Raw genomic sequence first — 115,343 nt, 5'->3', positions numbered from 1 at the left:
CGGCCCGCGTGACGGCCTTGCTTGATTATCTGGCCGAGATCCTTGCTGCAGCGCCGTGGGCACTGAGCGACGGTTGATGCGCCAGTCCATGCATCTTCGGCGCTCGCCATCTCACACTACCCAACACGGGCGACCGCGCACCAGCAGAACTGTTTCCGGTCCAATGCCCGAATGTTGAGCGAGTTGCCGTAGTCGCGGGCCTTACGCCGCAAAGCAGCGAATGCGGGCCAGTTTCGCCCAACCCAGGTGGGCGTTTGCTCCGAGCATTCTGGTGGCTATCTGGCCTCGTGATCTTTGTGATCGCCGTGCTGGTGCTTATAGTGACACCAGCGGCACACGACGACAGTTCAACCAGCCACGGCTCGTGGATGAAGATGTTCGCGCCGTACAAGCGAGTGCTGTCCAATCCGCAGTCGTAGCTTTGCGGTTTCTGCGCCGGTCTGCTCTTCCTGCCACGGCGCCTCACAAAGCCGTAACCTCGATAGAGTCAGTCTCCGATAGACCGCTGGAATGGTCTCCCCGGTGGGCGCGCCGACGAAAAATTGTAGACATCGAAACCGCAGTCCGGAACCACAGATAGCGTGTTTAGCATTACATGATTATGTAATGTCGCATCGAATTCGAAGTTGTAGGGTATTGCTTCGCCTCACTGGGCTGATTGGAAACTGTTGGTGCGCGCTCGAAAAGCTTGAATAGTATGCGTTCGACTATGTTCTTCAAAACTGCATTTCACAGAAGGCTAATCCTGCAGCTGCCGGAAGCCGACGCATGTCCTCCATTCCGCGCTCTCTGGCTCGCACCAGAGGACCCGTTAACTCCTGCACGAATTAAACGACTACACATCACGACCGACTAGCGAACAAGAAATCGTTGCGCCTGAAAAAACCACCATCAGGCGGCGAATTCAAAGTCTTACTCTGTATGCGCCAACGAACTCCGAGGTTGACATGCTTACCGCGTTGATACCACGCTCGTCTCGGAACGTTGCTCTTCGCGTCGCCATATCAGGTGCGTCAGGAGTGGCAGTGACACTTGAACCGATTTCGGGCTGTTTTGCCTCCTCTTGGGGAGCAACAGGCATTGACATCCGGTGAGAGAGAAGCCACCCGCGGCGAACCGTTTAGGGACGAAAGCGAGCAGGTTCTCTACTGGTACGGCGTATGTATGGACATCAACGGCCTCAAGCGAATAGAAGCGGCGCTCGAACAAAGAGAGCGCCAGCTACGAGAGCTCATCGAGACGATCCCCGCCATGCTCTGGTGCAATGATCCAAGAGGGGAACTCACTTACATCAATCGGAAAACAGCCGAATTTGTTGGCCTGAGTATTTCGCAGCTCACGAAGCTCCGCTTTAGGAAGGCCATTCACTCTGACGACCTGAACAGCCTGGTACAAGCGTGGAGACACTCGGTCGAGAGTGGCGAACCCTACAGCCACGTTGCCAGGCTTCGCCGAAAGGACGGGGTTTACCGGTGGCACCAGCACACGGCTGAAGCGATGAGAGACGCCGATGGCAACATTGTCCAATGGTATGGCGTCAGTCTTGATATTGACGAATCAAAGCGTGCAGAAGACCGACTCAGACAGACCCAAGCCGACCTCACCCGTGCAAACCAGATTGCCACGGTGGCCGAGCTCTCGGCATCCATCGCACACGAACTCAATCAACCTCTCACGTCCGTTATCGCTAATGCACAGGCATGCAAGCGGTGGCTCGCAGCGCATCCGCCAAACTTGACGGAAGCCAGGGCGTCCGTAGAAAGCGTCGTTCGCGACGCCCGTTCCGCTGACGAGAAGATGCAAAGCATCCGTGCACTATTCAGGCGGCAGACATTCCAGAAGCTGCATCGGAACGTGAAAGACTTGGTCCTCGAAGCCGTACGACTCCTGCGAGAAGACGAAACCATGCATGCCACCGACATCGACATCGACCTCGACTTGCCTGCTGGCCTGCCTCCGGTGTTTGTCGATCAGACCCAGATTCAGCAAGTACTTCTTAACCTCATCACGAACGCGATAGAGGCCACGGAAGACTCTGGACGCACACCAAGAATCTTAATTACCGCATGTTCAATCGACGACAGGTTCCTGCTGCTGCAGGTCATCGATAACGGATCGGGCATCATCGGCGGCGACAGCATATTCGACGCATTCGTCACGACCAAGAGCAACGGGATGGGCATCGGACTGGCGGTGTCGCGCTCGATTATCGAAGCTCATGAGGGTCGTCTCACTGCCGCCAATAACGAGGGCTTCGGAGCAACCTTCAGCGTCGTTCTGCCAGTCGGGCCTGTGCACGTTGCGCAGCGGCAGGGGGGCGCAAAATAGTTCGCTTATGGTGCGACGTTGCGCCACTTCTCTGAGCGCGGACCAACGAAAAATATCTTCAAACAAGGCGTCATCGATGGATGGCGTGCCTGGAGGCTCGCCGCATCCTCCGCCTCCTTGCGAAGAACATGTGCCCTGGCAAGTGCCGCGTCAACAGCGCGCATCAACGCGTCTTCGTCGCGTGACTTTGTAAGGAAATCAACCGCCCCGACTTCCAGCCCGCTCATGCCTGGCATTCTCATATCCAGGTCAGCGGGTACAACCGGCCCATCAAGAGACATTCGACAGCCGAAGCCCTGCATGAAGCCGCTGCTCGGTTCCTTCAGCTCACGCCGGGTAAAGATGCCGGCTTTGGCGGCATCTCGTGTCCCGCAGCTAGTCCGTGCGTGTCAAAAGCGTTGGGCCACCGACGATCGCCTCACGCGGCAATCGGGCCAAAAAGACACGCCCGTCGGCAATGCATCGAACGGCCGCATGCGAGCCATCACCTATGCCCCCCACCTCCGCAACACTCCACTGCGCGATGCCCCATCCAGGCTCAGTGGCCCTGCCGCTCCCCCGCCGCGACCGGTGCCTGCTTCGATTGCCGGCTCAGCATCAACGTGACGACAGCAGACACCGCCAGCGTCGCACCGACCACATACAATCCCGCCGAGTAACCGCCCGTCACATTCTTGAGCCAGCCGATTGCGAAGGGACCGACGAAGCCGCCCAGATTGCCGATCGAGTTGATCATCGCGATGCCCGCCGCTGCACCGGCACCCGACAGGAACATGCTGGGCATCGCCCACAACGGCGCCTTGGCCGCGCTGATTCCGATGTTCACGATCACCAGCGCCAGGATGATCATCAAGGCAGTCGTGGCGTTACCGGCAAAGACGAATCCCAGGCACGCGACGACACAAGGGATGACTACGTGCCACGTGCGTTCTTCGGTGCGGTCCGAGTGCTTTGCCCACACGATCATCGCAATCACGGCGAGGATGCTTGGTACGCCTGCCAGCAGCCCCGTCTCGAACGACCCGAATCCGTATTGGCGGATGATCAGCGGCGCCCACAGGCCGAGCGTGTACAACCCTGCCGACGTGCCGAAGTAGATCAGTGCAAGCGCCAGAACCCGCGGATCGCGCAACGCGCTGAGCGCACCCGCGGTATGGCCGGCATGCGACTGTTTCGCGTCCGCTTCGATTTTCAGCTTCGCGATCAGCCATTCGCGCTCTTCCGGTTCAAGCCACTGCGCTTTCGCTGGCGTATCCGTGAGGTACTTGAGAACAAAGAAACCGAGGATGATCGCGGGCACCGCTTCGAGAATATAAAGAATCTGCCAGTCAGCCAGTCCGGCGATCGGAGGGAGCTTCATGATCGCGCCGGAAAGCGGCGAGCCGATCGCCGTCGAGATCGGCGCGGCGGCCATGAACCATGCCGCTGCAACCGCGCGCTGGCGCGATGGAAACCACAGGCTGAGATACAGGATGATGCCAGGGAAGAAGCCTGCTTCGGCGATGCCCAGGATGAAGCGCAACGCGTAGAAGCTGTTAGGACCGACGACGAACGCAGACGCCGCCGACACGATCCCCCACGACACCATCACGCGGGCAATCCACCGACGCGCACCGACCTTGTGAAGGATCAGGTTCGACGGCACTTCGAACAGGAAGTAGCCGATAAAGAACAGTCCGCCGCCGAGACCAAAGGCCGTCGGCGAAAGGCCGATGGCTTTGTTCATCGATAGCGCGGCGAAGCCCACGTTGACGCGGTCGAGAAAACTCACGAAATACAGCAGCATGACGAACGGAATGATCCGCAGCATGAGCTTGCGGGAAACCCGGCTTTCGAGATCGGAAATCATTGTCTCCTCCTTGGAGGCTTGAGCAGTGCTCTTTTTAGAAACGCAGTACGGGTCGACGATCTCCTTGCACAGCACCGGATGAACGCCCCACGGCAGCGCGAGGCGAAGCGCCGTGCCTCGTTGCGGCGTCATGCCGATGATCGGTGCGCATGGCCGTTCGCGCCGCCATGCGCAGCGCGCGATAGCCGGAACTCGTGTCTCAGCGTCAGCCCGCTGATGACCGAGTCGCCCAGCGCCTGCAAAGCGCCCTGTGCGTCGCTGTTTTCCAGGCGCTCTGATGGACGCATGCCGCGTTCGCGAGCCGGTTCGAGTGTGTGCGGGCCACGTTCACGCGCTGGCCGCCCGCGCAGACCATGCTCCACCGATGCCCCTAATGAGGCTTATGCCGCGTTGCCAGCGGGCACTGCCGCTTGCTCGATCAGCGCGCAAACCGCCGCTGTTACCTGCGCGGTCGTGGCCGTGCCGCCGAGATCGCCGGTATGCAGCGACGCATCGGCGGTCACCGCTTCGACGGCCTGCATCACGCGTTTGGCCGCGTCGAATTCACCGAGGTGCTCGAGCAGCATGACGACCGACCAGAAAGTGCCGACCGGATTGGCGAGGCCCTTGCCCATGATGTCGAACGCGGAACCGTGGATGGGCTCGAACATCGACGGATAGCGACGCTCGGGATCGATGTTGCCGGTCGGTGCGATGCCGAGGCTGCCCGCGAGAGCGGCCGCCAGGTCGCTGAGGATGTCGGCGTGCAGGTTGGTGGCGACGATCGTGTCGAGCGTGGCCGGGCGGTTGATCATGCGGGCGGTCGATGCGTCGACCAGTTCCTTGTCCCACTTGACGTCCGGAAATTCCTTCGAGACTTCGAGAGCGATCTCGTCCCACATGACCATGGCGTGACGCTGCGCGTTGCTCTTGGTGATCACGGTCAGCAGTTTGCGCGGACGGGATTGCGCGAGGCGGAACGCGAAACGCATGATACGTTCGACGCCCGCGCGGGTCATGAGCGATACGTCCGTTGCGGCTTCGATCGGGTGTCCCTGGTGAACCCGCCCGCCCACGCCGGAATATTCGCCTTCCGAGTTCTCGCGGACGATGACCCAGTTCAGGTCTTCCGGCTTGCAGCGCTTCAGCGGTGCATCGATGCCCGGCAGGATGCGGGTCGGACGCACGTTCGCGTACTGGTCGAAGCCCTGGCAGATTTTCAGGCGCAAGCCCCACAACGTGATGTGATCGGGAATATGCGGGTCGCCGGCCGAGCCGAACAGGATCGCGTCCTTGTTGCGGATCGCATCGAGGCCGTCCGCCGGCATCATGACGCCATGCTCGCGGTAATAGTCGCCGCCCCAGTCGAAGTTTTCGAATTCGAATGCGAACGACCTGGTGGTCCTGGCGAGGGCTTCGAGAACTTGCGCGCCAGCGGGTACGACTTCCTTGCCGATGCCGTCGCCCGGGATGGTCGCGATGCGATAGGTTTTCATGTCTGCGTCCTTCACACATTTTGGGTCTCAGTGACTCTACACGTCTCCGGACGCAAGAACCGGTGCTAAACTCAAAGCATCTTTAACTTTAATTCACAGGTGGAGCCATGCGCGACACCGTCCAGCCATCCGATCTGAGCTTTTTCTCGACGCTCGCCGCCTCGGGCAGCCTGAGCGCGGCGGCACGGGAACTGGGGCTCACGCCAGCGGCCGTCAGCAAACGCCTGACACAGATGGAGAGGCGCGCGGGAGTGGCGCTGATCAACCGCACGACGCGCCGGATGATGCTCACGCCGGAAGGCGATCTGTACCTGCAGCACGCACGGCGAATCCTCGACGAGATCGACGAACTCGCCGAGCTGCTCGGAACAGCGAAGAAAACTCCGAAGGGACTGTTGCGGGTGAATGCCACGCTCGGTTTCGGGCGCAGTCATGTGGCGCCCGCCATTTCGCGCTTCGTGGCGAAATATCCGCAAGTGTCGGCGCAGCTCCAGTTGTCGGTCACGCCACCGCCGCTGACGGACGACACCTTCGACGTCTGCATCCGGTTCGGTGAGCCGCCCGATACGCGGGTGGTGGCGCGCCGTCTCGCGGGCAATCGGCGGCTGCTGTGTGCGGCGCCTTCGTATCTCGCTTCACATGGCATGCCGATGACGGCGCACGATCTGACGCGGCACAACTGCATCGGCATACGCCAGGGCGACCAGGCGTATGGCGTGTGGCGTTTGACTTCCGGTAGGGGCGCGTCGCGTAAAACCGAAGCTGTGCGGATCAATGGCACGCTGACGACGAACGATGGTGAGATTGCCGTGAAATGGGCGCTCGAGGGCCATGGCATCCTGATGCGGGCCGAGTGGGACATCAGGCAATATCTGGCCGATGGCTCACTGGTCCTCGTACTGCCCGACCACGATACGCCGAACGCGGACATTTTCGCGGTGTATTCGCAACGGCATCAGATGTCCAATCGCATTCGCGCGTTCGTCGAATTTATCGCAGAAGATCTTCGGAGCGAAGCGGACGGGACAGCGTAACCTATTGCGCAAACACGACCTGCCACGCCCCGGACGCACTCCGTTCGATTGCTCTCGATACGAGAAATATCAATTCGCGCCAGGAAGCATTCTGCGGCAACGGCGAACTGTCTAAACTAGCCTCAAGCGATGAGATTTGCTCAGCGCGCCCCACCCGAGGACACTGCCATGCAGCTCTACGTCCATCCGCTGTCTGGTCATTCGCATCGTGCCCGCCTGCTGACCTCGCTGCTCGGCATCGAGCATGAACTGATCGAAATCGCCCTCGCCGCGGGCGCGCAGAAGTCCCCCGTCGGGCTCGCGGCCGCTGCCTGATCATCGCCTCGTTGCGGCGCTGAGTACGCCGAACGCGCGCGTCGACGCGTGCTGCACAGGTTTCGTCGAGGAGACATATCGTGAACACGGTACCGAGCCAAGTCAAGTCACCCTGGCATCAGGGCGAACTGAAGCTGCAGGAACAGGTCGGCGTCATGCAGAAGATGGACAGCGTCGGACGGCGCTTCGTCAGGGATCACATGCCCGAGCTGCATCAGGCTTTCTTTGCGCAATTGCCGTTCGTCGTCGTGGGCGCAGTAGCGGACGACGGTGACGTGTGGGCGACTTTCGCCTTTGGGAAGCCTGGCTTCATGCAAGCGTCCTCCGACAAGATCCTGGGCATCGATACCGCGTTCGATCCCCGCGATCCGGCAATCAGCGGCACGCGCGACGGCGCGGCCATCGGACTTCTCGGCATCGAACTGCATACGCGCCGCCGCAATCGGCTAAACGGTGTGATCCGTCGCGGTGCGTCGCGCAATTTCGACGTCGAGGTCGCGCAAAGCTTCGGCAACTGTCCGCAGTACATCCAGTTGCGCGATTTCACGTTCGTCCGGGAGCCGGACGCGTTCCCGGAGATCGCGCCGGTAGAACTCGACGGTCTTGCCGGCCGCGCGCGCGAAATGATCGCGAGCGCCGACACGCTTTTTGTCGCCTCGTATGTCGGTGAAGGCAAAGCCCGTCAGGTCGATGTATCGCATCGCGGCGGCAAGGCGGGATTCGTGCATATCGGCGAGGACGGGGTGCTGACGATGCCCGACTTCGCAGGCAATCTGTTTTTCGCGACACTCGGTAATTTTCTCGTCAATCCGCGCGCTGGTTTGATCTTCACCGACTTCGAAAGCGGCGACGTCCTGCAAATGACGGGCGAAGCGGAAGTCGATCTGGATTCGCCGGAGATCGCCGCGTTTCAGGGCGCGGAACGGCTGTGGCGCTTCAGGCCGCGCCGCATCGTCTATCGCGCAGGCGCCCTGCCGCTGCGCTGGCAATTTCGGGAAGACGGCTGGTCGCCCAACTCATTGATGACGGGCAACTGGAGCGACGCCATGAGCCGTCTGAAGGCCGCCGAACTGGCGCAGACGTGGCGTCCTTTCCGGATCGCCAAGGTGGTCGACGAAAGTACGCTGATACGCTCGTTTCAGCTGGAACCGACAGACGGCGCCGGCTTGATTGCACACCTCGCGGGCCAGCATCTGCCGATTCGCGTGACCCTGCCCGGCGAGGACCATCCGTTCATCCGCACCTATACGTTGTCGAGCGCGCCGTCGGACGGCCTGTACCGCATCAGCGTGAAGCGTGAAGGACGCGTATCGTCGCATCTGCATGACAGCGTGCATGTGGGCGATGTCATCGAGGCCCGTGCGCCCGCGGGGCAGTTCACGGTCGACCCGCTGGAGCGCCGGCCTGTCGTCTTGCTCGCCGCCGGTGTCGGTGTGACGCCGATGCTCGCGATGTTGCGTCACATCGTCTACGAAGGGGCGCGCAAGCGCGGCACGCGCAATACGTGGTTCTTCCACTCGGCGCGTTCGATCAAGGAGCGCGCATTCAGCGACGAGATCGGCAAGCTGGCCGCGCTCGCGAACGGCGCGGTAAAAGTGGTGCGCACGCTGTCGGACGTGGGCGGCGCACGCAAGGACGAAGACTTCGACTTCGCCGGCCGTGTCGACGTGAATCTGCTGCGCACCACCCTTCCTTTCGACGACTACGACTTCTATCTGTGCGGACCCTCGGGCTTCATGCAATCGGTGTATGACGGCCTGCGCGATCTGAACGTTGCGGACCACCGTATTCATGCCGAGGCGTTTGGCCCTTCGGGGATCAAGCGGCGCAACGATGCGATGGCGGGCATTGCGTTGCGCGCCCCCGCGGATGAGCCGACACCGGTCGCCTTCGTCAAGTCAGGAAAGGAGGCGCGCTGGCAACCGGACGGCGGCTCGCTGCTGGAGCTGGCCGAAGCGCGCGGGCTCATGCCCGCATACGGGTGCCGCGGCGGCAGTTGCGGAACTTGCCGGACCCGTATTGTGGAAGGTGCCGTGACCTACGCCGTCGCGCCGGAGTTCAAGGTGCCGGACGACGAGGCACTGATCTGCTGCGCCGTGCCCGCACATCCGGATTCCGGTGGCGGCGATCGGCTGCTGCTCGATATCTGATGCCGGGCGATCGCCGCTTGACAGCGATTAACCTGGTAGGAGAACGCACGATACCGAGCCCTGCCGTCGCCGCAACGATGGCGGAGTCGTTCGGCGTGGCCACGAGACGCGGCTGGATGGGCGCCGTCCGCGTGCTGTCGTGCTCGCGAAAGCGCCGTTCAGGCGTGGGCCACGTCGCGCTCGAACCAAAGTCCAATTGCCTTCGAGCCAGGCAGATGCCACTATGGGTATGACCGGGGAAAGCCCATTTGGGGTTTCTTTCGTCACGCCAGGTCGCCTTTCGAACGGGAGCACAAGTCATGAGCAAGTGTTTGCGGCTTTTTCTCGTAGTCCCGCTTTTGCTGCTGGCGGCGGCCTGTTCGACACAGGAGCCTTCGTCGGCTGGAATGGGCGATCCGGCACTGGAGGCGCAAGCGCGCGCAGCGCTCGAACAACTGTTCGACACTGTGCCCAGAGCCCGAGAGCTTCATGATCGGGCGAAAGCAGTTCTCGTATTTCCGAACATCGTCAGGGCGGGCCTCGGGGTGGGCGGCCAAGGCGGAAGGGGCGTACTGTTCGGTTCCGACGGCAAGGTGCTGGGCTACTTCAGAAACACAGGGGTCTCCTGGGGCCTGCAAGCGGGTGCGCAGACGCTCTCGGAGGCGTTGTTTCTGATGACCGACGCAGCCGCGCGCCGGCCCTTCGATAGCAGCGGTTGGGCCGTTGGCGTAGGCCCGAGCGTTGTGGTCGTAGATGCGGGCGTAGCCAGATCGATGAACACCACGACCCTGCAGGCTGATGTCTACGCATTCATTTTTGGCCAGCAGGGATTGATGGCCGGGCTTGGCGTCCAGGGCCAGCGGATTACGAGGTTAAATCCGTGAAGTCAGGCGCGGCCGCGTCGAGTTCGAGTTCATGTTTTGTGCGGTACCCATCGCGAGCGCGTTCTGTAGCGTTGTCTCTTGATGTGCGCTTTCGTCCGCATGATGCAAAATAGCCGCATTAAAAAAAATGCGGAGGATGGCCGTGGGCGTCAACTTCGACCTGAATGATTTGCAGGCCTTTCGAGCCGTCGTGGAGTTGGGTAGCTTTCGCAAAGCAGCGGACGCTGTCAATATTTCCCAGCCGGCGTTGAGCCGGCGCATCGAGAAACTGGAAGCGGCGCTCGGCGTGCGGCTCTTCGAGCGAACCACGCGCAGCGTGTCGCTCACTACCGTAGGTCGCGTGTTCGCCCCGAGCGCGGAACAACTCCTCGACGATCTCGATGTCGCATTGCTCGGCATCCGTGACGTATCCAGCAGCCGCCTCGGTCATGTGACGATCGCATGCATACCGTCGGTTGCCTACTATTTTTTGCCGAGTGTCATTGCCGCCTATCACAGCCGCTATCCGCGGATCCGGGTCAAGCTGCTCGACTCGAGCGCGAATGAAGTGCTCGGCTCGGTCATCAGCGGTGAAGCCGATTTCGGCGTCAGTTTCATGGGCAGCCAGGAAACCGAGGTGGAGTTCAAGGTTCTGCTGCAGGAACGGTTCGTCGCCGCGTGCCGTCGCGATCATCCGCTGGCCCGCAAGACTCGTGTGTCCTGGAGCGAGCTTTATGAACACGAATACGTTTCGGTCGACAAGACTTCCGGCAACCGCCTGCTGCTCGATCAGGCATTGACCAACGTGGTGCCAGCCGTGGCGAGCATCTGCGAAACGCGCCATGTCACCACCATGCTCGGCCTGATCGAAGCGGGGCTCGGTGTGGCAGCGGTGCCTTCAATGGCAATGCCCATTCGCGACCATCCGATTTTGACCAGCGTGCCCCTCGTCGATCCGGTCGTGACGAGGCGCGTCGGCATTATCAGGCGCCGCGGGCGTCCGCTCGCGCCGGCCGCGCAGCAGTTCTATCAGACGATACTCGACACCAAGCGCAGCGGCTCGCCCCGCGCGGCGAAGAAGACCTCGAAATGACACTGCCCAGGCCGTTGCGGCTGCTCTACGTCCAGGTACTGCTTGGAATGGGGCTCGGCATGACCGTCGGCCACTTTTGGCCCCATGCCGGCGCGTCGCTCAAACCGCTCAGCGACGCTTTCGTCGCGCTGGTACGCATGATGATCGCGCCGATCGTCTTCTGCACGATCGTCACCGGCATCACGTCGCTTGCGAGCGGCTCGAAGATCGGCCGGACGATCCTCAAGGCGCTGGCTCTGTTCTACTTTCTCACCATCGTCGCGCTCGCTCTCGGGCTCGTTACCGCGTTCGCGCTGCAGCCGGGGGCGGGACTGCACATCGACGCGCATCGTCTGGACACGGCCATCCTCGCGCAGTATGCGACGCGTGCGCAGTCGCACGGACTCGTCGAATTCGCGCTGCATGTGATTCCGGACACGCTCGTCGGCGCCTTCGACAAAGGCGAAGTGCTGCCGGTCCTGCTGCTCGCCCTTCTGTTCGGCTTTGCACTGAACGCCAGCCGAAGCCCCGCGCGGCGGGTACAGGAACTGATCGACGGCGTCGCGCACGTGCTGTTTCGCATCCTCGCGATGATCATGCGGCTTGCGCCCGCTGGCGCGTTCGGTGCGATGGCGTTCACGGTCGGCCGTTTCGGCATCCGTTCGATTGGCTCGCTCGGCGTGCTGATGGTGGCGTTCTACGCGGCGTGCCTGCTGTTCGTGGTCTGCGTGCTGGCTCCGCTCGCGCGCCTGCATGGCTTCTCGTTGTGGCGACTGCTGCGCTACATGCGCGAAGAACTCGTCATCGTGCTCGCGACTTCTTCGACGGAACCGGTGCTGCCGCGCCTCATCGTCAAGCTCGAAGCGCTTGGCTGCGACAAGGGTATCGTCGGACTCGTGCTGCCCGCCGGCTATTCGTTCAACCTGGACGGCACGGCGATCTATCTGACGCTCGCCTCCATGTTCATCGCTCAGGCGTGCGACGTGCGCCTCTCGGCCGGCCAGCTCGCGACGATGCTCGCAGTCATGCTGCTCACGTCGAAGGGCGCAGCGGGCGTATCGGGCAGCGGACTGGTCGCGCTCGTCGCGACGCTCGCGGTTATGCCGGACCTGCCGCTTGCGGGCGTCGCGCTATTGGTCGGGATCGATCGCTTCATGTCCGAGGCGCGCGCGCTGACGAGCGTGATCAGCAACGCCTGCGCGGTGATCTTCGTATCGATGTGGGAGCGCGCCTGCGACCGGACGCGTCTGAAACAGGCATTGAGCCTCGCGCATCAGCCGGAAGAAGCCTTCGATCAGCCCGCCGATCTGCCGGGCTGAATCGTGGGCGTCCTCAATGCGCGGCGACGGAATCGAGTCCGGTCGATGTCACCTCCGGTTGCACGGCGGGCGACGCGAGATAATCGAGCAACGCTTTGGCCTCTTTCGGATGCTGCGCGCCGACCGGAATGCCGGCCGCAAACCGCGTGACAGACTGCAGCGACTCCGGAATCTTGCCGACGTACGCGGCGCCCTTCACGGGAAGCAGTTCGCTCACCTGCTGAAATCCCACTTCGTAATCGCCGGTCGCGACGACGGATGCCACAGGAATCCTGGGAATCATCTTCGCCGTGGGCTTCACCTGCTCTTCGATGCCTAGCCGCTTGAACAGCTCACGCTCGATATAAACGCCGCTCGCGCTATCGGAGTAAGCGATCGACCGGGCATGCAGCAAGGTTTGCTTGAGCGCCGCCTCGGAGCCGATGTCGGGCTTCGGCGCGCCCTCGCGCACCACCATGCCGATGCGCGAATCCGCGAGCTCGACGCGCGACTCAGGAATCACCTTGCCCTGCTTGATGAGGTCATCCAGAGCATAGCCGACCATGATCACGACGTCGGCAGGCTCTCCGCGCTCAAGCCGGTTTGGAATGGCCTCAGGCGACTTGCCCATCGACGGTCCGAGCGCGGTCTCCAGCGTGTCGCCCGTGGACGCCGCGAACTTCGGGCCGAGCAGCTTGTAGGCGGCGGTGAAGCCGCCCGAGCTCATCACGTGCAGATCGGCGGCGTGCACATTCGCCACAGCGGCGGCGCTGCTGAGAAGCGCCGCGGTACAGAGTTTCAGAAGGATGGATTTCATGGTTGAAAGAAGATCAGGCTGAAGTTCGAGGAGCGACGCGATGGTTCAGGAAGCCGCAGCTACCGGAGCGCGACGGCGTCGGTACAGTGCGAGCGTGGCACCGAGCCCGCACACCGCGGCGAAGCTCATCCAGTAGCCGGGCGCGGCTTTGTCGCCCGTCATGTGAATGAGCGCCGTCGAGATAACGGGCGTGAAACCGCCGAAAACCGCCGTCGCCAGGCTGTAGGCCAACGAGAATCCAGCCACACGGACTTCGACCGGCATCACTTCAGTGAGTGCGACGACCATCGCGCCGTTGTACATGCCGTACATGAACGAAAGCCACAACAGCACGAGCAGCATGTTGACGAAGCTCGGCGCGTGAGCCAGCAGCGACAGCGCTGGGTAGGCCGTTGCAATTGCCAGGATCGTCATGCCGAGAAGGAGCGGACGGCGTCCGATCCGGTCCGACAGCGCGCCCCCGATCGGCAGCCAGATGAAGTTGGAGACCCCCACGCAGAGCGTGACGAGCAGGCTATCGGCGGTGCTCAGATGCAGGACCGTCTTGCCAAAGGTCGGTGCATACACGGTGATCAGATAGAAGCTCGTGGTGGTCATTGCGACGAGCAGCATGCCCGCGATCACGACATTCCAGTTCTTCACGAGCGTCGTGAAGACTTCTTTCATGCCCGGACGATGCGCGCGCTGTTTGAATTCCTGGGTTTCCTCGAGATTGCGCCGCAATATGAAGATGAACGGCACGATCATGCAGCCGACGAAGAACGGCACGCGCCATCCCCAGCTCGCGATCGCCGCCGTATCGAGCCACTGGTTGAGCCCGAAGCCGAGCGCCGCAGCGATGACGATCGCCACTTGCTGGCTCGCCGACTGCCAACTGGTGAAGAAACCCTTGCGGCCCGGGGTCGCCATCTCGGCGAGATAGACCGATACGCCGCCCAGTTCCGCGCCCGCGGAGAAGCCTTGCAGTAGACGGCCGATGAGAACGAGGATCGGGGCGAACAGTCCGATGGTCGCATAGCCGGGCACCAACGCAATCAGGATGGTGCCGCTCGCCATGATCGACAGCGTGACGATCAGGCCCTTGCGGCGGCCGACATCGTCGATATACGCGCCGAGGATGACCGCGCCAAGCGGCCGCATCAGGAAGCCCGCGCCGAACACCGCGAACGTCATCATCAGTGAAGCGAATTCGCTCCCGGCCGGGAAAAAGATCGCGGCGATCTGCGTGGCGTAGAAGCCAAACAGGAAGAAGTCGAACTGCTCCAGAAAGTTGCCTGCCGTCACGCGTATCACGGCGGAAGATTTCGACTGGCCGGGGGCCAGGCGGGTTGAGGAGGGATGCATCGAGGTGTCTCCGGATATTTTGAGCTTGCGGTGCTCGGGCGATCTGTTGTTTGTCGAATAGTCGCCCGAACCACATGAAACGATAAGTGCTATTTATGGAACGATTGATGTTCGCCGGTTATCAGTGCGGCGAACCGCTCAGGCTACGAAGCGGCACTGGGACGCGGGCGTTCGGGTGTCCATGTTGCGCCCGCGGTTCAGGTGATCGTCGATTTCCGCCGCGCATCCGAGCATGCGCGGATAAAGGAAGATCGTGAACGCGGCGGTTTCCAGATCGGTCCCGCTCAATTCACCACGTTGCAGCGGCTGCCAGAGCATCTTCAGCAGCAGCGCCGCGATCACCGCATCGACGTTGACGCAGTACACGTTGCGGGAAACGCCGGCATCGAACAATGCCTGCACCAGTTCGCGATAGAACGCATGGAACGCGTTATATTCCCCGCGCTTTTCGCACAGTTGCGCGATGAACACTTCGCGCGGGTCGTAGTTGACCGGCCTGTCCTTGAAGACGGGATGATTCACGCCGGGCAGCTTTGCGATATCGAGGCTGCCGGCATGCTTCTGCCGGGCCTTGTACTGCGCATAGCGCTCGACCGATCGCTCGGCCAGCGCGCGCAGGTCCACGCCGTGCGCGGGGTCGGACGGATCGGCAAGCCCGCTGTCCCTGAATGCTTCGATCAGGAACGCGATGCCTTCATAGCCGTTGCCGCCATGCGTATAACCCGTATGGCTCAGAAAGCCGACCAGCGCCTTGTTCAGTTGCACGCGCTCGGGGCTTTCCGGGCCGTCAGCGGATACCGCACCCTTTGCTCCCTGCGCCGAAATGGCTCCCGGACCATTGGTCAGCAGCAGACCCACGAGCGTCCTGAAGGCGAACAGATCGTCGGGCCCCGGCGCGAGATCGAGCAACGCGGCAAAACAGATTTCGGTCAGGCTGCGTTCGTTCAGCAGCGCTTGCGTGGTGAAGCCGCAAAAGCCGTCAGGACGGTGTCGCGAGGCGTGCGCCGAGGCACCGATCAGCGTCCCGAACAACATGCTCCACCAGGGCAGGCTCTCGGCCGTGACGCGCGAGATGCGCTTGCGCATCAGCGGCCCCCAGGCGAGCGTGATGCAGATCGCGGCCAGCACGGCGTCCGCGCTCGGGTGAGCGTGGTGAGATGTGAGCCAGCGCAGCGCAACCGAGCTCACTCCACGTTCGGCGAGTCCCGTAAGCATCGCTTCGGCGCGCGAATCGGCGGTATCGGCGAAGAGCTTCTCGCACCCTTCGTCGTCGATCCGGGCGATGTCGAAGGTCTCGTCCAGCGCACTCGTGAGGCCCGCTGCCGAGAAGCGATCGATCATCCATTTCGCGGCATCGCGTGCCGCGCGTTGACGATTCGGCCCGATGATCGACGCCGCGGCAGCCAGGATCGCGTTGGGGGCATTGCCGGCTTCGCGAGCGGCTTGCGCGGCCGCGAGTTCCGGCGTTCCATGCAAATTGACGAACGCGGCGATTGCAACATCGATGAGCTTTTCGTCGTTCTCCCCGCCGAACTCCCGCAACAGGGCCAGACTGACGTTCGCTTCCAGCGAATGCGTCGACGCTTCCAGCATCGAGGCGCCATGCAGGCTGCTGACCTGCGTTTTCGCGTCCATCTGCGATGCCCCGGACGCATCCTTCAACGCCTGACGCGGCGCAATCGCACCGACTTGCCGATTGACCTGCAGGACCTGCTCGTCGTAGGGCGCGACTGCCCCCACTACCGGGATCGCAAGGCCGGGCGGAAACTGGAGCCCCTGGTCCGAGCCGAACCACGGCTTGAGCGCCAGGCTGCCTTCGGGCTCGAAGTCAGGCATCGTCGCGTTGGCGCGCATCACGGCCGTCAGGGCCGCCGGGATATGCGCAATGTTCGTGACGACCGCGCCCTTGGCGGAGCAGCACGGATCGTCGGGCGTGAAGAGGCGCTCCACGCCGAACTTCTCCATGAACCAGCGTTCTTTGGCTTGCGCGTCGTCGGAGCCGCCCGCCATCGCGCCGGCATGGCCCACCGCACGCGTGAGGCGGCTCTTCCACCGGCCCACCACACAGGCGACCACCGGTTTCGTGAAGCTTGCATCGGCCTCGTAGTAGCCACCCGGTTCGCAATAGAGCACCGCGCCCTTGGTTCGGGCATCGTTGGCGAGCGCGAATGCAAACTCCGGTGCGGCGTAGTGGATGTAGACGTCCTTGCCGCTGGAGATGACGGTCGAGGTGCCCCAGCCGCTCATGCGCAAGTATTGCGCGATCGTCGTGCTGAAGCCGCCGGAGTTCGAAAAGATGGCGATCGATCCCTTGCGCAGCGAATCGTCCGGACTATCGCCGCCGAGCGCTCCGCCGATTCTCACGCGATTCCACGAGTCCGCGACGCCGAGCCCGTTCGCGCCGAAGATGTCGATGCCCGCCTGCTGACCCATCGCGCGGATTTCGCGGGCGTCGTGCACGGCGATCTTTTCGGTGATGATAAAAATCTTCTTCAGATCCGGATTGACGCGAATCAGTTCGGCGACGCCGTCGCGCGCGGCCGACGGCGGCAGATACACCACGCCGCAGTTGAAGCGGTGTCCGGCCTCCAGACCTTCGCGGACGTTGTTGTACACAGGGATATCGCCGATGGATGTGTGGAGCACTTGCCCGCCCTTGCCCGGCGCCGTGCCGAACACGATGTTCCCACCTGAGAAGGCATGACTGACGGGCGTCACGTCCGAGGACTCACCGCCGAGGATATTGAGCACGCACACCCGGTCGTCACGCGTGGCGATTTGCGCCAGCGAGTTGACGCCGACGAAATACTTGAATTGGCTGCTGGTTTGTTTATACACGTTGCTCTCCTCGGGCTTGCGCCGTTTCGGTTGCCGTCGCCGTTGCGCCGATCCGTGCTGCGATCTCGGCCCGGCCGCCGGCGCGCATCCACGCGTCCGCCTGACGCGCGAACTGGATCACTTCGCTGATGTCGGAGTCGAAGCCGAACAGCCGATAGGGCAGACCGAGCGAGTCGCATGTGTCTCTCAGCGCGGCCATGCCACGCACGAGGTTCGGGCCGCCGCGGCCCAGCACCACGTAAAGCGGTGTTGGTCCATGCTCGCTGAAGTGTTCGCGAAGGGCGTCGGCCATCGCTCGCAGCGTCTCGAAGATGTCGGTGTTGTTCGACTTGCCGCCGATGATGAAAAGCACGTTCGACTGCTTGAGCCAGTGTTTGAAGCAGATACGGGCCACTTCCTTCATCTTCGCGTACGGCGGATTGCCGCCGAAATCCGACGAGATGATCGCGGCGTCGCCGAGCATTTCGGTGACGAGCGAGTTGGCGCCGCCGCCGAAGGTCGGCGCGAGAATCGTGCCTTTCTCGTTGATCACATACACATCGCTCTGGCCCTGGTGCGTGCGCAACTGATTGATCTCCTGTTCGAAGTCGGAATAGTCCGCTGCGAACAGGTGTTGCGGTAGCCCGAGGCGTGTCCAGCGCGGATCGTCGCGATCGAAACCGCACTTGAAGTCGCAGGCGACCGGTGTCAGGCGACCCTTCTTGTCCTCGCGCATGCGGATCGGATTGAGCTCCAGCGTCGTCATGCCGAAGTCGTGAAAGAGTTCCCAAAGCTTGGGCAACTGCTGGACGAGCGGCGAGATGATCTCCTTGGGCGCACCGATCTCGCTCAGCGCGTTCGCCACGACGAACGCCTTGAGGCCCGTCAACGCGTCGAAGGGCACCATCGCCACGTGCCGCGGGTCGACCTCTTCGATGTCCATGCCGCCCTTATGCGAGAGCGTCATCGTCGGTGCGCGAAAACGCGTGGAGTCGGTGATCGAAAAGTAGACCTCATGCTGGGCCGGAACGCCCGCTTCGAACGTCACGCCATTGGCCTTTGCTTTCAGGTGGCCGACGCAATGCTCGGCGAAGTACAACCGCTCCTTCTCGATCAACGCCGTCTTGAGATCGCTCGCGCGGCCGAGCAGACCGGCCTTCCCCTTCTTCCCCACTCCGCCTTTGAAGACGGGTTTGATGAATATCTGGCGATGACGATCGATCAGGGTCTTGATGTCCTCCTCACTGGCGCTCGGGCCGAGGATTTCACTCGCCGGAAATCCGACGAATTCCAACAGGCGCGCGCCGTGCAACATACCGGTGATTTGCATGAGATTGTCTCCTGAAGCGCATTGCGATAGAAAAGAAGCGGGTGTTCGGGTGGTCGTCAGGCGAAAGCGCCAGGTGACAAGCGGCCGCGACGCCAATGGCGTGGGATACCGTGGCCCGATATGTTTCGAGTTGGCCGGTGCTCGAACCGGCTGGGGCGTGAAACTATGCTGCCCGAGGGGCGATCGTTAGCCGCTGTGGGTGCGCGTTGCTTTGTACTTAGCCTTGTCTCCGATGCGTTTTACTTTCGTTCCAATGTCGCTGGAATCTTGAGTCAGATACTCACGCAAACCGAGTCACGCGATAAGTGCATTGTTTGGAAGCATTGATGTTGGGCCGTTATCAATGCCGCTGGATGAAGCGCGGCATCTGGGGTGCGTCGGTCATCTGACCGAGCGCATCAATCGCAGTCGGTTACGTCAAGTCGAGCTGCCTGCCGGCGCAGTGCGCCGGTGGGTCGCGCCGTTGACAGCGTCACTGACCGCAGCGTTTCCCGTTGCGAGGCCGCGTGCGCACCAGCGCGGCGCACTGCCAGGCCCCAACTCAGTGCGTGCATGCCGCTTCCGGTCAGCAAGCGCAAGCCGCTCCGCTATGGCACACACCTTGCGTTCCCCTGCGCCACAATGCCGCCGCTCTAACGGCAGGCGAGCGCTTTCCCATCGTCACGCCACCGCTACCATCGCCAGGAGACCATGAAACGATCATTGCCCCGCCGCGCACGCCGCGCCTTCGTTGCCGCGCTGCTCTTTGCGCCCATTACCGCGCACCTCGCTTTTCACGCGATCACCGCCCACGCTGACACGCTCGAGAACATCGCCAAAAGCGGCGTGCTGAAAGTGGCGGTGCCGGAAGACTATCCGCCGTTCGGCTCGGTCGGTCCCGACATGAAGCCGCAAGGCTACGACATCGACACCGCCGCGCTGCTCGCGAAGTCGATGAACGCGAAGCTCGAACTCGTGCCGGTCAATAGCGCGAACCGCATTCCGTACCTGCAAACGGGCAAGGTCGATCTGGTGATCTCGTCGCTCGGCAAGACGCCGGACCGCGAGAAGGTGATCGACTTTTCGACCGCGTATGCGCCGTACTATCAAGGCGTGTTCGGCCCCGCCGACATCAAGGTGAGCGGCCCCGCCGACCTCACCGGCAAGACGGTCGGCGCAACGCGTGGTGCACTGGAGGAAATCGGCCTGTCGCAGATGGCGCCGAACGCGACCATCAAACGCTTCGAGGACAACAATGCGACGATCGCCGCATTCCTGTCGGGCCAGGTGCAACTGATCGCCGCGGGTAACATCGTCGCGGCCGCGATCATCGCGAAAAATCCGCCGCGCCGCCCGGAGCCGAAGTTCGTGATCAAGAACTCGCCGTGCTTCGTCGGCATGAACAAGAACGAGCCGCGTCTGCAACAGAAAGTGAACGCCGCAATCGTGCAGGCGAAGCACGACGGCACGCTCGACACGATGTCGAAAAAGTGGTTCGGCGCCCCATTGCCGGCCGATCTGTAAGCCCGCCGTTAGCGGGACTTGATACCGTGACCGGACTATCGGTCCTGCCCGCTTCGTCGGCTCGCCGGCATACGTCGCACCCGGTCGGCGCTGTGACCTGCAGCGACTGTCGCGGCCCCGGCAGCCATTGACGCGACCGCCACGACGCCTGTCGATGCCGAAGGCAAATCCGACCGCCCACTAGAACGCACACATTCGATGAAGCTGACACCTCGCGAGAAGGACAAGCTGTTGATCTTCACCGCCGCGTTGCTCGCCGAGCGGCGCCGCGCCCGCGGCCTCAAACTGAACTACCCGGAAGCGATCGCCTTCATCACCGCGGCGCTGATGGAAGCGGCGCGCGACGGCAAAACCGTCGCCGAGGTCATGCACTACGGGACCACACTGCTCACGCGCGACGACGTGATGGAAGGCGTGCCGGAGATGATCCCCGACATTCAGGTCGAAGCCACCTTCCCCGACGGCACGAAGCTCGTCACCGTCCATCATCCAATCCCTTAAGCGCACAAGGCAGGCCCCATGATTCCCGGCGAACTCCTCATCGACGACGGCGAACACGAGCTCAATGCAGGCCGCGCTACGCTCTCGCTGGTGGTGTCGAATACCGGCGACCGCCCGGTGCAGATCGGCTCGCACTACCACTTCTATGAAGTGAACGAAGCGCTCTCCTTCGATCGCGAAACCGCTCGCGGCTTCCGGCTGAACATCGCGGCGGGCACCGCCGTGCGCTTCGAGCCCGGCCAGGAACGCACGGTGGAGCTGGTCGAACTGGCGGGCGAGCGTCTCGTCTACGGCTTCAACGGCAAAGTGATGGGTAAGCTGTGACGCGCGACATGCGCTGCCGCGCCCGAACCGCCCTGCTCACCTCCGGACTCACACCATGACATTACGCATTGGCCGCCGCGCGTACGCGGAAATGTTCGGCCCCACGACCGGCGACCGCGTGCGCCTCGCCGACACCGAATTGCTGATCGAAGTCGAGCGCGACTTCACCACGTACGGCGAAGAAGTGAAATTCGGCGGCGGCAAGGTGATTCGCGACGGCATGGGACAGTCGCAGCGCGTGCACGCAGACGTGGTCGACACGGTCGTGACCAACGCGGTGATTCTCGACCACTGGGGCATCGTCAAGGCGGACATCGGCATCAAGGACGGCCGCATCGCCGCAATCGGCAAGGCGGGCAATCCCGACATCCAGCCGAATGTGACCATCCCGATCGGCGCGTCCACCGAAGTGATCGCGGGCGAAGGCCTAATCGTGACGGCGGGCGGCATCGACACGCACATTCACTTCATCAGCCCGCAGCAGATCGAAGAAGCGCTCGCGAGCGGCGTGACGACGATGCTCGGCGGCGGCACCGGCCCGGCGACCGGCACCAACGCAACCACGTGCACGCCGGGTCCGTGGCATCTCGAACGCATGCTGCAGGCAGCCGATGGTTATCCGATGAACCTGGGCTTTCTCGGCAAGGGCAACGTGAGTCAGCCGCAGCCGGCGCTGGAGCAGATCGCGGCCGGCGCGATCGGTCTGAAGCTGCACGAGGACTGGGGCACGACGCCCGCCGCAATCGACAACTGCCTGTCTGTCGCCGACGACACCGACACGCAAGTGGCGATTCACACAGACACGCTGAACGAAGCGGGTTTCGTCGAAGCGACCGTGGCCGCGTTCAAAGGCCGCACGATTCACACGTATCACACCGAAGGCGCGGGCGGCGGCCACGCGCCGGACATCATCAAGGTGTGCGGCGAGGCGAACGTGCTGCCCTCGTCGACCAATCCGACGCGCCCTTACACCGTCAACACGCTCGACGAGCATCTCGACATGCTGATGGTGTGCCATCACCTGGACCCGTCGATCGCGGAAGACATCGCGTTCGCGGAATCGCGCATTCGCCGCGAGACCATCGCCGCGGAAGACATCCTGCACGATCTCGGCGCGCTGTCGATGCTGTCGTCCGACTCGCAGGCGATGGGCCGGGTCGGCGAGGTGATCATCCGCACCTGGCAGACCGCGCACAAGATGAAGGTGCAGCGCGGCGCGCTGCCGGAAGACAACGCGCGCCACGACAACTTCCGCGCGAGGCGCTACGTCGCCAAGTACACGATCAACCCGGCAATCACGCACGGCATCGCGCATGAAGTCGGCTCCGTCGAACCGGGCAAGTGGGCCGATCTGGTGTTCTGGGAGCCGGCGTTCTTCGGCATCAAGCCGTCGCTGATTCTCAAGGGCGGGATGATCGCGATGGCGCAGATGGGCGACCCCAACGCGTCGATACCGACACCGCAGCCGGTCCACTATCGCGAAATGTTCGCCACGCGCGGCGGCGCACTCGCGCGCACGTCGCTGACCTTCGTGTCGCAGATGGCCGCCGACGCGGGCGTAGCCGAACGTTATGGGCTGAACAAGCGTATCGTGGCCGTGAGGAACTGCCGCAACATCTCGAAGGCGAACATGATTCACAACGCGTGGCGTCCGGCGATCAGCGTCGATCCGGAAACCTATCAGGTCATCGCGGACGGCCAGTTGCTGACCTGCGAACCGGCTACCGTGCTGCCGATGGCGCAACGCTATTTTCTATTCTGACCATGCGCACTCTCGACAAACTGCTGGCGCCCCATCTGAAGCTGGCCCCTGTGCTGGTGAAGCGGGCCCCGACGCTGACGCTCGCTTTCGACGAACGGCGCAAGAGCCGACTCGCCGCCACGCTCGATAACGGCGAGCAAGTCGCGCTGCTGTTGCCGCGCGGCACCGTGCTGCGCGGCGGCGACGTGCTGGTGGCCGACGACGGCGGCCTCGTGCGCGTGGTCGCCGCGGCGCAGGCGCTGCTGTATGTGCGCGCGCGAGATTCGCTGACGCTGACGCGCGCCGCCTATCACCTCGGCAATCGTCATACGCCGGTGGAAGTGGGCGCCGATTATCTGAAGCTCGAATACGATCCGGTGCTGGCCGATATGCTCGAGCGCATCGGCGCAACGGTCGAGCGGGCGTCGCTGCCGTTCGAGCCCGAGTCCGGCGCTTATGGCGGCGGGCACAAGCATGGGCACGACGAGACGTTCGCCGAAGACTACGCGCTCGCGCAGCAGGTGTTCGGCGAGCATCATGGGCATGACAATGCCGGCTCGCAGGATCATCCGCACGGGCCCACCCACGCTTCGCATGGTCATTCCCACGAGCACGGGCATCAGCACGATCACGACCATAGCGGCCACGTGCACGACGAATCATGCGGCCACGCGCATCATGCGCATCGCTGAGCTCACCGCGCTGCTGCATCTCGCATCGCCGGCGCTGCCGATCGGCGCGTTCAGCTACTCGCAAGGTCTCGAAGCGGCAATCGAAGCGCAGTTGATCACCGACGCCGAGTCCGCCCGCGCGTGGATCGAAAGCGGGCTGAGCGACGTGCTCGCGCACGGCGAGCTGCCGTTTCTCGCGCATCAGATGGAACGCTGGCGCACGCATGACGCCGCCGCTCTCGCTGAGGCCAACCGCGAATTTCTCGCGAGCCGCGAGTCCGCGGAATTGCGCCGCGAAACCGAGCAGATGGGCTGGTCGCTGCGGCAGTTGTGCGCGTCGCTCGAATGGGGCGATGCGCCCAGACGCGCGACGCTCGCTTCGCTCACACCGCTCGCGCAACCCACGGCATTCGCGTTCGCTGCCTGGGCGCACGACGCGGCCGTCGATGCTGCGCTCGCCGCATACGCGTTCAGCTGGGTCGAGAACCAGGCCGCCGCGGCATTGAAGGCCGTGCCGTTAGGACAGCTCGCGGGCCAACGCATCATCGTCGCCTTGCGCCAGCCCATCGATGCAGCGGTCGCGCGCGCGCTCGCCACGTCACCCGAGAACATCAACACGTTCGCGCCGCAACTCGGCATTCTGTCGGCGCGTCACGAGTCGCAGTATTCGCGGCTCTTCCGCTCATAACACGATCCATCATGAACGCAGCTCATCATCCCGCCCATTCGTCCGTCCGAACCCGGAAACTGCCGCCGCTGCGCGTGGGCGTCGGCGGACCGGTCGGTTCCGGCAAGACCACGTTGCTCGAAATGCTCTGCAAGGCGATGCGCGACCGATACGACCTCGTCGCGATCACCAACGACATCTACACGAAAGAAGACCAGCGCCTGCTGACCGTGGCGGGCGCGTTGCCGGCCGAGCGGATCATGGGTGTCGAAACCGGCGGCTGCCCGCATACGGCGATCCGCGAAGACGCGTCGATCAATCTGGAAGCCGTCGAGCGCATGCTGACGCGCTTTCCCGATGCCGATATCGTGTTCATCGAATCGGGCGGCGATAACCTGGCCGCGACGTTCAGCCCGGAACTGTCGGACCTCACGATCTACGTGATCGACGTGGCGGGCGGTGAGAAGATTCCGCGCAAGGGCGGCCCCGGCATCACGAAGTCGGATCTGCTGGTGATCAACAAGACGGATCTCGCGCCGATGGTGGGCGCGAATCTCGACGTGATGGCAACGGACGCGAAGAAGATGCGCGGCGAGCGGCCCTTCGTGATGTGCAACCTCAAGGCGCTCGACGGCCTGGATGAAGTCGTGCGGTTTATCGAGAAGAAGGGGTTGTTGAAGGTTTGATGCCGAGAGGCACCTGGTGCACGCGTTGCATCCGGTGCGTCAGCCCGCCCTCGCAGTCACCGCCTCACTCCGGCAACGCCGCCATCACCACATCCACGGTCCGCGCCGTCGCGCCGCGATGGCGCGCGGCGAATGCCGAAGCCGCTCCACTCATCGCCAGACGCCGCGCCTTGTCGCCGAACAGCTCGCGCAATGCGCGCGCCAGATCGGCCGGGTCTTGCACCTGCACCGCCGCACCCGCTGCGACCGCATCCGCGGTGGCCTGCGTAAAGTTGAAAACGTGCGGCCCGATCAGCACCGGCACACCGACCGCGCACGCTTCGATCAGATTCTGTCCGCCGAGCGGCAGCAGACTTCCACCGATGAACGCCAGGTCCGCCGCCGCATAGTAGGCGCCCAACTCGCCCATCGAATCGCCCAGCAGCACGTCGACGCCGGGCGGCAAAGCCGGCACCGCACCGCTCGTGACCGCAGCCGCCGAGGCCAGTTTGGCATCCGGCGCCCACTTCGAGCGCCGTTCCAACCGCAGCCCGGCCTTCTCGACGAGTGCCGCCACTTCGTTGAACCGTTGCGGATGGCGCGGCACCAGGATCAGCAGCGCGTCATCGACGCCGAGCGCCGCGAGCGCCTGCAACACCAACGCCTCTTCGCCTTCGCGCGTGCTCGCCGCCACCCACACCGGCCGCGCGCCGAGCGCCGCGCGCCAGGCATGACCGCGCGCCACCAGTTCCGGCGGCGTGCTCATATCGAACTTCAGATTGCCCAGCACCGCGACATTGCGCGCGCCGAGCGCGCTGAGCCGCTCGGCGTCCGACGGACTTTGCGCGAGCACACGCGAAAAACCGCCGAACACGTCTTTGGCCGCGCCGCCGAACCTGGCCGCGCGCTTATACGAACGCGCCGACATGCGCGCATTGGTCAGCATGAGCGGCACGTCAGCGCGTCGGCATTCGTCGATCAGCGTCGGCCACACTTCGGTCTCCATCACCAGACCGAGCGAGGGCCGCCACGTGCGCAAGAACCGCCGCACCGCATGCGGCATGTCGTACGGCACATAGCTGCGCAGCACGCGGTCGCCGAAAATCTGCGTGCCGGTGGCGCGGCCGCTCGGCGTCATATGGGTCAGCAGAATGCGCGCATCGGGGCGCGCTTTCATCAGGGCGTCGATGAGCGGCTCGGCGGCGCGCGTTTCGCCGACCGACACCGCATGCACCCAGATCAGCGGCGCATTGTCTTCCGGCAAGCGTCCGCGTGAGTAGCCGAAGCGCTCGCCGATATGGGCGCGATAACCGCGCTCCTTGCGCGAGCGGATCAACAGACGCAGCACGGCAAACGGCGCGATGATCCACCACAGCGCGTTATAGAGGGCCCTTAGCATCGGCGATCCACGGTCTGTGCGCGCTGCACGCACGGCGCTCGTTGTGTGCGCTGCGCACACCGCGCTTGGTCCGCATGCAGCGCATTCTTCGCGCGCTCGAGCGCACCGCAGCACGCGCCTCGCCAATCGCCCACGACGTGCGCGGCGCTCAAACCAGCGCCCTGCCCTTCAGGCGCTCGAGAATGCCGAGCGGCGCGCACTCGGGCTGCGCCATCGCCTTGACCGGCAGGAAGAACGTCTGCTCCAGCATGAATTGGCCGGACATCACCGCGTGCGAGGTTTGATCGGAGAAACACACCCATACGCTGCCCGGCGGAAACGGCATGGTCTGCTGCGGGCTCGTCTTCTGGTAATCGAGGTCGGCCTTCATGCCGTCGTGCAGGTTGAGCATCAGATGGTCGTATTCGCTGCGCCGCGACTTGGTGACATGCAGCAGATTGAGCACCCACGCGGAGCCCGGCATCTGCGGCTTGATGCGCGGCAGGAAACGCCGCGCCATGTCCTCGAACGGTTCGCCGACCCGCCACACGCGCGGCGCGCCATGCGGATTGACATTGGCGAACACGCGCAGAATGCGCTCGCCGTAGTTCGGCCGCGACGGGAACGCGTCGACGTGCAGGCGGCTGTCGTCCTTGCGCCATGAGGTTTCGCGCGTTTCCACCTGATGCAGCCGCAAGCTGGTCGGCGCGACGCGCAGCCGGCCGTTGTATTCGGGAAAGAGCCCGTCGACCAGCGTGCGCGCATTGACCTGATAACGCGCGATCAACGCGCGCACCGCGGATTGCGTCACGGCGTCGCCGGCCACGCCGTGCAATGCGCCGCCGTTGGGTTCGAGGCTGATGTTCTTGCGGCTGGGATCGGCGAGCGCGGGATCGAGCAGCGCCTGCTCGCCGCCTTCGATCGCAAAGCGCAGGTTCGGGAAGTACAGCACCTTGCCCCGCTCGACGCCGGCCAGGAGCGTCTCGCGCGGCACGGACAGGTTGCGGGCGTGCCAGTCGGCGTTCGCTACTTCGATGATCTGGGTTTCGTTCATGGTCGCCCTGGAAACGGAGGGTGCGCGAGGCGAAGGCACCGACGGGTTACAGCAGGCCGAAACCGGCCAGTGCCGATTTGACCTGTTGCAGTGTGGGCGGCTGGCCGGCGGAGCCGAGATTGACGACGTTCGGCGACCAGTAGCCGCCAGTGCGCCATGCGGTCGAGAAATTGTACAACTCGACCGTGGGCCGCTTGAGCGCCGCCGCAATGTGCACGAGGCCCGTGTCGACGCCGACCGTGGCCGCCGCGCCATCGAGCAGCCCGACCACCGCGGGCAACGACAGCTTCGGCGGCACGATTGCGGCCGCGCCGAATTCCTTCGCGAGACGCTCGCTGGTCGCGCGCTCGGCGTCACTGCCCCACGGCAGCACGATCGACGCGCCGCGCCGCACCAGCGACTGACCCAGCTCGATCCACGCGGCGTCGGGCCACTGCTTGTCAGCCCGCGACGTGGCGTGCACGAACACCACATACGGCACCGGCAGATTCAGATTGGCCTGCGACAAAGCCAGCGCGGCGCGCCCGGTGTCGATGCCGAAGTCGATGTCGTCGGTGGGATGCGGAGGCGGGTCGTTCAGCGCTGCGGCGACCAGTTGCCGCGTGCGCTCCACCACGTGGGTGCGCGGTTCAATCGGCACGCGCTTGCCGTAGAAAAAGCGCACCGGCCATTCGAAGCCCGCGCCGTCGGTACGGTTCGCGAGGCCGACCAGCGGCCCGCGCGCCATGCTCGCGACCCACGCGGTCTTGATGAGCCCCTGGCAGTCGATCACGAGGTCGTAGTGCTCGGCGGCGAGCGCGCGGCGGAACGCGCCGATCTCGCGCCAGTTCTCGACCGACAGCATGCGCTTGCGCCAGCGCCGCAGCGAGATGGGAATGGCCCGCCGCACGCCGCCGACCAGTTGCACGAGTCCCACGAAGCTTTCTTCGACGAGCCAGTCGATCTGGGCGTTGGGGTGACGGCGTCGGATGTCGGCGATCACCGGCATGTTGTGAACGACGTCGCCCAACGACGACACCCTCACGATCAATATCTTTTGCACGCTCAAGAGTGGGAAAGCCGGCTATCCGGCCCGCAGATGCGTTGAAAGAGCCCCCGACCTGTCGCTTCGCACAGGGCCCCGAGGGGATGAGAAAACACCGGGCGACCCGGCGCTGGCTCACGAAGACGGCAATTCTAGCGCGTCACATGTGAATCACATGAAAACGCGACATGAAAAAACGCGGCGCGGTCATGCAAAACCGCGCCGCGTTCGACAACCGCAGCGATGACAAGCGGGCGAACCGGACAACGCCGCCCGGTCTGCGCCGCCGCTCGAGCCTTTAGAAGGGCAGCTTCGCGTCGGGCTTCTCCGCGAGGATCACGCGGCGGAAGTCTTCCTGGATGCGTCTGAGCGCCGCGTCGTTATCGGCCTCGAAGCGCATCACCACGACGGGCGTGGTGTTCGACGAACGCGCGAGACCGAAGCCGTCCGGGTACTCGACACGCAGGCCGTCGATCTTCACGACGTCGTCCGCGCCGGTGAACTTCGCGTTCTGCTGCAACCGCGCGATCAGTTCGAAGTTCTCGCCTTCTTCGAGCTTCAGTTGCAGCTCGGGCGTGGAGTTGGAATTCGGCAGCGAGTTCAGCAGCTTGCTCGGGTCAGCGACGCGCGTGAGGATTTCGAGCAGACGCGCTCCGGTGTACAGGCCGTCGTCGAAACCGTACCAGCGGTCCTTGAAGAACACGTGGCCGCTCATCTCGCCGGCAAGCGGTGCGCCGGTTTCGCGCAGCTTCGCCTTCACGAGCGAGTGGCCGGTCTTCCACATCAGCGGCTCGCCGCCTTTGTCCTTCACCCACTTCGCGAGATTGCGCGTGCACTTCACGTCGTAAATGATCTGCGCACCCTTGTTGCGCGACAGCACTTCTTCGGCGAACAACATCAGTTGGCGGTCCGGATAGATGATCTGGCCGTCTTTCGTGACGACGCCCAGGCGGTCGCCGTCGCCGTCGAACGCGAAGCCGATTTCCGCATCCGTCTCGTTCAACGCGCGGATCACGTCCTGCAGGTTTTCCGGGTGAGCCGGGTCCGGGTGATGGTTCGGGAAGTTGCCGTCGATCTCGGTGAACAGTTCGACCAGTTCGCAGCCGAGCTTTCTGAACAGCTTCGGCGCGAGGCCGCCGGCAACGCCGTTGCCCGTATCGACGACGATCTTGATCGGACGTGCGAGCTTGATGTCGCTCGCGATGCGATCGAGATACGCGTCGGCGATGTCGTATTCGGTGTAGGTGCCGTTGCCGTCGCTGAAGTTCTCGTCGACGATGCGCTTATGCAGCGCGAGAATCTGCTCGCCGTAAATGGCCGCGCCGCGCAGCACCATCTTGAAGCCGTTGTAGTCAGGCGGATTGTGGCTGCCCGTCACGACGATGCAGGAATCGACACGGCGTTCGCCGCCTTCGAGCTGCAACGGTACGCTGGCCGCGAAGTAGCCGACCGGCGTGGGCACCATGCCGACGTTGACCACATCGACGCCGGCAGCGCGCAGCCCGTCCGACAATGCCTGGACAAGTTCGGGACCGGACAGGCGACCGTCGCGCGCGACCACCACCGCATCGCCACCTTGCGCGCGCACTTCGCTGCCAAACGCACGGCCGATGGAACGCGCCGCATCGGCGTCGAGCGTCTTGCCGATCACGCCGCGAATGTCATATGCCTTGAAAATGGATTGGGAGATCATGTTGGCTCACTTACGTGCAGTGGAAAATTTGACAGGCGCACCGCTGAATATCGGTAAGACTCGCGGTAAAACTAGTATGAGGCCAGTGATAAAACGTAGCGCTAAAACCCTGCGGGGCGTCCTTGCCGGAAGCGGTCCGGTTCCAACTTATAATTGCGTTTTTCCGACCGCCTGAACAACGCCATTCTAATGCTTAGACGCCCTCCGTTCGTAAAGTTGCCGCGGTGGCCGGCCAGGTGGGCAAACGCACGGAACGCCGCCGCGCTATCTGCCTGCATGGACCCCTGGATGGACCGCCGAGCGGTCAACGGATGCTGACGCTCAAGCGCTTCGCCAATCCCGACGTCACGCGCGCTTTTACGAATATCGTCTGGCTCGGGCTCGAAAGACTCACGCAGATCGGCGTGGCGATTGCCATCAGCGGCCTGCTGGCGCGCTACTTCGGGCCGGACGTGTTCGGCAAGTGGCAATACGCGAACACGCTGCTACTGGTGCTCTCGCCGATCACCTGGGTCTGCGGCGCGGAAATCCTCGTACCCACTATCGTCGGCAGACCGGCCGCGCAACTCGGCACCGTGCTCGGCAGCGCGTTTGCGTTGCGCTTCTCGGTGTCGGTGGGCGCGCTGCTGCTCACGTGGCTTGGCATTGCGCTGCACAGGTTCGACCCGCTGGTCGGTGCGATGCTCGCGGGACTCGCGGTGACGATGCTGTTTCGCGAACCGTTCGTCGGCGTGATCAACGCGTGGCTGCAAAGCATGACCTATAGCAAGCCGCAGTTGCTCACCAGTATGAGCACGGCTCTCGTCAAGGCCGGCTGCGTGTATCTGCTGGTGCGTGCGGCGGCGGCGCCCGCGCGCTTCGGCTGGCTGTGGGCGCTCGAATCGGCGGCAATCGGCGCGGTGCTGCTGATCTACTTCATGCGACGCCACGGCGGCCGGCTCGGCTGGCAGGTCGACGGTACGCTGTTCAGGCATTTCGCGAGCGCGGGCACGGTGTTTTGGCTCGGCCTGATCTGTATGTATCTGTTCCTGAAACTCGACCGGCTGATGCTCGAACGCGCTATCTCGTTCGCCGACCTGGGCCGCTATTCCGCCGCACAGCAGTTGAACGAAAACTGGATCACGCTCGCGCTGATGCTCGCGCAGACCATCGCGCCTGCGTTCGTCTACCGCGTGCAGCAAGCCGGGCAACTGCGCCGCAACATGTGGCGGCTCACTGCGATGACCGCCGCGCTGATGGTGGGCGGCGCATGCGTGCTGGACCTGCTCGCGGGCTTCATTATTCGCCGTGTGTTCGGGCCGGACTTCGAAGGCGCAATCGGAATCTTCCGCTGGGCCGTGTGGCTGTCCCTGCCGGCCGGCATCGAAGCGATCGGCAATCTGATCGTGCTGAAGTATCAGGCCAAGTTCGTGTTGCTGTGCAAATGGCTGCTGGCGCTGGCCATCGCATTCGCGGTCAATCTGCTGGCGATTCCGCGGCTCGGCGCGTATGGCGCGCTGGTGGGTCTCGCGGCCGGCTATCTGGCGGCGGCGTCGATCAATCTTTGTTACATCCGCTTCAAATTGCGCCCATGACGAACTCATCCGCCACGCTCGACGACGTCGCCGTCCTGATGCCCGCGTACAACGGCCAGGCCGACGTCGATCTGACGCTCGCGTCGTTCAGCGAAAGCGCGCCGGTCCATGTGCTGATCGTCGATGACGGCAGCACGCCGCCGATCGTCGCGCCGAGGCTCGCCAATCTGCGCATCGACGTGTTGCGCATGCCGCGCAACGGCGGCATCGAGCGCGCGTTGCAAGCGGGCATCGACGCGCTCGCGCAGCGCGGCTTTCGCTACGCCGCGCGTATCGACGCGGGCGACCGTAGCGTGCCGCACCGGCTCGCGAGGCAACGCGCGTTCATGGAGTCGCATCCGCAGGTGGCAGGCCTAGGCATGTGGACGCAGGTGGTCACGCGCGCGGGCGAGCCGCTCTTCATGCTGACGCCGCCCGCCGAGCCGGCCCTGATCCGGCGCATGCGCTTTTTCCGCTCGTGTCTCGCGCATCCTTCGATGATGCTGCGCATCGACGCCGTGCGCGCCGTGGGCAACTATCGCGCGGCCTACCGCTCGGCCGAAGACCTGGATCTGTTCGTGCGCCTGATGGAGCGCTATGACTGCGCGAATCTGCCGGAGCTCGGTCTCTACTACGAGCTGAACGAAGACGGCATCAGCGCGACCAAACGGCGCCGTCAGGTGAGTTCGACGCTGCGGCTGCAATTGCGCTACTTCAATCCCGCCAATCCATACGACTGGCTGGGACTCGCCAAGAATCTGCTGCACCTGGTGACGCCGTACCACGCGCTGCAGCGGGTCAAACGCGCGCTGCTCGCGCCGCGTGCGAGTCACTGACTGAGCCATGCCCCGCTCCACTCAACGCCACGCCCGCTCCCGCATGAAACCTGCCCTGAAGTCGACGCCCGCGCTGCGTATCACCCTCGTCTGCAATACTGCCTGGGCCATCTATACCTATCGGCAAGGGCTGATCCGGATGCTGGTCGGACGCGGCGTCGACGTGACGGTGCTCGCACCGCGCGACCGGACTTTCGCGCTATTGACTGCGATGGGCTGCCGTTGCATCGAACTGCCAATCGCCTCGAAAAGCACCAATCCGCGCGACGATCTGCGCACGCTCGCAGCGCTCTACCGGCAATACCGAAGCATCCGTCCGCACGTGGTGTTCCACTACACGGTCAAGCCGAACATCTACGGCTCCATCGCCGCGAAGCTTGCGGGCGTGCAGTCGGTGGCGATCACGACCGGTCTGGGCTATGTGTTCATCCAGCACAGCCGCGCCGCCCAGGTGGCGAAAAGGCTGTATCGTTTCGCGTTCCGTTTCCCGCGTGAAGTCTGGTTTCTGAATCGCGACGATCAGGCCGCGTTCGTCGAGCAAAAGCTGCTGGCGCATCCCGAGCGTGCCCGGCTCTTGCACGGCGAAGGCGTCGATCTCGAACAGTTCGCGTTGACGCCGTTGCCGGAGCGGCCTGATTTCAGGTTCGTGCTGATCGGGCGGCTGCTGTGGGACAAGGGCGTCGGTGAATATGTGCAAGCGGCGCGCAGCTTGCGCGAACGTTATCCGCGCGCGCGGTTCCAACTGCTCGGTCCGGTGGGCGTCGACAATCCGAGCGCGATCACCCGCGAAGAAGTGGCTGCGTGGGAACAGGAAGGCATCATCGAGTATCTTGGCGAGGCGCACGACGTGCGCCCCTTGATCGCCGATGCCGACTGCATCGTATTGCCGTCGTACCGCGAAGGCGTGCCGCGCACCCTGATGGAAGCGTCGGCAATGGGCCGGCCGATCGTCGCGACGGACGTGCCGGGTTGCCGCGAAGTGGTGAGCGACGGCATCAACGGCTTGCTGTGCGAAGTGCGCAACGCGGACAGTCTTGCGTCACAACTTGCGCGCATGCTCGACATGAGCCACGCCGAACGCCGCGCGATGGCCGAGCGCGGCCGGCAGAAGGTCGCACGGGAATTCGACGAACGGGTCGTCGTCGAAAACTACAAAGACCTGGTGCAGAAAATCACGGGTGTCTTACTTTAACGGAGCGCTAGCATGACGAAGGGCACGATTCTGGTAACGGGCGGCGCGGGCTTCATCGGTTCGCACACATGTGTCGAACTGCTCAACGGCGGGTTCGACGTCGTGGTAATCGACAACCTCGTGAACAGCAACCGCGAATCGTTGCGGCGCGTGGAAAAAATCACCGGGCGCGCCGTGACCTTCTACGAAAACGATGCCCGCGACGCAGCCGCGCTCAACCGCATTTTCGACGCGCATCCGATCACCGGCGCGATTCACTTCGCCGCGCTCAAGGCAGTGGGCGAATCCGTTGCGAAGCCGATCGAGTACTACGGCAACAACGTCGGCAGCCTGCTGAGCCTGCTCGGCGTGATGCGCGATCGCAACGTGAAGCAGTTCGTGTTCAGTTCCTCGGCAACGGTGTACGGCGTGCCGCAGAGTTCGCCAATCGACGAGTCGTTCCCGCTGTCGGCCACCAATCCGTATGGCCAGTCGAAGCTGATTGCCGAGCAGGTATTGCGCGATCTGCAACTGGCCGATCCGTCATGGCGCATCGCCACGCTGCGCTACTTCAATCCGGTCGGCGCGCACGAGAGCGGGCTGATCGGCGAAGATCCGGCGGGCATTCCGAACAACCTGATGCCGTATGTCGCGCAGGTGGCGGTCGGCAAGCTCGAAAAACTGCGCGTGTTCGGCGGCGACTACGAGACGCCCGACGGCACGGGCGTGCGCGACTACATCCACGTGGTCGATCTGGCGCGCGGACATCTCGCCGCGCTCGATGCGCTCGTCGAGCGCGATGCGAGTTTCGTCGTGAACCTCGGCACGGGCCAGGGTTATAGCGTGCTGGACGTGGTCCGCGCGTTCGAAAAAGCGTCGGGCAAGCCGGTGCCCTATGAGATTGTCGCGCGCCGTCCGGGCGACGTCGGGTCGTGCTTCGCGAATCCGGCCGCGGCGCAGCGCATCATCGGCTGGCGCGCGCAATTCGGCATCGAGCGGATGTGCGCGGACCACTGGCGCTGGCAGTCGAGCAATCCGAACGGCTTCGCATGAGCGGCCGAGGCGCGTTCGAGCGCCTCGTTCAAACCGCCGGCGCATCGAGCTGAAACACCGCCACCGCATCGCGCAGCGCAACGGCATGCTCTTCAAGCGACTTCGCCGCAGCCGCTGCCTGCTGGACGAGTGCCGCATTGTGCTGGGTGACTTCATCGATCTGCGAGACGGCCTTGTTGACCTGCTCGATGCCGTCGCTCTGTTCGAGCGCGGACGCTTCGATCTCCTTCATCACGCCCGTTACGCGCTCCACCGCGCTCATCGCTTCGTGAATCGTCTTCTGCGCATCCGACACGAGCGAAGCGCCTTCCTCGACCTTGGCCGCGGATTCGCCGATCAACTCCTTGATCTCCTTGGCCGCCGCGCCCGAGCGCTGCGCGAGACTGCGCACTTCCGAAGCCACCACCGCGAAGCCGCGTCCCTGCTCGCCGGCGCGCGCCGCCTCGACCGCGGCGTTCAACGCGAGAATATTGGTCTGAAACGCGATCCCCTCGATCATGCCGATGATCTCCGTCACCTTGCGCGAGGACGCGCTGATGCCGTCCATCGTCGTAGTGACGCGCGAGACCACCGTGCCGCCGCGCGTCACCGTGTCGAGCGCGCCATGGGCTAGCCGATTGGCCTGCTTGGCGTTGTCCGCGTTCTGCTTCACCGTCGCCGATAACTGTTCCATGCTCGCGGCGGTCTGCTGCAGCGCGGCCGCCTGCTGCTCGGTGCGCGCGGACAGGTCCGCATTGCCCGAGGCGATTTCGTTCGCGCCCTGCGTGATCGCGCTCGTGCTGGCGCGCACTTTGGCGACCGTGTCGACGAGGCCGTCGCGCATCTTGGTCAGCGCGCCGAGCAACTGACCCATCTCGTTGCGCGAGCGGACTTTGATAGCCACCGTCAGGTCGCCGGCGGCCATGCGCTCGAAGTGCCTGACGGTCGCGTTGACCGGCTTGATGAGCGCCGCCGACAACGCCATGCGGGCCGCCACGCCGATCACGAGCGCGACCGCGCCGATCGCGACGAACAGCAGCGTCGCCAGTTGGAAACGCTGCGCGCCGGTGGCCGCCTGCTGATGCTCGGCGGCCATCTGCGCGTTTTCGAGCGCATCGATCGCCTTCGAATAGGCCGCGTAGAGGCTGTTTGCAGTCTCGCCCTGGATGTTGCGGAAGGTGTTGAAGTCGAACTCGGTGAGCGCCTTGAATTCCGGCTCGATCGCTTTGTCGACCAGCGCGGCGCGCGCCTGCTCGACGCTCTGCGCGAGCCTGCGCTCGTCGTCGCTCGCAAACGGGCCAGCCATGTAGTTGCGGAAATCCTTGCTCGATTCGACCAGCACCTTGTGCGCGGCCGGCAGCAGATCGTCGGTCTGCTTGCCGACGCTAAACAAGGTCTGATAGGTGCCCAACGCCAGCTGCACCTGCAGCAGCTTCTCGGAGCTTGCCTTCAGATGCGACAGCGCCACCGCGCTGCGCTGCGTGTCATCGAGGCTGCCGTTGGCGAGCTTGAGCGCGCCGTAACCGACACCGATCACCGTCAGAAGGAAAACGACGAATACGCTGATCACCAGCGTCAGGCCGCCACGAATCGTGATGTTGTTTAGCATTGGGTCTCCGTAACGTCTTTGCCTACGCGCGGCTAAACAGCTCAGCATGTGCACGCCGCGTTGTCGCGCGTGACCGACACTTCGCCGCATCCAGGTTAACGACCTCGCGCGAGTTCTGCCGAATAGGTGAAATCCATGACCGGCGTTGATTTGCGGGCGTCTCGGACCTCACTATCCAGGATTCGCCGACGACTGCCTCGCAGCGGCAGGGCCACGGCGCGATGCATGCCGCTTTCCGGGCACCGCGGGTTTCGTTTGTATAATTCGGCGTCTTCGCTCAGGCCCACTTTCATGCTTAGTTTTGCGCTCGGCTTTCTCGTTTCACTGCTGATCACGCTGTTGATCGTGCGCTATGCGCATCTGCATGAAAAACTTTCCACCGATACCGATCTGGCCGGCGTGCAGAAATTCCATGTGCGTCCGGTGCCGCGCATCGGCGGGATCGGAATTTTGCTCGGGCTGATCGTGTCGGCCGTGCAACTGCAGCGGGCCTACCCCGCCGTGTCGGGCGGCATTCTCGGGCTGATGGCTTGCGGCATGCCGGCGTTCGGCTCGGGCCTCGTCGAAGATCTGACCAAACGCGTGTCGCCGCTCGCGCGCCTCGTCTGCACGATGGCGGCCGCCGCGCTGGCCTTTTTCGTGCTCGATATCGCGGTCACGCGCATCAGCGTGCCACCGCTCGACTTCCTGCTCTCGTATGCGGTGATCTCGTTCTTCGTCACGGTGCTGGCCGTCGCGGCGCTCGCCAACGCGATCAATATCATCGACGGCTTCAACGGCCTCGCGTCGATGGTCGCATTCATGATGTTCGCCTCGCTCGCTTACGTGGCGTTCCAGGTGCACGATCCGATCGTGCTGTCCGCGTCGTTCATGATGATGGGCGCGGTGCTCGGCTTCTTCATCTGGAATTTCCCGGCGGGTCTGATCTTTCTCGGCGACGGCGGCGCGTACTTCATCGGCTTCATGCTCGCCGAACTGTCGATCATGCTCGTGATGCGCAATCGCGACGTGTCGGCGTGGTATCCGGTGCTGCTCTTCATGTATCCGATTTTCGAAACCTGCTTTTCGATCTACCGGAAGAAGTTCATTCGCGGCATGTCGCCGGGCATTCCCGACGGCGTGCATCTGCACATGCTGGTGTACAAGCGGCTGATGCGCTGGGCGGTCGGCGCGCGCACCGCGCGCGAATTGACGCGGCGCAATTCACTGACCTCGCCGTATTTGTGGCTGCTGTGCCTGATCGCCGTCGTACCGGCGACGCTGTTCTGGCGACATACGCTGCATCTGTTCTGCTTCGTGGTGGTGTTCGCGGCGACCTATGTGTGGCTGTACATGAGCATCGTACGATTCAAGTCGCCGCGGTGGATGGTGGTGAGGAAGACGAAGCGGTAAGCACTGCGCCGCCGCTTAGGCTTCATGAACCGCGGCTGGTGTCGATACCGTTGAAGTTTTTTAAATAACCATAAGGAAAGGGGCCGTCATGAAGTGGCAAGTTCATGTTTTCGCGCTTGGCGTTTTCGCATCCAGCCTGCCCGCGTTCGCGAACATGGTGTCGGACAATCTCGTCTGGGCCGCGAAGCCGGCCGCGGCAGCGGTCGCAGCGCCCGAATGCACGGCTAACGCGGGCCGGCAGGTGAACGAGGCGAGCGATGCGACCGGCGATCCGCTCGCGAAGATGCTGAAAGTTGCTGCAACGCTCGCGGGGGTCGCCGCGTTTTCAGCGGCGACCAAGGCCACGAGCGTGCCCGGGCCGAATCCTTGTCGCAGGTTTTGATGGTCGGCCCCGGGATCATGTGAACCTGTCGTCGGGATGATGCAAAAAAGGCGCCTCGGCGCCTTCTTGCTGACCAGGTGCGACGGGCATGCCGCCCGCCAAACTCAGGAGGCCCGCGTCGCCGGCATCACGCTGCGCAGAGCGGGGGCAGTAGCCGGCTGATATTCGGGCACCCAGCGGCGCAGGTCGCGGCGCACTTCGTCGTCGGGGGGCACGCGGTGCTGCATCAGCCACGGCAGCAGATTGTCGATCAGGCTGTCCGGCACTTCACGCGCGCGCGCGATGCGCAACTTCGCATGCGGCGTACGCGTAGTCGTTTCGTCGTCCGCCAGCAGTTCTTCGTAAAGCTTCTCGCCAGGACGCAAACCGGTGAACACCACGCGAATCTGTTCCTCGGTGAAGCCGTACAGCCGGATCAGATCGTGCGCCAGATCGGCGATGCGCACCGGCTTGCCCATGTCGAGAATGAAGATCTCGCCGCCGTGCCCCATGCTCGACGCTTGCAGCACCAGTTGCGACGCTTCCGGAATCGTCATGAAAAAACGCGTGATTTCCGGGTGCGTGACCGTGACCGGTCCACCGCGCGCGATCTGCTCCTGGAACTTCGGAATCACGCTACCGGCGCTGCCCAACACGTTGCCGAAGCGCACGGTTTCGAACTGCGTGCGCCGTGCGCCCTGCTGCTGCAATGCCGAGCAGGCCATCTCCGCCAGACGCTTGCTCGCGCCCATCACGTTAGTCGGGTTGACGGCCTTGTCGGTGGAAATCAGCACGAAATGGGCGACGTCGTGGCGGATCGCCGCGCGCCCCACGCGATACGTGCCGAGCACGTTGTTGCGCACGGCCTGCCACGTGTTCACTTCTTCCATCAGCGGCACGTGCTTGTAGGCGGCCGCATGAAACACGATGTGCGGACAGTAGCGCCCCAGTACCTGATCGAGCAGCAGCGAATCTTTCACGTCGCCGATGATCGGCACCACCGACACTTCCGGATACTTGTCGCGCAGCTCTTCGTTCAGCCGATAGATGGAGAACTCCGAGATGTCGAACGCGACCAGCTGCACCGGGCCGAAGCGCAGGATCTGCCGGCACAGCTCCGAGCCGATCGAGCCGCCCGCGCCCGTCACCATCACGACGCGGTTCTTCAACAGCGCTTCGACGTGATCCGTGTCGATCGTCACCGGTTCGCGGCCGAGCAGGTCTTCCAGATCGATCTGACGCACTCGCGACAGGAACGCCTGGCCCTGGGTGAGCGGCGTGAGCGCCGGCAGCGTCATCGCCCGCACGCCCGCGCGCACGCACAGCGTGGCGATGCGGCGATGCACTTCGACCGACGCCGACGGCACCGCGATGATCACGTGTTCGACTTTCAGTTCGGCGCAAATTTTCTGCAGATCGCTGATCGCGCCGAGCACGCGGTAGCCGTACATTTCGCGGCCCTGCTTGACCGGATCGTCGTCGAGCAGGCCAGCAAGGCGCCATTCGCCCGAGCGCTTGAGCTCGCGCACCAGGTTCGCTCCGGCGTTGCCCGCGCCCAGCACCAGCACCGGCTTGCCTTGTCCGACCAGACCGCCGTAGCGATAGAACTCCTTGGCCGCGCGGTAGAGCGCGCGCGAGCCACCCATGGCGAGGAACAGCAGCATCGGCGAGACGATCAGCACGGAGCGCGGCACCACGGGCGCGGGCTGCAACAGCGCCGAGCCGATCACGACGACCAGCGCGCCGACGCCGATCGCTTTCGCGATGCGCACGAGGTCGGGCAAGCTCGCGAACACCCACATGCCGCGATAGAGGCCGTAGCTGCGGAACATCACCGCGTAGCTCAGCAGCACCCACACGAGCGCATGCATTCCGCTCGCCCAGAACGGAGCAGGCACCGGACCGTTGAAACGGATCACGTATGCCAGCATCCAGGCCAGAGCCACCGCGCATAGATCGAACGCAAACGCACTGAACGAAAGCCAACGGGCTTTGAAACTTTTCATTGCGTAGAACCTCAGGATTGCCCGGAACGGGACGCATGGCGTCGCCAGCGGAGGTCAATGCACAGTCCGGCCACCGCCAGCAAGGCAGCCCAAACGACGACAACAAGCCATTGAATCAGGACAGCGAAGTGTAGTGCCCAGATAGCAAGCATTATGCCTGCTACCATGAACAAATACCAGGTGCGGGCCGTCGATGCGTGTCCCACGCCCGACTGCACCATTCTTTGATAGTAGTGTTCCCGGTGCGCTTGCCAAAATCTTTCGCCGCGCAGCAGGCGTTTGAGCAATGTGACGGACGCGTCGCCGATGAACGGCGCGAAGCACAGCGCCGGAAACCACACCGGCCACACGCCTTCGCGCCAGCCCCAATAGCCGAGCGCGCCGGCGAGGAAGCCGAGTGGGATCGAGCCGGCGTCGCCCAGAAAAATCCGCGCGGGGTGGAAGTTGAACAGCAGAAAGCCCGCCGCCGCCCCCGCTATGACCATGCTGGCAAGCGCGAGCGCCGCGTCCGCGTGGGGCGTGGCGCTCATCGGCACCGACGCGGCGATCGCATAGCCGCCGAAGCCGAATAGCGCCATGCCGCCGGCGAGCCCGTCGGAGCCGTCCATGAAGTTGTAGAGATTGACCAGCCAGACGAGCAGAACCGCCATTGCCGCCAGCGCCCACCAGGGCACCTCGGCCGGATACACGGCGACCAGCGCCGCCACCGCCGCCGCATGCCCGCTAAAGCGCACGCGCGCCGGCAGGCCGCGGCGGTCGTCGATTTGCGAGAGCGCGGCAAGCAGCGCCGCCGTCAAGGCGGGCAGCCAGAGCGACGGCGCGAGCAGCCAGATCAGCACGACGACCACCGGCACGATGCCCCAGCCGCCGATGCGCGGTGTCGGCCGGGTGTGCAGCGAGCGGTCGTTGGGGATGTCGGTGGCGAGACGCCATGCAAGGCCGCTTCGGAGCAGCGCCCACAGGATCGCCGCGCACGCGCCCAGCGCGACGGTGCCCCACAGGAGCAGATGAGCAAGCGGATACGCGGATAGTGAAGCGATCGACATCGGCGGCAAGTGAGGTACGGTTTGGGCGCTCGGTGCGCCAAGTGGATCGGTCGATACGCTGGGTCAATGCGTGGCGCGATACCACGCGGCGGTCTCCAGCAAGCCATGCTCGACGGTATGCGGTGCAACCCAGCCGAGACATTCGCAGATGTGCGAACTGTCCAGGCGCAACTCCCCGACGAGGCGCTCCACCTGCGCCGTTTTGCCGGTCAAACGACCGGCCACGCGCAGCACGCCGACCGGAACCGGCACGAGGCGCTGCGGCGCGTGCAGTTGCACCGCCAGCGCCCGCGCGAGTTCCGACACGCTCAGATCGCGGCCGTCGGTGACGTGGAACGTGTGGCCGGCCGCGCGCGGGTCGGTGGTGCAATGCACGAGTGCGTCCGCGAGGTTGTCGACGAACACCAGGCTGCGGCGCGCGGCAATCGCGCCGAGCGGCAGCGGGATGCCTTTCGCGATCGCGCTCATCAGTTGCAGAAAGTTCGCGCGCACGCCCGGTCCGTACACGAGCGGCGGTCGAACGATCACGATTTCAAGTCCCGACTCGCGGCCGTAGTCCAGCAACGCGCGCTCGGCTTCGAGTTTGGAGATGCCATAGGGATCGGACGGCGCGGGCGGGTCGGTTTCCTTGATGGGCCGGCCGGCGCTGCTTTCCGCCACGGCTTTCGCGCTGCTCGCGAACACGAAGCGGCGCACGCCGGCGCGATGGGCCGCAGCGGCGACGCGCAAGGTGCCTTCGACGTTGGTCGCGCGGTACAGGGCGTGCGAGTCGGCCGCCGTCTCATGCATCATGTGGACGCGCGATGCGAGGTGGATGATCGCATCGCAACGCAACGCCACCGGCCAGCGTTGCTCGATGCCCTGGAAGTCGTCGGTGTCGAGCAGCCATTCGCGCACGCCGTCGGCGACCGTTTGCGCCCGGCGCACCGCGCCGATAACCCGGTCTCCGCGTTGCAGGAGCGCGGCGCAGACGGCTTTGCCGATAAAGCCGTTGGCGCCGGTGATCAAAACCGTCTGGCTCATGACTTTATCCACCCTGCACAATTGGCTCGTACTGCGGGCTTGCACTGCGCTGTCGGGCGGCGACGCGCGGCAGCTCGCCGACGCGCGATAGGCTCGTGGTAGCCCCCCGGATGAGGGCGGGATGACAGACGAAGCACGGTACAATACGGCATCTGTAGAGTCGAAGGCGGCGGGCCGCTATAGGTTCGGGCCGCATATTGTAAGCGGGTTATCACCTTGGCAAGCGTTGCCGGAAGGTTAGAGAGTTCGAGGACATAAGCTCATATCTATGAAAGTGCTGTTTGCAACGTACCCCATGGCTTTTCACACCCCTGGCGGTGGTGAGATACAGCTGCTTGCATATCGCAATCATCTTCCTGCGCACAACGTTGAGGTCGACCTGTTCGATCCGTGGAATCCGCGCTTTCTCGAGCATGACGTCGTGCACTTTTTCTCGTGCGTCGGCGGCTCCGTGCATTTCTGCAATTTCATCAAGCAGCTGGGATTGCCGCTCGTGGTGTCCTCCAGCCTGTGGATCACCGACGCCACGCGCCATCTGTACCCCGTCGACGAAATCCGCCATCAGTTCTCGCTCGCGGATCGCGTGGTGGCGAACTCGGACATCGAATGCGATACGCTCGCGCAGGTGTTCGGCCTGCCTCGCGAAAAATTCGTAACGGTCTACAACGGTGTCGAAGAAGCGTTTTACGAGCCGGTGCCGGCGCAGCTTTTTCGCGATCACTTCGATATTCGCGGACCGTTCGTGCTCAACGTCGGCAACATCGAGCCGCGCAAGAACCAGCTTGCGCTCATGCAGGCAATGAAGTCCATGCCGGACCTCAAAGTGGTCCTGATCGGTCATCAGCGTGACCCCGAGTATGCGCGCGCCTGCCTCGAAGCCGGCGGCAGCCAGGTGACCTACGTGGGCGCGCTGCCGCACGAGTCGCCGTTGCTGCGCTCGGCCTATGCCGCATGCGACGCGTTTTGTCTGCCTAGCACGCTGGAAACGCCCGGGCTCGCGGCGCTCGAAGCGCATGCGGCGGGCGCGCGAATCGCCGTGACGCAGGTCGGCTCGACCCGCGAGTACTTCGCGGATCAGGTGGCATATCTGGACCCGCACGACATCGCGAGCATCGCTCAGTCCATCCGCACCGCGTTGACGTTCGAACGCGGCGCGTCCCTGGGCGAACGGGACCTGCGCTGGCAAACGGTGCTTTCGCCATTGAAAGACCTTTATGCATCGTGGGCGCAATGACATCCCGGTTTCGCGCAAGCGAATCCGTCGGCCTCCCCTGTTCATTCGGCGCCCCAGCGCCGATGATTCACAATTCGAACTGACCCGCGAGGAGAGTTCGCCGCGAAACCTCGCGATCGTGCCGTTCGACATGGGCCTCTCGACGCGAGCGACGCGTTCGACCATGTCGTCCTTCATAGAAATATAGCTAGAAGTCCTCATTCAACATGAAACTTGACCTGCAACCACTCAATAACGTTGAAGCCTTCCCAGGTGACGAATACCAATGGAATGCGACGACAAACGATCCGCAGTTTGCCATCGCAGGGTGGGAGCAGATGCGCGGGCGCACCGTACACCTGGCTTTTACACTCGTGACAGGCAAGGTGCCGAAAACGCCGTGCATGCTGTATGTCGACAAGGGCGACGGCATGTCGGAGCAGGGAGCTGTCTGGCTGCGCGCGGACGCCACCGGCCGGGTCGATCAGACCATCTCGTTTCCGTGGACGCTGCGTGCGGTGCGCTTCGATCCGCTCGCGTTTCCCGGCCCATTCTCGCTGAACGACTTCACGCTGGAGGTCGACGAGAACTCGCGGCCGTTCGGCGAAGCGAACGAGGCCGCGCTGGCGCAGGCCGACGCGGTGGCGGCGCTCGGCACCCCGCTGCCGGCCACCTACGAGAACTGGATCGCGATCAACGAAGTCGCGCCGGAGCGCTACCCGAGCCTCGTGGAGGCCGCCCGCGAGTGGCAACGGCAACCGCTCATCAGCCTCGTGATGCCTACGTACAACTCGCCTGCGCAATACCTGCGCATGGCAATCGATTCAGTCGTCAACCAGGTCTATACGAACTGGGAGTTGTGCATCGCGGACGACAAATCCACGCAGCCGCATGTGAAGGAAATTCTCGACGAGTACGCGGCGCGCGATTCCCGCATCAAGATCGTCTATCGCGCCACCAACGGCCATATCAGCGCGGCCAGCAATAGCGCCCTGGCGCTGGTCAGCGGCGAATACACCGGCCTGCTCGATCACGACGACGAGCTGCATCCGCTCGCGCTGTACTACGTGGCGGAGCTGATCCAGCGCGACCCGCAGGCCGCGTTGATCTACAGCGACGAAGACAAGATCACGATCGAAGGCAAGCGCTACGATCCGTATTTCAAGTGCGATTTCAATTACGACCTGTTCCTCAGCCAGAACATGATCTCGCATTTCGGCGTCTATAAGACGTCTGTGCTTCAGCAGGTCGGCGGCTTTCGAGAAGGCCTGGAAGGCTCGCAAGACTACGATCTCGCGCTGCGCGTGATGGAGGCGGCCGGCCCGCAGGCAATCCGCCATATCCCGCGCGTGCTGTACCAGTGGCGCGTATTGCCGGAAAGCACGGCGTCGAGCGCGGAGGCGAAGCCCTACGCGATCATCGCGGCGGCGCGCGCGGTCCAGGAGCACCTCACGCGCAGCAAGATCGCGGCGAAAGTGCAACCTGCCGACGCCGCGGCGGTGTATCAACGAATCGTGTATGAGTTGCCCGAGCGAGAACCGCTCGTCGAAATCATCATTCCGACCCGCGACGGAGCCGATCTCGTCAAGCAGTGCGTCGACTCCATCAAGCAGCGCACCACGTACCAGAACTACCTGATCACGATCATCGACAACGGCTCGGTCAAACCTGAAACCTTCGAGCTGTTCAGGAGCTACGAAGGCGACGCACGCATTCGCGTGGTCCGTGACGACTCGCCGTTCAACTACTCGGCGCTGAACAACCGGGTTGCGCTCGCGAGCAAAGCCGAGCTCGTCTGCCTGCTGAATAACGACATCGAAGCGATCACGCCGGAATGGCTGAGCGAACTCGTTTCTATTGCGTTGCAGGACAACGTGGGCGCGGTGGGCGCGAAACTGCTCTACCCCGACGACACCATCCAGCATGCCGGCGTGTATCTCGGCATGGGTGGACTGGCGGGCCACGGTCACAAGTACCTGCCTCGCAATGCGCCCGGGTATTTCTGCCGCGCCGTGCTGCGCAACGCGGTGAGCGCAGTGACCGCGGCATGTCTCGTGATCCGCACCAGCATCTATCGTGAAGTGCGCGGACTCGACGAAAATCTGGTCATCGCCTTCAACGACGTCGATTTCTGCCTGCGCGTGCGCGAGGCGGGCTATCGCAATGTGTGGACCCCGTTTGCCGAGCTGTACCACCACGAGTCCGCTTCTCGCGGCTACGAAGATACGCCGGAGAAGATGGCTCGCTTCGTCGAAGAAATCGAGTTCGTGAAGAAGCGTTGGGGCGACGCATTGTGGAACGACCCGTTCTATTCGCCGAACCTTTCCATTGATTCGACCGACTTCGTGATGACCATGAGTCCGCGTCTCGCGAGCCCCCAATAACACCATGCCATCGACCAAAGACTGGGCCCGGGAATGCCGGCATCCGTCGCCGACAGTCCTGTTTGCGCTGCCGAACGCCATTTATTTTCTGTTGAAGTTCCGGCCCGAGCTGGCATCGTTCGAGCATCAGACGATTGAAGGCCGGATCACGCTGTATTTCTGGTGGAAGGCCTACGGCGAGCGCGACTATCCGGATTTCGAATGGGTGCTGGGCGATGCGGAAGTCGCGTATCTCAGACAACTGGATGCGCAGACGCTGGTTCGCAAATTTCCGAGCGCAGTCGGCTTCTGGCTGGCCGGCAATGCGCCCGACATTCTGGACGACGAGGTATTGCTCGAAACGCTGCTGAAAAGTGATCTGGCGATCGGGCCGACTCGCGCCCGGCTGCCGCGCTTCATGACGCTGCTCGTGGACGCGCGCGCGGATCTACGCGCCAATCTCGATCTCGGCGTGTTCTCGGGTCAGCTCGCCGCGCTGAGCTGGTGGGAAATGCATGGTCAGTTCGAATATCCGCGGCTGTCATGGTCGCCGAATCCGGTGTGGGACAGTCTGAACGAACTGGGCAGCGAGCATCACGCGACGAGGATCGACGTGCCGGCATTCCTCGAACTTCTGGTGAGCAGCCGCCCGGACTTGCGCGCCAGCATGGATATGACAACGTTCGGTGGACGTCTTGGCGCTTTGGTCTGGTGGGACGAGCACGGCAAATTCGAATACCCGAGACTGGTCTGGCAAACCTCCACCGCGATTTTGCAGTTGAACGAGATCGAGCACGACGGGGGCGGTACGTTGATCGACGTGCCACGCTTTCTCGCGCCGCTCGTCAGCAGCAGACCGGACCTTAGCCGCACCATCGACCTCGGCACGTTCAAAGGCCGCTTCAACATGCTGCTGTGGTGGGATACGAACGGCAAGCGTGAATACCGCCGGCTCGACTGGCCGACGGCGAAAATTTTCGACAGGCTCAACGAGCTCGATAACGGCGATGAGCGCGGGCTGTTCCGGGCACCGCATTTTCTGCCGCTTCTGGTCGGCAGCCGGCCCGACCTGCAGGCGCTGGCCGATCTCGACACCTTCCTCGGCCGTCTGGACGCTATGCAATGGTGGATGGGCGGCGGCAAGCGGGAGTATTCGAACCTTCATTGGCCCATTCAGGAAACGCTCGACGACCTGCTGCGCACCCATCCGGCGCGCGCCGCGGCGCTGCCGCTGCCCCGGCTGCTGCTCGGTATTCGCGATAACCGACCGGACCTCTGCGCCGCGTTCGACATCACGACTGTACAAGGGGCGTTGGGCCTCGTCGCATGGTGGTACGGCCCTGGCCGGGTCGAGTATCAGCAATTCCGGCACCTTCGCATCGTGCCCACCGAGATTCGCGATCAGGCGGCCACCCAGCTCAGAAACCAGCAGCCCAGCATCCGCATGCGGCCGTTCGGCGTGAATATCGTCGGCTATCCGCAAGGCGTGCTCGGTCTCGGCGAAGACGCGCGGATGGCCGCGCAGGCCATGCAGCTCAGCCATACGGAAGTGGCGCTGATCAATGCGCCGATGAGTGGACCGGTCCGCATCGACACGTCGATGAACCACCTGTTGCGCGACGAGCTCTGTTATCAGGTCAGTATGTTCTGTTTGCCGCCGCCGGAAATGGTGCGGCTCGCGCTCGAGGGCGGGCGCCGGATGATCGAATCGGACACTTACAGGATCGGCGCGTGGCCGTGGGAACTGCCTCACTGGCCGAGCGCATTCGGGGAGGCCCACGCGTTCGTCGACGAAATCTGGGCGCAAAGCCGTTTCGTCGAAGCCGTATACGCAAAGCTTGGCCGCACCAAGGTGCGGCCCATGCCGATGGCGGTGGTCATTCCGACGCCGCAAGCGATCGACCGCCAACGCTACGGCCTGCCAAAGGACGACTTCCTGTTCTACCTGATGTTCGACGGCAATTCGTGGCTGACGCGCAAGAACCCGGTCGCCGGCGTGATGGCATTCCAGCAAGCCTTCGCGAAGGAGACGAGCGGCGTCGGTCTGGTCGTCAAGGCGATGAACGTTCGCGGCGACGACCCGACCTGGCGACAGGTGCTCGAGCTGGCGGCAGCGGACCCACGCATCCACATCGTCTCCGAGCGGTTGAACCGGCAGGACACGATCGACTTCATGGCCTGCTGCGACGCGTACATTTCGCTGCACCGAAGCGAAGGCTTCGGCCGCGTGATTGCCGAGGCGATGGCCCTGGGTCAACCGGTCGTCGTCACGAACTTCTCCGGCAACGTGGACTTCTGCGACGAGCAGACCGCTTTTCTCGTCGACGGCGAACTGGTACCGCTGCGTCCCGGCGACTATCTGTTCCACGAAGGGCAGTACTGGTGCGATGCCGACGTGGGCATTGCCGCAGGCCAGATTGCCCGGGTATTCGGCGACGCCGATCTGCGCCGGCGCATTGCGCAGGCGGGTCGCGAACGTGTCGAAAGAGACTATTCGATGGGCGCGGTGGCGCGTGCGTATGCGCAGCGTCTCGACGAAATACGGATTACAGTGAGCACGCAATGACGAGACTGCTGATCTGTGCACCGGACGTCTTCGAGGGCGACGCCGTCGGCAACCATTGCCTCGAGTTAGCTGCGATGGCCAAGCGCTCAGGTTGGGAACCGCGCATTTACGCAAAGGGCTTCGACGTAGCCGTATCGCAAGTGCGGCCGATCGAAACGCTTTTCGCGGATGTCACGAGCCAGGACCTGCTGTATGTCAGCTATTCGATCGTCACGCCGGATCTCGATCGATTGCTTGCGTTGCCGTGCAGGAAGATCTGCTACTACCACGGCATCACCGACCCTGCGCTGTTGCGTGAATTCGAGCCGGTGACGGCCGGGTTATGCGAAGAGGCGCTTTTGCAATTGCCGAAGCTGGCCGGGTTCGATCTGATCGTCGCCAACTCCAGGCACGTGGCGCAGGATCTCGCGCCCTATGTCGACGTTGCGGGCATCGTGGTCATTCCCCCGGTGTTCGACACGCTGCCGACCCTTGCGAAGACCGCCATCCCGCGCGCCGACCCGGACTCCTTCAACGTGCTGGTGCTGGGCCGCGTCGTGCCGCACAAGCGGGTCGAAGATGCAATGGAGGTATTTGCGCACGTCGTCGAAGGCGGCGTCGACGCGACGATGACGATCGTCGGCAGCATGCCGAATTACGACTACAGCAAATTCGTGCTCAAGCGTGCGCGCGAACTGGGCGTGTTGACGCGGATCGATTTCACCGGAATGGTGGACAACGCAGATCTGCTGTCGAGCTACGACCGCGCGTCACTGCTGCTTTCGATGAGCCGCCACGAGGGCTTCTGCATCCCCGCGCTGGAGGCGATGCACCGCGGCATTCCCGTCGTGGTGCGGGCCGGTCACGCAGCAGCCGAAGTGGTGGATGACGCCGGACTGGTGGTGGGTGATCAGGAGACGGCTGAGCAGATCGCCGGGCGGATTATTGCGCTGCGCAAGGATGGTGCGCGGTGGGATGCGCTGACACGGCATGCCCGCGAGCGCGCCGACACTCTGCTAGCGCTCACGTCGTGGGAGCATTGGTCGAAAGTATTCGACCGCGCTCGTCGCGGCACATCCGCGTGATGAGGCTTTAGCCGACGTTTAGCGGCCCTCCAGCTCACGCGTTAGTCGAATGACTTCCAGGAATTGCTCCGCTAGAAAAAGCGGCCCACAATTCCCAATGCGCGCCCCCAATCAGCAAGCGACTCGCTAGCACGGCAATGAACTCTCAACCCAAAATTCTCGTCACCACGTACCACTCCGCCTTTCTCGTGAAAGGCGGGGGCGAGTTCGAGATCGTCAGCCTCGTCGACAGTCTGAAAAAGCAAGGCTATATCGCCGATATCTACGGGCCGTTTTCACAGTCAATCGACAACTACGACGTGGTGCTGCATTTTTCCGTGCATGGCGGCGGACTCGAGCTGTTGCGCTCCGTCGCCGCGGCCGGCAAGCCGATCGTGCTGTGGCCCAATCTCTGGATCAACGAGCAACAGCCGCCGGCCGCGGGCATGATCGCCGAACACGTCAGGCTGGCCAAATACATCGTCTTCAAATCGGTGGCCGAGAAAGAGCATTTCTGCTCGCACTTTCCGGCGCCCGAAGAAAAGATCCGGCTAGTGCCCGCCGGCGTGGACGTCGTCTTTACCAAAGACGCGCCGCCCGGCCTGTTCCGCGCCATGTACGAGCTGGACAATTACGCGATCTGGTTCGGCGTGATCGAGCCGAACAAGAATCAACTGGTGGCGATCCGCGCGCTGCGCGACAGCGGCACGCCGCTGGTGTTCGTCGGCCGCTCGCGCGACCGCGCCTACTATCAGGCATGCCGCAGCGAAGCACCGGCTAATTCCGTATTCATCGACGGCTTGCCGTACCGCTCCGAGATCATGCGTGCGGCACTGCAGGAAGCCAGCTACTACATCGAGATTTCGAAAGAGCCCGCCGGCCTGTCGGCGATTGCCGCCGGGCTCGCGGGTTGTCGACTGGTGCTGAGCGACTCGCCGTGGGCGCGCGAGCACTTCGACGGCTTTGCGCAATTCGTCGATCCCGAATCGGAAAGCAGCGTGCGTAGCGGCGTCGCGGCGAGTCTCGCATCGGAACTGCACGTGCCGGAGTTGCGCCGGCACTTGCAGAAGCACAGTCTGCCGGACGCGATCATTCCTCTGTTGAACGTCTTCGACGAAGCGGTCGCGTTGTCATGATGCTCTACCTGTTCCGTCACGGGAAATCCCACGCTAACACCGCGCGGCTCGTCACGGGCACGCCTGCGGATACGCTGGTCGACGAAGGGCGGCGCCAGGCTGAAGCGATGCGAGGCTGGATAGACCAGGTGAATTTGAATGCGGACCGCTTCTTCACGAGCACTTGGCAGCGCGCGCAGCAAACGGCTCGGCTAATTTTTCCACGCGCCGAATGGCGGATCGACGCCCGCCTTGGCGAGACCGATGCGGGATCGGTGGCACAGTGGCAGCTTGCGGAATTCGTCGCGCGGCATCCACAGTTCTACGGCGACAATGCCACGCCCTACCCCGGCGGCGAATCTCACGAAGACCTGAACCGGCGAGTGATGAACTGGCTCGACGAGCTACTGACGCAGCATGCGGCAGACGCACGGATAGTGGTGGTCGCGCATTCAGGGCCGATCGCGTGTCTGGTTCAGCACGCGCTCGGCATCGGCATGGAGCGGTTTCCGGCACTATTGCCCGCGCATGCCAGCCTGACGATCATCGAATACTCGGGCAACGGCGCCGACGTGAATGCCGATGCAAGCGCCCTTCAGGCGACGCTGAAGGGCTTTTCTCTGACGCCCGCCGAATTCGCCGCACCGATGCTGAATCCAACGAGGCAATGAATAGATGATGAAGGTGTTGGCACTCCAGCGGGTTTCCCACGTCGCGGCGGATGCGCTGTCGCTGTCGGTGGAAGCGCGTGTCACCGAGGCGTTGGACTACCTGACCGACCAGGGTCAACTCGTCTACGCCGCGATCGCTGAGAACCATGATCGAGTGCACGCGGCGCTGAATTGGGCCGACGTGCTCATTCTGAGCAAGCACAGTTCGCCGGCCGCCGTGGAAATTGCCACGCAGGCCAAGAAGCGCGGTCTGCGCGTAATCTACGACGTGGACGACTGGATCTTCTCTTTTCCGTCGTATAGCAACGCGAAGACAATGTCGGGGCAACTCGACGCGATTCAGGCGCTGATGGGTATCGCGGACGTCGTGACTGTCGCGAACAAGAACTTGTATGCCGGCATCAAGCAGTATTGCGAGAATCCGGTGTTGCTGCCGAACGGCATGTATGTCGAGAAGTACATTCCCGAGAAGCGGGGCTGGGAGAATGCCGAGTCGGATCCGCCGAGAATCGTGTTCACGAATGCGGACCTCATCAAGGTGCATAACAGTAAAGAAGTGCTGCTGCGAGTACTGCAGGACTTCTTTCATCTGCACCCTGAATACACGCTGGACTTCTACGGCGACCCATTCCCGGAGATCTTCTCGCTGCCTTTCCTGCACTACACGAGCCGCAAGCAATACGCCGATTATGTGCAATCGCTGATTGCGGGCAACTACGCGTTTTCCATCACACCGCTCGGCGGCGCGGAAGACCCGGAAAGCCTGTTCTTCAACAGTTGCAAGAATCCGTTCAAGTACCTCAATTACGGTACCGCGCGAGTTGCGGGCATCTATTCGCGCAGCCCGATCTACGAGGACTGCATCGAGCACGGACGAACCGGACTGCTGGTCGCCAACACCTACGAGGACTGGCTCACGGCGATGGAGGCGATGGCGGCAGACGCGCAACTTCGTCGCAACATTCGCGATCAGGCTTATCAGGACGTGCTCGAGCGGCACCATATCCGCTTCAGCGCGGAAGTCCTGACTTCGGCGCTGACGAAGTGAAGGCGGAGAGACGCAATGCGCAAATACGGAATGTACGAGCCGCTCTATCTGCCGGGCCAGCAGTTGTCGAGCGACGCGTTCCTGCCGTTCGAGATCCGCGACAATCGGGCGGCGGCATGGCGAGAGTTCAGGATGCTGGTCGATCTGTACCGCGGTGGAGCCCATCTGAAGCACGCGGCTACCGGCCTGTTTTCACCCAAGTTCACGTTGAAGTCCCGGATTACCGCCGAGCAATTCACTGACTTCGTCGATGCGCAGCCCGGCTGCGATGTGTGGTTCATCAACCCGTTTCCGCAGCTTGCGTATTGGTCGTTCAATGTTTGGATGCAAGGCGAACACGCGCACCCTGGGTTGCGGCAGGCGGCCCAGTCACTGCTCGATGCAGCAGGAATCGGCTGGCAGCTGAACGATGTGCCGCGGCAAGGCAAAGGCACGTTGTCGTACTGCAACTTCTGGGTGGGGTCGCCAAGCTTCTGGGAAGCGTACGTCGGGGGGATTCTCGTGCCTATCGCCGACTTTCTGGAGAACGATCCGGATCACCCCGTCGCACGCGCGGTGATGCTGGATACCACTCATACCGATCCGGCGCCGTTCTTGCCGTTTATCGTCGAACGGTTGTTCAGCACGTATCTGTCATTGAATCCGCAATGCAAGGCGGCGTCGTATGCGATCTCGGATGAGCAAGTCGCGGAGTACTGCATCGACGATTTTGAGCGGCTGCTCGTCCGCTACATGCGATCTCAGGTGGATCAAGCGGAGGCGACGGGAGTTCTGGATCGGCGGCTGGTCGAACAGATGGATTTCGTGTGCGCGATTTGGCAACAGCATTTCTTCGACGTCTATACGCAAACACCGCATCCGCATACCGGCAGGCAAATCAAATTGTCTCAATAAGGCATCGCAAGCGGTGTTTGCATACGAACCTGCGGCAAAACTATAAGTACGATCCTGGCGGCGATGGGAATGAAATCGTATGCGTCGAAGGGATCTTCTAGCGGAAACAGCACAGGCAGTTCAGCCGGTGTAAACGACGTCTGCGCGGCTTGGCCCCCGCCGAATCCGATAGCCGCGCACGGATACCCGAACCGGAGTAACGACATTCGGTCCGCTCAATGAAATGCCAGCCTGCCGCCTATGATCCGGTGGACTCTGGCAATTCATATGCTCGACGCGATGAAGCGGAACGGTCGGAAGTGACCCATTACGGATCGGTGTGGAACCACGCCATCGGCACCTTGACGGAATCAGGGCTGGGGTTGCTCGGCTCAGCCTCGTCCGTCATCCAGATATTCGAATAGCGATTAAATGCAGTTTCAAACGTCTTCTCGTCCACCTTGTGGCGGAACTGATTCCAGAAGTGCCACTGCGGCACCGCGGTCGTGTAGGCGATCGACTTGAATCCCAGCCCATTTTGTACCGACTCAGGCAGGAACTGCTTCACCAGATAGCCTGTTTTGGGCTGCACCGCAGCGCGCATCTCAGCGATCACTGGCGTCTCTTCGCGGTTAAAAATCGGCCATGCCTGCTGCAACGGATTGAACCGGCCGATGACAAGCGCTGCGGTGACCACTGACGCCGCCAGCAACGGAACCGCTGGATCGATTTTGGTGTACCGCGCAACCAGGTAGGCAGCGATGGCGAAAGGGATGATCAGCAAGTCAATCAGATTCGGCCAGAACGGAACTTCGATCCGCGCCTTGAGCACTATCCAGGCCAGCACCACCGCGGCGACGAAGGTCACGATGCGAGCGGGTCTGATGACATATCCTGTGCGCGTCACGACGTGCACGATAAATATGAGAAGCAGCAGGCCCTGCGCGTATTGCATGCGGCTCGGCTGAACGTTTTCCCACAGTAGCAGCCGACCGACTCGCGGCGGGATCGGCAACAGTTCCCATGCCAGCATCATTGCGAGTGCGACAGCCAGAATGATCGTCCGGCGCAAAAATACACGATCCTTCAGTAAGCTGGGCAGGTTCCGGTAGTTTGCGAAGCACAGCGCTAATAGCACGAAGAAAACGCCGAACGTTCCCGCCTCGCAGATGTTCGTATTGGGGAAGAGTTCGTGCAAATGTGCATCGAACATCGAAAAGGGGAACAGTTGTGACGCAGCCTGACGCAGGCCAACCCCGCCGCCCATAATGACGCGACCACCCGGGTAAAGCGTCTTCATGGTGGCGAGAAGATAGTCTTTCAGGTAAAACGCCGCCGTGCCGGCAGCAGCGCCAGCCGCAACCAGCAAACCGATGAACGGCATCGGCCGCAGCCACTCCTTGCCGTACACAATGACGAATACGGCGCCAACGAACGCCAGCGACACGATGTACGGCGGATAGAACATTTCGATCATCATCGCCGTAAGCAGCCAGTAAAACAGCAGCAATCGGCCCCATTTGGGTATCCGCAGGAACAGCGCCGACATGGCCGCACCGTACAGCGCGAACAGCACACCCTTATCGGTCCACCAGAACTGCGAATAGGCTGTGAAGTAGGCGCAAAAAGCCAGCAGCACAGCAGGCGCACGGCCCGCGCCGACCACACGGAAAAGGTAGGTATAGCCGAGGATGAACAGCGCGAATACGGCGAAGTAGTGGAATGAGAATGCGTAGGCCGCGTTGACGAAGCCGTACAGCATCATTGTCGGCTTGAAGAACCACCCCCAATCATTGATTGGGACTGCGAAAGCTATGCGCAGATCGTCGTTGTATGGCGATGTCTTGTTATAGCGTTCAAAGTGGTTGTTGACCGACGCCGCAGTGAGAGAAGTGATGACGCCCCATTCGTCCGAGCGAATAGGCTTCGGCTCGCCTAATACGATGCCGGTATGGTTCGCCTGCAGCTGTCGCAGAACCAGCCCGTAGGACGAGGGTGACCACGTCTGCGACACATAGATAAGTCCCATGAGCGCGAACGCTCCCATGAGCAACCATCGAAAACTGAGTAAACGCTTAAGGTTGGTAAGCATCTCAAATTAATCGTGACGTCCAAAGCGAAATCATACCGTACGCACTGAACCATAGGACAAGAACCGGCAATGGCATTCCGCCGCTTCTCGGGCAGCGCAGGCCCGCGCTCATGTGTGCATTCCGAGCGCTCATGCTTGCTTACGCCGTGGTACTTTGTAAGCCGGCGCGCTCGGCGCAGGGCGCTCGGTCGATATTTTAACGGTCTCCCGTTGCAGGCTTTGGCAGCGACCTTGTCCTGCGCCCAGAGATTGCGGCAAGGTCAGGTACGCACGCACACCCTCACCTCACGAGGGGTTATAAGCCCCAAAGCACGCCTTGAACAGCACCTGCAACACCGACAGATTGCCCTTCACACTGCTGATCTTCGTGGGCACCTCGCCCTTCGGATAGCGTCGCGTGGTCGCGATTTCGAGGCAGCGATAACCGACCTTCGGTGCGCGATACGACAGGTAGGCCAGCAGCTCGTAGGTATCGAACACGTCCCGGAACGGCGCGACACGCGGATCGAGCAGCAGCTTGCGGCTATAGGCCCGGAAGCCTTGGGTCGTATCCGTCCAGTGAAAGCCGGAAAAGAGACTGAGCATCGGCGCGTGAATCAGCCGGATCGCCAGATCGCGCGATTTCGGCGTGTTTTCCGCAATACCGCCCGACAGATAGCGCGACGCCTGCACGAAATCCACGCCGCGCTTCAATTCCTCGATGAAGCGCGGGATAGCGTCGGGGTCATCCTTATCATTGCCGTCGATCGTGACGATGCCCTCATACCCCTGATCCAGCGCAAACGCGTAAGCGCAGCGCAATTGCGCACTCAGCTTGCCGCGCCCTGTCTTCAGCAGCAGCGTGTGTACGCCCTTGCTTTTCAGGAAGTCGGGATCGAGCGAACCATCGGTACTGCCGCCGTCGACGATGATGACATCCGCCGTGACGGGAATGCCGAGCGCCGCGATCCGTTCAAGCAGATTGCGGATGCGGGCACCTTCGTTGATCACCGGAATCACCACGCACCACGGGTTGCGCAGCTCCGAAGCGAACTGGACCTTGAAAGCGGGGACCTGCCAGGCGGCACGGACGTCTTGGGGTATATCGGGTTTCATCGAGTCTACGATCCTTTTTTTCTCACGCTACTCGGGCCGTGATGAGCGCAACGCCCGCAATGATGAACAAGATCCCCACACCCACGGTCCAGGGGAAAGGTTCACGAAATATCACCACCGACAACATCGCGACGCTTGCAATCGCACCGGCGGTCAGCACCGGTTGAGCCACGTTCAACGGCAGCCGGCTGAGCGCGGCGGCGTAAAGCAGAAACGCCGCGCCATACAGCGCGAGCCCGAGCCAGAACGGCCCATTCTTCAGCGCGCCCATTGGGTCGCTGAGACTGGGGAAACGCCGCGGCGGCATCATCGCGACCTTGACCAGCACGCTTGCGGAAGCATTCGACGCAATGCCCAGCACCAGAATCAGCCACTTCATGCGCAGGCTCCTGCGTCGGAGCGGTAGTATCGGATCGCCTCGACGACGGCACGCCGAACCGCGTCGATAGCCGAGCCGGCTTTCGGCGCGAGCATTTCGATCGATACCACCTGCTCGGGCAGCAGTTCGGTCAACGCTTCGGCCACCGCGCGGTGATTTGTCCCGCCCTCGCCGAGCGTCACGAGATTCGGTTCGCTCGCGTGTACGTGACCGATCAGGTGTGCATATCGAGTCACGACCTCGCGCGCGTTTTCTTCGTTGATCGTCACTGCGCCCGTGTCCAGTTGCATGCGGATCGACGGATGGGCGACGGCGGACACGACCCATGCCGTATCGCCGCTGTTGGTCATGAAATTTGCGCCATAGCACGGTGGATTGGGTTCGAGGCATACGAACACGCCTTGCTCGGCGGCGATGTCGCCCAACTGCCGGAAGAACGTCACCGCGATCTCGTGCGCGGCGGCGTCGGCCATGCCGGTGCGATCGCGATTGCGCGGTGAGCCGAACACGAGACGTTGCGCGCCGAGCCCCGCGCCGATCCGGCACACTGCTCGCAAATGCGCCAGCATCTCGCGCTGCGAGTCAACGGTGCCGAACACGTTCAGCCCGGTCGTGCCGAACAGCAGCGACTGCATGCCGGTGATCTCGATGCCGCGCTCGGCCCACCACCCGCGCACGCGCGCGATGTCGCCTGCATCGGCTGTCTTGAGGTCCGGAAAATATTTGCTGGGCGCGACGTCGATCGCATCGACGCGATGCTCCCGCAGAATGTCCGCGACCTGTTGATCGTCGGCGACGTCCCACGCGATGTTCGAAATGGCGATTCTCATGCGCGCCCCGCCACTTCGCCGGTGGCGTGCAACGGCTCGGATTGCGCATAGGCGCGCACCGCCTGAATGGTTTCGCGCTTGCTGTACTGATACGGACCCGCGGCGCCGAACAGTTCGGCGTGCACGGTGCGAAAATCGTAGCTCGCGGGGTGCGCGACGGCTGCCTGTTCGAACGGTTTGCCGAAGCCGGCTTGCGACAGTTCAGCCACGGTGATCGGCTCGGCGGTCAGATGCACGAGCTTCAACCCGGCGGCCAGAGCAGTCTGGATGTCGTGCCAGAGGTTCACCATCGGATAAAACTGAAACGAACCACGGCTGTCGATTGAGTGGAGATTGTTGTCGTTCAGGAAATCGAAAATGACGTTCTTGCGCAAGCCCGGCCCGACGAGCCCAGGCAGACGCACGATCAGATGGTTGGGAAAATGCGTCTGGACGCATTTTTCCAGCAGGCGCCGATGCAAGCCATAAGCATGCAGGCCCGCTTCGTCCACCGGCGTGTTTTCATCGACGCCGAGCGGATTCTTGAACACGTCGACGGTGCTGATCAGCACAAACGTATCGCATTTCACGGTCGACAGATGATCGATCAACCCTTCGATTTTTTCTCTGTCCGCATCGGGTTGTGCGTTGGCGATCCACTTTTGCGCCGGCGCGCCTGCGCCGACTATGAGACCAAACGACGACCCCCGAATCTGCTCGATGTTGGTCGAGCGGAAATGGGCGTCGAAATGCTTTTGTTTCAGCAGGGTCGATCCCACAAACCCCGTATAGCCAATCAGTGCGTCGTTCATTTGCCTGGTCCCAATACCGTTTGTGTCTGCGAGGTGGAAACGAACGTCTCCGCGTCCAGCTTCTCGAGCACGTCGTAGATGTTGTCGATCTTGCCGCCCAAAATCGAATAGAGTCCGTTCGCCGCGGGGTATTTCTCGAACAGGATGGGGCGGCCATCGTCTCCTTCGTTTTTAACGAGGACCGTCTTCACTTCGAACAGCGATTCGACGTAGCGCGCGTCATAAACCGCGGGAAAGTAGCGCCCCACATCCCGCACCATTCGATCCACGCGACTGTCGCGCTCGTATGCGTTCAACCTCGTGTACGGGTCTTCGCCGGGCGCATCCATCCAGCTCGAATGCGGCGTGTAGCGCACGTGCGAGAGCGTATGCAGGCCGCGGGCCGGAAACGGCATCATCGAAAAAAACGGGCCGTCCATCACGGTCACGCCGAGCCCGCGCAACTGCGGCACCATCTCGACCAGCGCCATCTCGGTGATCTCATGTTTGAGCTTCGTTTGCGTGCCCTGAAAATCGCCGTCGAACTGATTCAGCCCGCTATACGTACAATTGAAGACATACGTCGCATGCAGCTTCGACCGGTTTGCATCGTCGCACTCCAGCAGGAATCCTTCGCGCTGCCGATCAATTCGCTCAACCCGGGTGTTCAGCCTCACTTGAACGCCGAGCTCTTTCAGCTCGCGTCTCGCCCAGTCCGCGAGCCGGGTGGAATCGAATGCGTACTCCTCGACCAGAAACACCTGCTCGATCAGGCGCGGCTCGAACAACTCGCGGATCTGCTGCGGCGCCGGCTCGAGGCTCGCGCCGATCTCGCGGCAAAAGCGCTCGAACTGCCGCGCCGTCACCTTCGAATTGCGTCGCGCGATCGCATAGACCTTGGTGAAGTCGCGCTTCACCACATCGGGAAAATCGTGCACGAAACGCGGCAGGTTGACGCGGCTGCGAAACGCTGTGGTGAAGCTGCGCGGATAGTGATAGCCATTGTGAACGCGCGCCTGGTTGTTGTATGACGCGCGCGCGAGCAAGGCCGGCTCGCGCTCGATCAACGTGACCGTTTTCAGGCCTCGTTGCTTTATCAGATAGATCGCGATCGCCGTTCCGTAGAAGCCGCCGCCGATGACCACAGCATCTTGCATGAGCCAATCTTCCCGTTCGCTCAGGACGAATGCAGCGAGTCGCTTGCGTTCGCGCGATGTTGCTCGGGCAATCTGACGTCTTCGATATTCAGCTTCTCACGACGCGTCATCACGCTGCTCGTGAACTCCTGCGCAACGTGGTACAGAGGACCTTCGTTGCTCAGCCGCGCCATTTGCAGGATGTACTCGCCGAGCACCAGCAGCACGAGCGAGATCAGAAAGAACATGCCGGACTGCTGCAGCGACAGCGTCACCCAGCCCGGCGCGACGTTCGACTTCAGCACACCCACCGCGATCACGTAGATCGAATAGATCAGGTTCGACACCGCGCCGAACAGCGAAAACGCGGTCACGAGCCGCATCGGCGCCTTGGTCGTGGACACGAGCAGGCGGATGCCGCGGTCGATGCTGTTCGACAGACGCTTGGTCTGCGCAGCCTTGGGCGGCGCGCTATAGGTCAGATTCGCGCGCGCGAAACCGCCGGTGGCGGGCAGATAGCGGTAGGTCATCGCGGGCATCGGATGCTGCAGCATGAAATTGATCACGCGTTTGCTGAGCAGCCGGTATTGCGGGGCGTCCTTGGCAAGGTGCACGCCGTTCGACCACTTGTACAACGCGTTGAACGCGCTCAGGCAGGCGCGATAAGCCCAGCTTTGCACCGGCTTTTGCAGGTTCGCGGCGAACACCACATCCGCGCCGCTTGCCGCTTTGTCGAGCATGGTCGGCAGAAAGCGGATGTCATCGATCAACGGGTCGACGACGGCGACGAAATCGCCGAGCGCGTTTTCCAGACCCACCCACGAGGCCGTGTCCGAATCGACTTCCTTGGTCAATGCGTACACCTGCAGATTCGGCAAGCCGGATTCACCCGCAAGCTGCTTGAGCTCGGAGACGCTGTCGTCCTCGGAAGCATTGTCCACGACGATCAGCTCATAGTCGCTGACGAGCGTGCCCATGACCGCGGCCGCATCCTTCAGGATTGCCTGGAGATCCCGCGCCTGGTTGCGCACGACGAATACAACGGATAAAAACACCGGGAAAAACACTGCTTTGCCCCTCAGGAAATGATTCGCCCCAAGCCGAACCGGAGTGTGATGACCCAGCGATTGGCGGCGGCGTCGCCGCTGTGCCCGCTGCGCGCGGTTACGCGCAAATCTCGCTCGAAATCGCCAACAACACCGTTGCCAAGCCGAAAAAAGAGTCCAACTATGCCGTTAGCGGCTATTTACCGCAAGTTCTTTGACGGCGCATACGCGGCACGCACTGGCCGCCAAAGCCGCCTTAGCCTGCCATCACCTCTTCATAAAGCCGACGGTACGCATTGCCCAGCGCCGGCCCCGAAAAGAGCCGTTCATACCGCTGCCGCGCGGCGACGCCCATGCGCGCGGCAAGCGCCTCGTCGCGCACCAGTTCATTGACCGCCGCCGCGAACTGCCCGGGCGACTCGGGCGGCACGACGAAGCCGGTCACGCCATGCTCGTTCACATACGAGGTGCCTGAACCCATCTCGCAGCACACCATCGGCTTGCCGAACATTTCCGCTTCGACGAGCACCATCCCGAACGCTTCGGAGCGCAGGTGCGACGGCATCACCAGCGCGCGGCAGCCGCTTAACAGCGCGACTTTCTCCTCGTGGGGCACCTGCCCCGCGAACACAACGTTCGACGCCCCGACCTGCTTCGCCAGTTCGGTCAGACGCTCCATCTCCGGCCCGGAACCGGCGATCACGACCTTGCACGGGATCGACGGCGCCGCCTCGATCAACGTGTGCAGCCCCTTGTAATACCGCAGCACACCCAGCGCCAGCACGTAGGGCTCCTTACCGAGTTCCAGATGGTCGAGACATTGCGGCGCAAAGCGGCCCAGTTGCGGATCGTCGCGATAGTCGATGATCCCAAGCGGAATCGCCCTCAACCGCTGCCTGTCGACGATGCTGGTCAGCACCGCGCTGCCTTGCGCATAGACGGGCGAGGTCGCCACTACCGCCGACATCGAGCGCAAGGTCGAGCGCATCAACGGCCCATACACATACCCAAGCACGCGCTGCCGCACCACATCCGAGTGATAGGTCATCACCGCGGGCTTCTTCACCCGACCCAGCAGATGCAACACGTCCGCGAACGGCCACGGAAAGTGAAAATGCAGCACGTCCGCCTGTTCGGCCTGCGCGCGATACTGGCGCAGCGCCTCGAAGCCGCCGAGATCGCACGACGCCGGCGCGGCCCACGAGCGCGAGCGCGTGACGACGCCTTCGGGAAACCGGATGTCGCGCGGCACCGGATTGGGCGAGAGCGCGAAAATCCGCGGATCGACGCCGCATGCGCGGGTGGACAGGCTGATCTGCCGGATCGCTTCCTGCAGCCCACCCGGCGGATCCGGGAAATACGTGCGATAGACGTGGAGGACTTTCATGCAGCCGCGTCCAGCGAAGCCGGGCTGCCGTTGCTCGCCACACGCCCGCGGAACGTGATCGCCAGCATCTTGTCGAGCCGCGCTTCCCACGTATTGTCGCCGACCGCCGCGCGCGCTTCGGCGGCGCTCAACTTGCCGCGAGCCAACTGTTTTTCGATGGCTGCAATGAACGCGTCGAGGTCGCCGCCCACTTCCAGACCCGCGCGCGGCTCCTTGGCGAAATCGAGCGGGGTCGACACGACCGGCAGGCCGGCTGCGAGGTATTCGTAGAACTTCATCGGGAACATGGAGCGGGTGTAGTCGTTCAGCAGCGTCGGCAACACGCCGACCTGCATGCCGCGCAAATACTGCGGCAGCGTCCGGTACGGGCGATAACCGAGCAGATGCACGTTCGGCAAGCGCCCGAGTTGCGCGAGCATCTCGCTGCGCTGCCCTTCGCGTTCTTCGCCGATGATCACCCACTGCCAGTGCGGGCGCGCCTGCGCCGTTTGCAACAGCAGCGGAAAGTCGACCTTGAAGTCCGACAGCACGCCGTGATACACGAGCCTCGGCTCGGGGATCGCGGCAAGCTCGGCCGGCACCGGACCTTCGGCGCGCGCTTCGCCGAAGTGCGCGTCGTCCACCACGTTGCCGAAGAAATGCGTGTTGCGGTTGAACGGCAAGCAGGTTTCCTTCAGCGACATCGCGGTCGTGAAGACGGCCTCGCAACGGCCGAGCAGCGCCTGCTGCGCGCTGCGGAACGCCGCTACGTCGACGCCCGGAATCTCCGCGATATCGTCGACGCAGTGATACACGAGCGGGCCACCCCGCAGCGTCCCGATTGCATCCAGCATGTACGGGTGATATGTCCAGACCACCGGCTTACTGAAACGCTGCGAGCGCGCGAAACGGGTGACTGAAAAGCGCAGCAACGCCTGGTTCAGCGCGCGCAGAAACGGCAAGTGATGGCCTGCCGGCACCATCAGCGGCGAGAGCACCCAGACGTTTTCCGCACGTCTGGGCGGCCCGAGCACGAGCGACTGCACGCCGCGCCACAACCGGCGCCACAGCCGCGCCCAGTCGCGGCCGCTGCCGACCTTCGGCGAGCGGAAGCCGACGCTCTCCACATACAGGATGCGCCAGCCGCGCGCGGCCAGGATGTTCGCCGTGTGCTGCTTGTTGGTCCAGTACGGTTCGTCCCAGTCGGCGGTGGAAAACAGCACGCAATCCTGGGCGGCCAACGCGGTGTGCTTGCGCTCAACCAACGAACACCTCGACCGGTCGCCCCTGCAGAGTCGCGACGATCCGCTGCGCGGCCAGCCCGTCGCCATACGGATTCGCGCGGTTGCGCAGCGCGGCGCGCCGCGCCGGATCGTCGAGCCAGCCGCACACCGCGCTTTCGATATCCGCCGCGGCCTGGCCGGCCAGCGTCGCGAAGCCGGCGTCGACGCCTTCGCGGCGTTCGGTGTGGTTGCGCATCACGACCACCGGTACACCGAAAGTAGGCGCTTCTTCCTGAATGCCGCCCGAGTCGCTGACGACAACCGCGCTGCCGCTGATCAGATGCAGGCTCGTCGGATAGTCGACTGGCTCGATCAACGCGAGGTTGGCGATGCCGTCGAGTTCGCGATGCACGGGCGCGCGCACGGACGGATTCAGATGCACCGGAAACACCCAGCGGTAATCGGCATAGCGCTCGCAAAGGTCGCGCAGCACCCGGCAGATGTCCTGCAACACGTCGCCGAAATTCTCGCGACGATGGCACGTAACGAGTACGTGCTGCTGTTGCGCGCCATGCCATTCGGGCAGCGGATCGCGCGGCGGGGTGGCGTCCCAGCTCGCGCGCACCGCGGCGATCGCGTCGACCACCGTATTGCCGGTCACGATGATCTTCTCCGCCGGCACGCCTTCGGCGAGCAAATTGCGGCGCGCGAGTTCAGTGGGCGCGAAGTGCAGCGTGGCGATGCAGCTCAGCAGACTGCGGTTCGCTTCCTCGGGGAACGGACTCGCGAGATCGCCGGTGCGCAGTCCCGCTTCGACGTGGCCCACGCGGATGCCGCGATGAAACGCCGCCAGGCCCGCGCAAAATGCCGTCGTCGTATCGCCTTGCACGATCACCCAGTCGGGACGCTCGTCGTCCAGCGCGCGATCGAGTGCAGCCAGCAGGCGCGAGGACAACGCGTTCAGCGATTGCCCGGGGCTCATCGTGTCGAGCGTGATCTCCGGTTCGATTCCGAAGAACGAGAGCGCCTGCGCGGCCATGTCCTTATGCTGCCCGCTCGCGCATACGATCGTGTCGAATTCGCCGCGCAAGGCTCGCACGACTGGCGCCAGCTTGATCACCTCGGGCCGCGTGCCCATCACCACCATGACTTTCATTACAGTGCTTTCCCCGCCTCGACCTGCATGTGGGCGCCCCGGTACTCGACGCCGAGCGTGAGAGGCGGCCTTTTTTCATTAGATGGCGTGACGACGCGAAACGCGCCCTCGACCTCGACGATCTGTGTGAGCGACCTGAACCGGAGGAAATCGAGCGCAGCCTCTTCGTGCAGGAAGAGCGGCTTGCGCGCCTTGCTTCGGATGTAAGCGATCAACTGTTCGTGCGCGTCGATGCGCGCGGCCTCGTCCTGCCAGCCGTACGCGTAGCGCTCGGAGAACGGGTGATCCAGATAGCCGAACAGTGTGTTGCTCGCGTAGGCGTAGTCGAAGGCCTGCTTGAAGACGGCGAGCGGATCGCCTTCCTTGAGCATGCAGTCGCCGTGCAGCATGCACTGCTGGCTATGGCCGACAAAGCCTGCCGGCAAGCCCGCGAGCGCGCCGCCACGAGCCGTCAGAAACTCCGGATCGTTGCAAATGATGCCGCCGATGCAGCCGTCGTAGCCACCGTCGGCGAGCCCTTGCATCGCATAGGGCGGCGACTGGTGAAACGGCGAGACCGCGTAGCGCACCGGCACGCCCGTCACCGCTTCGAGCAGCTCCGCCGATTGCCGCCCTTCCGCGAGCGCGTGGTCGTAGCTGCCGCCCCAGTTCGGCGCATGCGTGGCCGTGTGCGACAGCACCGCGCCCTGCTGCCGGTCGGCCAGCAATTCGCGAAGAATGCCGTGCTGTTCCACGCGCGTCAGATTCTGCGTGTGGACCGCCAGCGTGAATGGCACGTGCAGGCGCTGGTAGGCTTGCCACAGGGGCCGCGCCGATTCGATGTCCTCGTCGCAATCGAGCCGCGACGTGATCGCCGCGTCGTAACCCCACGGCAGTTCGCTGAGCACCGGCTGGCACGGCAGCGTATCCGGCCGGTGGCCCGAGACGAATTGCTCGACCATGCGCCATTCGAACGAATCGCACGGCCCGCTCGCGCGGTTGAACCACAACACGCTCGAGGCACCCACGTCCCACAGCGCGGCATACGAAAACAGCCGCTCGCCGTTCACTTCGACTGCCGCCAGTTCGGCAACGGCCGGCACCTGAACCGCTTGCCCGACCGACCATATCGAGCCGTCGCAGCGGATCGCGCCATAGCCGAGGTTGTTCCACTCATCCGTGAAGTCGAAGCGCTCGAATGGACGATGCCACGGGTGACCGCCCAGCGTCTGTGCAAGCGCGCCGTAGCGCACCGCCGCCGCGCTTTCGCGCGCTTCGCCCGACGGCGCCGGCGCGCTGCGGCTCGCGGCCGCCAGCCCGGCCGGCAAGTCCGCCGCCTCGTAGCGCAGATAGTCGGCAAGCGCGAGCGGCATGTGGCCGAACACCACGAGCTTGCGCGGCCGCGCGATCAGCCAGGCGATCAGGTCAGCGCTCCAGCCATCGGGTGCGTCGACGGCGACCAGAATGTCCGGCGTGAAGTCGCGCATCGTGCCGCGCGAGACGGCTTGCGCCTGGCTCGCGCTGACCGAGCGCCGCATCGCCGCCAGCACGTACTGGCCGGCTTCGGCTGCCGGGTCGGGAAACAGCACGCCGATCATGCGCTCACCACATGGCGGAACTTGGCCCGGCTGCCGACGCGCACGAAGTCGTCGTGACCGACGTAGGCGATCGTGAACGCGTCCTGCCAGAAGTGACGCAGCTTGGCGCTCGTTTCCTCCGCATTCGCCGACGGTTCGAGCACGATCCGCAACGTCGGCGGCGCGGTGCGCAGGTCGATCTGAAACTCCTGAATCCCGCCGACACGATGGTCCAGCATGTCCTGAATGTGATGGGTCGGGTGCGCAACGCCGTTGATCGGCACGACGTCGTGAATGCGTCCGACCACGTCGGTCAGGAAAAAGCCCTTGTCCGTTTCCTGCACGCGCGCCAGGTCGCCGGTCGCATAGCGGATCAGCGGCATCAGCCTGTTGCGAAAGCCCGTGAACACGAGTTCATGCGCGCCGTCCGGATTGTCTTGCGCCACCCGGCTTTCGGCCCAGCCCTCGGATTCGAGGATCTGGAAACCGCCTTCATGACCGTCCAGCTCGTAGGCCATCACGCCGAGCTCGGCAAGACCATAGCGATCGATCACCCGGCAGCGCAACGCCGACGCGATCATCTGGCGCGCGTGCGGTTCGAGCAGTTCACCGCTCGACTCGAACACCTGAAACGCCTTGCCGCCGCCGTATTTGCGCTGCACATAGCAGGCGAGCGCATACATGGTGGACGGATGCGAGTGCGCGAGATACGGCCTGCGGCGCTTGAGCGTGCGCCACATTTCTTCGAGACCCTGGTCGTCGATGCGGTCGAAGAAGATGTTGCTGCGGTTCATCGCAAAGCACTTGAAGTCTTCGCGCGACGGCCACTGGGGCACCGCCTGATCCGGGAATCGGCACGCGAAGTGCAATTCCGATCGATGGCGCAGCTTGCCGATCCGCTCGCGGCAATAGTTCGTGACCGCCGACGAGTAGTCCGCGCCTTCCTGGTCGTAGTAAATGACGGTGGACAGCCCCGTCGAACCGCCGGTCTTGCACACGTGGTGGCGGCCTGCTTCGAGCGGCGCCGACAACAGGCGCGGCCCCTGCTCGCGGATGATGTCCTTGGTCAGATACGGCAGCTCTTCCAGATAACGCGGGTCCTGCCTGACCTTGGCCGGATCGAACTGCAATGCCTGGAACAGATCGCGGTAATACGGCACCTGCGCACCGGCGAATTCGAGGATGCCGGCCAGACGCTCGATCGCAATGCGGCGTCGATGCGGCATCGGCAGCGAGTAGTGGGCGCGCAGTTCCTGAATCTTCGGACGCACGCTGCGTTTTTCGCGGCTTTCCGCAATCGGATACGCGATGTAGCCACCCGCGAAACCCTTCAGCGTGCGAAACGGTTGACGCACGAGCAGAGATTCGGAGTAGCGCAGAAACGGATGATTAGCTCGCATGAAATTCGAACCTTGTTGCGCCTGTGGCGCGCCTATGTTGCGAGTCGGGGCCGTGCCGCCGATTCGCGCCTTGGGGGTTACGCCTGTCCGGCTTGCGCCGTGCGCGCCGCGACGGATTCGCCCGCGCGCCCGCGCCAGATTGATTGCAGGCCGCAAAGTCTCGCCGGAGAACGGAAAAATCCGCAGCGCGCGGTAGGTGTCGAGCCACGCGCGCCATGTACATGTACGCCGTGGCCGTTCGCCAGTTCGCGCATCGTCTCGTCGTCATCGGGCGATTCGCTTGCGCGCCCTTGTTGCCTGGCAGCGCCCCCGACCGCAACCGCTGCCGCCTGCGATCTCAGTGCGGCAATTGCGCGGCGTGGCTCACGAGCGGCGCATCGCTCTTTTCGGGCGGGCTCACGGGTTCGTCGGCGATCATTCGGCCGTGCTCCATCGAGATCTTGCGGTTGCACACGCGCGCCACCAGCGACGGATCGTGCGACGCCACCACCAGCAACGCTGCCTTGCCGACCAGGCTCTCCAGCCGCTCCGCCGCCTTGATGCTGAACTCCGCGTCGCCGACGCTCAGCCACTCGTCCATGATCAGAATGTCGGCTTCGACACTGGTCGAGATCGCGAACGCGAGACGCAGCATCATCCCGCTCGAGTAAGTCCGCACCGGCAGATTCAGGTAATCGCCCAACTCGCTGAAGTCGGCGATCTCGTCGATCTTGCCACGGATGCGGGCCGGCTTCAGGCCGTCGAGAATACCGCGCAGATAGATGTTCTCGAAGCCGGTGGCGTCGGGGTCCAGACCCATCGACACGTCCAGCAGCGACGCGATCTTGCCCTGCACCCTGAGTTCGCCGCGCACCGGCGCGTAGACGCCCGACAGCGTGCGCAGCAGCGTCGTCTTGCCCGAGCCGTTGTGGCCGATCAAACCGACGCGCTCACCTTCGGTGAAGCTGAAGCTGAGGTCGTCGATCGCCTTGACGATCGCATGGCGGCCAGCATCCTGGCCGATCCGGCCACCGGTCGTAAGATTGAGCACCGCCTTTTTCAGCGAGCGGTGGGAGTTCTCGTAAATCGGGAATTCGACCGAGATGTTACGAGCGACAATCGATGATGAACTCACAATGTCAAAGCCAATAAGGAACGCGATTACGGAAACGTTTCATCAGGAACTGCGCAAACGCAAAGCCGACGATCAACAAGCCGATCGACCAGGCCCACGACTCCCAGTTAGTCGGACGGCCGGTGAGCGGCGCGCGCACCGTTTCGATCATGTGATAGAGCGGGTTGTATTCGGCGACCCACGCGCGGTCCTTCAGGATTTCCGGCGACCACATGACCGGCGTGAAGAAGAACACGACCTGGATCAGGTTGGTGACGATCGGCGGAATGTCGCGAAAGCGCGCGCACAGCACGCCGAGCGTCACACCGAGCCACACGCCGTGCAGCAGCAGGATCAGCAGTGCGAACGGCACCAGCAGGAATTCCCAGCCGGGCCAATGGCCGAACATCAACAGCAGCACCACGACCACCGGCAGACTGTGCAGCAGGATCACGAAGTTGCGCCACGCGATCCGGCATACGTGGACGGTAAGCGGCAAACGGATCTGTTTGATCAGATACGCGGCGCCGATAAAGGCCATGCAGCCTTCGTTCGCGACCGACGCGAGATAGGCCCAGACCACCAGACCCACTGCGAGATACGGCAGATAGTCGGAGATTTCCTGATGCAGCAGCGTGGAGTACAGCGCGCCGAGCACCACCACCATGATGATCGTGCTCAGCGTGAACCAGAACGGCCCAAGCACCGAACGGCGATAGCGCTGCCGGATGTCGTGCCAGCCGAGCGTGCCCCAGACCCGCACCGATCTCATGCCGACGATCAGGTCGTCGCTCTCGTTATGGCGCGTCAGGTCTTCGGTGTCATTGGTGAAGCTGATATCCATCTCAGGTGCGTCCGTAAATGTCTTCAAACCGAACGATGTCGTCTTCGCCCAGATATTCGCCGCTCTGCACTTCGATCATAACGAGCTCGATCACGCCCGGATTTTCGAGGCGATGTTTGTGACCCGCCGGAATATAGGTCGACTCGTTGGTCGACACGAAGAAGTCCCGCTCGCCGTTGACGACCTTGGCCATGCCGCTCACCACCACCCAGTGTTCGTTGCGGTGGTGATGCATCTGCAAGCTGAGGCTTTGGCCAGGCTTCACCACGATGCGCTTGATCTTGAAACGCGAGCCTTCTTCGAGCACCGAGTAGGTGCCCCAAGGCCGATGCACCGTGCGATGCACCTTGTAGGTTTCATGGCCGCGCGCCTTGAGCTCGGCGAAGATCTGCTTCACGTCCTGCGCGCGGTCTTTGTGCGCGACGAGCAGCGCGTCGGGCGTGTCGATCACGATCAGATTCTCGACGCCCACCGCGCCGATCAGCCGGCCGCTTGCGCGCACATAGCAGTCCTTCACGTCCAGCAGCAACGCTTCGCCTTCCACCCGATTGCCGCTCGCGTCGGCCGGCGACAGATCGCTCAGCGCGGTCCACGAACCGACGTCGGTCCAGCCGATATCGCAACGCACCACCGCCGCGTGTTCGCACTTCTCCATCACCGCGTAATCGAACGAATCTTCCGGCACCGCGCCGAAACAGCCCGGTTCGAGCCGCACCTGTGCGCCGTCTTTGCCGGCGGCAGACGGCGACTTTTCGATGCACTCGGCTGCCGTGCTGAGAATCTCCGGGCAATGCAGCTGCATCTCTTTGAGGATCGTGCCCGCGGTGAAGCAGAACATGCCCGAATTCCACACGAACTTGCCCGACGCAAGGTACTCGCGCGCCTTCTCGAGCGACGGTTTCTCGACGAAGCGCACCACCTTGTCGCCATCGGCCTCGATGTAGCCATAGCCGGTTTCAGGCGTCTGCGGCTGCACCCCGAAAGTCACCACCTTGCCCGCCTGCGCAAGCTTTTGCGCTTCGGCCACCGCGACCGCGAAAGCTTGCTGGTTCGCGATCAGATGATCGGCGGCGAGCACCAGCATGACGGTGTGCTCGCCGTGCGCCTTGGCCGTATGCAAGGCCGCCGTGGCCACCGCCGCCGCCGTGTTGCGGCCGAACGGCTCGAGAATGAACGAAGTGGCACAGCCCTTCGTGTTCACCTCGCGGAAATCGTCTTCAGTTTTGAAGAACAGATCGCGATTGGTCACCGTCAGCACTTCTTTCACGCCGGGCAGCGCCACCGCGCGCAAGAAGGCTTTCTGCAGCAGGCTTTCGCCGTCCGCCAGACGGATGAACGGCTTGGGGTGAGACTCGCGCGACACGGGCCATAGCCTCGACCCCGCTCCGCCACATAGGATGATCGGTAACAAACTCACAGAGCCCTCTCAGTACCGTATTTATTACGCGTCGCACTAACCGTGGGTATGGTCAGCACAACCGATTGATCTCAGCAGGGTGATGACCTGCGCCCCGCGACTGTGCCCGACGCTTCATGCGGCGCACCCGGTGTCGGCCGGATTGAAGGGCCGGCCCGAGTCTGCGCTGCCGCCCGACATTCTACCCCTGCCCTCTTTCACTGACGACGCACTGGGCAGCCGACGCAGCATGGCTGCGTGAGCAGCCAGAGGCCACAACATCGCGCTGCCTCGCAAAAGACGCCAGTTGCAAAGGCCCGGTTCGAAGCCGTTGCGAAGCCGCTTCAGGCCGCGCGTCAGGAACGGGCAGCGGGCGACTTCGGAAAGCCGTCCGTCAGACACAGTTTCAACGCATCGCGCCAATGCGGCGCGGCCAGCCCGAATACGCGCGCAAGCTTTTCGTTCGACATCCTCGAATTGGCCGGACGCTTTGCCGGCGTCGGATAGTCGGCGGCGGGAATCGGCAGCGTGTTCGGCTTGTTGGGCAAATCCGCCAGTTCGAAGATAGCCGACGCGAAGCCATGCCACGAAGTGGCGTCACCGGCGCACAGGTGATAGACACCCGAGCGCTCGCTCCACCACTTCGCGCTGTCTTCGGCGGCGAACGCCTGCGCGGCCAGATGGGCGCTCAGCGTGGCGATGGTGTTGCACCACGTGGGCGCGCCGAACTGGTCCGCGACGACCTTCAGCTCAGGCCGCTCGGCGCCGAGCCGTAACATGGTGAGCAGAAAATTCTTGCCACGCGTGCCGTACACCCAGCTCGTGCGCAACACGAGATGGTTCGCGCCGCTCGCCGCGATGGCCTGCTCGCCGGCGAGCTTGCTGCGCCCATATGCGTTTTGCGGATCGGTCGGGTCGTCCTCGACGTACGCGCCGTCCTTCTCGCCGTTGAACACGTAGTCGGTCGAATAATGGATCAGTGCCGCGCCCAGCTTCTTCGCTTCTTCAGCGAGCACGCCCGGCGCTTCGCCATTGATGCGCATTGCGAGATCGAGCTCTTGTTCGGCCTTGTCGACCGCCGTGTAGGCCGCCGGATTGACGATCAGCGCGGGCTGCACGTCGCGCACCACAGCGCGGATCTGATCGGCATTCGACAGGTCGAGCGCGGCGCGGTCCACCGCGACGACATTGCCCAGCCCCTGGAGCGTGCGCGCCAGCTCGTAGCCCACCTGGCCGTTCACACCGGTGACGAGAATGGTCCGTCTGGCATTGTGTGCGCTCATCCGGCCACTCCTTACGCGTAGACTTCGGCGTCGGCAAGACGCTTGCCCGCCGCATCTTTCGCCGCGAGCTGCGGTTCGAAGTCGATCGGCCATTCAATGCCGATCGCCGGGTCGTTCCAGACGATGCTGCGCTCGTGTTCGGGGAACCAGTAGTCGGTGGTCTTGTAGAGGAACTGCGCCGACTCGGACAGCACCACGAAACCGTGCGCGAAACCGGGCGGCACCCACAGTTGCCGATGGTTCTCCAGCGACAGCGTTACGCCCACCCACTTGCCGAAATTCGGCGAGCTCTTGCGGATGTCGACGGCCACGTCGAATACTTCGCCTTCGACCACGCGCACCAGCTTGCCCTGCGCATGCTGGATCTGATAGTGCAGGCCGCGCAACACACCCTTCGCAGAACGCGAGTGGTTGTCCTGCACGAACTCGACGTTCGGCTCGACCTTCTCGCCGAATTCCACTGCATTGAAGCTCTCGAAGAAAAAACCGCGCGAGTCGCCGAACACCTTCGGCTCGATGATCTTGACTTCGGGCAGCGCGGTAGCGGTTACCTGGATGGCCATGCGACGTGATCCGTGAGAATGTTTTGCAGATACTGCCCGTAGGCATTCTTGGCGAGCGGCTTGGCGAGCGCCAGCAGCTGCTCGGCGCCGATCCAGTTGCGCCGGTACGCGATCTCTTCAGGACACGCGACCACCAGACCCTGGCGCTTTTGCAGCGTCGCGATGAAGGTCGCCGCTTCGATCAGCGAGTCGTGCGTGCCGGTGTCGAGCCACGCATAGCCGCGGCCCATGATCTCGACATTGAGCGCGGCATTGGCGAGATAGCGCGAGTTGACGTCGGTGATCTCGAGCTCTCCGCGCGGCGACGGCTCGATCTCCGCGGCGATATCGCAGACCTGGCGGTCGTAGAAGTACAAGCCGGTGACCGCGTAGTTCGAGCGCGGCGTGGCAGGCTTCTCCTCGATCGACAACGCGCGGAACTGCTCGTCGAACTCGACCACCCCGTAGCGCTCCGGATCCTGCACGTGATACGCGAACACGGTCGCGCCGTCGGTCTGATGATTGGCGCGTTCGAGCTGCTTTGCCAGATCGTGCCCGTAGAAGATGTTGTCGCCGAGGATCAGCGCGGACGGATCATTGCCCACGAAATAACGGCCGATGATAAACGCCTGCGCGAGTCCGTCCGGTGACGGCTGCACCGCGTACTGGATGTTCATCCCCCACTGACTGCCGTCGCCGAGCATCGCTTCGAAGCGCGGCGTGTCTTGCGGCGTGGAGATGATCAGCACGTCGCGAATGCCCGCCACCATCAGCGTGGACAGCGGGTAGTAGATCATCGGTTTGTCGTAGACCGGCAGAAGCTGCTTGGAGACGACATGCGTGATCGGATACAGGCGCGTGCCCGATCCACCCGCGAGAATAATGCCTTTGCGCGCCATTGCCGTGCCTTTACGCGCGCTGCGCGTAGTTGGTCTCGACCCACTTCCGATAGTCGCCCGAGGCGACTTCGTCGGACCAGGCCTGATTGTCCAGATACCATTGGACCGTCTTCGCGAGACCTGTCTCGAACGTCTCCGCCGGTTTCCAGCCGAGTTCGCGTTCGAGCTTGCGCGCGTCGATCGCGTAACGGCGGTCGTGGCCGGGACGATCCTTCACATACGTGATCTGGTCGCGATACGACGCGCCCGCCTTCGGGCGCATTTGATCGAGCAGGTCGCACAGCGTGTGCACCACGTCGAGATTCTTCTTCTCGTTCCAGCCGCCCACGTTATACGTTTCGCCGGGCGTGCCGCGCGCGAGCACTTCGCGAATCGCGGTGCAGTGGTCACCCACGTACAGCCAGTCGCGCACGTTCTGGCCGTCGCCGTAGACGGGCAGCGGCTTGCCGGCGAGCGCGTTGGCGATCATCAGCGGAATCAGCTTTTCGGGGAACTGGTACGGGCCGTAGTTGTTCGAGCAATTGGTTGTCAGCACCGGCAGGCCATACGTGTGATGGTAGGCGCGCACGAGGTGATCCGAGCCCGCCTTGGTCGCCGAGTAAGGACTGTTCGGCGCATACGGAGTGGTTTCGGAGAACTGCGGATCGGTAGCGGACAGCGAGCCGAATACTTCGTCGGTCGACACATGCAAAAAACGGAACGCGGCTCGCTCGGCGGCGCCGAGCATGTTCCAGTAAGCGCGGGCGGCTTCGAGCAACGTGAAGGTGCCGACCACGTTGGTTTGCACGAAATCGGCCGGGCCGTGAATCGAGCGGTCGACGTGGCTCTCGGCGGCGAAATGCAGAACGGCACGCGGCTTGTGCTCGGCGAACAGCGTGTCGAGCGCGGCGCGATCGCAGATGTCCGCGCGCACGAACACGTGCCTGGGATTGCCCTGTTGCGACTTCAGCGTCCGAAGATTGCCTGCGTACGTCAGCTTATCGACGTTGAGCACCGCTTCGTCGGAGGCATTGAGCCAGTCAAGCACGAAATTGGCGCCGATAAAACCGGCGCCGCCCGTTACCAGAATCATGAAATTCCCTTCTAGAGTTTGTGGCAGTCGGAAGCGGTTCGCCGACTTGCTCACCCCGCGTGGTCGTTCCCGATTCTGCCGCGGCCCGATGCCAGCGCTTGTACGCAAGCGGACGCTCGGACGCTAATCTTATGACGCCCCGATTATAAAGCGGCCCGCAGCAAAAACTAGAACCTTCACAACTTGAAACAGCTTGACAGTTTGCTTTCCATTGACTGCTTAAGGCCCGCGTTCGTGCTGGCGGTATGCAACGCAAACCGCGTACGGCACATCACCGCGGATGTTGCGCGCCTCATGCGCTTAGCATCCAGCGCAAGGTATCGATGAACGGGAACGACTCGACCTGCGGCACAGTGAGCGCAATGTAGCGGGCGAGCCGGCAGCATCTTCATGTCGGTCTGGCGGATAAATGCTGGATTGACGCGGACTTCGAGTTCATGCCCGGTCAGGTCGCTGGCGGCTGTCAGAATGTCACGCAATGTGAACTGGCGTCCCGGTGCAGATATTGACGATCTGGCCCGCGACATCCGACTCGAGCAGCGCCTGGTAAGCGTTCGCGACATAGCGCACGGCGGAGAAGGCGCGCGCCACATCGAGGTTGCCGAGTTCGATCGACGGTTCGCGCCGCGCGAAATGCCCGACGATTTTCGGCACGAGGATGTTCGGCGCCTGACCGCGGCCGGGGTAGTTGAACGGCCGCACGATCAGGATCGGCAAGCGGTCAAACCAGGTGAGCACGAGCGCTGCCATCGCCGCCTTGCTCGCAGCGTAGTGATTGACCGGTGTAAGCGCGAAGCTCTCGTCGATCGCTTCACTCGCGACGTTGCCGGAGACGTTCGCGCTGCTCGCGATCAACAGCTTGCGCGGCGTACGGCCGACGGCCGTGCACGCTTCGAGCAGATTCGGCGTGCCGATCGCGTTGACGCGGTAGAAGTCGAGCGGCGCGCCGTGGCCCACGAAGCTGATCGCGGCGAGGTGGACGATGTAGTCCGGCCACGCGAGTTCGATGACGCGCCGGCAGGCATGCGGCGAAGTGATGTCGAGCCTGAGCCGCGTCGGCGTTTCTGGCTCGTCCTGGCCAGCGGTGGTTGCGATCACGGTATGGCCGCAGCCGAGCAGCTTTTCGACCAGATAACGGCCGGTGAAACCGCTGGCGCCGTGACGAGCGTGAGGATCGGTTACGTTGCCTGAAAAGACGACATGCGTTCTTCGTTCACGAGGCCCATTCTGTTGTGTCGCAATATCGCGCGACGCCCAAGTGGTTCGCGTGCGGCGCCGGAGCGCGCACTGCGCGATGTCACCGCTGCAAACCGGCTATTATGTCACGCTAGCATGCTGCACCGCTCCAGCGGGGCAGGCCTCGTGCGCCACCGCGAGCATCGAACCGCACCGACTCCCTGATGACACCCTCCACTTCTACCCGCCAAGCCTCGGGCTTGCCCCCGCTTGCGTTCGGCGATCTGCAAGGCTGCCGCAAGCCGTTCCGGCAACTTCTCGCCAAGGCCGCGCCGCCGGCCGGCACGCCGCTATGGTTCGCCGGCGACCTGATCAACCGGGGCACTGAATCGCTTCAGACCTTGCGCGATGTGATCGCGCTCGGCGAGCGTGCGGTGCCGGTGCTCGGCAATCACGATCTGCATTTGCTGTCGGTGTCGGCGGGAATTCGCAAAGCGAAGAAAGGCGACACCATCGAGGACATCCTCGCCGCGCCCGACGCCGCCGACCTGCTCGACTGGATCCGCCACCGTCCGCTCGCGCACGTCGACAACGGGATGCTGATGGTGCACGCGGGCGTGCTGCCGCAGTGGGACGTGAATCTGACGATGGAACTCGCCGAGGAATTGCAGCGTGCGCTGCGCGCGCCGAACTGGAAGGAGACCCTCGCCGGCTTATACGGCAATGAGCCTAATCGATGGAAGCCAAATCTGAAGGGTATCGACCGTTTGCGTCTGACGTGCAGCGCGCTCACGCGCATCCGTTTCTGCAATGCCGAAGGCGCAATGGATTTCAGCAGCAGCGGCACGCTGAACTCCGCGCCGCCGGGCTGCATGCCGTGGTTCGACGTGCCGTCGCGCAAGACCGCGGACGTGACGGTGGTGTTCGGTCATTGGGCCGCGCTCGGCTTGATGATGCGCGACAACCTGATCGGACTCGACTCGGGCTGCGTGTGGGGCGCGCAACTGTCGGCCGTGCGGCTTGCGCAAGATCCCGCGGAACGCACGCTGACGCAGGTCGATTGCGGGTCCTGCCGTGAGCCGGCCGTCGCCGACTAGATAGACGATTCAGCGAGCGTCAGGCCGATCGGCCGGAGTGGTCGACCGGCTCGATCAGCGTGCTCCTCGTGGCAGGTATTACGGACTCCTGCTCTACCAGCGCTCCCGCTTTCGCCGTGCCGCCCTGCATCTGCCGCAACGCGGCGCCAATCGCCTCGCGCGCTTGCGCGGCCAGCACCCGGCGATCCGCGCCCGGCGCAAGCGCTTCGCCCACATACACGTGCGCGGTCAGCGGAGCGCCGCGCAGCAGCAGGTTCAGCGAATCGGCGAGCGACAGATCGTCGATATATGCGGGCGCCGTGGATTGCCGGCCCTGCGCGTCTTCATACATGATGCACAACGGCTGCACCGGCGCTCCCGCCGATACCGCCGCCTGGAACATATTCGCGTGAAACGGCAGCAGCGCGAGTCCATTGGACGTGGTGCCTTCGGGAAACACGCACATCAGCTCGCCAGCAATGAGACGATCGGATAGCTCGTGCATGATCCGCTTCGCGTCGCTGCGCTTTTCGCGCTGGATGAACACCGTGTCCAGTTGTTGCGCAAGCCAGCCGACTAGCGGCCACTGGCGGATCTCCGCCTTCGAAACGAACGGCGTGGGTCGCCATGCATTGATCACGTAGATGTCGATCCACGAAATGTGGTTCGCCACCACCAGCGCGCCGCGGTCCAGTCGCGCAGCGTCGTTATGCACGACGAGGCGCATTCCGCACAGGCGTAGCATCGTCAGCGACCACGCGCGATTGAGCGCGTGGCGCCGTTCGGCGTCGGCGGCGGGAAAGCGCGTTGCCACGATCCACATGCCGTGCAGCAGATGCGCGAACAGACGGGCTTTGCGTAACGCGAGCTTCATGGTCGGAGCTTTCCGTTTAACGTGGCAATCAGTACCCATCAGCGGGCAATGAATCCGATTACGCTCGCTGCTCGAACGCGACGCAACCCGACACGATCGTCGCCCGCACGCGCGCCGGCAGTTCGTAGCCGAGAAACGGCGTGTTGTGCCCCTGGCTCTTCAACGCGCGCGGCTCGACGCGCCAATGCGCGTGACGATCGAACACGCAGAGATCGGCCACCGCTCCCACAGCCACGCGGCCGGCCGCGTTCAGATCGAGCACGTCGGCCGGCGCCGTGGTGATGCGGTTGAGCGCCTTGGCGAGCGGTATCCCGGCTTCGTCGGCCCATTTGACGGTCAGCGACAGGAACAGCTCCAGGCCGGTTGCGCCCGGGGTGGCCTCGGCGAACGGCAACAGCTTTTCGTCGTCGTCGACCGGCGTGTGATCGGAGCAGATCGCGTCGATGGTGCCATCCACGAGGCCCGCGCGGATCGCTTCGCGATCGCGCTGTTGACGCAGCGGCGGGTCGAGCCGGAACTGCGCGTCGAAGTAGCCAATGTCGACGTCGATCAGATGCACGTGATTCACCGTCACGTCGCACGACACCGGCAGTCCCTCGGCCTTGGCGCTGCGCATCAGCGCAACGCCCGCCGCCGACGACACATGCGACAGATGCACGCGCGCCCCGGTCACGCGCACCAGTTCGAAGATGGTATGCAGCGCGATCGTTTCCGCCGACGCCGGCACGCCCGACAAGCCGAGCCGCGACGCCAGCGCGCCGCTCGCGGCCACGCCGCCCTTGCCGAGATAGGCGTCGACCGGACGCAGCCACACGGTGTAGCCGTACGTCTTCGCGTATTGCAGCGCGCGCATTAGCACTTGGGTGTCGACCACCGGCACGTCCGCTTGCGAAAAACCGATGCAGCCCGCTTCGGTCAACTCGACCATCTCGGTGATGACTTGCCCCTTCAGGCCGACCGTCAACGCGCCGAGCGGATACACGTGCGCCTGGTTCAGGTTGCGCGCGCGAAACTTGAGCATCTCGACGAGGCCGGGTTCATCGAGCGTCGGGTCAGTGTCGGGCGGACACACGAGGCTCGTCACGCCGCCCGCGAGCGCCGCGGCCATCTCCGATTCGAGCGTCGCCTTGTGTTCGTAGCCCGGCTCGCGCAAGCGCGCGGACAGGTCGACCAGTCCCGGCGCGATATGCAGTCCTCGCGCGTCGATCGTCTTGTGCGCCTGGAACTCGGCCGGCGCGCTGCCGATGGCGACGATCTTGTCCGCCGCGATAAAAATGTCCTGCTGCTCTTCGGTGCCCGCTGCTGGATCGATCAGCGTGCCGCCCTGGATATGAATCTTCATGCGCTGCCTTGTATTCAGCTTGGGTTCAGCTCAGTCTTGCGTTATTCGAAGCGCGTGGACATTGTGCTGGTGTGGTTTGAAGCAGTGGTCCGACGCGACCGCGCGCATTGTGACGCGGGGGTCGCACTGCGGCGCTCAATCGTGATTGCCCGCGACGATCCCCATCACCGCCATGCGCACCGCGATCCCGAACGTCACCTGGTTCAGGATCACCGATTGCGGGCCGTCGGCCACCTGCGAATCGATTTCGACGCCACGGTTCATTGGGCCAGGGTGCATCACGATCGCGTCGGGCGCGGCGAGCGCGAGGCGCTCCGGCGTCAGGCCCCAGCTCTTGAAGTACTCCTGCGCCGACGGCAGCAACGCGCCGCTCATCCGCTCGTTCTGCAAGCGCAGCATGATGATCACGTCGACGCCTTTCAGGCCTTCGTCGAGATTGTGGAAAACCTGCACGCCCATCTGTTCGAGGCCGCCCGGCAGCAGCGTGCGCGGACCGATCGCGCGCACCTCCGGCACGCCAAGCGTGGTCAGCGCATGAATGTCCGAGCGCGCGACCCGCGAATGCAGGATGTCGCCGACAATCGCCACGCGCAGCTTCGTGAAGTCCTTCTTGTAGTGGCGGATCGTGTACATGTCGAGCAGACCCTGGGTCGGGTGTGCGTGACGGCCGTCGCCGGCGTTGATCACGTGCACGTGCGGCGCGCAGTGCTGGGCGATCAGGTAAGGCGCGCCGCTCGATGCATGGCGCACCACGAACATGTCGGCATGCATCGCCGACAGGTTGTTGATCGTGTCGAGCAGCGATTCGCCCTTGCTGGTCGACGACGCGTTGATGTTCAGGTTCAGCACGTCCGCCGACAGGCGCGTCGCGGCGATTTCGAAGGTGGTGCGCGTGCGCGTCGAGTTCTCGAAGAACAGGTTGAACACCGACTTGCCGCGCAGCAGCGGTACCTTCTTCACTTCACGGTCGGTGACGCTGACGAACTGGTCGGCGGTGTCGAGAATCTGATTGACGATCGCCTTGGGCAAGCCCTCGATCGACAGCAGATGTTTGAGCTCGCCGTTTTTCGTGAGCTGCGGGTTGCCCCTCAGGAAGCCATAACGGAAGCGCTCGGTGGCGCGGTCGGCGGAATCCGTGGGGGCCGGAGTGGCGGTGTTCATGGGGTACCTGCTTCAAATACGGACTTCAACGTGAACGATTGAATCTGGCTGCTGACTGCGTGCGACGATTTCCGGCCGCCTTGGGTGCGCCATTGCTGAGGCGGCCGGCGGCGAATCTGCGCTTCGACGTTTTTTGCGATCTTCTCTTCGCGTGGCGTCGGCCCGGCGTGCCAAGCGGATTGCAAGCTGCCTGATGGCTGATGTCCTGTTTCCGACACCCGCGGACTCGTGCGCATCCACGCGCGTTGCCTCATGCAGAGTCGCATTCAATCCGCGCGTGTCTCAGTGTGAAAAGTGAAACGCGGGTCGCCCGCGCCGCCGGCTCGATCCGCTTCCTCGCGGGCCAGCACGAGCGTGGCGTCGGCGGGTATGTTGACCACGCCGCCGACGAAGCGCGCCGCCACCGGCAGTTCCCGCCCGCCGCGGTCGGCGAGCACCGCCAGTTCGACCGACGCCGGGCGGCCATAGTCGTACAACTCGTTGAGCGCGGCGCGGATAGTGCGGCCGGTGTACAGCACGTCGTCCACCAGCACGATGCGGCGGCCGTCGACGGAAAACGGCAGCGAGGTCGGGCTCGCCTGCGAATGCAGCCCCTTTTTCGCGTAGTCGTCACGATGGAGCGCGACGTTCACCACGCCGAAGCTCGGCAGCTTCAGGTCGCGCGCGAGCCGCTCGGCCAGCCATGCGCCGCCGCTATAGATGCCAGCCAGCACCGGACCTTCGGCGCCGTTCGGGTCGGCGCAGAAGGCATCGCCGTATGCCGCGCGGATCTGCTCGAGCAACTCGCGATAAAGCGCTTCGGCGTCAATGAAACTCATGCTCGTCGGACAGTCCGTCTAGATATTGCTGGAGGATGATGCTGGCGGCCTCGGCGTCGAGCAGATCGGCGCGGCCTTTGCCGGCGCGGATTCCCGCTTTCGCCTCGACCGACGAGTAGCGCTCGTCGATCCACGTGACCGGCAGATTGAAGCGGCCATTCAGCTGATTGCCAAAGCGCTTGGCGAGTTGGGTCATTTCGTGTGGCGTGCCGTCCGGGTGCATCGGCAAGCCGACCACCAGCGCGTCCGGCTTCCACTCGGCGATCAGTTTGCCGAGCGCCTCGAACCGGTATTCGCGACTGCGATTGGGCACGATGACGAGCGGCCGCGCGCTGCGCGTCAACGAATTGCCGACCGCCACGCCGATGCGCTTTTCACCATAGTCGAACGCAAGCAGCGTCGCCTCACGTCCGGCCGCGACGCTCATGCGTGGCCCGCCTCGCCGGAGAGCATCGACAGCGAAATGCCGAGCAGTGCGAGGGCGGCTTCGAGACGCTCTTCGGCCGGTACGTCGAAGACGATTTTCGGATCGGCTTCGACCGTCAGCCAGCCGTTCTTCGAGATTTCTTCTTCGAGCTGACCCGCACCCCAGCCGGCGTGGCCGAGGGTGAGCAGGAAACGTTCCGGACCGGTGCCGCTCGCGACCGCTTCGAGCACATCTTTCGAGGTGGTCATTTCCAGACCGCCGGGCACGGACATGGACGACGTGTAGGCGCTGCCGCCCTTGGGGTCGTGCAGCACGAAGCCGCGCTCGGTTTGCACCGGACCGCCGAAATACACGGGCACATGGAGCAGGGGTTCGATTTCCAGCTTGAGGTCGATGCGACTGAAGAGCGCTTGCAGGTCGATATCGGTCGGCCGGTTGATCACGAGGCCGAGCGCACCGCGCTCACTGTGATCGCAAAGGTAGACCACCGTTCCTGAAAACGTCGGATCGGCCATGTTGGGCATGGCGATCAGGAACTGGTTGGTCAGATTGATGCGATCGTTACTCTTGGACATAGTTCGGATTTTAGCAAAGACGATGCAGGATGGCGGGCTTCGAGTGTGGAACCGCGCTGCGTGACATACAGCAATGCCGCGCGCCATCGACGACGAATCATGTTGCACTTTATCACGCACGGGGGCGCGAGCCACGGTGTCGGGCCGCGGTGAAGGCGGGGAGTGGGCGGTGGGCGGCGGGGTTTTGGCGTGGCGGGGCGTCGCGGCGGGTTGGAACCGGGCGCGCCGGCGTCGTTGGTGCCGTTGCGTGACAGTTGGCGCGGCTCGAAACGTCGCTTCAACCCCCGCCCTGCTCGATCGCGCGCGTGAGCGCCGCAAAGGTCGCCTGGGTCACGCCGCCACCGGATGGCGCAACGCCCGCGGCGACCTTGTGCAGCGTCGCGCGCAGCGCTTCGGCGGCCTGCTCCAGGGTGCTCGCCGACGGCGCGGCGACGATCACATGCGCGCGCACCGCCGGGGTCGAAACGCCCGCATGCGCGCGACGACGCCACGCGAGCCCCAGCGCATCCGCCAGCAGCGCGACGTGGCCGAGACCCAGCGCACACGCCGCGGAGCCCAGCCGATAGGCGGCATCGCCCGCTTGCAACGCTTCGCTGGGATCGGCCTTCTCCGGCTGGTCGGCCGCCCGGGCGTGCTCGGTCAGTGCCAGGATCGACCCATCCGCCGTCTGCAGGAAATCCTCGTAGGCGTTCGCATTCACCGTCAGCACGCCCAGATCGCGGGTCAACGAGACGCGCGCGCTGAGCGCCTGCGCCTCGAGCGCGCCGGCCTCCCACAGCATTTCCGACGACTGCGTGCCGGCGACGTGCCAATCGACGGTCAAGCCGTAGTCGTGCAGCACGGCGACCTGATCGGCGTCTTCCGCGGCCGCGCCGAACAACGCGTAGTCGCGCCACAGCAGCGCCAGCGTGGCGCGCGCCAGCGAGCGCGGCGCGCGCTCTATGCCGCGCGCGTGATCGGCCAGCACCAGATTGCAGCGAGCGTAGAAGCGCCGCGCATCGGTTTCGCCGGTCGCGTGCCCGCCGGCGCGCAACGCTTTCGCGCACGCCTTGGCCAGACGCCAGAAGTCGTAAGGGTCGGGGCCGGCGAGTTCGGTGAATACAGCGTCCAGTTCGTCGAGCGCCGCGTTCGTCACGGCGAGCGCGGCCGCGCTGCCCGTGTCGGCCTGCGAGCGCAGCACGGGCAGCAGCGCGCGCTCGTAACGCGCCCGCAAATGCGCCAGTTGATTGGCGGACAGCCCGTGCAGCGACACGGGCGGCACCGGGCGCGCGGTCAGCGCGAGGTCTTCGAAAAGGACGGTTGAGCCCGGCGTGTGCTCGGACAGGTGCGCACAGAGCGCTCGATAGTGATCGAACAGCGACGGCGAGCAGGACAGCTCGCGCAGGTTATGACGCTCGAGCGCCGCGCGGAAATCGCGCAACGCCGCGCCGAACACCGGACGCGCGCTGTCCGTGCCGGATGGATCAGCCGCCGCGAGCGGCGAGAGCCGCACCAGCGCGTCCGCAAAACGCTGGGCGCTGAGCCAGCCGGCCTCGCGCAATGCCTGCGACGCACGCAGCAACGCCGTGGTGCCCTCATGGTTCTGCTCGAAGGCCAGCGATGCTTCTGCAAGCGCGAGCTCGGCGGGACGGACAGCCCCGCCGCGCGGATTCGGCAAGGCATCGAAGGAAACGGGTGCAGCGGATCGAAGAGTCATAGGCACGCGACACGGAGCTGACGGGCCGTCGCTTGGGGCAGCGCGCAGACTGATCGGCGAACGCGCGCACCGGCGACAGGACAACGACGGAGTACCGTTTGACAGGCTACCCGTCACGACACGGCATGGTCGACGATGTTCCGCGCCGACGCGGTAAGCGATGAGACTCAATGACGGGCCACAACGGCGCGGACCCGACACGCCCGGCGCACGCGAGACTGCCCGGTGTATCAGCGGGCCGGCTCCGGCTGCCGATATACGTTCAGATCTGGACCATCTCGAAGTCTTCCTTGCGCGCTCCGCACTCCGGGCAGGTCCAGTTGATCGGAACGTCCTCCCAGCGCGTGCCCGGCGCAATGCCTTCTTCCGGCAAGCCGGCTTCTTCGTCGTAAATCCAGCCGCAAATCAGGCACATCCAGCTTTGATATTCCATTCTTGTGTCGCGTCGTAGAGTCCGTGGAAACGGGAGCCATGATGGTACCGTGTTGCCGCCCCACTGCCTAGCGATGCCAAAAGCCGCGAGCGCCGCGCACCGGTGCCTGTGGCCGGTAGGCTGCGGGCGCTTCTGCCCGGTTGTGCCCGGTCGCCGCGCGAGGCCGCGCATCGACCGCCGTGCGCCCGCGGCTACCCGTCGAAGTGTTGCGAAAAAACGCCCCCGCAACGGTTTAGGCCGCATAATTGAGCCGGTTGCGCACGGCCTGCGCCCAAATCCCGCACTTTTTCGTCAATCTTCATGCCCAGCGACACGCCCCCGATCGTCCTCACCTTCGGCCTTTCCGATCCCACCGGCGGCTCCGGTCTGCAAGCCGACCTGCTGACGCTTGCCAGCATGGGCTGTCATGGCGTCTCCGTGCTCACGGGCTACACCGTGCGCGACTCTGCCAGTTGCGACGAAGTCACCGGCCTCGATCCCGAAATCGTCGCGACACAGGCGCGCATGCTGCTCGAAGACATGCCGATCGCCGCCTTCAAGGTCGGCGCGTGCACGCGCGCGGAAGTGGTCAGCGCGATCGCCGAAGTGGTCGCCGATTACGACGACATTCCGCTGATTCTCGCGCCCGACTTCACGCTCGACGACGAGCACGTGCTCGCCGCCGACGAACTGCGCGAAGCCATCGCCGATCTGCTGGCTCCGCAAACCACCCTGCTGGTTGCCGATTCGGCGACGCTGCTCGCGCTCGCCCAACCCGACGGCGACGCCGAAGCGCCGAGCCTCGACGCGGCAATCTCGCATCTGCTATCGCAGGGCTGCGAGTACATTCTGTCGACGGAAACGGGTACGCACCGGCTCGTCAACACGCTGTTCAGCGAAGACGGACAGTTGCGTCAGGACATGTGGGACCGCGGCAGCCATCGGCTGATGGGGCTCACGGACACGCTGGGTGCCGCGATCGCAGCGTTGCTGGCCAATGGGCAGGAACCCGCGGAAGCAGTACGCGAGGCGCAGGAGTATCTGTACCAGGCGATGCGCAATGCATTCCGGCCCGGCATGGGCGCGTATATGCCGGATCGGTTTTTCTGGGCGCGCAGCAGCGACGACGAAACGCCGCCGACCGCCGGCAAAGACGCCGCGCCGGGCGAAGCGCGCCATTAAGGCCCCCGCGAGGCCCTGCGGCAGTCCGCTGCCGAGACTACGTGACCGATGGAAGCCCGCTTCAGGCGGGTTTTATATTTGCGGGTCATCTTCATAGCATATCTCGCATAAACTCAGATTTCGCTCTATAAAGCTTCGTTATCGCGTAATTAACCGTTACAGCGCCGGCGCTGCCAGCAAGCTAGACTTGACGGATTATCAATTCGCCGCATGTTCGCGTATGTCTTTCCCGATCTTTTTCATCCATCCTCCGAAAAGCGGTGGCTCCACCGTTATTTCGTTTTTTGATTTGAATAAAGGAAACGACCAGTTCGTCAATTTCGCATGGGGCCGCGAAGGCTGGGAAAGCTGCCGCGCAAAATTTTTGAGAACGCGAGTTGGCGGCGGGCATCATCCGTACGGCATTCACCGGATCATCAAGCACCCCGTGCGCTACTGCACCATTCTGCGCGATCCTCTGGCCCGGCAGATATCGCATTACCGGTATGCGGCGAGCGGCAAAAACGGCGAGGTGGCCCGAGGCGTCAGCGTGTCGATGCCCGAGGCGCTTGCCCAGCAGGGCGCCCTCTCGCTCGACGAATGGGTCAGCGAATCGCTGGGCGGAAAAAATCTGTTTGTCCAGATGCTCAGTGGCCATTCGGTGCTGGATGAGACTAGTCTGGAGATGGCTCAGGCTCATCTTCGCCAGCACGTCGCCGCCGTCGGCATTTGCGAGAACATGAGCGAATTTCTTTTGCGCCTCGCAGGCATGAGCGGACTGGAATGGCCGTTTTATTTCGAAACAAATCGAACGCTCGGCACTCCGAAACGCGACGACCAGTTAAGCGAAGCCGCCAGACAAAAATTTATCGAAGATAATAGCCTCGATTACGAACTTTTTCGCGAAGCGAAACAAATGGCGGAAAAGCACGCTAATGAATCAGGTCACATCTTTTCGAATGCTTTGCAATTGGTCGAGATTATTCAGGCAGAAATAAATGAGCACGACAATCCCTATGTTCACAGTTCGACGGTGTTCGGCTTCGACGAGGCATTTCTCGCAAAGGTCGCGAACGTAGTCCGGCGCTTTGACCTCGGTCCGATCGACGAATATCTGCAGTTCGCGCAAAGCCGGCAACCCGCGCCGGCCGACATGTTCGACGGCTTCATCGACGCGGTTCAAGACGGCGTGGTCTCCGGCTGGGCCGTCAATCTCAGCAGCCCCGAACAGAGCGTGCCGCTCGAAGTTCGTGTGGGTCCGAAAGTCGTCGCGAGCGGTTGGAGCGGCGAGCATCGGCCCGATGTGGCTAACGCGGGATACCCAAGCTCGTATGCCGGCTTTTCAATTCCTTTGCCTGCTGGCCTTTCAGACGGTTTTCAAGTCACAATCGCCAATTCGCCGGAGAGCCTGCACAACGCAGGAATCTGGCGGCAAGGGTGGCACTGCGCCTGAGCGCCGAGGGGACTCACAATGGAACCGGCTCACACTTTGCTGCAGCGTTGTCACGGTGCAATCACCAGTCAGCAGAGAATGCGGATCTTCCGCCAACAGCCTGTCACGGTCTGGCTGACCGGCCTGTCGGGCGCGGGCAAATCGACCATCGCATTCGAACTCGAAGCGCAGTTGGTCTCGTTGGGGCATGCATGCTACGTGCTTGACGGAGACAACATTCGTCACGGCCTGGCATCCGATCTCGGGTTCGAGCGGCAGGATCGCCGAGAAAACATCCGTCGAGTCGCGCATGTCGCGCAATTGATGAACGACGCGGGCCTGATTGTCATCACTGCGCTGATCTCCCCGATGCGCGAAGATCGGGCGATGGCGCGCAGCATCATCGGACACGACAAGTTTATCGAGACCCATCTGTTCGCGCCGCTCGAAATATGCGTCGAGCGTGATCCCAAAGGCCTGTACGCGAAAGCGCGCTCCGGAGCGATCGCATCGTTTACCGGCGTGTCGGCGCCTTATGAAGCGCCGCTCGATCCCGAGCTTCGCATTGACACGGCCACGCAGTCGCCGGCCGAAAGCGTTGCGCGAATATTCGCCCATCTGCGCGAGACTTCGCTGACCGCCAGCGATCCAGAAGCTGGAGCGTAGTCCCGCAGCACTGCTGCCCTGCTGGCCCAAAAGAAAAAACCCGCCGTTGCGGGTTTTTTCTTTTGGGAAGCACGCCTCGCGGCGCACTTCCCATGCGCTTCCAACTGGACCTCGTAACGAGGCCCAAGCGGAATTACATGTCCATGCCCATGCCGCCCATGCCGCCGGGCATGCCGCCGCCGCCCATCGGTGCATCTTCCTTCGGCAGTTCGCAAACGGCCGCGTCGGTCGTCAGCAGCAGACCTGCAACCGATGCCGCGTTTTGCAGCGCTGTGCGCGTCACCTTCGTTGGATCCACGACACCTGCGTCAACCAGGTCGACGTACTCGCCGGTTGCTGCGTTGTAGCCGTAGTTGCCTTTGCCAGCAGCAACAGCTGCCACCACGACGCTTGCTTCTTCGCCACCGTTCGTGACGATCTGGCGCAGCGGCTCTTCCATCGCGCGCAGCACGATCTTGATGCCTGCGTCCTGATCGGGGTTAGCGCCCTTGAGGCCGGCGATTGCCGTGCGTGCACGGATCAGCGCAACGCCGCCGCCAGCGACGATGCCTTCTTCCACAGCTGCGCGCGTTGCGTGCAGTGCGTCTTCGACACGTGCCTTCTTTTCCTTCATTTCGACTTCGGTCGCAGCGCCGACCTTGATCACTGCAACACCGCCTGCCAGCTTGGCAACGCGCTCCTGCAGCTTTTCACGGTCGTAATCCGACGTTGCTTCTTCGATTTGGGTGCGAACCTGCTTCACACGCGCTTCGATGTTTGCAGCTTCGCCAGCGCCGTCGATGATCGTCGTGTTTTCCTTGCCCACTTCGATGCGCTTTGCCTGGCCCAGTTCAGCCAGCGTTGCCTTTTCGAGCGTCAGGCCGGTTTCTTCAGCGATGACCTGACCGCCAGTCAGGATCGCGATGTCTTCCAGCATGGCCTTACGACGATCGCCGAAGCCCGGAGCCTTCACAGCAACGGTCTTGAGGATGCCGCGGATGTTGTTCACAACCAGCGTAGCGAGCGCCTCGCCTTCGACGTCTTCTGCGATGATCAGCAGCGGACGGCCAGCCTTCGCGACTTGTTCCAGCACCGGCAGCAGGTCACGGATGTTGGACACCTTCTTGTCGTGCAGCAGCACGAACGGGTTTTCCAGAACGGCGACTTGCTTGTCCGGGTTGTTGATGAAGTACGGCGACAGGTAGCCACGGTCGAATTGCATACCTTCGACCACGTCCAGCTCGTCTTGCAGCGACTTGCCGTCTTCGACCGTAATCACGCCTTCCTTGCCGACCTTGTCCATCGCTTCAGCGATACGGTCGCCGATCGACGAATCGCTGTTCGCCGAGATCGCGCCGACCTGAGCAATTTCCTTGTTGGTCGTGCACGGCTTGCTGATCTTGCGCAGTTCTTCGATCGCAGCCGTAACCGCCTTGTCGATGCCGCGCTTCAGGTCCATCGGGTTCATGCCCGAGGCGACGTATTTCATGCCTTCGCGGACGATGGATTGTGCGAGAACCGTTGCGGTCGTCGTACCGTCGCCTGCGTTGTCGCTGGTCTTGGAAGCCACTTCCTTGACCATTTGCGCGCCCATGTTCTGGAGCTTGTCTTTCAGTTCGATCTCTTTGGCGACCGACACACCGTCCTTGGTGACCGTCGGGCCGCCGAAGCTGCGTTCCAGGACCACGTTGCGGCCCTTGGGACCGAGCGTGACCTTCACAGCGTTCGCGAGAATGTTCACGCCTTCAACCATCTTGGCGCGGGCGGAATCACCGAATACGACGTCTTTAGCTGCCATCTTCTAACTCCTTGAATTCTTGAGGTATGACCGGGAAAGTAGCGGCTTTGCGCTTACTTCTGCACCACGGCCATGATGTCTTCTTCGCGCATCACGAGCAGTTCGTTGCCGTCGACCTTGACGGTCTGGCCTGCATACTTGCCGAACAGCACGCGGTCGCCAACCTTTACGTCGAGCGCAATGGATGCGCCCTTGTCGTCGCGCTTGCCCGGACCGACTGCGAGGATTTCGCCCTGATCAGGCTTTTCCGCTGCAGCTTCGGGGATCACGATGCCCGACGCGGTCTTGGTTTCTTGATCCAGGCGTTTAACGATCACGCGATCATGCAAAGGACGAAGGTTCATACATACTCCTCTCTTGATTGAGACTGAAGAACGCTGAGAAAACCCGGCTGGACGAGCCAACCGGCGATGTTGTTAGCACTCTCGTGCAGCGAGTGCTAATTATATGGACGCGTGGTGACAAATTCAAGAAGGGATGGAGCGCAATGCGAAGATCGTGCGCTTTTCGCTTGCGTCAACTGCATGAGCGCCCGGTCGAATCGGCCCCCGGTGCGAACAAGCTGCGTAAAAACAGTCACTTGCGACTGTCCTCACGGCCCTTGGCAGCGCGCTGACTGAATCGCGCAGTGCGCCTGCCTAAAGGAGTGGCGCGTGGTCGACCGCGGTCGCCGACGCACTCCCAGGGTAATCCCTAACCCTGCATCCTCTCGGGATCGGATCGCACCCGTCTGCTGCCGCCGCCCGCCAGGGATTTCCCCACAGGCCTCGCCGTTGTCCGCCGTTTTGCGCAAAAGTGTCTTGAATGGACAGCAGGATGGCGTTTTCGCGCGCTATCTGGCCGACTGTCCAGACGACAGCCGGTGTTACGCTGCAACAAGCAGCCTTCGCGGCAGTGAGCCGCCGTTCAGCGGCAGATTCGACCGCCAACAGAACACGCCGCGAAGCGCACATGGCCAATGAAAAAGGCGAAACATCGCTGCGGGAGCGACTGCGATGGAATTCAAAACATATACCGTACTGACGCTGTTGGTGTGCAGCGGCCCTGCCTTCGCATGGCAGCCGCTCACCTATCCGATCCGAAGCCAAAGCCCGTATGAGCGCAGCGTCGACACCGCCTTGTGCTACGCGGCGGCGAACAAGACCAAGGTCGACATCACCCGCGAACCGCAAGTTCCGCCGCGCAAAGCGCCGCCTGCCAAGGCGTCGTCGACCGGCGTGCCGTCGCGTCCCCCGTTGCCCTCCAGCACCTTCGCGGCCGCGCCGACGAGCGCGAGCATGCCGGCCGCCGCGACTGAGCGGGGAGCAAGCGCGCCGGCGGCGAGCGCGGCAGCCCCGGGGGCTTCGTCGGTGAAATCGGCGAGCGCGCCGACGGCCGGCTCGGAGGCCATGGCTGCCACGGGAGCTTCGGCGGCGAACGCCGAGCTGGGCACCTCTGGCGCGGCGGCCAGTTCGTCGCAGGCGAACGCGGCGTCCGCCGTGAAGCTGCCGCCGCTGCCGCAACCAGAGCCGCCGATGGCCCGCTATTGGGCCGCCTATGCCGAATGTATGCAAGGGCGGGGTTACGTCGTCGTCCAGTGACTTCGGCTTGCAAAGTTCGTTGCGCTGTCTTTTTTTGACCGCGGCGTCGTTATTCGACGCCCGTTAGCGACCCGGCCATGCCTAGCGACACGACTTCCGATCAGCACGATCCCCGCCGATGCGGCCACTGTGGTGCGCCGCTAGTCGCGCCTTTTGCAACCTGTCCTGCCTGTCGTTCGCGCGCGGTCGAGCCATTCGGCCCGCGCGGCGCATCGGCGCCGGGCTCGCAGGTCGCGCTTGAAGCCGCGCCGCCGGCGCCGCCCGCCCCATTGCAGACGCGCCGGATCTGGGGGCCGTCGCGCACATGGGCCGGTAGCTACGAGGCGATCGACGAGTCCATGGTGGTCGGGAGCGTTTATCAGCGGCTACGCAAACCGGTGCTGCTAGGCGCGTCCGCGTTGGCGGTGACATCCGCCGTTTATCTGTGCTTCATTCATGGCAACGATGAGCGCTCCGGCACACCGATCACCGTGTCCGGGCAGGTGCAGCCGGTGCCCAACGGCAAGGCGTCCGTTGACGCAGCGGGTCGCAACGGGCGATCTGCGGCAGTCGCGCAGCGGCCGTCGAGCGTCGTCGTCGCGCAACGGCCTGCGCTCGTCGCGCCTACCGTCACGTCAACAGACGCCGCACCGCTTACCTCACACCTGGCGCAGAACGGCGGTGGGCTCGCGGCTGCGCCGATCGGGTCGCCCTTGGCGTCTGCATCTACCACGGCAGCCATGCCGCAGCCGTTACAGGGCCACACTGCAATGACCGCGTCAGCGGTTGCATCAGCAGCCACGACAGTGCCGACCCAGCGCAGTGTTGCAATGGCTACGTCGCCGGCCACGTCCGCAGCGACGTCACCGGTCGTCGCATCGGCGACGACAACAGCGGCTACCTCGCAGCCGACGCGGCCCGGCACTGCGAGTCCCGCCGCGCAGGCTAAGTCGGCAGCGACATCACCGCCGGTCGCCTCGGCGACCACCACGGCAACCACCTCACCACCGACACAGCGCAGCGTTGCAATGGCTACGCCGGCAACATCGCCGGCTGCACCGCCGCTCGCCTCAGCGACCACAACAGCGGCAGCCACATCACCGACGACGCCGCACCGCACCGCGACGCCGGCGACATCGACGCCGGCACCGCCGGTCGCCTCCGCGACCACCACGGCAACCACCTCACCGCCGACACAGCGCAGCGTTGCAATGGCTACGCCGGCAACATCGCCGGCTGCACCGCCGCTCGCCTCAGCGACCACAACAGCGGCAGCCACATCACCGACGACGCCGCACCGCACCGCGATGACCGCGACGCCGGTGACATCGGCGCCGACATCGCCGCTCGCACCGACAACGACAACAGCAGCCGCGCCGCAGCCGACACAACCCCGCGCTGCGATGACCACTTCGCGAACCACATCAGCAGCAACCTCGCCGGCCGCACCGCGCGTCACATCGGCGACCGTCACTGCAACCCCGTCCCAGCCGACACAGCGCCGCGCTGCAATCGCAACATCGCCGTCCGCACCGACCACCACAGCAGCAGCACCCGCACCGACCCAACGCCATACCGCCTTGACGGCCTCACCGATCACATCCGCAGCCACATCGCCATCCAGGACCCCATCGACATCGGCAACCCGATCGGCATCCGCAGCCCCGTCCGCTCAGCGCCGGACCGCGTCACCAGGTACACCCGACACGACTTACGTCGCCCACGCCGCCACGAGCCAGCCCCTGAGCCCCGCGGAAAAACTGCGCGCGCAAGCGTCGAAGCAACTCAAAGCGGCCCGCGCCAGGTTGCATGAAAACGATCTATCCGCAACCAAAGCTCGCCTCGCCTCGGCCATCGCCGCGCAGCCGGACAACCGCGACGCGTTGCGCATGCGCTCCATGGTCAACACTCGCGAACAGGAGCGCGACGCGCTGCTGAGTCTTGCGCGAGGCTGCGGCTATGTCGGGCATTGGACGTGTGTATCGCGCAACGCGGGCACAGCGTTGCAGATCGATACGAGCAGCAAGGAAGCACGGCGTCTCGTCACGCTCGCGACGCAGGAAACCGCACTGCAGAGTTCGTCGTCCACCGACGGGGAGGCGGGCTCCACCCGGCAGTCCGACCTGCGCGAACTTATGGCGCATCACTGAGGCGGCGCCGGCCCGCATCGGCGATCCGCGCATGAGCCTGCGAACGTCAAAACGCAAGCATGGAGCCGCAGATGGGAAACAGCGACCAGGCGGCGACGCCGCCCGATCGCAGCGCACCTTCAACCGGCTACGCTGTCGTAACCGTAATATCCGCCCTGATAGCCCGAACCGAGAAACGCGCCTTCCTGCGGCACGTCGGTGAGCAACACGCCGCGCATCGCTACGCCGGCGTTGCGCATCCGTTTGGCCGTTTCGATGATCTCGTTGAGCGGATGGCGGCCGTGACGCACGACCAGCAGCGTCGTGCCCGCGTATTTCCCGATCAGCGTCGCGTCAGTGACGGCCAGCACCGGCGGCGTATCGACGATCACGACGTCGTAGTACGGCTTCAATTCGTCGAGCATCGTTTCAAAGCGCTTGCTCATCAGCAGCTCGGCCGGGTGCATGTGCAGCGAGCCTTTGGGCAACACATCGAGGCCGGGCAGCACGTCGTGCTGGATCATCGAGCGCAGATCGCCGCCGCTCAGTACATCGGACAAGCCGGGCTGATGCGGGATGCCGAAGTGCGAATGCACGTCGCCGCGCCGCATGTCGCCGTCGATGATCAACACCCGCTTGTCCGCCGACGCGACCAGCGCCGACAGATTCACCGACAGGAACGACTTGCCGCTATCGGGCCGCGAGCCGGTGATCATCACGATGTTGTTCTCGGCATGATTGAGCGAGAGCTGCAGCGATGTGCGCAGATTGCGCACGCCCTCCACGGCCATGTCCTGCGGCGCCTGGTGCGCGAGCACATGCTGCCCGCGCCGACGCAGCGCCACGTTCTCCTGTAACCGCAGCTGACTCTGGCTGCGCGGCACGACCCCGAACACCGGCACGCCGAGCATGGTTTCGAGTTCGTCGGGACGCTCCACGCCGTGGTACACCGCGCGCTTGAGGAAAGTCAGCATCATGCCGAGCACGAGGCCGCCGCCGAGCGCGATCGCAATCGCCAGCGCGCGCTTCGGGCGCACCGGGTCGTCCGGCGCTTCGGCAAAGTCCACCACGCGCACGCCACCCACCTGCTGCGCCACCTTCGTCATGCGCAGTTGCTGCGCGCTATTGAGCAGGTTCGTGTAGAGGTCCGTGTTCACGTGTACGTCGCGCAACAGGCGCAGAGCCGTCTGCTCGGTGTCGGGCATCACGGAGACGCTGCGGTTCATGCCGGTTTGCGCGCCTTGCAATTGGGCGATCTGCGCGTCGATCGCGGCCACCATCGGGTGATTCGGCGTGAAGCGCAGCGACATCTCCGCGCGTTGCTGCTGCAAATTGAGCAGCTTGCTCTTGTTGTCGACGATCTGCTGCAGCAGCAGGCGGCTTTCCTCGCCGATGTCGACGGTGCCGTGCGCGTTGCGGAACTTGTTGTAGCGCTGCTCGGCGTCATCGAGCGCCTTGCGCGCGTCTGGCAACTGCTGTTCGATGAACGCCAGCATGTGCTGCGTCTCGTTTGACCGGCTGTCCATGTCCTGGCGCAGGAACTCGTGCGCCACGTTGTTGACGATCGCGGCCGTCAAAGGGCTGTCGCTGCCTTCGAGGCTCACCCGAATCACGCCCGACTGCGCCGCCGTCTCCTCCACCACCAGCGCTTTCTGCAAGCGGTTGACGGTCGTCAGCGTCGACGCGCGCGACAGCTCGAAGCGTGCGCCAGGCGCGCCGACCAGCTTGTCGACGCGCAGCGCGATCGGCCCGTCGGCGGTATCGGTTTTGACGGTTTCGCCGACCCGCCCCGACAGGATCGCGCTGCCGTTGCGGTCGCGCAGCACATACGCACCATCGGCGCCGGCAATCAGCGTGAAGGGCGCGTCGTAGAGCTCCTTCGACGTATCGAAGCGCGACACCGCAATGCTCTCGTTGCCCCACGCGAAGCCCGACAGGTTGAGCGACGACGGTAGCCGCCAACCCCACTTGCCGTTCACGAGCCCCGCGATCAATCTGCCGACCACCGGGAAGTAGCGCGGCTGCGCGGTGATGTCGAGGTGCAGCTTCCTGACCGTGTCCTCCGTGACCAGCCTCGACTTGAGCAACTCGATCTCGGCGGCCGCGGTGGAAGGACGGATGTCGAACATGCCCCCAGGCGGCGGCGAGGCATCCCTACCGTTTGCGTTGAGGTTGGCATTGGCCGTTCTGTCTTCGACGTGGAACAGCACGTCCGCCCGATAGATGGGCGGCGTCAGAAACGCGTACGCGCAGCCCAACGCGAGCGCGATCAGCGTGACCACCAGAATGGTGCGCCAACCGCGCACGATCGTGCGGAGATAGTCCGACAGATGACGCCCCTCTGCCATGGACACGTCGGTGTAACGGTTTTGGTAGTTGATTGCCATGTTCTTCACCCAGCAAAGCCCGACAGTTCAGGTTTCACGTTGCACGGCTTGTTATTTCGTCAGCACCACGCCCGTCACAGCCGCATTGATCGCCGGCAGCAGAAGGTTCAGCACACGGTTGAAGCGAACCAGTCCGCCTTGGCCGACGTAGACGATGTCTTTCGGCTGGAGCTCGAACTGATTGGCCAGCACCATCGAAACCGGCGAGGTCGCATCGAGGTGATAGATCTGCGGCGTAGCGCTGGTCGAATCGCGGATCACGAACAACTGCCGCGTCGCGGCCGTGTTCTGGTCGAAGCTGCCGCTATCGGAGATCGCCTGCGACAGCGTCAGCGAGCCGTTGCGCATCGGCAGCACGGTTGCCGGCTTGGTGACTTCGCCCATCACATACACGCCGCTGTCTTCACGGGCCGCCACCCGCACCAGGTCGCCCGCTTGCAGATAGATCTGCGACGGGTTATAGCCGCGCTTGATCAGGTCGCCGAGGTTCAGGTTATAGATCACGCCGTTGCGGATCAACTCGACGCGGCTGCGGTCTGCGGTCGCGGTAAAGCCGCCGGCCTGGTTGACCGCCATGGTCAGCGACATCGGGATGTCGTTCAGCGACTGAGCGCCGGGCGTGCGCAGTTCGCCGTCCAGATAGATCTGCGCGTTGCGGAACGACGCCACTCGCACCGTTACTTCGGGCTTCTGATACACCTTGCTCAGACGGTTGTACAACTCCTTCTGGATCGTCGCGCTGTCCTTGCCGGCCACATGCAAGGTGCCTGCGTACGGGAACTGCACGTCGCCGTGCTCGTCGACCAGGAAGCCGGGAATCGCATCCGCGGCGCGCGTGCTCGTCGTCGGCTGTCCGAGCGCGGCGGCCAGTTCCGGGTGATCCCATACGACGATCTGCAGCACGTCGCCGGGGCCGACCCGGTACATCGGGGGCTTGCCGAACAGCGCGAGCGTCGACTGCGGCAGCGTCGCCGAGGTTTGCTCCGCATTCATCTTGTGCAGCAGCGCCAGGTTGATGTCGGTAATCGGTATCGTCTGTTGCTGTGAAGCTTCCGTGCTGAAGTCACCACCCGTTTCCTGGATCGTGGCCGGCGTGATCATCCGTTGACCGGGCACGATGCCGCACCCGGAAAGCAGCGTTGCCGTAGCGAAAACCAGGAGACTTCCTGTGCGTAGTCCAAGTGAGCTCATGATGTTTCCTCCGTGCGCCAGAGCGGCTGTTCGCGGGAACAGCCAGGCCCGGCGCGTTTGTTAACTACGTCTTAGTAAGCGTTTCGATGCACCAGTCCGGCCACGATCGTCGCGCCGATGATCCGCATGTCGAGTGCGAACGACCAATGACCCAGGTAGTACAGGTCATGCTCGACGCGGCGCTCCATTTTCTCGATGCGGTCGGTCTCGCCACGAAAGCCGTTGATCTGCGCCCAACCCGTGATGCCCGGCTTGATTCGATAGCGATTGATATAGCCCGCGACCACTTTCTGATAAAGGTCGTCGTGCTCGAGTGCATGGGGACGCGGTCCGACGACCGACATATCGCCACGCAATACGTTGAAAAATTGCGGCAGCTCGTCGAGGCTGGTGCGACGCAGGAACGCGCCGACTCGGGTGACGCGCTTGTCGTGGCGCGTGGCCTGGCTGAGCGTGCCCTTGGCCTCGGTATGCGGACGCATCGAGCGGAACTTGTAGATCGTGAAGACGCGGCCGTCGGCGCCCTTGCGCTTCTGCTTGAACAGCACGGGTCCGCGCGAGGACAGCTTGACCGCGATGGCGATGCCTAGCATCAGCGGCGCGAGCGCGATCAGCGCACAGGCCGCGAACAGGCGGTCGAAAATTTCCTTCTTCAGCATCGAGCTGGCGGACAACGGCGAGGCGACCAGATTGATCGCCGGCACGCCGAGCAGATCGACCACACCGCTGCCTTCGAACAGCGCGTGGCTGCGCACGTCCGGCACGAAGCGGATGTTCACGAGATCGTCGCGGAACTCGCTGATCAGCTCGCAGATGAGCGGCTCTTCGCTGAGGGCGAGCATCAGCCACAGCTCGTGCACGTCGTTCGTGCGGATGTAGCCGGCGAGCGCGTCGACGCTATCGAACACCGGCACTTGCGGATTCGTCACGGCCGACGCGTCCGGCCGCGTGTTGTAGACGGCGGTCGCGCGAAAGCCGGCCGTCGGCGCGGCTTCGATACGGCGAATGATGGCGTCGCACTGCGAGCCGCTGCCGACGATCGCCACCTGATGCAGGTTCATGCCGGCGCCGCGAGCACGCGCCAGCACGGCGTGCGTGATCAGCCGGTACGCGATCATCATGCCGCCCGTGACCGCGGTCCAGTACGAGAACCACAGGCGCGAGACCGCATCGCTGCGGTGCAGCGAATACATCAGCACGAGCGCGCAGGCCTGGACGATCAGCCACGCGAGCGAGACCTGGCCGGCCAGCGCGAGCTTGGAGCGGCCGCGCCACGATTCGTACACGCCGAACGCCGGAAAAATGGCCAGCGCGAAGGCAGCGGAAAACATCACCAGCGCCCAATAGAAGCCGGATTGAGCGAGATAGTCGAAGCGGATCTGCGACGCCACCGTCGCCCCCGCCAACACCAACGCGACATCGAAAGTTCGCGCGAGCAAATCCTGAAACTTGCGCATTTTGCTTACCTCGTCCTTACCGTTCCTGTCCGAGAATGAATGGTTTGTGCTGCTTACGAAGGGCGGCCGCAGTTGCGCCGAACCTCAAGATGTCGTCCTCGCCCAGATAGCGCCTGACCAGATGGGCGCATGCAAAAGTCCGGTAAAACCTTGCTCGATGCGCGTTCCCCGCGCAGCCTCCAGGCTTACCCGGGTAACGCGCTATTCACCCGCCATACGGCGGCTTTGAATCCTGAACTCGGTCGGAGAAATCCTCATCCGCTTGCGGAACACTTTCGCCAGCCTGTCGCCGTTGCCCATGCCGGTGCGCCGCGCGATCTTGTCGACGGGCAACTCGGATTCGGTCAACAGGCTGCATGTCGCCGCGAGCCGTTCGTGCAGCAAAAAGCCCGACGGCGTAATGCCCATTTCCATCTTGAAGCGGCGCAGAAAGTTGCGCTCGCTCATCGCTGCGACCTGCGCCGCGTCCGCAATCGAAATCGCCTGCTGACAGTTTTCCTGCAGCCAGCGCGCCGCCGCGCGTATCTTGTCGCCCGAACTCAGCCCGCCGTCCTCGCCGAGCAGCGGCGCGAGATTCGTGCACGAATCGGCGAGCAGGCGTTCGGCCACCGAGCGCGCGGCGGCACCGCCCAGATCGCGCTTGATCATCGCCAGCGCGCTTCGCATCGACTCGAGACGGTCGCCGGCATCGGCGCCTGGCTCGGCCGGGCGCGCGCCGTGCGTCATCGCTCGGCGCCAGTCGGCGCTTGCGCTGCCTTCGGGCAGCCTGGCGTCGGGCAGCTTGCTCCTCGGTGCATAAGCCGCTTCGAGCAGCGCGCGTCCCTCGGCGATTGGCCGGATCATGCCCGTGTCGGCGCGCACGCGGCGCAGCCATGCAATCAGCCGCGCGTCGTTGGCGGCGGCGCATGCGCCCTTGCCGCCCGCGACGTACACCGCATCGAAGCCGGCCTCATGGCGCGCGTCGAGTCCTTCTGTCCAGACCCGCAATCCCGCCGACGAGCGCACCATGCCGCCGTCGGCGGACAGAAAAGCAACGTCGTATACCCAACCGCCGGAGCCCGAGGAAGGCAGTTCGTTTGCCGCGTGAAAAACTTCGGCCACGATGCCCGCGCCCTGTAGCGAGCAGTCGTTGAACATCAGGAGCGCGATGCGGCGCGTGCCCTTGTGCGGAGCGTGCACCCAGCGCAGCATTGCAGACTCGAGACTCGCGCAAGTCATAGTTATTCCTCTCGCCGGAAAACGGATTCACCTTCAGCTTTAGCGGCCACCCATCGCCCACTCTGTACAGCACATCATAGTGACGACGAATCCAGCATTTAGCCGCCATGACCGAAAGTGTGGACATGTTGGCGCATTGCCTATACGCGTGACCAGGTGAAATCCCGCACCCACCGACCCCATTTTTTTACCGGCTTTTACCGGGCTTGCGCCTACGAATGAATAGGCATTTCGCGAATCTTAGTGCACATAAAAGGATGTTTAAGTACGCCACCGCACATTGCGAGGCCGCTCGAAAACGACGAACTCATAATTCGATTCTTTCGACATCGCGCGCGTTTGAGGTCTTTTTTTTCTGGGAGACCGCCGACGCCATAACGATCGCCCTTATCGCTTCGAGCTTTAACAGAGGCCCCCGGATGCGCCTTTTTTCCGGCCGCCGGAATATGTGGGCCATTGAACAAATACCGCATCGAAATAGCGCGTTATAACGAAAAAAATCAGTTAATAGTCGTAAAGGGATTTCGAAAAGATTAACGCGGGCGGTTTATGTTTCAATTCTGAAACATCGAGGCGTGACAACGTTTGCCAGTCGCGCAATTTACGCACCTGCATTTATGCATTGAATGTGAATCAGCTCAATTCCGCCTGCGAATCGCACTTATCAGCTACACGGTACTCGCGCGAAATCGCCACGCGGCGCGCCTCAGGGCGTTTTTCCCCTGGCGCACTAGCCGTTCTGCGACGCCACGGCTCTCGCCCTCGCCGCGGAAAATGCGCGGAAAGTCACCGACCCGTGGCCCGCCCCGGCTTGACGGAGGGAACATTCAGCGACCGCACCCGTGAGCCGTATGGATCGCGAGCGGCGCGAAGTGACGATGCTTCGGCGCGCTGCGACAGGTTCCGCGTCCGTTGACGAACGTAAAGCGCGGGCGCTGCCGGGTTAGGATGCCAACAACTTGCGGAAATCCCCTATGACCGGCCTGGCCTGGGCAATGCTGATACTGGCTGCGATGATCGGCGCCTTCCTCTTCGCGTCCATGAGCGCGCTGGGGCTCGCGCTGCTGCTGGCGCAGGTGTCGGACCGGCTCGCACGCAGCGAGGAAAACCGCTGTTACTAGCGGCATCGCCATAGCGGCAGGCAGCGCAAGGCGCCGTAGGCCTGCCGCGCCCGGCCAGTACGCAAATTCAGAAAGCCCGGCATCGACGGCAAAATCAGCGCACACTGCTGAGTGCTTCCGCGTGGAGCGAACCGCCAACTGGGAGTCCATCATGGCAAAAGGTCAGATGCGCAGTAACCGTGAAGTCAAAAAACCGAAACAGGAGAAGAAGCCACAGCCCGCCACGGCGCCTTCGGGCGCGCCGCCGATCCGCGTAGCACCGAGCGCGTCGGCGACAAACAAAAAACACTAAAAGAAGCGTTAAAAAAGCGGTCTGTCTCGACGAGACAGACCGCTTTTTCGTCTGGCTGAACCAATCGGTCGCCGCCGCCCGGCTGTCCTGCTATGTGTTCCACAGCGCCATAAACACAACGACCGCTCAAAGGCTCCCCGTGTCCACCACCAGTCTCTTCTTCACTGCCGCGGGCGTCGGCCTCGCGATTGCCGCGCCGGTCGGCCCGATGGGCATGCTGTGCATCCGCCGCACATTGACCGGCGGTCCACGCGCGGGACTCGCGATCGGCTTCGGCATCGCAACCGGCGACGCGCTGTACGGCATGATCGCGGCGCTCGGCCTCGTCGGCATCTCGCGGTTCATGCTCGCGTATGATCGGCCGCTGCATCTGCTGGCCGGCCTTTTTCTGCTTTATCTCGGCTTGCGAACGCTGCTGCAAAAGCCTGCCGCCGACGCTTCGAACGGCAATGGCAACGGCACCGGCAAGCTCGCGCAAGTGGGCCGGGCCGGCGCGCTGCGGGCCTACGCCAGTTCATTGCTGCTCACACTCACCAATCCGCAGACCGTCATCATGTTTGCGGCACTGTTCACCACACTCGCGCCGCGTGGTGCGTTTTCATCGACCATCGCGCTGACCACGGTGGGCGGCGTGTTTGCCGGCTCGATCGCGTGGTGGTGTTTCCTGGTGAGCGTGGTGTCGCTTGCGCGCCATGCAATCGGCAGCACGCTGCGCGCCGCCATCGACCGCGTGGTCGGCTTCGCGCTCGCGGCCTTCGGCGTCGTCGAAATCCGGCGCGCGCTCTGAGCGCGGCAGATCATCCGGTACGCCAGGGACTGCGCGTCGACCGCGGTCTGTACGCGGCAGCAACAGTTTTGAGACAATAGCGCCTTTTGCCGCGCCGCGGCGATCCGCCGCGCGCCGTGCCGGTCTATGGCCACGCCCACGCACCGGCCCCGCCGGCCCACCTTTTCATCCACCGACCGTCAGCGGTCCGCGCAATGGCTCTTCCCCACATCGATCTGCTGTACTCCGTCTCCGGCCTGTTCGTCGGCTTTCTGGTCGGACTGACGGGCGTCGGCGGCGGCTCGCTGATGACGCCGATTCTGGTGCTGCTGTTCAACGTGCATCCGGCCACCGCGGTCGGCACCGACCTGCTGTACGCGGCCGCCACCAAGGCTACCGGCACACTGGTGCACGGCCTGAAAGGCTCCGTCGACTGGCAGATCACACTGCGCCTCGCCGCTGGCAGTGTGCCGGCCGCGACCGTCACGCTGCTCCTGCTGCATCGCTACGGAATGGACACCCCGCGCGCGAGCCGACTGATCCAGATCGTGCTGGGCGTGGCGCTGCTGGTGACGGCGGTAGCGCTCGTGTTCCGTCCGCAGCTCGCCGCGCTCGGCGCACGCGTGCGGCGCCCGCCCAGCCAGGCGCGCACGCTGGCGCTGACCATGCTGACCGGCGCGATCCTGGGCGTGCTGGTGTCGCTGACTTCGGTGGGCGCTGGCGCGATCGGCGTGACCGTATTGCTGCTCCTGTATCCGTTGCTGCCGACCACGCGCATCGTCGGCTCGGACATCGCGCATGCGGTGCCGCTCACGCTGCTGGCGGGCGCGGGCCACTGGCTGCTCGGCTCGGTCGACTGGTCGATGCTGGCATCGCTGCTGGTGGGCTCGCTGCCGGGCATCGCAATCGGCAGCTATCTATCGTCGCGAGCACCCGATGCCCTGCTGCGCAATCTGCTCGCCGCCACGCTGACGCTGGTCGGCGTGCGCCTCATGCTGGCCTGAGGTCTCGACCGACGTTGGACTAGAACGCGATCTCCACGCGTCGGCTCGGGTGCCGGCCGCACCATCGGCCGCACAGCGCCCTGCCTACGCTGCAGCTCCCTCGCTACTTGAAAAACCGACAAGTCAGATCGGCTTCGAACTGCCGGATCCATTGACCGTGGCGGTCCTTATAGGACTGCGTCCAGCCGCCGCGACGCACGGTGACGAGACGCTCGTGCGCCGGCTCGCCCGGTTTCGCGCTGGCACTGATATCGAAGTGCACGGGCGCGAAACCATGCCGCGCACAGACCAGCTCGAAAGCCGCCCGATCGCCGATCGGCAGATCGATATAGCGAAACTGCGTGGTTCCCATAGCGTTGCTCCGATTTCCATGCTTCACGGTACTCTTCGCGGCATGTCAACTCTGTGCCGGAACGCACGGAGCGATCATCGTGGCAACGCTGCGGTTGGGACCAACGGCACGGCGTTCGTCGCTGTTGGGAACAAGGATCGCGACGAAAAAGAACGCAAAAAAGGCTTCGGCGCTACGTCACGCCGAAGCCTTTGTGCCTTCTGCATCATGGCCGCGCCGGCACGGTCGAACCGCCTGCACCGGCGTCGCGCGGCCGGCGCCTGGCACAGCCGATTTGTGCCGCGCGCTCATTGCAGCGCGCTCATTGCAGCGCGATTATTGCTGCATGACGGTGAGCTTGTTCGACACCGACGTCACGCCCGCGACGCCTTTCGCAGCTTCGCCGGCCGCATCGATCTGGCCCTGGTCGGGCACCGTGCCCGTCAAAGTCACCGCACCGCCGCGAGCCCGCACGGCGATGTTGGATACGTCGAGACCCTGGGTCTTCGCGAGCGCACTGCGCACCTTGCGGCCCAGCTGGTTGTTCGCGCGCTTGCCCGCCTTGACGTTGGAAGCTGCCGTTGAAGTGGAGCTCGTCTGCGCGTCGCTTGCCTGAGCGTAGACGTTGCACGCAGCCACCATTGCCACGACCAAACCCACCGTTTTCAGAAAACTGACCGATTTCATAGCTTCTCTTCTCCTTGGTTTTCACATTGGACCGCATGTAGTAGCGGTGTCGTTACGACTACCTGCAGCCATGCGCGAGAGCGGGCGAGATGCGACTGCGCGCTGGCCGACCAGGGCGGTGGCACGCTGTGCGAGAGGCGAGAGAGGCCAGCTGCCTTGGCCGCTGCGACGGCGCGCCGTGCGCTGCGGCATGGGATTGGCAGTCCGCGAATCTGCCGGCGTGCCCGGTTCTGGTCTGTCGTGCCGGGTCACGCCGCGCAAACGTGGGTTCGCGGCGGCGATGCTCAATTTAATCTAGCCGCGCCCGAAGCGCAAAGGGTTTAGTCGTCGGCGGGGCACGCGCGTCGAGGCGCCGAGCGGGGTGTTCGGATCGCGAGGTCGCCAGGTCCGGGCGGCATTCGGGCGTTTTCGTACTGCGTTCAAAGGGCGCCGATGCCGCTTTACCACGCATTCGCGCCGCATGCGCGCTTCGTTCCTGCCGCACTCAGGCGCTTTGACTGGGCTCACGCGCTAGCGCGCCGAGTCCGTCTGGCATTCGCGGCGGGTCGGCGAGGCGTTTCTGCGGCGCTCGCCCCGCAGGGCCCGGCATTCACACGCTGTTCACGTTTTGTTACGGGTTTGTCGGCGGACAGCGCCGCGTTGCGTTCCGCCGTCATGTGAATCTCAGGTACCATCGGCGCCACGCGTTTCGCGCGTTTCGCCCCGGTTCGTGCGCCGCAGAGCGCCGCCTTATCCCGCCCTGTCCATTTACGACCGTCGCCGTCACGTCATCCGATGAAGCCCGCCACTGGCCGCAAAAGCCCTCCCCGTCTCGTTGCCCGTTTCGTCGCGATCTCGTGGCGCGATCTGGCGGTCTCGTTCGGCCCGCTGGTGTTGCTCGCCGTCGTCGCCATCTGGGCCGCCGTGCGGCTGATTCAGCCCGCGCCGCCGAGCACGTTGACGATCACCGCCGGCCCGCAAGGCAGCACCTTCTGGAACGCCGCACAGAAGTACAAAACGATTCTGGCGCGCAACCGCATCACGCTGAACGTGCTGAGCTCGGAAGGTTCGCTGCAGAATCTCAAACGGCTCTCGGACCCCAACACGGACGTCGATGTCGGCTTCGTGCAGGACGGCGTCGCGCCCAACGCCGCAAGCCAGGGGCTCATGTCGCTCGGCAGCGTCGCGTACGTGCCGTTGGCGGTTTTCTACCACGGGCCGCCCGCGATGTGGCTCTCCGAGTTCAAAGGCCAGCGGCTCGCGGTCGGCGCCGAAGGCAGCGGCACCCGCGAACTGGCGCTCGCGCTGCTCAAGGCCAACGGCATCGTACCGGGCGGCGCGACCAAATTGCTGCCGCTGTCGGGCGACGCCGCCGCCGACGCGCTCATCGACGGCAAGATCGACGCGGCCTTCCTCGCGGGCGATTCGGCGCAGCCGGCCGTGATGGGCAAGCTGTATCGCACGCCGAACGTGCGTTTCTACGATTTCTCGCAGGCGGAGGCGTACACGCGCCGCTTTCCCTACCTGACGCAGCTGAAGATGCCCATGGGCGCGTTCGATCTCGGCAAGAATCTGCCGTCGACGTCGATCAACATGGTCGCGCCGACCGCCGAGCTGGTGGCGCGCGATTCGCTCCATCCCGCGCTGTCGGATCTGCTGATCGAAGCCGCGCGCGAGGTGCACGGCGGCGCGACCGTCATGCAGCGCGCCGGCGAATTCCCCGCGCCGCTCGCGCACGACTTCCCGATCAGCGACGACGCCGCGCGCTACTACAAGTCGGGCAAGAGCTTCCTGTACCGGATGCTGCCGTTCTGGATCGCGAGTCTCGCGGACCGGCTGCTGGTGGTCGTGGTGCCGCTCGTCGTGCTGCTGGTGCCGGCCTTGCGCATCGTGCCTGGGCTGTATGCGTGGCGGGTGAAGTCGCGCATCTATCGCTGGTACGGCGCATTGATCGCCATCGAGCGGAGCGCGCTCAGCGAGCACTCCGCGGCGGAACGGGCGTCTCTGATCGAACGCGTCGACGCGATCGAGGAGTCCGTCAACGGACTGAAAATGCCGCTCGCGTATGCGGACCAGTTTTATGTGCTGCGCGAGCATATCGGCTTTGTGCGTCGGCGGCTCATGCAAAGCCGCGACGCGCAGCGCGGCGACGCCGATGAAGCAGACGATGACGAAGCAGACGAAGCTGATGACAAACCGGCCGGCCGCCGGCGCGACGCGCCGGGTCCGCGTGCGCAGGCAGGCTCCGGGCACGAGCCGGATGGCGCGCCCGAAGAGGTCGATCGGGCGAACGAGGCCAACGAAGCGAGCTAGCCCCGCCACGCGAACGGGGTGAGCGAGGCCAATCAGCCACCGTCGCCAATGACGTGATAGCGGCCAATGAGGCCAACCACGCCGACGAGGTGAGCGATACCAACTCAGCCACCGGCACGAACGAGGCGAGCGAAGCCAACGAGGCTAACCAACCGGACCTGGCGAACCTAGCGGACCTGGCGCAACGAGCCGAACCAGGCCAGCGCCAACCGCAAACCGTCCACCTCAGTTCGAGCAACGGCGCGAGGTGCCTCCGGCCAACGTCGCCACCACCGACACCGGCACCGCCGACGCCAAATTCCGATTGACCGGTGCAAGCCGCGGCCGCACCGCGTAAGATCGTTACAATTTTGACGTTCCAGCAGACGCACCGCCAGAAACAGGCAATCCGGGAGACATTTATGACCGTTGGCATCGACGCCACGAAACCGCTGTGGTTTTACGACTTCGTCTCGCCGTTCACTTATCTGTTGCTCGAGCAGCACGACAAATGGCCAGGCTTCGACTTCGTGTTCACGCCGGTCCTGCTGGACGACCTTTACGATCATTGGGGACAGCGGCCTGCCTATAGCGTGCCCGCGAAACGCACCTTCATGTACCGGCACGCGCTGTTTCGCGCCGAGCAGCTCGCCATTCCGTACAAGATGCCGCCGGTGCATCCTTTCGATTCGATGAAGCCGCTGCTGCTCGCCACCGCCGCGAACGGCGACATCAACTTCGTGCGCGAAATTTTCCGCTTCATCTGGCGCGAAGGCCGCGACCCGTCGAGCGACACGGCCTTTGCCGAGCTTTGCGAACGCGTCGGCATGCCGGACGGGCCCGATCTCATCAAGAGCGAAGCGGTGAAGGCGCAACTGAAGCGCAATACTGCGGATGCAATCGGTCTGGGCGTGTACGGCGTGCCGACCTTTCGCCTGAACGACCAGCTGTTCTGGGGCGAGGACGCGCTGCCGATGGTGCTGTACTGCGCGCGCACGCCGAACTGGCTCGACTCGAAGGAAGTAAAGCGGATCAGCTCGCTGCCTTCCGGGGTCCCGGGCAAGCCGGCGGTGGAATAGTGAAAGCGTAAGCGCTAGAAGAACTTCTCGCGCGAGGCGGGAGACGGGAGACGGGAGACGGGGAGATGGCTTCGGCTTCGGCTTCGGCTTCCGGCACGCTCACATCGAAAGCGCGCCGCTGATGCCGGCCATACCACGCCCGCTATGCCGCTGCATTGCAAACGGGCCTAAGGTTATAGGCTTTTGCACCCCACAGAGGACGCTGTCGGGAAGCGGTCGCGCCAGACGCCCGATCCGGGCCGCTGCGCCCGCACGGCCACGCTCACATCATGGATGACGACGACTCCGCCGCCTCACTCGACATCTGGCTCGTGCGTGTGCTGCGCACGCTGCTGGTCGAGCGCAGCGTCACGCAGACCGCATTGCGTCTGAACCAGACGCAGCCCGCGATCAGCACCGCGCTGCGCAAGCTGCGCGAGACGCTCAACGATCCGATTCTCGTACGCGGCAAATCCGGCATGGTGCCAACCGAATACGGCGAATCGCTGCTCGGGTCCGCGCAGCGCGTTCTGCGCGAAGTCGATTTCGTCGCGACGCCGCACGGCGATTTCGACCCCGCCCGCTCGCGGCGCACCTTCCGCATCGCCGCGCCGGATTATCTGAACGACTTCTTCATGCCGACCGTGATCGCGCAGTTTCGCGAGGCGGCGCCTCATGGGCGGCTCGAAATAGAATCGCTGGGGCCGCTGTTCGATCATGACGCCGCGCTCGACGCCGGCGAACTCGATCTGGTGATCGGCAACTGGCCGAAGCCCGACCCGCGTTTCGAACGCAGCGATCTGTTCTCGGACACCGTCGTGTGCCTGATGCGCGCCGATCATCCGCTGACCCGCGCGCCACTGACACGCGAGGCGTACCTCGCCGCGCCCCATCTCGCGCCGACGCCGTACAGCGGCGCGCGCGGCGGCGCGATCGACACGGGGTTTGCGCGAGCCCACGCGGCGCGCCGCATCGTCGCCACGCTGCCCTATTTCGGGCTCGTGCCGCAGACGCTGCTGCAATCGGACCTGATCTTCACGACGACACGCCGTTTCGCGACCCACTACGCCGACATGCTTCCGCTCGCGGTGGTCGACGTGCCGATCCCGTTTCCGCGCATCAAGTGCTATCAGCTATGGCATCCGCAGCCGGACCGCCCGAGCGATATCGGCTGGTTGCGGACGTTGATGGCCCAGGTGTCGGAAGCGTTGATCGCACAGAAAGCGCGACGTGCGCAGCGGCCGCGGCAAAAAGAAGCGCCGGGTAAGGGAAAGTGAAGGCTGTTTGCGCGCGAGTGTTTAGGCTCAGGGCCAGACACCGCATGGGCATGGGTCCATGCACGGCGCGTCTACGCCGCAACGTCAAGCAACCGTGCACAGTCTTTGCGTTGCGCTCCGCGCGATGACTTCGCGCGTCCTGATCTGCAGCAATTGCGCGCACACCGCGACCGCGATCGCCGAGGGCGCCTTGTCGACGATGCCGTCCACCCCGATCGGGCAGGTCATCTCGCCGAGCCGGTCCGGCTCCACGCCACGCTCGAGCAGACGCCGCTCGAACTTCACTCGCTTGGTCTTCGAACCGATCATGCCGAAGTACGTGAAATCGCGCCGCCGCATGATGCGTGCGGCGAGCGAAAAATCGAGCGCATGATTGTGCGTCATCACGAGGAAGTAAGCGCCCGGCGGCGCGGTGTCGACGATCGCATCGGGTGTATCGGTGGCTTCGATCTGCACGTTGGCCGGCGTTTCGTCGGGGAACAGTTCGTCGCGCTCGTCGACCCACTGGACCACGCACGGCAAGCTGCCAAGCAGCGTAACGAGCGCATGCCCGACATGCCCTGCGCCGAACAGCACGATGTGCATTGGCGCACGGCGCGGCATCGGCACGGGGCGGCGCCGCCCGATCTGAACAGACGAGAGATCGTTCATGGCGATCATCCGGGTGAGTAGACGCTGCACGGGCGCTTTGCCCTCGCGCCCTGCTTCGCGTGTGCGCGGGCCGCTTCTGCGCGAGTCGCCGCGCCCGCAGCCGCCCTTTCGACCACGCCACCACGCGCCGCGCTCATGGCCGTTCACCCGCGGTCGCGGCCCGCACCGCGCCGACCGCCGTGAGAATCGCCTCGCTGGTCGCGGGCGCGTTCAGCGGCGGATTGACCTTGTGCCCGCCCACCGCGGAGACGGCGTCGCGCACCGCGAAAAACACCGAGAAAGGCAACAGCAATGGCGGCTCGCCGGTCGCCTTCGAGCGATGAATGCTGTCTTCGGCATTGCGGTTACTGAAGAGCCGCACATTGAAGACCGGCGGCGTATCGTTCACCGTGGGAATCTTGTAAGTGGACGGCGCATGCGTCATCAGCTTGCCGTGCGCGTTCCACCACAGTTCTTCGGTCGTGAGCCAGCCCATTCCCTGAATGAACGCGCCTTCCACCTGGCCGACGTCGAGCGCCGGATTCAGCGACGCGCCCACGTCGTGCAACGCGTCCGCACGCAGCACGCGCATTTCGCCGGTCAGCGTGTCGATCACCACTTCCGACACCGCCGCGCCATACGAGTAGTAGGAGAACGGCCGGCCTTGCAGCTTCGACTGATCCCAGTGGAGCTTGGGCGTAGCGTAGAAGCCGTCCGACCACAACTGGATACGCGCGACATAAGCCGTCGCGACCACCTCTTCGAACGGCACCGCCAAGTCGCCGACCACCACGCGGTCGTGCGCGAAGCGTACGTCCGCAGCGCTCACCTGCGCCGCGCCAAAGCGTTCGGCGGCGAATGCCGCGAGCCGTTCGCGCAACTGGCGCGCGGCGTCCTGCGCGGCCTTGCCGTTCAGGTCCGAACCCGTCGATGCGGCCGTCGCCGACGTGTTGGCGACCTTGCTCGTATCGGTTGCGCTCACGCGAATGCGGTTGAAGCCGACACCCAGTTCATGCGCGACGACCTGCGCAACCTTCGTGTTCAAACCCTGGCCCATTTCCGTGCCGCCGTGGTTCACCAGCACCGAACCGTCGGTATAGATGTGCACCAACGCGCCGGCCTGATTGAAGTGCGTGACGTTAAACGCGATGCCGAACTTGACCGGCGTGAGCGCGAGCCCTTTCTTCAACACTTCGTTATTCGCGTTGAACGCGTCGATCGCCCCGCGGCGCGCGCGGTATTGGCTCGTCGCTTCCAGTTCGTCGATCAGTTCGTGGAGAACGTTGTCTTCGACGATCTGCCCATACGGCGTCTGGTTGCGCTCGGTCTTGCCGTACAGATTGCGGCGGCGCACGTCGAGCGAATCCAGGCCGACCGAACGCGCGACGTTGTCCAGGATGTACTCGATCGCGAACGCGCCCTGCGGGCCGCCGAAGCCGCGAAACGCGGTGTTCGACTGCGTGTTGGTCTTGCCGCAGAAGCCGTCGATCGTCACGTCCGACAGCCAGTACGCGTTGTCGAAGTGGCACAGCGCGCGCGTCATCACCGGACCGGACAGGTCGGCGGAGAAACCGCAGCGCGAGGTCATGTCGAGCGCCACGCCGTCGATCACGCCGCGCTCGTCGTAGCCGACTTCATACCTGTAGTGGAAATCGTGGCGTTTGCCGGTGACCATCATGTCGTCGTCGCGGTCGGGGCGCAGTTTCACCGGGCACTGCAGCTTCCATGCTGCCAGCGCCGCGCAGCACGCGAATAGCGCCGATTGCGATTCCTTGCCGCCGAAGGCGCCGCCCATGCGCCGGCATTCGACCAGCACGTTGTGCGACGCGACGCCCAGCGCATGCGCGACCAGGTGCTGCATTTCGGTCGGGTGCTGGGTCGAACAGTAGACATGCATGCCGTCGTCGTCCTTCGGCACGGCATATGAAATCTGCCCTTCCAGATAGAACTGCTCCTGGCCGCCGAGCAGCATTTCACCGGCCTCGCGATGCGCGGCGCGCGCGATCTTGCTAGCGGCTTCGCCACGGGAGAGCTTCATTGGCGGCAGCACGTACTGGTTGGCGGCGCGCGCCTGTTGCGCGGTGAGAATCGCCGGCAATTCGTCGTAGACGACATGCGCGCGGCGCGCGGCGCGACGCGCGGTTTCGTGCGACGTCGCGATCACGATGAAGAGCGGCTGGCCAATGTACTGCACGACGCCGGCGGCGAGAATCGGATCGTCGCCGTGGACGATCGGGCCCACGTCGTTCGCGCCGGGGATGTCGTCGGCGGTGAAGACGGCGACCACGCCGGGCGTGGCGCGCACCTGTTCGAGCGAGATCGACACGATCTTTGCATGCGCCTTCGACGAGAGACCGAGCGCGGCGTGCAGCGTCCCGGCGAGCGTCGGGATGTCATCCGTGTAAGTGGCACGGCCGCTCACGTGCAGATGCGCGGACTCATGCGGACGCGACACGTGGACTTGCGTGAAGTCGAGGTCCTGAAGGTCTTTAAGAAACGGCTCGGCTTGCTGATTCATTGTGGTGTTCTCCGTATCCCTCGTAAGCCTGGCCGCCTATCACGCGCTCGCGCCGGCGGGCGTGCATGCCGCGGCGACCGCGCGTACGTCGAGCGCGCTTCTCGGCAGCGGATCGTGCGCACGCGTTTCGAGCCAGAAGCGGTACAGCGTGTTCTTCGCGGCTTCGAGCCGGTAGTGGCTGCTCGCGCGCATGTCTGACAGCGGCGCGTAGTCGTTGCCGAGTGCGAGCATCGCCGCCCGCGCGGTGGCTTCGTGCCACTCGGCGTCGCGCAGCACGGCTTCCGCGTGGGGCGCACGTTTGCAGGTGGCGGCCATCCCGCCGAACGCGACGCGCGGCTCGCGGATCACGTTGCCCTCGGCGATGAACGCAAACGCCGCGCACACGGCCGAGATGTCCGAATCGAAACGCTTGGACAGCTTGTAGGTGCGAAACTGAAGCTTTTCGCGCACGCCACTGCGCGTCGGCACCTTCAGCCCGACCACGAATTCGTGCTCCGCCATATCCTTCTTCTGATACGCGAGGTACAGGTCTTCGAGCGGCATCTCGCGCTCGAGATCGCCGCCACGCACGATCACCCGTGCGCCGAGCGCGATCAGGCCAGGCATCGAATCGCCGATCGGCGAACCGTTGGCGATGTTGCCGCCGAGCGTGCCAGCGTTACGGATCGGCAGCGCCGCAAAGCGTTGCCACATTTCGGTCAGCTCCGGATACTCCTTCACGATCTCCGCATAGGCTTTTTCGACGCTCACCCCAGCGCCTATCTCGATCCACTCGGCGTTGGTTTCCACCTTCTGCAATTGCGCGATCTGCCCGACGTAGACGATATTGCCCAACTCGCGCATCTGCTTGGTCACCCATAGGCCGATGTCCGTGCTGCCCGCAAGAATGCGCGTGGCCGGCCGCGCTTGCTTGAGGTTCGCGAACGCCGCAACTGTGCGCGGCGCGTCGAACTGCTGCCCGGCGTGCTCGTAGTGGAACGTGGACTCGCGCTCCAGCGTGGCGAGCGTCGCGGCGAGCGCGGCGACGTTCACCGGCGCTTTTGGCGCGGGCGCGTCGAACATGCGCACGGCTGCATCGACGATAGGCCGATAGCCCGTGCAGCGGCACAGGTTGCCGGTCAGCGCACTGCCGATCGCTTCGCGCGACGGCACGGTGCGGTTCGCGCAACTGTGCTCGTGGCCGTGTTTCTCGTAGAGCGACCACATCGACATGACGAAGCCCGGCGTGCAGAAGCCGCATTGGGAGCCGTGGCATTCCACCATCGCCTGCTGCACCGGATGCAGCGAGCCGTCCGGCTGGCGCAGGTCTTCGACGGTGTAGAGCGCTTTGCCGTCGAGCGTCGGCAAAAACTGGATGCATGCGTTGACCGCCTTGAAGTCGACCCCGCCCGCCGCGTTGCGCTCGCCGAGCACGACTGTGCATGCGCCGCAGTCCCCTTCGGCGCAGCCTTCCTTGGTGCCGGTGCAATGCGCGTCTTCGCGCAGATACTGAAGCACGGTGCGCGTGACGGGCGCGTCCTTGATTTCGCGGATCGCGTTGCGGTGATAGAAGCGAATCGGCTCGGTCATGGGTTCGTTACTCTCGAATGTTCTGCGTCCCTGGGAACGTCCTGCAGCGATGGTTCGAAAACTATCACCGTCAATAAACCCAACCCATAGCCCGCTTCGCATGGGGGACATATTCGCCAAGCGATATCGAGGTGCAAGCCTGCAGGCTCCCGTTTCGTCTGGCGAATAGCCTCCGGCTCGTGCAAAGGAATCGGTTCCATGGGAAAATCACGCCTTCCCGCCGTTTTCAAGTGACGTTTTCCCTATGTCCACCCCTTCGGCGCCATCGCGCAGCGAATTCGCCACGACCCTGCAAATCATTCCGGTCGTCTTTTTCACGTTCCTTTGCTACCTCACCATCGGCATTCCGCTCGCGGTGCTGCCCGGGTACGTGCACGGCGACCTCGGCTACAGCGCGGTGCTGGCGGGCGCGGCGATCAGCGTGCAGTACCTCGCGACGCTGGCGTCCCGTCCGCTCGCCGGCCGCAGCGCCGATACGCTGGGGCCCAAGCGCACGGTGTCGATCGGATTGCTGGGATGTGGCGCGAGCGGTGTGCTGCTTTTGCTGGCCGTGCTATGTGGCCGCTGGCCGGCGTTCAGCCTCGCGCTGCTGGTGTGCAGCCGTCTGGTGCTCGGCTTCGGCGAAAGCCTGTGTGGCACCGGCGCGATTTTGTGGGGCATCGGCCGGGTGGGCACCAGCAACAACGCGCGAGTGATCTCGTGGAACGGCATCGCCACGTACGGCGCGCTGGCTATCGGCGCGCCCCTGGGCGTCGCGCTCACGCACGCAACCGGCTTTGCCGCGCTCGGAATCACGGTGATCGCGCTGGCTGCGCTCGGCTACTATCTGGCTGGCCGGGTCGCCCCGGTGCCTATCGTCCATGGCGAGCGGATGTCCTACCGCAGCGTGTTCATGCGTGTGCTGCCGCATGGGTTCGGTCTGGCGCTCGGCTCCGCCGGATTCGGCTCGATCGCCACCTTCATCACGCTCTTTTACGCCGCCAGAAACTGGCCGAATGCCGCTTTGTCGCTGACGGTGTTCGGCACGCTGTTCATTGGCGCGCGGCTGTTGTTCGCCAACACGATCAAAACCTACGGCGGCTTTCGCGTCGCGATCGCGTCGTTCTCGTTCGAGTGCGCCGGCTTGTTGATGCTGTGGCTCGCGCCCGAGCCGCATGTCGCGCTGGCGGGCGCGGCCCTCACGGGGTTCGGCTTCGCGTTGGTGTTCCCGGCGCTAGGCGTGGAGGCGGTGGGGCTCGTGCCGCCCGCGAGCCGGGGCGCGGCGTTGTCGGCTTATTCGGTGTTCCTCGACCTCTCGCTGGGCATTACCGGACCGTTGGCCGGGTATATCGCCGGCGAGTTCGGCTATGGCTCGGTGTTTCTGTTCGCCGCGATTGCCGCCGCTGCAGCGGTAGCGTTGTCCACCGTGCTTTATCTGCGCGATGCGAAGCCGACCAATATGCCCGCCGCGCTGTAAGGCGCTGTGTGATTTGCGCCGCGCCGGCCTGCTGTGATGCGTGCACGCGGCCCGTTCGGGTCCGCGAGCTCAATCCCTTTCGGCCACCATTTCGGGCTTGATCGGCTGCGTCGACGGCTGGCCCTGCGAACGCACCGCGATTTGACCGTGATTGATACGGTTCGACACACGGTACACGCCGATCAGCATGAACAGTTCCGTGGCCGCTACCGACCACGCGGTGCCGACGCCACCCCACAGATAGATGGACACCGGCGCCTGCAACAGATGAAACAGCGCGCCGTAAAGGTAGATTTTCTTCAGCACGGACTGGTTGCCTGACGCGATGACGGTGAGCATCACCTGCGTCGTCGTCATGCCGACGATCGCCGGCACGAACACCAGCACGCGCAGAATGAGAAACGTCTCGCCGAAAGCCTGGCCGAGAAACCGCCTGACGAACCACTCCCCAAGCACCGAGAACCCGACCAGGATCAGGATCGCCGACGCGGCAAAGGCGAGCATGAACCCGCGGTTGACCTTGTGCACGTACTCGCGGTCGCCGTTCTCGTAGGCGACGCAAATCTTCGGAAAGAACGCCTGAATCGCGGGAGCGGTACACGCGCGCAGCGCATTCGTGAGCCGCTCCGCGGCCACGTAGTAGCCGACTGCGCCCGGACCGCTGATCATCCGCAACATGATGACGTTCGCGTACATGTAGACGGACGTGAGCGCCGAGCCGAGGAAGATGTGATAGGCGTCCTTGGCCTCGGCCAGCACTTCGGCAAAGCTGATCCTGACGTTCAGCAGGATCTCGCGCTTCCAGATCAGCATGACCGTGAGGATCAAGCCGCAGACGAAGGTGGGCGCGTACTGCAACGCGGCGGCGAGCATCACGTCGTCGTGACTCTTCACGCACAGGAACAGCGGAACCAGCATGCCGACCCGCGACACTAGCAACGTACCCGCCAGCACCGGCAGCCGCTGCGATCCCTCGTAGAAGCACGAAGGCGTGATCACGCAGCCCCAGATCATCAGCGAGCCCAACAGCGTGGCGCCCCGTTCGGACGGCGTCATATGGCCCGCGAACGACCATGCGACCAGCACCAGCGTGCACAGCGCCGCGAGAATCGTCTTGCCGATCGTCGTGGACCAGTAGATGCGGTTGACGACTGTCGGCTGATCGAGATTGACGGCCACCTTGCGTGCGCTGCTCGGGCCGAACCCGAAGTCGACCACCACCAGCAGAATCTGCGCAATGGACTGCGCATAACCGATCACGCCCAACCCCGCCGGCCCCAGCACATGCGACAGATACGGCAACGTCACCAATGGGAGCACGTAATTAAGCGCGTAGACCGAGTACAGGGCAATGATTACGTTTCTCGTCGACACAGTGGGTCCCGTTTCCAATTGCTCGTCACGCAGGTCGGCTCGAATGGTTTGATAACAATCGGCATGGGGCAGTCGTCCTCAAGTCGAGAAAACAGAATACGACACGAAACAAGGCTCGTTCAGCGCAATGTCGATCCTGTTGTAGCGAAGATCTGCGGAATTGGCGGCGAGCACAGCGCTCTTCACCGCATTGCCAATCAGGTTGTTGACTACCGTCTTGTATCCGGCATCTGACGCATTGGTGGCGAAGAGAATCTCGGCCAGTTGCGCATGGGCCTCGGTGGTTGCGCGCACCACCACCCGGCCCGACGAGCCGCGCAGCACGTTCACCGTGGCCTGCGACGTTTTCGGCGAAGTGGCCTGGTCGCCGCAATGCAGCGCCGAGGCCACGCCGCCGCGATGGAATCCGACGCCGAGATCGAGACTGCGGACCAGGTCGGTATCCTTGCCGCCGGCAATCGAGC

At 63.7% G+C, this 115,343-nt stretch carries 99 protein-coding genes and 2 pseudogenes (1 of these 101 running past the window's edge); 44 read left to right on the top strand and 57 right to left on the bottom strand.

The annotated features are described in order from the left end of the window. From ABQJ48_RS15050 to ABQJ48_RS15040, 3 genes are all read left to right on the top strand, one after another. A protein-coding gene (locus tag ABQJ48_RS15050) for a LysR family transcriptional regulator (protein ID WP_367838804.1) crosses the window boundary here: on the top strand, positions 1-77 show its 3' end. The gene continues 844 nt to the left of window position 1, outside the view; only the last 77 of its 921 coding nucleotides appear in the window; its start codon lies beyond the left edge, outside the window; its stop codon occupies positions 75-77. A gap of 177 nt (positions 78-254) precedes the next feature. Then, entirely contained in the window at positions 255-419 is a 165-nt protein-coding gene (locus ABQJ48_RS15045) for a hypothetical protein (RefSeq protein WP_367838803.1), read from the top strand. A gap of 745 nt (positions 420-1,164) precedes the next feature. Then, the gene (locus ABQJ48_RS15040) at positions 1,165-2,328 is read left to right on the top strand and encodes a sensor histidine kinase (protein ID WP_367838802.1); all 1,164 of its coding nucleotides are present in this window, start codon (positions 1,165-1,167) and stop codon (positions 2,326-2,328) included. A 5-nt stretch (positions 2,329-2,333) separates the two neighbouring features. Here ABQJ48_RS15040 and ABQJ48_RS15035 read toward each other — a convergent pair whose 3' ends face one another. The 3 genes from ABQJ48_RS15035 to ABQJ48_RS15025 all read right to left on the bottom strand — a co-directional run bounded on the left by ABQJ48_RS15035 (position 2,334) and on the right by ABQJ48_RS15025 (position 5,652). Further along, positions 2,334-2,630, bottom strand: a complete 297-nt coding sequence (locus ABQJ48_RS15035; RefSeq protein WP_367838801.1) for a response regulator transcription factor — start codon at positions 2,628-2,630, stop codon at positions 2,334-2,336. A 236-nt stretch (positions 2,631-2,866) separates the two neighbouring features. Further along, positions 2,867-4,177 (bottom strand): MFS transporter, encoded by a 1,311-nt coding sequence (locus ABQJ48_RS15030; RefSeq protein ID WP_367838902.1) that lies wholly within the window; start codon positions 4,175-4,177, stop codon positions 2,867-2,869. 380 nt (positions 4,178-4,557) lie between these two features. Next, on the bottom strand, positions 4,558-5,652 hold the full coding sequence (locus tag ABQJ48_RS15025; protein ID WP_367838800.1) for a tartrate dehydrogenase: 1,095 nt from the start codon (positions 5,650-5,652) through the stop codon (positions 4,558-4,560). Between the two features lie 107 nt (positions 5,653-5,759). On the opposite strand from ABQJ48_RS15025, the gene ABQJ48_RS15020 reads away from it, so the two are divergent. The 6 genes and pseudogenes from ABQJ48_RS15020 (at position 5,760) to dctA (ending at position 12,384) form a co-directional block, all read left to right on the top strand. Next, on the top strand, positions 5,760-6,686 hold the full coding sequence (locus tag ABQJ48_RS15020) for a LysR substrate-binding domain-containing protein (RefSeq protein ID WP_367838799.1): 927 nt from the start codon (positions 5,760-5,762) through the stop codon (positions 6,684-6,686). 168 nt (positions 6,687-6,854) lie between these two features. Further along, positions 6,855-6,977: pseudogene (locus tag ABQJ48_RS15015) on the top strand (thioredoxin domain-containing protein); the annotation flags it as partial. A 104-nt stretch (positions 6,978-7,081) separates the two neighbouring features. Next, positions 7,082-9,151, top strand: coding sequence for a 2Fe-2S iron-sulfur cluster-binding protein (locus tag ABQJ48_RS15010; protein ID WP_367838798.1), 2,070 nt, complete (start codon positions 7,082-7,084; stop codon positions 9,149-9,151). 299 nt (positions 9,152-9,450) lie between these two features. Then, the gene (locus ABQJ48_RS15005; protein WP_367838797.1) at positions 9,451-10,014 is read left to right on the top strand and encodes a lipid-binding SYLF domain-containing protein; all 564 of its coding nucleotides are present in this window, start codon (positions 9,451-9,453) and stop codon (positions 10,012-10,014) included. A gap of 142 nt (positions 10,015-10,156) precedes the next feature. Next, positions 10,157-11,086 (top strand): LysR family transcriptional regulator, encoded by a 930-nt coding sequence (locus tag ABQJ48_RS15000; protein ID WP_367838796.1) that lies wholly within the window; start codon positions 10,157-10,159, stop codon positions 11,084-11,086. After that, a complete protein-coding gene (gene dctA, locus ABQJ48_RS14995) occupies positions 11,083-12,384 on the top strand; it encodes a C4-dicarboxylate transporter DctA (protein ID WP_367838795.1) in 1,302 nt (433 codons plus the stop codon). The genes ABQJ48_RS15000 and dctA overlap by 4 nt, the downstream gene beginning before the upstream one ends. A gap of 13 nt (positions 12,385-12,397) precedes the next feature. On the opposite strand, the gene ABQJ48_RS14990 is transcribed toward dctA, so the two are convergent. The 4 genes from ABQJ48_RS14990 to ABQJ48_RS14975 form a co-directional block, all read right to left on the bottom strand. Continuing rightward, on the bottom strand, positions 12,398-13,180 hold the full coding sequence (locus ABQJ48_RS14990; protein ID WP_367838794.1) for a substrate-binding domain-containing protein: 783 nt from the start codon (positions 13,178-13,180) through the stop codon (positions 12,398-12,400). A gap of 45 nt (positions 13,181-13,225) precedes the next feature. Further along, entirely contained in the window at positions 13,226-14,524 is a 1,299-nt protein-coding gene (tcuC, locus tag ABQJ48_RS14985) for an MFS transporter (protein WP_367838793.1), read from the bottom strand. 138 nt (positions 14,525-14,662) lie between these two features. After that, complete coding sequence (locus ABQJ48_RS14980) at positions 14,663-17,362, bottom strand: CoA-binding protein (protein ID WP_367838792.1); 2,700 nt, start codon at positions 17,360-17,362, stop codon at positions 14,663-14,665. Then, on the bottom strand, positions 17,355-18,671 hold the full coding sequence (locus ABQJ48_RS14975) for an ATP citrate lyase citrate-binding domain-containing protein (RefSeq protein WP_367838791.1): 1,317 nt from the start codon (positions 18,669-18,671) through the stop codon (positions 17,355-17,357). The genes ABQJ48_RS14980 and ABQJ48_RS14975 overlap by 8 nt, the downstream gene beginning before the upstream one ends. A 690-nt stretch (positions 18,672-19,361) precedes the next feature. Between ABQJ48_RS14975 and ABQJ48_RS14970 the strand changes: the two genes are divergently transcribed. The 7 genes from ABQJ48_RS14970 (at position 19,362) to ureG (ending at position 24,764) form a co-directional block, all read left to right on the top strand. Further along, positions 19,362-20,174, top strand: a complete 813-nt coding sequence (locus ABQJ48_RS14970; protein WP_367838790.1) for a transporter substrate-binding domain-containing protein — start codon at positions 19,362-19,364, stop codon at positions 20,172-20,174. A 198-nt stretch (positions 20,175-20,372) separates the two neighbouring features. Then, positions 20,373-20,675, top strand: a complete 303-nt coding sequence (gene ureA / locus ABQJ48_RS14965; RefSeq protein ID WP_011487082.1) for an urease subunit gamma — start codon at positions 20,373-20,375, stop codon at positions 20,673-20,675. An 18-nt stretch (positions 20,676-20,693) separates the two neighbouring features. Further along, positions 20,694-20,999 (top strand): urease subunit beta, encoded by a 306-nt coding sequence (locus ABQJ48_RS14960; RefSeq protein ID WP_367838789.1) that lies wholly within the window; start codon positions 20,694-20,696, stop codon positions 20,997-20,999. A gap of 55 nt (positions 21,000-21,054) precedes the next feature. Then, the gene (gene ureC / locus ABQJ48_RS14955) at positions 21,055-22,761 is read left to right on the top strand and encodes an urease subunit alpha (RefSeq protein ID WP_367838788.1); all 1,707 of its coding nucleotides are present in this window, start codon (positions 21,055-21,057) and stop codon (positions 22,759-22,761) included. A gap of 2 nt (positions 22,762-22,763) precedes the next feature. Continuing rightward, on the top strand, positions 22,764-23,432 hold the full coding sequence (gene ureE / locus ABQJ48_RS14950; RefSeq protein WP_367838787.1) for an urease accessory protein UreE: 669 nt from the start codon (positions 22,764-22,766) through the stop codon (positions 23,430-23,432). Beyond that, a complete protein-coding gene (locus ABQJ48_RS14945; RefSeq protein WP_367838786.1) occupies positions 23,419-24,099 on the top strand; it encodes an urease accessory protein UreF in 681 nt (226 codons plus the stop codon). Before ureE ends, ABQJ48_RS14945 begins: the two co-directional genes overlap by 14 nt. A gap of 11 nt (positions 24,100-24,110) precedes the next feature. Continuing rightward, a complete protein-coding gene (gene ureG / locus ABQJ48_RS14940) occupies positions 24,111-24,764 on the top strand; it encodes an urease accessory protein UreG (protein ID WP_367838785.1) in 654 nt (217 codons plus the stop codon). Between the two features lie 64 nt (positions 24,765-24,828). Here ureG and waaA read toward each other — a convergent pair whose 3' ends face one another. The 4 genes from waaA to ABQJ48_RS14920 all read right to left on the bottom strand — a co-directional run bounded on the left by waaA (position 24,829) and on the right by ABQJ48_RS14920 (position 29,892). Next, positions 24,829-26,142, bottom strand: coding sequence for a lipid IV(A) 3-deoxy-D-manno-octulosonic acid transferase (gene waaA / locus ABQJ48_RS14935; protein ID WP_367838784.1), 1,314 nt, complete (start codon positions 26,140-26,142; stop codon positions 24,829-24,831). Between the two features lie 148 nt (positions 26,143-26,290). Then, positions 26,291-27,175: a Kdo hydroxylase KdoO gene (locus tag ABQJ48_RS14930; protein ID WP_367838783.1), complete on the bottom strand. Its 885-nt coding sequence runs from the start codon at positions 27,173-27,175 to the stop codon at positions 26,291-26,293. 46 nt (positions 27,176-27,221) lie between these two features. Continuing rightward, positions 27,222-28,223, bottom strand: coding sequence for a lipopolysaccharide heptosyltransferase I (gene waaC, locus ABQJ48_RS14925; RefSeq protein ID WP_367838782.1), 1,002 nt, complete (start codon positions 28,221-28,223; stop codon positions 27,222-27,224). Positions 28,224-28,497: 274 nt separating this feature from the next. Continuing rightward, on the bottom strand, positions 28,498-29,892 hold the full coding sequence (locus ABQJ48_RS14920; RefSeq protein WP_367838781.1) for a phosphomannomutase/phosphoglucomutase: 1,395 nt from the start codon (positions 29,890-29,892) through the stop codon (positions 28,498-28,500). Positions 29,893-30,203: 311 nt separating this feature from the next. On the opposite strand from ABQJ48_RS14920, the gene ABQJ48_RS14915 reads away from it, so the two are divergent. Genes ABQJ48_RS14915 through galE form a run of 4 tightly spaced genes read left to right on the top strand, consistent with a single transcriptional unit; the run spans position 30,204 to position 34,505 of the window. After that, the gene (locus ABQJ48_RS14915) at positions 30,204-31,466 is read left to right on the top strand and encodes a lipopolysaccharide biosynthesis protein (RefSeq protein ID WP_367838780.1); all 1,263 of its coding nucleotides are present in this window, start codon (positions 30,204-30,206) and stop codon (positions 31,464-31,466) included. Further along, positions 31,463-32,281: a glycosyltransferase gene (locus tag ABQJ48_RS14910; RefSeq protein WP_367838779.1), complete on the top strand. Its 819-nt coding sequence runs from the start codon at positions 31,463-31,465 to the stop codon at positions 32,279-32,281. Before ABQJ48_RS14915 ends, ABQJ48_RS14910 begins: the two co-directional genes overlap by 4 nt. A 43-nt stretch (positions 32,282-32,324) precedes the next feature. Further along, complete coding sequence (locus ABQJ48_RS14905; protein ID WP_367838778.1) at positions 32,325-33,473, top strand: glycosyltransferase family 4 protein; 1,149 nt, start codon at positions 32,325-32,327, stop codon at positions 33,471-33,473. A 12-nt stretch (positions 33,474-33,485) separates the two neighbouring features. Further along, entirely contained in the window at positions 33,486-34,505 is a 1,020-nt protein-coding gene (galE, locus tag ABQJ48_RS14900; RefSeq protein WP_367838777.1) for a UDP-glucose 4-epimerase GalE, read from the top strand. Positions 34,506-34,533: 28 nt separating this feature from the next. On the opposite strand, the gene ABQJ48_RS14895 is transcribed toward galE, so the two are convergent. Next, on the bottom strand, positions 34,534-36,093 hold the full coding sequence (locus tag ABQJ48_RS14895) for a methyl-accepting chemotaxis protein (RefSeq protein WP_367838776.1): 1,560 nt from the start codon (positions 36,091-36,093) through the stop codon (positions 34,534-34,536). Between the two features lie 291 nt (positions 36,094-36,384). Here ABQJ48_RS14895 and ABQJ48_RS14890 point away from each other — a divergent pair, with 291 nt between their 5' ends. Further along, positions 36,385-37,485, top strand: coding sequence for an MraY family glycosyltransferase (locus ABQJ48_RS14890; RefSeq protein WP_367838775.1), 1,101 nt, complete (start codon positions 36,385-36,387; stop codon positions 37,483-37,485). A gap of 88 nt (positions 37,486-37,573) precedes the next feature. Next, positions 37,574-37,867 (top strand): hypothetical protein, encoded by a 294-nt coding sequence (locus ABQJ48_RS14885; RefSeq protein WP_367838774.1) that lies wholly within the window; start codon positions 37,574-37,576, stop codon positions 37,865-37,867. A gap of 104 nt (positions 37,868-37,971) precedes the next feature. On the opposite strand, the gene ABQJ48_RS14880 is transcribed toward ABQJ48_RS14885, so the two are convergent. The 3 genes from ABQJ48_RS14880 to ABQJ48_RS14870 form a co-directional block, all read right to left on the bottom strand. Next, a complete protein-coding gene (locus ABQJ48_RS14880) occupies positions 37,972-39,852 on the bottom strand; it encodes a polysaccharide biosynthesis protein (protein ID WP_367838773.1) in 1,881 nt (626 codons plus the stop codon). 11 nt (positions 39,853-39,863) lie between these two features. Then, positions 39,864-40,898 (bottom strand): MraY family glycosyltransferase, encoded by a 1,035-nt coding sequence (locus ABQJ48_RS14875; RefSeq protein WP_367838772.1) that lies wholly within the window; start codon positions 40,896-40,898, stop codon positions 39,864-39,866. Positions 40,899-40,961: 63 nt separating this feature from the next. Further along, a complete protein-coding gene (locus ABQJ48_RS14870; RefSeq protein ID WP_367838771.1) occupies positions 40,962-41,921 on the bottom strand; it encodes a UDP-glucose 4-epimerase family protein in 960 nt (319 codons plus the stop codon). A gap of 268 nt (positions 41,922-42,189) precedes the next feature. Here ABQJ48_RS14870 and ABQJ48_RS14865 point away from each other — a divergent pair, with 268 nt between their 5' ends. From ABQJ48_RS14865 to ABQJ48_RS14830, 8 genes are all read left to right on the top strand, one after another. Then, entirely contained in the window at positions 42,190-43,155 is a 966-nt protein-coding gene (locus ABQJ48_RS14865) for a glycosyltransferase (protein WP_367838770.1), read from the top strand. A 206-nt stretch (positions 43,156-43,361) separates the two neighbouring features. Further along, positions 43,362-45,518 (top strand): glycosyltransferase family 2 protein, encoded by a 2,157-nt coding sequence (locus ABQJ48_RS14860; RefSeq protein WP_367838769.1) that lies wholly within the window; start codon positions 43,362-43,364, stop codon positions 45,516-45,518. 4 nt (positions 45,519-45,522) lie between these two features. Next, positions 45,523-48,063 (top strand): glycosyltransferase family 4 protein, encoded by a 2,541-nt coding sequence (locus ABQJ48_RS14855; protein WP_367838768.1) that lies wholly within the window; start codon positions 45,523-45,525, stop codon positions 48,061-48,063. Next, positions 48,060-49,127: a glycosyltransferase family 4 protein gene (locus ABQJ48_RS14850; protein ID WP_367838767.1), complete on the top strand. Its 1,068-nt coding sequence runs from the start codon at positions 48,060-48,062 to the stop codon at positions 49,125-49,127. The genes ABQJ48_RS14855 and ABQJ48_RS14850 overlap by 4 nt, the downstream gene beginning before the upstream one ends. A gap of 137 nt (positions 49,128-49,264) precedes the next feature. Further along, a complete protein-coding gene (locus tag ABQJ48_RS14845; RefSeq protein WP_367838766.1) occupies positions 49,265-50,242 on the top strand; it encodes a glycosyltransferase family protein in 978 nt (325 codons plus the stop codon). Next, complete coding sequence (locus ABQJ48_RS14840; protein ID WP_367838765.1) at positions 50,239-50,892, top strand: histidine phosphatase family protein; 654 nt, start codon at positions 50,239-50,241, stop codon at positions 50,890-50,892. Before ABQJ48_RS14845 ends, ABQJ48_RS14840 begins: the two co-directional genes overlap by 4 nt. 4 nt (positions 50,893-50,896) lie before the next feature. Continuing rightward, positions 50,897-51,940 (top strand): glycosyltransferase family protein, encoded by a 1,044-nt coding sequence (locus tag ABQJ48_RS14835; RefSeq protein WP_367838764.1) that lies wholly within the window; start codon positions 50,897-50,899, stop codon positions 51,938-51,940. Positions 51,941-51,955: 15 nt separating this feature from the next. Further along, on the top strand, positions 51,956-52,834 hold the full coding sequence (locus ABQJ48_RS14830; protein WP_367838763.1) for a hypothetical protein: 879 nt from the start codon (positions 51,956-51,958) through the stop codon (positions 52,832-52,834). A 307-nt stretch (positions 52,835-53,141) separates the two neighbouring features. Here the strand turns inward: ABQJ48_RS14830 and ABQJ48_RS14825 are convergent, their stop codons facing one another. From ABQJ48_RS14825 to ABQJ48_RS14730, 20 genes are all read right to left on the bottom strand, one after another. After that, complete coding sequence (locus ABQJ48_RS14825) at positions 53,142-54,905, bottom strand: DUF7657 domain-containing protein (RefSeq protein WP_367838762.1); 1,764 nt, start codon at positions 54,903-54,905, stop codon at positions 53,142-53,144. 285 nt (positions 54,906-55,190) lie between these two features. Then, positions 55,191-56,000, bottom strand: a complete 810-nt coding sequence (locus ABQJ48_RS14820) for a glycosyltransferase family 2 protein (RefSeq protein WP_367838761.1) — start codon at positions 55,998-56,000, stop codon at positions 55,191-55,193. A gap of 22 nt (positions 56,001-56,022) precedes the next feature. Next, positions 56,023-56,379, bottom strand: coding sequence for a DMT family transporter (locus ABQJ48_RS14815; protein ID WP_367838760.1), 357 nt, complete (start codon positions 56,377-56,379; stop codon positions 56,023-56,025). After that, positions 56,376-57,209, bottom strand: a complete 834-nt coding sequence (locus ABQJ48_RS14810; RefSeq protein WP_367838759.1) for a sugar phosphate isomerase/epimerase family protein — start codon at positions 57,207-57,209, stop codon at positions 56,376-56,378. The genes ABQJ48_RS14815 and ABQJ48_RS14810 overlap by 4 nt, the downstream gene beginning before the upstream one ends. Beyond that, positions 57,206-58,000, bottom strand: a complete 795-nt coding sequence (locus ABQJ48_RS14805) for an NAD-dependent epimerase/dehydratase family protein (protein WP_367838758.1) — start codon at positions 57,998-58,000, stop codon at positions 57,206-57,208. The genes ABQJ48_RS14810 and ABQJ48_RS14805 overlap by 4 nt, the downstream gene beginning before the upstream one ends. Next, on the bottom strand, positions 57,997-59,136 hold the full coding sequence (locus ABQJ48_RS14800; RefSeq protein ID WP_367838757.1) for an FAD-dependent oxidoreductase: 1,140 nt from the start codon (positions 59,134-59,136) through the stop codon (positions 57,997-57,999). Before ABQJ48_RS14800 ends, ABQJ48_RS14805 begins: the two co-directional genes overlap by 4 nt. Before the next feature lie 20 nt (positions 59,137-59,156). Next, positions 59,157-60,170, bottom strand: coding sequence for a glycosyltransferase (locus ABQJ48_RS14795; RefSeq protein WP_367838756.1), 1,014 nt, complete (start codon positions 60,168-60,170; stop codon positions 59,157-59,159). A gap of 247 nt (positions 60,171-60,417) precedes the next feature. Further along, entirely contained in the window at positions 60,418-61,548 is a 1,131-nt protein-coding gene (locus ABQJ48_RS14790) for a glycosyltransferase (RefSeq protein ID WP_367838755.1), read from the bottom strand. After that, complete coding sequence (locus tag ABQJ48_RS14785) at positions 61,545-62,792, bottom strand: glycosyltransferase (protein WP_367838754.1); 1,248 nt, start codon at positions 62,790-62,792, stop codon at positions 61,545-61,547. Before ABQJ48_RS14785 ends, ABQJ48_RS14790 begins: the two co-directional genes overlap by 4 nt. Further along, positions 62,785-63,906 (bottom strand): non-hydrolyzing UDP-N-acetylglucosamine 2-epimerase, encoded by a 1,122-nt coding sequence (gene wecB, locus ABQJ48_RS14780; RefSeq protein ID WP_367838753.1) that lies wholly within the window; start codon positions 63,904-63,906, stop codon positions 62,785-62,787. The genes ABQJ48_RS14785 and wecB overlap by 8 nt, the downstream gene beginning before the upstream one ends. Next, on the bottom strand, positions 63,906-65,483 hold the full coding sequence (locus ABQJ48_RS14775) for a polysaccharide deacetylase family protein (RefSeq protein ID WP_367838752.1): 1,578 nt from the start codon (positions 65,481-65,483) through the stop codon (positions 63,906-63,908). The genes wecB and ABQJ48_RS14775 overlap by 1 nt, the downstream gene beginning before the upstream one ends. Next, on the bottom strand, positions 65,480-66,862 hold the full coding sequence (locus ABQJ48_RS14770; RefSeq protein ID WP_367838751.1) for a phenylacetate--CoA ligase family protein: 1,383 nt from the start codon (positions 66,860-66,862) through the stop codon (positions 65,480-65,482). The genes ABQJ48_RS14775 and ABQJ48_RS14770 overlap by 4 nt, the downstream gene beginning before the upstream one ends. Before the next feature lie 337 nt (positions 66,863-67,199). Then, positions 67,200-67,976, bottom strand: a complete 777-nt coding sequence (locus ABQJ48_RS14765; RefSeq protein ID WP_367838750.1) for an ABC transporter ATP-binding protein — start codon at positions 67,974-67,976, stop codon at positions 67,200-67,202. A 4-nt stretch (positions 67,977-67,980) separates the two neighbouring features. After that, positions 67,981-68,799 carry an ABC transporter permease gene (locus ABQJ48_RS14760; RefSeq protein WP_367838749.1) on the bottom strand — a complete coding sequence of 273 codons (819 nt, stop codon included), beginning with the start codon at positions 68,797-68,799 and terminating at the stop codon, positions 67,981-67,983. 1 nt (position 68,800) lies between these two features. After that, complete coding sequence (locus ABQJ48_RS14755) at positions 68,801-70,216, bottom strand: mannose-1-phosphate guanylyltransferase/mannose-6-phosphate isomerase (RefSeq protein ID WP_367838748.1); 1,416 nt, start codon at positions 70,214-70,216, stop codon at positions 68,801-68,803. Between the two features lie 335 nt (positions 70,217-70,551). Next, the gene (gene rfbD / locus ABQJ48_RS14750; RefSeq protein ID WP_367838747.1) at positions 70,552-71,478 is read right to left on the bottom strand and encodes a dTDP-4-dehydrorhamnose reductase; all 927 of its coding nucleotides are present in this window, start codon (positions 71,476-71,478) and stop codon (positions 70,552-70,554) included. 11 nt (positions 71,479-71,489) lie between these two features. Next, positions 71,490-72,041 carry a dTDP-4-dehydrorhamnose 3,5-epimerase gene (gene rfbC / locus ABQJ48_RS14745; protein WP_367838746.1) on the bottom strand — a complete coding sequence of 184 codons (552 nt, stop codon included), beginning with the start codon at positions 72,039-72,041 and terminating at the stop codon, positions 71,490-71,492. Beyond that, positions 72,026-72,919 carry a glucose-1-phosphate thymidylyltransferase RfbA gene (gene rfbA / locus ABQJ48_RS14740; protein WP_367838745.1) on the bottom strand — a complete coding sequence of 298 codons (894 nt, stop codon included), beginning with the start codon at positions 72,917-72,919 and terminating at the stop codon, positions 72,026-72,028. Before rfbA ends, rfbC begins: the two co-directional genes overlap by 16 nt. A gap of 10 nt (positions 72,920-72,929) precedes the next feature. Continuing rightward, positions 72,930-73,991, bottom strand: a complete 1,062-nt coding sequence (rfbB, locus tag ABQJ48_RS14735; protein WP_367838744.1) for a dTDP-glucose 4,6-dehydratase — start codon at positions 73,989-73,991, stop codon at positions 72,930-72,932. 471 nt (positions 73,992-74,462) lie between these two features. After that, positions 74,463-75,089, bottom strand: coding sequence for a GDP-mannose 4,6-dehydratase (locus tag ABQJ48_RS14730; RefSeq protein WP_367838743.1), 627 nt, complete (start codon positions 75,087-75,089; stop codon positions 74,463-74,465). 302 nt (positions 75,090-75,391) lie between these two features. Between ABQJ48_RS14730 and ABQJ48_RS14725 the strand changes: the two genes are divergently transcribed. Beyond that, positions 75,392-76,264: a symmetrical bis(5'-nucleosyl)-tetraphosphatase gene (locus ABQJ48_RS14725; RefSeq protein WP_367838742.1), complete on the top strand. Its 873-nt coding sequence runs from the start codon at positions 75,392-75,394 to the stop codon at positions 76,262-76,264. 19 nt (positions 76,265-76,283) lie between these two features. Here ABQJ48_RS14725 and ABQJ48_RS14720 read toward each other — a convergent pair whose 3' ends face one another. From ABQJ48_RS14720 to ABQJ48_RS14685, 8 genes are all read right to left on the bottom strand, one after another. Next, entirely contained in the window at positions 76,284-77,117 is an 834-nt protein-coding gene (locus ABQJ48_RS14720) for a lysophospholipid acyltransferase family protein (RefSeq protein ID WP_367838741.1), read from the bottom strand. 58 nt (positions 77,118-77,175) lie between these two features. Next, on the bottom strand, positions 77,176-78,459 hold the full coding sequence (locus ABQJ48_RS14715; protein ID WP_367838740.1) for a dihydroorotase: 1,284 nt from the start codon (positions 78,457-78,459) through the stop codon (positions 77,176-77,178). A 135-nt stretch (positions 78,460-78,594) separates the two neighbouring features. Continuing rightward, complete coding sequence (locus ABQJ48_RS14710) at positions 78,595-79,620, bottom strand: aspartate carbamoyltransferase catalytic subunit (protein WP_367838739.1); 1,026 nt, start codon at positions 79,618-79,620, stop codon at positions 78,595-78,597. 266 nt (positions 79,621-79,886) lie between these two features. Beyond that, positions 79,887-80,438: a bifunctional pyr operon transcriptional regulator/uracil phosphoribosyltransferase PyrR gene (pyrR, locus tag ABQJ48_RS14705; protein ID WP_367838738.1), complete on the bottom strand. Its 552-nt coding sequence runs from the start codon at positions 80,436-80,438 to the stop codon at positions 79,887-79,889. Continuing rightward, positions 80,425-80,865: a Holliday junction resolvase RuvX gene (ruvX, locus tag ABQJ48_RS14700; RefSeq protein WP_367838737.1), complete on the bottom strand. Its 441-nt coding sequence runs from the start codon at positions 80,863-80,865 to the stop codon at positions 80,425-80,427. The genes pyrR and ruvX overlap by 14 nt, the downstream gene beginning before the upstream one ends. After that, positions 80,862-81,440 (bottom strand): YqgE/AlgH family protein, encoded by a 579-nt coding sequence (locus tag ABQJ48_RS14695; protein ID WP_367838736.1) that lies wholly within the window; start codon positions 81,438-81,440, stop codon positions 80,862-80,864. Before ABQJ48_RS14695 ends, ruvX begins: the two co-directional genes overlap by 4 nt. 277 nt (positions 81,441-81,717) lie before the next feature. After that, entirely contained in the window at positions 81,718-83,136 is a 1,419-nt protein-coding gene (locus ABQJ48_RS14690) for a FimL-related protein (protein WP_367838735.1), read from the bottom strand. Between the two features lie 262 nt (positions 83,137-83,398). Then, entirely contained in the window at positions 83,399-83,569 is a 171-nt protein-coding gene (locus ABQJ48_RS14685) for a rubredoxin (RefSeq protein ID WP_007178992.1), read from the bottom strand. Between the two features lie 300 nt (positions 83,570-83,869). Between ABQJ48_RS14685 and ABQJ48_RS14680 the strand changes: the two genes are divergently transcribed. The 3 genes from ABQJ48_RS14680 to cysC all read left to right on the top strand — a co-directional run bounded on the left by ABQJ48_RS14680 (position 83,870) and on the right by cysC (position 86,807). Continuing rightward, on the top strand, positions 83,870-84,730 hold the full coding sequence (locus ABQJ48_RS14680; RefSeq protein ID WP_367838734.1) for a hydroxymethylpyrimidine/phosphomethylpyrimidine kinase: 861 nt from the start codon (positions 83,870-83,872) through the stop codon (positions 84,728-84,730). A 220-nt stretch (positions 84,731-84,950) separates the two neighbouring features. Then, entirely contained in the window at positions 84,951-86,162 is a 1,212-nt protein-coding gene (locus tag ABQJ48_RS14675; protein WP_367838733.1) for a sulfotransferase family protein, read from the top strand. Positions 86,163-86,180: 18 nt separating this feature from the next. Then, positions 86,181-86,807, top strand: a complete 627-nt coding sequence (gene cysC, locus ABQJ48_RS14670) for an adenylyl-sulfate kinase (protein WP_367838732.1) — start codon at positions 86,181-86,183, stop codon at positions 86,805-86,807. Between the two features lie 133 nt (positions 86,808-86,940). Here the strand turns inward: cysC and groL are convergent, their stop codons facing one another. Together groL and groES are read right to left on the bottom strand one after the other, a co-directional pair. Then, positions 86,941-88,584: a chaperonin GroEL gene (groL, locus tag ABQJ48_RS14665; protein WP_367838731.1), complete on the bottom strand. Its 1,644-nt coding sequence runs from the start codon at positions 88,582-88,584 to the stop codon at positions 86,941-86,943. Between the two features lie 53 nt (positions 88,585-88,637). Continuing rightward, positions 88,638-88,928, bottom strand: a complete 291-nt coding sequence (gene groES, locus ABQJ48_RS14660) for a co-chaperone GroES (RefSeq protein WP_073431374.1) — start codon at positions 88,926-88,928, stop codon at positions 88,638-88,640. Positions 88,929-89,579: 651 nt separating this feature from the next. Between groES and ABQJ48_RS14655 the strand changes: the two genes are divergently transcribed. After that, positions 89,580-90,164, top strand: coding sequence for a hypothetical protein (locus tag ABQJ48_RS14655; protein WP_367838730.1), 585 nt, complete (start codon positions 89,580-89,582; stop codon positions 90,162-90,164). Between the two features lie 433 nt (positions 90,165-90,597). Here the strand turns inward: ABQJ48_RS14655 and ABQJ48_RS14650 are convergent, their stop codons facing one another. Further along, complete coding sequence (locus tag ABQJ48_RS14650; RefSeq protein ID WP_367838729.1) at positions 90,598-91,755, bottom strand: hypothetical protein; 1,158 nt, start codon at positions 91,753-91,755, stop codon at positions 90,598-90,600. 286 nt (positions 91,756-92,041) lie between these two features. Here ABQJ48_RS14650 and ABQJ48_RS14645 point away from each other — a divergent pair, with 286 nt between their 5' ends. Further along, a complete protein-coding gene (locus tag ABQJ48_RS14645) occupies positions 92,042-92,293 on the top strand; it encodes a hypothetical protein (protein WP_367838728.1) in 252 nt (83 codons plus the stop codon). A 119-nt stretch (positions 92,294-92,412) separates the two neighbouring features. Here the strand turns inward: ABQJ48_RS14645 and ABQJ48_RS14640 are convergent, their stop codons facing one another. The 4 genes from ABQJ48_RS14640 to ABQJ48_RS14625 form a co-directional block, all read right to left on the bottom strand. Continuing rightward, positions 92,413-94,659, bottom strand: a complete 2,247-nt coding sequence (locus ABQJ48_RS14640) for a polysaccharide biosynthesis tyrosine autokinase (RefSeq protein WP_367838727.1) — start codon at positions 94,657-94,659, stop codon at positions 92,413-92,415. A 51-nt stretch (positions 94,660-94,710) separates the two neighbouring features. Beyond that, entirely contained in the window at positions 94,711-95,850 is a 1,140-nt protein-coding gene (locus ABQJ48_RS14635; protein WP_367838726.1) for a polysaccharide biosynthesis/export family protein, read from the bottom strand. A gap of 71 nt (positions 95,851-95,921) precedes the next feature. Next, positions 95,922-97,307: an undecaprenyl-phosphate glucose phosphotransferase gene (locus ABQJ48_RS14630; RefSeq protein WP_367838725.1), complete on the bottom strand. Its 1,386-nt coding sequence runs from the start codon at positions 97,305-97,307 to the stop codon at positions 95,922-95,924. A gap of 201 nt (positions 97,308-97,508) precedes the next feature. Then, positions 97,509-98,525, bottom strand: a complete 1,017-nt coding sequence (locus ABQJ48_RS14625) for a helix-turn-helix domain-containing protein (protein WP_367838724.1) — start codon at positions 98,523-98,525, stop codon at positions 97,509-97,511. A 974-nt stretch (positions 98,526-99,499) separates the two neighbouring features. Here ABQJ48_RS14625 and ABQJ48_RS14620 point away from each other — a divergent pair. From ABQJ48_RS14620 to ABQJ48_RS14605, 4 genes are all read left to right on the top strand, one after another. Then, positions 99,500-99,646: a hypothetical protein gene (locus ABQJ48_RS14620; protein WP_367838723.1), complete on the top strand. Its 147-nt coding sequence runs from the start codon at positions 99,500-99,502 to the stop codon at positions 99,644-99,646. Positions 99,647-99,797: 151 nt separating this feature from the next. After that, positions 99,798-99,938, top strand: coding sequence for a hypothetical protein (locus ABQJ48_RS14615; RefSeq protein WP_367838722.1), 141 nt, complete (start codon positions 99,798-99,800; stop codon positions 99,936-99,938). A 139-nt stretch (positions 99,939-100,077) separates the two neighbouring features. After that, entirely contained in the window at positions 100,078-100,725 is a 648-nt protein-coding gene (locus ABQJ48_RS14610) for a LysE family translocator (protein ID WP_367838721.1), read from the top strand. A gap of 194 nt (positions 100,726-100,919) precedes the next feature. Next, complete coding sequence (locus tag ABQJ48_RS14605) at positions 100,920-101,708, top strand: sulfite exporter TauE/SafE family protein (RefSeq protein WP_367838720.1); 789 nt, start codon at positions 100,920-100,922, stop codon at positions 101,706-101,708. A 103-nt stretch (positions 101,709-101,811) separates the two neighbouring features. On the opposite strand, the gene ABQJ48_RS14600 is transcribed toward ABQJ48_RS14605, so the two are convergent. Further along, entirely contained in the window at positions 101,812-102,060 is a 249-nt protein-coding gene (locus ABQJ48_RS14600) for a hypothetical protein (RefSeq protein WP_367838719.1), read from the bottom strand. A 315-nt stretch (positions 102,061-102,375) separates the two neighbouring features. Then, the gene (locus tag ABQJ48_RS14595) at positions 102,376-102,726 is read right to left on the bottom strand and encodes a BON domain-containing protein (RefSeq protein ID WP_367838718.1); all 351 of its coding nucleotides are present in this window, start codon (positions 102,724-102,726) and stop codon (positions 102,376-102,378) included. Positions 102,727-103,500: 774 nt separating this feature from the next. Here ABQJ48_RS14595 and ABQJ48_RS14590 point away from each other — a divergent pair. From ABQJ48_RS14590 to ABQJ48_RS14580, 3 genes are all read left to right on the top strand, one after another. Continuing rightward, the gene (locus ABQJ48_RS14590; RefSeq protein WP_367838717.1) at positions 103,501-105,018 is read left to right on the top strand and encodes a TAXI family TRAP transporter solute-binding subunit; all 1,518 of its coding nucleotides are present in this window, start codon (positions 103,501-103,503) and stop codon (positions 105,016-105,018) included. A gap of 401 nt (positions 105,019-105,419) precedes the next feature. Further along, positions 105,420-106,076: a 2-hydroxychromene-2-carboxylate isomerase gene (locus tag ABQJ48_RS14585; protein ID WP_367838716.1), complete on the top strand. Its 657-nt coding sequence runs from the start codon at positions 105,420-105,422 to the stop codon at positions 106,074-106,076. Positions 106,077-106,345: 269 nt separating this feature from the next. Continuing rightward, complete coding sequence (locus tag ABQJ48_RS14580) at positions 106,346-107,332, top strand: LysR substrate-binding domain-containing protein (RefSeq protein WP_367838715.1); 987 nt, start codon at positions 106,346-106,348, stop codon at positions 107,330-107,332. 84 nt (positions 107,333-107,416) lie between these two features. Here the strand turns inward: ABQJ48_RS14580 and xdhC are convergent, their stop codons facing one another. The 3 genes from xdhC to xdhA all read right to left on the bottom strand — a co-directional run bounded on the left by xdhC (position 107,417) and on the right by xdhA (position 112,049). Further along, a complete protein-coding gene (gene xdhC / locus ABQJ48_RS14575; RefSeq protein WP_367838714.1) occupies positions 107,417-107,983 on the bottom strand; it encodes a xanthine dehydrogenase accessory protein XdhC in 567 nt (188 codons plus the stop codon). A 133-nt stretch (positions 107,984-108,116) separates the two neighbouring features. Further along, a complete protein-coding gene (xdhB, locus tag ABQJ48_RS14570) occupies positions 108,117-110,480 on the bottom strand; it encodes a xanthine dehydrogenase molybdopterin binding subunit (RefSeq protein WP_367838713.1) in 2,364 nt (787 codons plus the stop codon). Between the two features lie 39 nt (positions 110,481-110,519). Next, positions 110,520-112,049 carry a xanthine dehydrogenase small subunit gene (xdhA, locus tag ABQJ48_RS14565; protein ID WP_367838712.1) on the bottom strand — a complete coding sequence of 510 codons (1,530 nt, stop codon included), beginning with the start codon at positions 112,047-112,049 and terminating at the stop codon, positions 110,520-110,522. A gap of 244 nt (positions 112,050-112,293) precedes the next feature. Between xdhA and ABQJ48_RS14560 the strand changes: the two genes are divergently transcribed. After that, positions 112,294-113,505 carry an MFS transporter gene (locus tag ABQJ48_RS14560; RefSeq protein ID WP_367838711.1) on the top strand — a complete coding sequence of 404 codons (1,212 nt, stop codon included), beginning with the start codon at positions 112,294-112,296 and terminating at the stop codon, positions 113,503-113,505. Between the two features lie 69 nt (positions 113,506-113,574). On the opposite strand, the gene ABQJ48_RS14555 is transcribed toward ABQJ48_RS14560, so the two are convergent. Continuing rightward, the gene (locus tag ABQJ48_RS14555) at positions 113,575-114,879 is read right to left on the bottom strand and encodes a flippase (RefSeq protein WP_367838710.1); all 1,305 of its coding nucleotides are present in this window, start codon (positions 114,877-114,879) and stop codon (positions 113,575-113,577) included. A 78-nt stretch (positions 114,880-114,957) separates the two neighbouring features. Next, a pseudogene (locus tag ABQJ48_RS14550) lies at positions 114,958-115,343 on the bottom strand (hypothetical protein); the annotation flags it as partial.

It is taken from the genome of Paraburkholderia suaedae (assembly GCF_040812055.1).
Classification (GTDB): Bacteria; Pseudomonadota; Gammaproteobacteria; order Burkholderiales; family Burkholderiaceae; genus Paraburkholderia.
Note: the sequence above shows the minus strand (reverse complement) of the source record. Positions and strands in the feature narration are given on the sequence as shown.

Excerpts from the sequence above, each read along its gene's own strand:
- ABQJ48_RS15040 (WP_367838802.1), top strand. The coding sequence starts at position 1,165 with ATGGACATCAACGGCCTCAAGCGAATAGAAGCGGCGCTCGAACAAAGA.
- ABQJ48_RS15035 (WP_367838801.1), bottom strand. The coding sequence starts at position 2,630 with ATGCAGGGCTTCGGCTGTCGAATGTCTCTTGATGGGCCGGTTGTACCC.
- ABQJ48_RS15030 (WP_367838902.1), bottom strand. The coding sequence starts at position 4,177 with ATGATTTCCGATCTCGAAAGCCGGGTTTCCCGCAAGCTCATGCTGCGG.
- ABQJ48_RS15025 (WP_367838800.1), bottom strand. The coding sequence starts at position 5,652 with ATGAAAACCTATCGCATCGCGACCATCCCGGGCGACGGCATCGGCAAG.
- ABQJ48_RS15020 (WP_367838799.1), top strand. The coding sequence starts at position 5,760 with ATGCGCGACACCGTCCAGCCATCCGATCTGAGCTTTTTCTCGACGCTC.
- ABQJ48_RS15005 (WP_367838797.1), top strand. The coding sequence starts at position 9,451 with ATGAGCAAGTGTTTGCGGCTTTTTCTCGTAGTCCCGCTTTTGCTGCTG.
- dctA (WP_367838795.1), top strand. The coding sequence starts at position 11,083 with ATGACACTGCCCAGGCCGTTGCGGCTGCTCTACGTCCAGGTACTGCTT.
- ABQJ48_RS14990 (WP_367838794.1), bottom strand. The coding sequence starts at position 13,180 with ATGAAATCCATCCTTCTGAAACTCTGTACCGCGGCGCTTCTCAGCAGC.
- tcuC (WP_367838793.1), bottom strand. The coding sequence starts at position 14,524 with ATGCATCCCTCCTCAACCCGCCTGGCCCCCGGCCAGTCGAAATCTTCC.
- ABQJ48_RS14975 (WP_367838791.1), bottom strand. The coding sequence starts at position 18,671 with ATGCAAATCACCGGTATGTTGCACGGCGCGCGCCTGTTGGAATTCGTC.
- ABQJ48_RS14970 (WP_367838790.1), top strand. The coding sequence starts at position 19,362 with ATGAAACGATCATTGCCCCGCCGCGCACGCCGCGCCTTCGTTGCCGCG.
- ureA (WP_011487082.1), top strand. The coding sequence starts at position 20,373 with ATGAAGCTGACACCTCGCGAGAAGGACAAGCTGTTGATCTTCACCGCC.
- ABQJ48_RS14960 (WP_367838789.1), top strand. The coding sequence starts at position 20,694 with ATGATTCCCGGCGAACTCCTCATCGACGACGGCGAACACGAGCTCAAT.
- ureC (WP_367838788.1), top strand. The coding sequence starts at position 21,055 with ATGACATTACGCATTGGCCGCCGCGCGTACGCGGAAATGTTCGGCCCC.
- ureE (WP_367838787.1), top strand. The coding sequence starts at position 22,764 with ATGCGCACTCTCGACAAACTGCTGGCGCCCCATCTGAAGCTGGCCCCT.
- ABQJ48_RS14945 (WP_367838786.1), top strand. The coding sequence starts at position 23,419 with ATGCGCATCGCTGAGCTCACCGCGCTGCTGCATCTCGCATCGCCGGCG.
- ureG (WP_367838785.1), top strand. The coding sequence starts at position 24,111 with ATGAACGCAGCTCATCATCCCGCCCATTCGTCCGTCCGAACCCGGAAA.
- waaA (WP_367838784.1), bottom strand. The coding sequence starts at position 26,142 with ATGCTAAGGGCCCTCTATAACGCGCTGTGGTGGATCATCGCGCCGTTT.
- ABQJ48_RS14930 (WP_367838783.1), bottom strand. The coding sequence starts at position 27,175 with ATGAACGAAACCCAGATCATCGAAGTAGCGAACGCCGACTGGCACGCC.
- ABQJ48_RS14920 (WP_367838781.1), bottom strand. The coding sequence starts at position 29,892 with ATGATCTCCCAATCCATTTTCAAGGCATATGACATTCGCGGCGTGATC.
- ABQJ48_RS14915 (WP_367838780.1), top strand. The coding sequence starts at position 30,204 with ATGCTGACGCTCAAGCGCTTCGCCAATCCCGACGTCACGCGCGCTTTT.
- ABQJ48_RS14910 (WP_367838779.1), top strand. The coding sequence starts at position 31,463 with ATGACGAACTCATCCGCCACGCTCGACGACGTCGCCGTCCTGATGCCC.
- ABQJ48_RS14905 (WP_367838778.1), top strand. The coding sequence starts at position 32,325 with ATGAAACCTGCCCTGAAGTCGACGCCCGCGCTGCGTATCACCCTCGTC.
- galE (WP_367838777.1), top strand. The coding sequence starts at position 33,486 with ATGACGAAGGGCACGATTCTGGTAACGGGCGGCGCGGGCTTCATCGGT.
- ABQJ48_RS14895 (WP_367838776.1), bottom strand. The coding sequence starts at position 36,093 with ATGCTAAACAACATCACGATTCGTGGCGGCCTGACGCTGGTGATCAGC.
- ABQJ48_RS14890 (WP_367838775.1), top strand. The coding sequence starts at position 36,385 with ATGCTTAGTTTTGCGCTCGGCTTTCTCGTTTCACTGCTGATCACGCTG.
- ABQJ48_RS14885 (WP_367838774.1), top strand. The coding sequence starts at position 37,574 with ATGAAGTGGCAAGTTCATGTTTTCGCGCTTGGCGTTTTCGCATCCAGC.
- ABQJ48_RS14880 (WP_367838773.1), bottom strand. The coding sequence starts at position 39,852 with ATGAAAAGTTTCAAAGCCCGTTGGCTTTCGTTCAGTGCGTTTGCGTTC.
- ABQJ48_RS14875 (WP_367838772.1), bottom strand. The coding sequence starts at position 40,898 with ATGTCGATCGCTTCACTATCCGCGTATCCGCTTGCTCATCTGCTCCTG.
- ABQJ48_RS14870 (WP_367838771.1), bottom strand. The coding sequence starts at position 41,921 with ATGAGCCAGACGGTTTTGATCACCGGCGCCAACGGCTTTATCGGCAAA.
- ABQJ48_RS14865 (WP_367838770.1), top strand. The coding sequence starts at position 42,190 with ATGAAAGTGCTGTTTGCAACGTACCCCATGGCTTTTCACACCCCTGGC.
- ABQJ48_RS14860 (WP_367838769.1), top strand. The coding sequence starts at position 43,362 with ATGAAACTTGACCTGCAACCACTCAATAACGTTGAAGCCTTCCCAGGT.
- ABQJ48_RS14855 (WP_367838768.1), top strand. The coding sequence starts at position 45,523 with ATGCCATCGACCAAAGACTGGGCCCGGGAATGCCGGCATCCGTCGCCG.
- ABQJ48_RS14850 (WP_367838767.1), top strand. The coding sequence starts at position 48,060 with ATGACGAGACTGCTGATCTGTGCACCGGACGTCTTCGAGGGCGACGCC.
- ABQJ48_RS14845 (WP_367838766.1), top strand. The coding sequence starts at position 49,265 with ATGAACTCTCAACCCAAAATTCTCGTCACCACGTACCACTCCGCCTTT.
- ABQJ48_RS14840 (WP_367838765.1), top strand. The coding sequence starts at position 50,239 with ATGATGCTCTACCTGTTCCGTCACGGGAAATCCCACGCTAACACCGCG.
- ABQJ48_RS14835 (WP_367838764.1), top strand. The coding sequence starts at position 50,897 with ATGATGAAGGTGTTGGCACTCCAGCGGGTTTCCCACGTCGCGGCGGAT.
- ABQJ48_RS14830 (WP_367838763.1), top strand. The coding sequence starts at position 51,956 with ATGCGCAAATACGGAATGTACGAGCCGCTCTATCTGCCGGGCCAGCAG.
- ABQJ48_RS14825 (WP_367838762.1), bottom strand. The coding sequence starts at position 54,905 with ATGCTTACCAACCTTAAGCGTTTACTCAGTTTTCGATGGTTGCTCATG.
- ABQJ48_RS14820 (WP_367838761.1), bottom strand. The coding sequence starts at position 56,000 with ATGAAACCCGATATACCCCAAGACGTCCGTGCCGCCTGGCAGGTCCCC.
- ABQJ48_RS14815 (WP_367838760.1), bottom strand. The coding sequence starts at position 56,379 with ATGAAGTGGCTGATTCTGGTGCTGGGCATTGCGTCGAATGCTTCCGCA.
- ABQJ48_RS14810 (WP_367838759.1), bottom strand. The coding sequence starts at position 57,209 with ATGAGAATCGCCATTTCGAACATCGCGTGGGACGTCGCCGACGATCAA.
- ABQJ48_RS14805 (WP_367838758.1), bottom strand. The coding sequence starts at position 58,000 with ATGAACGACGCACTGATTGGCTATACGGGGTTTGTGGGATCGACCCTG.
- ABQJ48_RS14800 (WP_367838757.1), bottom strand. The coding sequence starts at position 59,136 with ATGCAAGATGCTGTGGTCATCGGCGGCGGCTTCTACGGAACGGCGATC.
- ABQJ48_RS14790 (WP_367838755.1), bottom strand. The coding sequence starts at position 61,548 with ATGAAAGTCCTCCACGTCTATCGCACGTATTTCCCGGATCCGCCGGGT.
- wecB (WP_367838753.1), bottom strand. The coding sequence starts at position 63,906 with ATGAAAGTCATGGTGGTGATGGGCACGCGGCCCGAGGTGATCAAGCTG.
- ABQJ48_RS14775 (WP_367838752.1), bottom strand. The coding sequence starts at position 65,483 with ATGATCGGCGTGCTGTTTCCCGACCCGGCAGCCGAAGCCGGCCAGTAC.
- ABQJ48_RS14770 (WP_367838751.1), bottom strand. The coding sequence starts at position 66,862 with ATGCGAGCTAATCATCCGTTTCTGCGCTACTCCGAATCTCTGCTCGTG.
- ABQJ48_RS14760 (WP_367838749.1), bottom strand. The coding sequence starts at position 68,799 with ATGGATATCAGCTTCACCAATGACACCGAAGACCTGACGCGCCATAAC.
- rfbD (WP_367838747.1), bottom strand. The coding sequence starts at position 71,478 with ATGAGCGCACACAATGCCAGACGGACCATTCTCGTCACCGGTGTGAAC.
- rfbC (WP_367838746.1), bottom strand. The coding sequence starts at position 72,041 with ATGGCCATCCAGGTAACCGCTACCGCGCTGCCCGAAGTCAAGATCATC.
- rfbA (WP_367838745.1), bottom strand. The coding sequence starts at position 72,919 with ATGGCGCGCAAAGGCATTATTCTCGCGGGTGGATCGGGCACGCGCCTG.
- rfbB (WP_367838744.1), bottom strand. The coding sequence starts at position 73,991 with ATGATTCTGGTAACGGGCGGCGCCGGTTTTATCGGCGCCAATTTCGTG.
- ABQJ48_RS14725 (WP_367838742.1), top strand. The coding sequence starts at position 75,392 with ATGACACCCTCCACTTCTACCCGCCAAGCCTCGGGCTTGCCCCCGCTT.
- ABQJ48_RS14720 (WP_367838741.1), bottom strand. The coding sequence starts at position 77,117 with ATGAAGCTCGCGTTACGCAAAGCCCGTCTGTTCGCGCATCTGCTGCAC.
- ABQJ48_RS14715 (WP_367838740.1), bottom strand. The coding sequence starts at position 78,459 with ATGAAGATTCATATCCAGGGCGGCACGCTGATCGATCCAGCAGCGGGC.
- ABQJ48_RS14710 (WP_367838739.1), bottom strand. The coding sequence starts at position 79,620 with ATGAACACCGCCACTCCGGCCCCCACGGATTCCGCCGACCGCGCCACC.
- pyrR (WP_367838738.1), bottom strand. The coding sequence starts at position 80,438 with ATGAGTTTCATTGACGCCGAAGCGCTTTATCGCGAGTTGCTCGAGCAG.
- ruvX (WP_367838737.1), bottom strand. The coding sequence starts at position 80,865 with ATGAGCGTCGCGGCCGGACGTGAGGCGACGCTGCTTGCGTTCGACTAT.
- ABQJ48_RS14695 (WP_367838736.1), bottom strand. The coding sequence starts at position 81,440 with ATGTCCAAGAGTAACGATCGCATCAATCTGACCAACCAGTTCCTGATC.
- ABQJ48_RS14690 (WP_367838735.1), bottom strand. The coding sequence starts at position 83,136 with ATGACTCTTCGATCCGCTGCACCCGTTTCCTTCGATGCCTTGCCGAAT.
- ABQJ48_RS14685 (WP_007178992.1), bottom strand. The coding sequence starts at position 83,569 with ATGGAATATCAAAGCTGGATGTGCCTGATTTGCGGCTGGATTTACGAC.
- ABQJ48_RS14680 (WP_367838734.1), top strand. The coding sequence starts at position 83,870 with ATGCCCAGCGACACGCCCCCGATCGTCCTCACCTTCGGCCTTTCCGAT.
- ABQJ48_RS14675 (WP_367838733.1), top strand. The coding sequence starts at position 84,951 with ATGTCTTTCCCGATCTTTTTCATCCATCCTCCGAAAAGCGGTGGCTCC.
- cysC (WP_367838732.1), top strand. The coding sequence starts at position 86,181 with ATGGAACCGGCTCACACTTTGCTGCAGCGTTGTCACGGTGCAATCACC.
- groL (WP_367838731.1), bottom strand. The coding sequence starts at position 88,584 with ATGGCAGCTAAAGACGTCGTATTCGGTGATTCCGCCCGCGCCAAGATG.
- groES (WP_073431374.1), bottom strand. The coding sequence starts at position 88,928 with ATGAACCTTCGTCCTTTGCATGATCGCGTGATCGTTAAACGCCTGGAT.
- ABQJ48_RS14655 (WP_367838730.1), top strand. The coding sequence starts at position 89,580 with ATGGAATTCAAAACATATACCGTACTGACGCTGTTGGTGTGCAGCGGC.
- ABQJ48_RS14645 (WP_367838728.1), top strand. The coding sequence starts at position 92,042 with ATGGTCAACACTCGCGAACAGGAGCGCGACGCGCTGCTGAGTCTTGCG.
- ABQJ48_RS14640 (WP_367838727.1), bottom strand. The coding sequence starts at position 94,659 with ATGGCAATCAACTACCAAAACCGTTACACCGACGTGTCCATGGCAGAG.
- ABQJ48_RS14635 (WP_367838726.1), bottom strand. The coding sequence starts at position 95,850 with ATGAGCTCACTTGGACTACGCACAGGAAGTCTCCTGGTTTTCGCTACG.
- ABQJ48_RS14630 (WP_367838725.1), bottom strand. The coding sequence starts at position 97,307 with ATGCGCAAGTTTCAGGATTTGCTCGCGCGAACTTTCGATGTCGCGTTG.
- ABQJ48_RS14625 (WP_367838724.1), bottom strand. The coding sequence starts at position 98,525 with ATGACTTGCGCGAGTCTCGAGTCTGCAATGCTGCGCTGGGTGCACGCT.
- ABQJ48_RS14620 (WP_367838723.1), top strand. The coding sequence starts at position 99,500 with ATGACCGGCCTGGCCTGGGCAATGCTGATACTGGCTGCGATGATCGGC.
- ABQJ48_RS14615 (WP_367838722.1), top strand. The coding sequence starts at position 99,798 with ATGGCAAAAGGTCAGATGCGCAGTAACCGTGAAGTCAAAAAACCGAAA.
- ABQJ48_RS14605 (WP_367838720.1), top strand. The coding sequence starts at position 100,920 with ATGGCTCTTCCCCACATCGATCTGCTGTACTCCGTCTCCGGCCTGTTC.
- ABQJ48_RS14600 (WP_367838719.1), bottom strand. The coding sequence starts at position 102,060 with ATGGGAACCACGCAGTTTCGCTATATCGATCTGCCGATCGGCGATCGG.
- ABQJ48_RS14595 (WP_367838718.1), bottom strand. The coding sequence starts at position 102,726 with ATGAAATCGGTCAGTTTTCTGAAAACGGTGGGTTTGGTCGTGGCAATG.
- ABQJ48_RS14590 (WP_367838717.1), top strand. The coding sequence starts at position 103,501 with ATGAAGCCCGCCACTGGCCGCAAAAGCCCTCCCCGTCTCGTTGCCCGT.
- ABQJ48_RS14585 (WP_367838716.1), top strand. The coding sequence starts at position 105,420 with ATGACCGTTGGCATCGACGCCACGAAACCGCTGTGGTTTTACGACTTC.
- ABQJ48_RS14580 (WP_367838715.1), top strand. The coding sequence starts at position 106,346 with ATGGATGACGACGACTCCGCCGCCTCACTCGACATCTGGCTCGTGCGT.
- xdhC (WP_367838714.1), bottom strand. The coding sequence starts at position 107,983 with ATGAACGATCTCTCGTCTGTTCAGATCGGGCGGCGCCGCCCCGTGCCG.
- xdhB (WP_367838713.1), bottom strand. The coding sequence starts at position 110,480 with ATGAATCAGCAAGCCGAGCCGTTTCTTAAAGACCTTCAGGACCTCGAC.
- xdhA (WP_367838712.1), bottom strand. The coding sequence starts at position 112,049 with ATGACCGAGCCGATTCGCTTCTATCACCGCAACGCGATCCGCGAAATC.
- ABQJ48_RS14560 (WP_367838711.1), top strand. The coding sequence starts at position 112,294 with ATGTCCACCCCTTCGGCGCCATCGCGCAGCGAATTCGCCACGACCCTG.